Here is a 110,135-nt window from a genome sequence, read left to right as displayed (position 1 = left end):
GGACATCCCGTCCGGGCCTTTTTCGTTGCTTTTCCGGGATGTGGCGGGAACACTGGCAACTGTTGAGATCACGAAAGATGTTTGCCATGCCAAAGTGTTTCGCCCCCTTGCGCGTGTTGGCGCTGGTCGCAGGTCTGGTGCCCTTGCCCGTATTTGCCGACATGCCGCTCACCTATGTCTCTGACGGCAAGGCGCTGTTTCACCTCAGCGCACCGGATTTCTGGCAGGTTCGCAGCGGTGGCCTGCGGGCGCTGAAACCGCCGGGATCAGAGGAGGCGCGGCTGATCAACCGGGTAATCGGCTTTGAACCCGAGGCAGAGCCCGGCGTCTGGGTCGGCTTCATGTCGCCCAACGGGGTGTCGACCTTCGCTCAGGCCGAAGAATACCTGCGCAACATCGGCAAATCGGTGGTCAGCGACCCCGAGTTGCGGGAACAGAGCCGGATCCGTGTCGGCGGGTTGCCGGCGGCGCGCTATGCAGGAACCGGGCGACGAAATGGTCGTGCGGTCGCGTTCACCGCTGTTCTGGTCGATCTTCCCGGCAAACGGGTGGCAATTTCGTTGGCTGTGGTCGAGGCGGGCGCCCGGCCTGAACTGGTCGAGGATATCAACGCAATCTACGCCTCGTTCCGGGCGGCAAACTAGAAGGACGGCGCCATGCGTGTTGCAAGACTCACTCTTTCCGCCGGTCTTTTCGCTGCCGTGTTTGGCCTTGCGGGCTGTGATCCGAACGCGACCGGAAGCGGCTCGGTCTATTATGACTCGATGTTGTGGAACGACTATTACTATGGCTATCCCCGTCCGCCCCGGCCGGACCGTCCGCGTCCAGAACACCCGATCGAGCGGCCCCCGGTGAAACCGGTGCCACCAATCGCGAGGCCGCCCGTGGCGCGCCCGCCGATTCACCGCCCGCCGGTCGCCCGCCCGATGCCCGCCCGCCTGCGTTGAGGCGCCTCAGACGTCTGAGGACAGGCGCGTGACGATCCGGGCGTTTGCTTCGAGCGTGCGGTGGACTGGGCATTTATCGGCGATTTCAAGCAGTCTTTGACGTTGCTCGGTATCCAGTGGCCCGCTCAACTTGATCACGCGGGTAAAGGAGTCGATCTTGCCGCTGGCGCCAGTATCGGCATCCTGGGCGTGGACTTTGTCATGGCAGACATCGACGCTGACCCCCTCCAGCGGCCAGCCTTTTCGGCGGGCATACATGCGGATCGTCATTGAGGTGCAGGCCCCCAGACCAGCCGACACGAACCCATAGGGCGACATGCCCCGGTCGGTGCCGCCATAGGACAGCGGCTCGTCCGCCAGCGCGTGATGGTCGGGGCCGGCCTGCACATCTTGCAGGAACCCCTCCGCATCGGCCTCGGTCACCCTTACGATCCCCTCGGGCGCGCCGGGGGGCGGGGCAGGCGGGGTCAGGTCCACATACCGCCCGGCCCAAGCGGCGATCACCTCGGCGGCATACTCGGCGTCGCGCGGGCGGCTGATCAGGTGATCGGCATCGTCCAGTGTGACAAAACTCTTGGGGTGTTTCGCGGCCACAAATATCTGAGCGGCATTGTCGATGCTCACCGTCTCGTCGCGCGGCGCGTGCAACACCAAGAGCGCGGCGCGCAGATCGGCGATGGCCGGTTGCAGCGCGCTTTCGGTGATATCCTGGACAAACTGCCGTCCGATACGGAACGGGCGCCCGCCCAGACAGACCTCTGCCGCGCCCTCGGCCCGGATGCGGGGCAGGGCTGCCTCGAAATGATGCGCGACATGACTGGGATCGGCGGGGGCGCCGATGGTCACCACTGCGCGGACATAGGCGATCCGCGCGCGCGCTCGCAGCACCGCCGCCCCACCCAGCGAATGTCCGATAAGAAGCGCCGGCGCCATGTCGCGCCCGGCCAGGTAGGTGGCGGCAGCCACGAGATCCTCGACGTTCGAGGTAAAGGTCGTGTTGGCAAACTCGCCCTCGGAATGCCCAAGCCCGGTGAAATCGAAGCGCAACACCGCGATCCCCATCGCGGCCAGCCGCGCCGAGATCCGGCGCGCAGCGGGGATATCCTTGGAGCAGGTGAAACAATGGGCAAAGAGCGCCGTGGCCAGAACCGGCCCGTCCGGCAGATCCAGCCGAGCCGCCAGCTGGCTGCCGTCGTGGCCTTTGAAGCTTATCCGTTCGGTTGGCATTGCATCACCTTGGGTTCAGAGAAAGGGCAGCCCTACAAATCGCCAGTGAGCCTTCCGACCGCAACCGGTCCCGGCCAGAATTCACGCCAAGGTGAAGTGGGAAGCTGGGCCTGAAAAAGGCGTATTGTGCCGATTGTTTCCATAATTTCCTCCTATTCACGGCTTTTTTCGACGGTAGTTTCCAAATTCAGGAAAACGTGAATTGGAAACGCGGCTTGGGGGTTGCGCGTTTGCTGAAAGGCAGGCGAAGACCAATGACCACGGAAAGATACTTGTCGAAGAAGGACTGGAAAGGGGAAGTGGGCCGATTACCGGTCGCGACCCTGGAGCAACTGGCGCGCTCAGTTTGTGAACAGTCCACTCATGGTGAAATGTCTCTTTGGCCGATGAAGTCCGGCCGTCGCGCGGTGTGTCTGGGCGCAGAGTGCAATGGCAAGCGCTTGTTTCTGAAACTGTTCGACGCCGAGGATCCATCTGCATATGCCGCCTTCGAACGGGAAAGAGCGGCTTATCTTTGTTTTGCGGTCAGCGGTCTGGTCCCCGAATTTCTGGCATTCAGCGATGCTCACCGAATGATCGTCCTGAAGTGGATAGGATCAGAGAACTCCCAGAATCCGCTTTCAGTATGGAGCACGTCCGAGTTCGGTCTGAAGCTTGGCGAATGGCTGGCCCGGTTCGATGCGGTCGCCCCGTGGGAACGCGCCTGCGGCAACTGGCAGGGATATCTGTCTCGCGTGCCAGGTGGCCTCGACCTGGACACGATTGGTGACACCGGGGCGGCGCTGGCTCAGGTGCCGCTCTGTGGCAAGGCTTTGTCGAGAGGGGACTGTGCCCTCCATAATTTCCTGGTTTCCGATCATGGCGATCTGATCGGGTGTGACCTGGAGTTCGCCGCAATGCGCCCGCGTGGCTGGGATTATGTGCAGATGCATCATGCGATCATCCAGCGGTATCCGGATCAGGCATCGGACATTCTCGAACATATGGCTGAGGGGTTTGCTCGGGCGCACAAGGGAGCCTTGCTGATCGATGAATTGAATTTGGTGGCCCGGACCCTGTTTTGCGCCCGCGCCATGGCCGGCCGCCCCTCCAAGGGACAGTTGTCATGGCAGTAGAGGTACTGACGGTCGATCTGTTTGCCGACGAGAACAAGGGAAAGATCAAGGGCACGGACCTAATCTCTGGCAATGCGGACGACAATCAGATCGTCACGGTCGTTGACGGGGGGGACCTGTCTGGAAACTACCAGTTTGAGAAATGGGGCAAGGGAACGCCCACGGAACCGGGCGCAGGGCCTGGCGGGGACGACGAGTTTCATTTCGATCTTTCGGGGTTCGACGATGACTTTTCCATCACGGTCAAAAGCCTGGATCCACTCGACTGTTTCGTCTTTACCGGGTTCGACAGTTATACGACGGTGGGTAACGTATGGACCTTCAATTATACCGGGACGGATGGGCTGCCGCATACGATCACGATCGACGCGGAATCGACCAATGGCACCGGTGTTGCTAAAGTTGTCGTCTGTTTCGTGCGGGGCACGATGATTGGGGTTCCTGACGGTCAGGCCGCGATCGAGACCTTGAACGCCGGCGACAGGGTTGTCTGCGGGGATGGTATCGCGCGGGAAATCCGCTGGGTTGGCGGCCGCGAATTGGATAAAACGGCACTGAACGCCAGACCCGATCTGCGTCCTATCCGTTTTGCTGCGGGTTCGCTGGAGCCGGGGTACCCCGAGACCGACCTGTGTCTGTCACCTCAGCACCGTGTCCTGCTTCGCGATTGGCGGGCAGAGCTTCTGTTCGGTTCATCCGAAGTACTGGTCCCGGCCAAAAGCCTGGTCAATGACGGCACAATACGTCCCGATCAGACGTGCGAGACGGTGGAGTATTTCCATATCCTGCTCGACAGTCACCAGACCGTGTTTGCCAACGGGGTGGAATGCGAGACGCTGCTGCCGGCCGAAGCGGCCAAGAATGCGCTGTCGGCCGAAGCGCGCGACGAGATTTTCAATATATTTCCAGAGCTTGTGGTAGATCTGGGGCAATATGGCCCGCCATGCCAGCCGGTTCTGAGACCTTTTGAGGTGCGGGCCATGATGATGTCCGGGCGGTGATCAATCGCCCATCAATTCTGCATCGAAAGGATAGCTTGTCAGGTTCTCGTATCCGTCCTCGGTGATCAATACCTGGTCCTCAAGCTTGATGGTGAAATCGCCGCCAACCTCGCCGCAGCAGGCTTCGACACACAGAACCATACCGGGTTCGAGCGCATAGTCGAAGGCGCCGGGCACAGCCTTGTCCGGATGCGCGACCAGGGGCCATTCATCACACAGGCCCACACCGTGCATCAGGCAGCCGTATTTCTGCGCATTGTACTTGGCGGGGTGCTTCATGCATTGCGCAATCAGGTCCGGGATCATCAGTCCCGGTTTCAGCAGTGACATGTTGTAGTTGATGAACTCATGCGCGTGTTTCATCGCCTCGATCATGTCGGCGCGTGGTTTCTGGTCGCCGATCCACCAGGTGCGGGAGATGTCGACGCAGATGCCGTAAGAGCCGATCAGATCGGTGTCGAAAGCGATGATTTCGTTTTTCTGCGTGATGCGCGGGCCGCATTCCTGAAACCAGGGGTTGGTCCGCTGCCCCGAGGCCAGTAACCGGGTCTCGATCCATTCGCCGCCGCGGCGGATATTCTCGGCATGCAGCACCGCCCAGATGTCGTCCTCGCTGGTCTTGCCATCGCCTACATTGGCGCGGGCGAAGCGCTCCATCTCGGCGATGGCGCTGTCGCAAGCATGATGGGCGCAGCGCATGGCCAGGATCTCGTCGCTCCCCTTGATGGCGCGGGTCTTTTCGGTGACCTCCTCGCCTTCCATGATTTCAAAGCCTTGCGCCTCGAGCGCGCGCAGGCCGTGCAGCATGACCTTGTCCACGGCGAGACGCTTGTTGTTGCCGCCGTGTTCCTCGATCAGAACGCGGACTTCGTTTGACAGGACATCGGCGGCGATATCCACCTTGTCGCCCCGGTCGAAATAAAAGAGATCCGCGCCCGAGCGCTGTTCGCGCACCAGCGGGTTGAACGTGCTCAAAAAGGGTGAGTTCTTGTAATCCCAGATCACCATGTAGCCGTCGGCACACAGCAGCACCGCGCGGAACGGATTATGGGTGTTCCAAAGCTGCATGTTGGTCGAGTCTGTGGCATAGCGGATGTTGAGCGGATCGAACATCAAAAGGCCGCCATAGCCCCGGTCGACGATGGCCTGGGTCAGGCGTTTCCAGCGGTACTCGCGCATCCGGGTGAGGTTGGGCAGTTCCAACCCGGCGGAGGCCCATTCGGAAAAGGCAAGCTGGGTTGGCCCGATCTCGATCCGGTCATTGTCATTGGGCGATCCGTCGCCCAGCGTAGCGCCCCGAGTCGGGTCGATTTTGCGGGTGTCGCGATAATGGTGGTTCAAGACATGGCCTCCCGTGAGTTTCCCCAAGGGTCACCCGGAAACAAGGCCGAGTCGCACACTCTCGCGACGTCAAACCATGTCGTTTTCGACCTGCCACGATGTTTGTTCGGGTGATATGGGAGCAAAATGAAAGAGATTCTGCAAAAAACGCTGCCCTATGATGTGTTGGCGCCCAGACCGTTGCCGGGAATCCAGCCGTTGAATATGACCGAATGGTTGCAAAGGGACGAGGCATTCGACGGCCAGATGGCGCGTCGCGACTCTTTGATCGCGACGAAACCAGAGACCGTCCTGGCTATGTCCGAAGAGGCTCGCCCGGCTGCCGAGGAATTGCTGGATGCGGTTCTGGCAGCGGCCTATCCCGAGGCTGCTGCCAGGGTTGAACGGCCCGACGGGGTGACGGTCGGGATCGACCGAAGTCAGCCCATGCGGACTTTGGGGCGTCTGGTTCAGGAAGACTTCTGCATTTTGCAGAAACAGGGCGACGAACATGTTTTGACCGCCGCCGTACTTTGTTTTCCTGCAAGCTGGACCTTGGAAGAGAAGTTTGGCCGACCTCTGGTCTCGATACATGAACCGGTCGCCAGCTATGATGCGGATGTAGCGCGCAGGGTGCAGCGGCTGTTCGACGGCGTGCAGGTCGGACGCCCGCTTTGGCGGTTCAACGCGCTTTGGTATGCCGATGCCGAGTTGCACCAGCCGCGCAGCATTCACAACCGACGGCGTGTTCCGGTTCCGCAGGACGCGGGTTTCCTTCGCAGTGAGAAGCAAAGCATCGTGCGGTTGCCGGTGACACAGGCAGTGGTGTTTTCGATCCACACTTACGTTATCGCCCGGGCTGACGCGCCTAGATTGGCCGCGCATTAGAAAAGGCCTCCGCCGGATCTGGCGAAGGCCTGGAGCTTTTTGTGTCTGTTCTCAGATCGGCAGCAACGACAGCACGTTTGTCATGGCGCCAGAGCTTTGCAGAAAGACCAGAGCGGCCGTCAGCGACAAGACTTGGGTGTTCAGGCGAAAATCCTCGCCGCGGATCAGGTTCACGGCCGCCAATGAGACCGCGACCGGAGCCGAAACAAAGGCAAGACAACCGGTCATTCCCCAGCTTGCCAGCCGACGAATGTCGTTCTGCGCCTGTTCCTCTGGGGTCAGACCATCCACCTCGTCGGGGCGCGGGTCACCGCGGAAGGCAAGCGCCAACGCCTCCTGTTCCGTCAGTTCGATGAGACCAGTTTCGCCCTGATGGGCCGTCTGACCCATGATCGTGTCATATCGGGTCGCAAGGCCCGATGCCGTTTCGTCGATCGGCGCAAAACGATCGCCCTGATGATACAGAATCTGCTGACGTCCGCGCACCCGACGCGGAGAAATGTTGGAGAACGCGCCAAGAAACTGTTCGACCGTCAGTTTGACGTTCGGGTCCAGCCATTCAATCAACTCGCTGGCGTAGAGATCGACCATTCGGTACAGCATCACGACGAGCATGAGTTCGGTAACATCGCGATCCTCAGAGCATTCGGAGACAGGGGTGATCGCAATGACAAGCCTGTTCCGAGGCCGAACCTTGGCCACGTGTTTGCGGCGGTTGAGGCCCGCCGCTTCGTCAAGGCGACGGACACGCGGGTTTTCTTCAGCTTCCGCTTCGAGGGTCAGTTTGACAAGAAACTGGCTCGATACGATCCGGGCTTCACGATCACTCAGTAGCGTCTGACGCTCAACGGCGTGCCCGTAATCCTCCAGGGTGGCTGTCACGATCCGGCTGAAGCGGTCGAGAACGCCTTCTTCGTTTCCCAGGAATACCAGTCCACCGTGATACTTGCCTGTCTGTGCCACAGTGAGTTCCTCCATACGTGTTCATCTGGCAATCAAGCTAGAGGGGTATGGTGGAGAAAATGGGGCCGAAAAGGCATGATAGGAGGGCAATTCATCTTTTCTGCCAGAATTGGTTCGCGACTGGAAACCAGCATTTTACTAAAAACTTGATGAATTGTGGCGAAAATCTGTCACACAGGCGTCGCTTAGTTGGCTGGATGCAACTTTTAGCTGTCGATTCTCCGTGCCATGATCGCGATCGCCTGCTGATATACCGAAGCCGCATTCCATTGCTTGATTACTTCGAAATTCGGCTCACCTGGCTGATATCCGCGCCCCGGTTTCCAGCCCTTCTGGCGCAGGAAATTGGCGGTCGAGGCCAGCGCGTCGGTCATGTTGTAGAAATCGACCCTTCCATCTCCGGTTGCGTCGACGCCATAGGTCAGGGCGTTGCCAGGAAGGAACTGTGTGTGCCCCAATTCGCCATGCTTGGCGCCTTTGGTGTTGGCCGTGATCGCCTTGCGGTCGACCAGTTCCAGCGCAGCCAGTGCATGCGGGATAAAGAAATCCGACCGGCGGCAATCGTAGGCCAGCGTGGTGATCGCGGCGACTACGGGGCTATCGCCCATGAAGCTGCCAAAGGCTGTTTCCATGCCGTGCAGCGCGATCAGGATGCCGGGGGGGACGCCATATTGCCGTTCGAGGGCGGCATAGAACTCGGGGTCGCGAGCCTTGCGTTTGCGGCCTTGCACCACGATCGTGTCGGCACCGCGCACCTGCATGAACTTTTCCAGCGAGTACTTGAAGCTCTTCTGTCCCCGGTCAGCGCGGATGGTCGCGGTGGCATAACTTGCCTGTTCCAGTGCGCTGAGACCGGCCCTGCCAATACCGCGCTGGCGTGCCAACTGGGCGAATTCGGCCTTCCAGGCGTTAAAGCCCGAGGAGGTGTTGCCACAGGTCAGCGCGGCGCCGGCGGCGGGAAGTTGGGTCAGCAACAGGGCGAGAAGAATTGCACGCATGTCGGGTACTACCATCAAGTTCGGCGTTGGGTTAGGGCAAGGTGGGTGCGATCAGAAACATCGCCTTGAGCGCGGCGCCCGGTTCGACGCCGGGCAGCGCCTCGTGGAAGACGCGGTTGATGGTGCCGTCGGCGTACATCTCGGACAGCAGCGTATCGATCAGAAGTCGGAAATCGCTGTCACCGCGGGGCAGGGCAAGCGCTTGTTTTTCAAGCGTCAGGATTTCGTCCATAAGCTGGAACCGTTCGGCCATTTTTCCGGCCAGATAGTTGAAGATCAGGATGGACTGATCTGCGAAGTAGGCGTCAAGGGTCCCGTTGTTTAGCGCCTTGAATCCGGCTTTGTGATCGGTGAAGCGTTCGAAGCGGGCCTCTAACCCGGCACCTTGGAAAGAGTTCAAAACAGCTTGTTCCGTGGTGGTATCGGCACGAAACCCGATGGTCTTGCCCGCAAGGTCAGACAGGTGAGCGCCAGCACCGCGGCGCGTGATAACGGATGTTCCGTCGACATAGACAGGGATCGAGAAATCGACGATCTTCTGCCGCTCCAGCGTCACGGTGGCCGCGCCACACAGAATGTCGATTTCGCCCTTGGCGATCCTGTCGAACCGGTCCGAGGTTGTGACCGGCACAAAGCTGGCCTTCAGTTCGGCCATGTCCAGCTGGTCGGCCATCGCCTGTGCCAGCCTGTCGCATAGCAAAGGCGTATAGCCCGCAGGCCGTCCCTCGGCATCGGCAAAGGAAAGCGGCGCCGCGTCGACGCGGAACCCGATGGTGATCTTTCCGGTGTCGCGAATACGCTCGATAGTCTGGGCCGCGACAGTACCGGCGGTCAGTGTGATCGCCAGGGTCAAAGCAAGAAGCCGCATGAAATAGTCCTTTGCCAGTAATACACATTCAGACTAGCCGGGCAGGGCGTTAGCTCAAAGGGGAATATGGGCCTTCCTCGGGTCAAAAGACGCGAGGTGTGCTGTGGTCTATTCCAAACTCCCGGGCATAGACGAGGCAGGGAACTCCCACATCATGTGGAGCAACGGCACTCGAACGACATCTCCTTTGCCTTTCCGGTGTCGCGATACAGACGGCGCTGGTCGGGCGTCCGGAACCTCGTGGAAACGAGAAGATACTCAATTGCTCGTTCTACCGACGAAGGCTTTGTTGTATGATTTGACATCGACGGAACCGAGGAATGGGGGGCGGATGCCGGTATTCATGGTAGAGCGCGATCTCAAAGGGATCGCTATGGAAGACCTAGCAGAGGCGCAGAAGGCCGCGATTTCGAAGGCGGCGGAAATGCGCGCTGCGGGAACCGAAATCCGATACATCCGGTCGACGTTTGCGCCGCAGGACGGACGTTGCATGTGTCTTTTCGAGGCAGAGACAGCCGACGACGTGCGCGCCCTGAACGACAAGGCGGGCTTACCCTATAGCGGTATCGTTACGGCGATGGATCTGACTCCATAGTCTTTGACGATTGGCCTTGAAGACGTTCATTTGATCTCCTGACCAAGGGCCCAAGGTTGAATTCTGACACGGAACCGAAAGTCGATGTGCCAACGTTTCAAGCCATGCGGGAACGTGAGGCGGCATCGCGTGATATTCTTCAGGTCATTACCCGCTCTCGCGAAGACAGCCTCCCGGTGTTCGACGTGATCCTGGCCCATGCGCGCCGGTTGTGTGACAGCCTGCACGCGGGGTTTTTTCTTTTGTCGGATGACGGGCAGGAACTGCAACTGGCCGCCTATCAGGGCGAAGACGAATGGCTGGTCGCATTGCATTTCCAGAAACCGCCCCGATTGGACGACGTCGGCAATCCGCTGGTGCGTGCAGCAGTATCGAGAACGGTTGTTCACATTCCCGACACCGAGAATGTCGATACAAACCAGGAGACCGGCGCGGCAAGAAGTCTGTTGCACGTTCCATTGCTGGCCCGTGATCGGTGTCACGGCGTTCTGAGCCTGGCCGGGCGCGTTCCCGAGGCTTTTTCAGGCGCCGATATCGAACTCATCCAGCTGTTTGCCGACCATGCAATGATCGCCGTCGAGAATGTCCGGCAGTTTTGTGCGCTGAAGGACAAGACCGAAGAGGTGGAAACACTCAACCAATCGCTGCAAGATCGGGTCGACACGCAAGTGGCCGAGATCGAACGCATGGGGCGGCTCAAGCGGTTTCTGCCTCCGGCGGTGGCCGATACCATCGTTTCCTCCGGTTCGGACAGAATACTGTCCAGCCACCGCGCCCTGCTGGGGGTGCTGTTTTGTGACATTCGCGGATTTACTGCCTTTTGCGAAACCGCCGAACCCGAAGAGACCATCGAGGTCTTGCAGACCTATCATGAGGAGATGGGCAAGCTGATCAATGCACATGGGGCGGGCGTCGATCACCGGATGGGGGATGGCATCATGGTTTTGTTCAATGATCCGATACCCTGCGATAACCCGGCCGGCCAAGCCGTGCGGTTGGCCGTTGCGATGCGCGAACGGATGGCGCACCTCGGCCGGCAGTGGAAGCGGCTCGGTTACCGTTTGGGATTTGGTGTCGGCGTGTCACTGGGGTATGCCACTGTCGGAATGGTGGGATCCGAAGGGCGGTTTGATTACACCGCGTCCGGGACTGCAATAAACCTCGGTTCCAGGCTGTGCGACGAAGCCGAAGACGGCGAGATCCTTCTGAGCCCGAGAGCTGCTATTGCAGTCGAAGATGAATTCAGGGTGGTTTCACGAGGTACCCTGCATCTGAAGGGAATTCGGGAGCCGATCGAGGTTTTCAGGCTGGAGGAAAACCCGGAAACAACTCAATTGGTTTAAGTGCTTGACCATCGGGTAATTGCAGATCCCACCCCGGAATGCGATGGACCATCAACCAACCAAAGAAAGAGGGCGCCCCGAAGGACGCCCCCGATCTGAGATACTGGCTGCGATCAGCAGCTGTAGTACATGCCGAATTCCACCGGGTGCGGGGTGTGCTCGTACTTGTGGACCTCTTCCATCTTCAGCTCGATATAGCCCTCGATCTGGTCCTTGGTGAACACGTCGCCCTGCAACAGGAAGTCGTGATCGGCCGCCAGGCATTCCAGCGCCTCGCGCAGCGAGCCGCAGACGGTCGGGATACCGGCCAGTTCCTCGGCGGGCAGGTCGTAGAGGTTCTTGTCCATCGCCTCGCCCGGATCGATCTTGTTCTTGATGCCGTCAAGACCGGCCATGAGCAGCGCGGCAAAGCACAGATAGGGGTTTGCCGACGGATCGGGGAAGCGGGCCTCGACGCGCTTGGCCTTGGGGCTTTCGGTCCATGGGATACGGACGCAGCCCGAGCGGTTGCGGGCCGAATAGGCGCGCAGCACGGGGGCCTCAAAACCTGGGATCAGGCGCTTGTAGCTGTTGGTGCCCGGGTTGGTGAAGGCGTTCAGCGTCTTGGCGTGCTTCAGGATGCCGCCGATGAAATACAGCGCTTCCTGGCTCAGATCGGCATATTTGTCACCGGCAAACAGCGGCTTGCCGTCTTTCCAGATCGACATGTTCACATGCATGCCCGAGCCGTTGTCGCCATAGATCGGCTTCGGCATGAAGGTGGCCGACTTGCCATAGGCATGCGCCACGTTGTGGATCACGTATTTGTATTTCTGGATCTCGTCGGCCTGCTTGGTCAGCGTGCCGAAGATCAGGCCCAGCTCGTGCTGACAGCTGGCCACCTCGTGGTGGTGCTTGTCGACCTTCATGCCCATGCGCTTCATGGTCGAGAGCATCTCGGCGCGCAGATCCTGGGCCTCGTCGATCGGGTTGACCGGGAAATAGCCACCCTTCAGGCCGGGACGGTGACCCATGTTGCCGGTTTCGAACTCGGCATCCGAGTTCCAGGATGCGTCGGTCGCGTCGACCTCGTAGGAGACCTTGTTGATGGTGTTCGAAAAGCGCACGTCGTCGAACAGGAAGAATTCCGCCTCGGGACCCATATAGGCCACATCGCCGATGCCGGATGCCTTCAGATAGGCCTCGGCCTTGACGGCGGTGCCGCGCGGGTCGCGGTCATAGGCCTCGCCGGTGTCGGGCTCGACCACCGAGCAATGAATGCAGATGGTCTTTTCCGCGTAGAACGGATCGACATAGGCGCTTTCGGTGTCGGGCATCAGTTTCATGTCCGAGGCTTCGATCGACTTCCAGCCGGCAATCGACGAACCGTCGAACATGAAGCCTTCTTCCAGGAAATCCTCGTCGACCAGATCCGACACGATGGTCACGTGTTGCAGCTTGCCGCGCGGGTCGGTGAAGCGGATGTCGACATATTCGGCACCCTCGTCCTTGATCAGCTGAAGAACTGCGTCCTTGCTCATACTCTGTTGTCCTCTGCTAGAGTGTGTTCGGGTCAAAGCGCGTCCGAACCGGTCTCGCCGGTACGGATGCGGATGGCTTGTTCGATGGTCGAGACGAAAATCTTGCCGTCACCGATCTTGTCGGTCTTGGCGGCGCCCACGATGGCCTCGATGGCGGCGTCGACCTGATCGTCGTCCAGCACCACTTCGAGTTTCACCTTGGGCAGGAAGTCGACCACATATTCGGCACCGCGATAAAGCTCGGTATGGCCTTTCTGGCGGCCAAAACCCTTGACCTCGACCACGCTGAGGCCCTGGACGCCCACGTCTTGCAGCGCCTCTTTCACCTCGTCCAGCTTGAATGGTTTGATGATCGCTTCGATCTTCTTCATCGCGGTGCTCCTTGCAAGCTTGTCAGCCCGCCTCAGATCACGTCTAAGCTGGGGTCACAATGCGATTGCGGAAATCAGCCGGTGCAGATGCGGCAAAAATGGGCATGAGGTGAAAATTTCATCATGACGCACAAAAAAGCATCAGAATTGAATCGCGAGTGATCGGAACATGGCTGAACTGCTCACCGCAGCACAGATGCGGGCAATAGAACAAGCCGCAATCGCCTCGGGCGAGGTGACCGGGCTGGAGTTGATGGAGCGCGCCGGGCGCGGGGTGGTCGAAGCGATTTTCGAGGAATGGCCCGAATTGGCAGACGAGCGGGGGCCAGCCCCCGCACCCCCGGGATATCTGCGGCAAGAGGAAGGGGTATGGCGGGCTGTGGTCCTTTGCGGGCCGGGTAACAATGGCGGCGACGGCTTTGTGGTGGCGCGGCTCTTGAAGGAGCGCGGCTGGGAGGTGGAGGTGTTCCTGTATGGAGACCCGGACAAGCTGCCGCCGGATGCGAAGGTGAATTATGAACGGTGGCGGGAGTTGGGCAGTGTCAATGAGTGGGATGATCGAGGTGTCCGTGATTTCTACGAAGGAGATGAAGAATGCCAGTTTCTCGTAATTGACGCGTTATTCGGAACGGGGCTGACCCGCAAAATGCCTGATGACACGGATGAAGCTTGGAATGGCTTTATGCCGACTCCTCTGATTGTGGATGCGCATGAGCCGAACGGAGACCGCTTCGTCGCAATTGATTTTCCTAGCGGTGTTTGCAGCGATAGCGGGCGAGACTTTGGAGCCCTCCCAACTCATCTTACTGTAACATTCCATAGTGCAAAAATTGGCCATCATATGAGTCAGAGTTGCGGCAGCTACGGAGGAGCGAAAGGCTGCGGGAAACTCAAAGTTGTGCCACTAGGTTTGCCCAAAGTTTACCCCAAAGGCTGCGTCGAGTTGCTTGGCTACGAGAAAGAAAATAAAAATAAGAAATATTCGGGCCACAAATACTCCCACGGCCACGCCTTGATCCTCACCGGTAGAGCGGGCCAAACCGGCGCCGCGCGCCTTGCCGCCCGCGGAACCTTGCGGATCGGGGCGGGGCTGGTGACGCTGGGGGTGCCGCCCAGCGCGCAGCAAGAGGTTGCCTGTCAGATCACCGCGTTGATGTTGGCACGGATCGACGGTGCCGATGGGTTAGCGACAGTGCTGGAGGATGCCCGCCTCAACGCGCTTTGCCTGGGCCCCGGTATGGGCGTCGAGCGGGCGCGCAATCTGGTGCCGGTGGCGTTGGCCGCAAAGCGCGCCACGGTGCTGGATGCAGACGCGCTGACGGCCTATGCTGAGAACCCGGCTGAGCTGTTTGCCCATCTGCACGAGAACTGCGTTCTGACCCCACATGGCGGCGAATTCGCGCGGCTATTCCCCGATATCTCCGAGAAACTGACCGCACCCGCCACCAAGGGACCGGCCTACTCCAAGGTCGATGCCACCCGCGAGGCGGCCAAACGCGCAGGCTGTGTGGTGCTGTTCAAGGGGCCCGATACGGTGATCGCGGCCCCCGAAGGACGCTGTTCGGTCAACTCGGCCCATTACGAGCGCTCGGCACCCTGGCTGGCGACCGCCGGGTCGGGCGATGTGCTGGCCGGGTTCATTACCGGGCTTCTGGCGCGCGGCCTTGCGCCGATGCAGGCGGCCGAGACCGCCGCCTGGCTGCATGTGGAATGCGCGCTGGAGTTCGGCCCGGGCCTGATCGCAGAGGATCTGCCGGAACAACTGCCAGCAGTGTTCCGGAAACTGGGGCTTTAGGCGGCGAGGCGGCTCGAAGTGGGCAGGTATTGGCCCGCTACTTCCAGCCCGCCGGCATAAAGCACATGGGGCTCGTCGAAATGCAGTTGGAACAGCTGCATATCGCGCGGCCCCAGGTCGCAGACGAACTCTCCATCCACTAGCGCATCGGCTCGTACCATGGCTTGAGATGTCCCGAACAGCGCCTGCGCCCGCCAGTCGCGGATCAGCACCGGTTGGCCCGCAGGCAGAACCAGATCACATTCGGGGCGGGTGTTGCCCAGCGACCCGGCGGCAAAGCGGATGGCGCGCACGGACTGGCGCGCGCGGGCAACACGGCGCAGGGGGGCAAAACCGCGGTCGCGGGTGATGATCCGGTCTCCGGGGGACAGGAACTCTACCGGCATCTCGCCATCCTGGGTCAACAAGACGGTGCCAGCCAGAAAACCCGCTTCGGACACTGGCAAAACATCAGGGCTGGAATACGAAACCTTGCCGGCAGCTAGGGCGCGCGCCTTTGTGTTCATGATTGGTCACCTTGTTCTGCTCTTTATTTTTGCGGCTGAGAATATGGCAAAATCATGTACATGTCGCGGCGTTTTCCTGCCGATTTTTGATAAATGTGTAAGATCGTGCCTTTGCGGTACCGTGAACCGGACCCGCAGATTACCCCTCGCGCTCGGTTGAAAGCTTTGCTATTCAGCGCGTCACGGCGCCGCTGCGACGGGCCGTGACTGCGGGTGTGGCGGAATTGGTAGACGCACCAGATTTAGGTTCTGGCGCCGCAAGGCGTGGGGGTTCAAGTCCCTTCACCCGCACCACTTCTCATGGTCAGCGAAGATTTCATTTCTATCATGGCCAGTGCTAACGGGTGCGTTTCGCGAAACAGGCAAGAGCGCTGCATCCTGCGGGGGTGGGCCATGCAGAGGGCGCAGAGCTGCGGGTGGCTTTTTCCTTTGCGCGTGATCACGCTTGATCGCCATCTCCTGTTAAGCGATTGAGAATGCCCAAAAATATCACAAGTCATCACGATTCCGTGTTGCGGAAATGCCAAAGTTGGCGCGCGAATCTGCGCCTTCTCTGGAAGTGAGGACCAGTTTTGCCATTTGAAGGGGGTAAGAAGCCAACCCTTTGAACGGTGTTATGACATGACCAGACAATTCAAGATCAAGACAGGTGTTGCGCTGGCGGCTGCAATGGTGGCGGTGCCGGCTGCGGCGGAACTGAAGTGGGACAATGCCTCAGGCGGCTATGTCAAGATTTACGGGCAGGTCTCGCCCGCTTGGCAGTCGGTTGATGACGGAGTGCAGAGCAAGGATACATTTGTCGACAACGCGCATTCAAACACGCGTGTCGGCCTGTGGGTGGTGCAGCCCATGTATCAGGGCACGTTCAAGTTCAATTTCGAGACCGCGTTCGGTTTTCGCTCGTCTGGGGGCGTCAGCCAGACGAACACGCCCAAAGGCGTTGATTGGGACCGTACCGATCTTCGCAAGATCGACTTCTCCTATTCCGGCGACAGCTGGGGCACGCTCTATGTCGGACAAGGATCGATGGCATCGGATGGCATCGCTGATCTTTCTTTCAGCGGCAATGGAATGACCACCTACAACGGTGTCGGCGATTTTGCCGGTTCGTTCCAGTTTCGGACCGCAGCCGGTGCCTTGTCCGGCGTGACCATCAGTTCGGTCAACCCCAGCCTGGATGGCGGTCGGCAGGGGCGCGTGCGCTACGACACGCCCAGCTTCAACGGGTTCAGCGTTGCGCTGGCAGCCGGTACCGATGTGCTTACACCTGGCAACAGTGACAAATACTATGACATTGCGCTGCGATATGCGGGCGAATTCGACGGAACCCAGGTCAAGGGTGGGATCGGTTTCTCGCGCCGGGATCGCGGTGGTGTCGATCGCGATGATACCTTTGGGGCAGTGGCCGTCAAATTCCGGTCAGGGCTGAACTTTGCGGTCGCCGGGGGCAGCCGCGAGAACGACGGCAATTACACCTATGTCCTTGCAGGTTACGAGAGCCAGTTCCTGTCGATCGGCGCCACATCGTTTGCCATTGATTATTACAATGGCAGCGACTTTGGCTTGGCGGGCCGTGAATCCAAGACCCTGGGCGTCGGCGTGAACCAAAACATCGACAGCATCAACACTCAGGTCTACCTGGGCTACAGAAATCACGAACTGTCCGACCCGGGGACATCTTACAAGGATGTGGATGCGTTTCTCTTCGGCGCACGCTGGAAGTTCTGATCCGCAACCCACGACTCTTTCCGCATGGGGCCCGTATCGTCCCATGCGGAGTAAACTTTGCGTAAGCTGGGTGCGCAGACGCACATCCGGTCTGCAACAGGCGACAGAGGTTGAGCGTCTTTTTCAAACTCACAGCCTGATCGCCTTTCTGTTACCATATTAAGTATTTGAATTTCAATTGAATTCCTGATTCGCTTGGCCAAGGCCGTTGCCGGGTTGCAACGAGGCTTCGAACCGCCGTCTCAATCATATGGAAGCCGCTCTTCGGGTGCCCACATCAGTGCGGCGGAACCCACGCCAATCCAAGACGGTACAGAAGAATGATCAGAACACTTAGAACGACCTCCGCTATGGCGATCGCCGCCGTGGCGTTTTCATCGGCTGCCTCGGCGCAGCTTCTCTACGAAAACCAGTCCGGCGGGTCCGTCGAACTTTATGGCCAGTTCAACCCGGCCATCATTTCGGTGGACGATGGCCAGGAAACCGAGACGAATATCCGCGACAATGACCTGTCGCGCAGCCGTGTGGGCCTGCGCCTGGCGCAACCGTTCGGCGACAACACATTCCGCTTCCGGTTCGAGGCCGGGCTGGGCCTGCCCAACTCGACCGAGACCAACCAGCTGGGCGACAATTTCAGCGGCTGGACCCGGGACGATCTGCGCCATATCGACTTCTCGCTCGAAGGCGACTGGGGCCGGGTCTCGCTGGGGCAGGGCAGCATGGCTGCCGATGGCATCGCCGAATCCGACCTGTCCTATGTCGGAGTGGCACTTTATTCGTACACTGCCGACGCCAATGCGGCCTTTCTGTTCCGCGACAATACCGGCGTTTTGTCCGGCCCGGCGGTGGGCGATACACTCGATACCTTCGATGGGTCGCGCCGAGGCCGCATCCGCTATGACAGCCCCGAGATTGCCGGGTTCACCTTCTCGGCCGCCTATGGCGAGAACATTCTGAACACGGCCGACACCTCGGATTACTACGATGCTGCGGTGCGCTATTCGGGCGAGTTTGGTGGCGGCATCCAGTTGGATGCCGGTCTGGCCTATCAGGTGCGCGACAATAACGGCGTTGATCGTTCGGATGTGGTGGGCTCGGCCTCGGTTCTGCTTCAGAACGGGCTCAGCTTTACCTTTGCCGGCGGTACGCGGGACAACGACGCCGCAGGCGCAAGCGACCCCGACTACCTCTATTTCAAGGTGGCCTATGATGCCGACTGGTTCTCGTTCGGGCAGACCGGCGTCGGCGTGCACTACTATGACGGTTCCGACTTCAATGTTGCAGGTTCGGAAACCAAAGGGTGGGGCGTTGGCTTTGCTCAGCGTGTAGAGGCGTACAATACTGACGTCTATTTCACCTATCAGAACTATGAATACAGCGATGCCGCGAACAGTTATCAGGACCTGAGTACTTTGGTTCTGGGGGCGCGCTGGCGCTTTTGATGGTGTGATCGTCCTGATCGCAACAACACGCGTCCCGGTTTTGCCGGGACGCGTATGTTTTTAAGGCTGCAAATGGGTGCCGATTGGGCATAACCCCTTGCACCGGCCGGGCAGGGCAAATAGAACGCCTCAAATTGTGCATGGCGCACGCCCGATGCGTGCGCTCCGAATCCTATGGGGACTACCATATGCAGGTTACCGAGACTCTGAACGAAGGTCTGAAACGCGGCTACAACATCGTGGTTACAGCGGCTGAGCTGGACGCGAAGGTCAACGAAAAGCTGGTCGAGGCGCAGCCCGAAATCGAGATGAAGGGCTTTCGCAAGGGCAAGGTGCCGATGGCGCTGCTGAAGAAGCAGTTCGGCCAGCGTCTGCTGGGCGAGGCGATGCAGGAAACCATCGACGGCGCGATGAACAAGCACTTCGAAGACAGCGGCGACCGTCCGGCGCTCCAGCCCGAGGTCAAGATGACCAACGAGGACTGGAAAGAGGGCGACGATGTCGAGGTCTCGATGTCCTACGAGGCGCTGCCGGCGATCCCCGAAGTCGACCTGAGCGACATCAGCCTGGAAAAGCTGGTGGTGAAGGCTGATGATGCCGCGATTGAAGAAGCGCTCGGCAACCTGGCCGAAACCGCGCAGGATTTCAAATCGCGCAAGAAAGGCTCCAAGGCCAAGGACGGCGATCAGGTTGTGATCGACTTCCTGGGCAAGGTCGACGGCGAAGCGTTTGATGGTGGTTCGGCCGAAGACTATCCCCTGGTTCTGGGCTCCAACAGCTTTATTCCCGGCTTCGAAGATCAACTGGTCGGCGTGAAGGCCGGCGAGGAAAAAGACGTCAACGTCACGTTCCCGGCTGAGTACGGCGCGGCCCACCTGGCGGGCAAGGAAGCCGTGTTCACCTGCACGATCAAAGACGTGAAAGAGCCGGTTGCCGCGGAGATCGACGACGAGCTGGCCAAAAAATTTGGAGCCGAGGATCTGGCAGCCCTCAAAGGGCAAATCGCCGAACGGCTGGAAGCCGAGTACACCGGTGCCGCCCGTGCAGTGCTCAAGCGTGCGCTGCTGGATGCGCTGGACGTCAAGGTCTCGTTCGACCTGCCGCCGAGCCTGGTCGAGGCAGAAGCCAAGCAGATCGCGCACCAGCTGTGGCACGAAGAGCATCCGGAAGTGCACGATCACAACCACGGCGAGATCGAGACCACGGACGAGCATAACAAACTGGCCGAACGCCGCGTGCGTCTGGGCCTGCTTCTGGCCGATCTGGGCCAGAAGGCCGAGGTTGAAGTCACCGATGCGGAAATGACCCAGGCGATCCTGGCGCAAGCCCGCCAGTACCCGGGCCAGGAGCGTCAGTTCTTTGAATTCATTCAGAAGAACGCCGCCATGCAGCAGCAACTGCGCGCACCGATCTTCGAAGACAAGGTCGTTGATCATGTCGTGGCACAGGCCAAGGTGACCGAGAAGGAAGTCAGCAAGGACGACCTGCAGAAGGCACTCGAAGAGCTCGACGCCGAATAAGCATCGCGCAGAAGGTACAGCAAAGCGAAAGAGCCGCCCCTGAGGGGGCGGCTCTTTTCTTTGGCGAATCTCCCCGAGGGGAATGCCTGTCAGACTTCGCGCGCCAATGAGTTGGGGTAACTCTTCAACACGGTTTTCCGTTCCGCGCTGATCTCGCGGGGAAGGGCGTCGATCAGGTCATAGATAGCCTTCAGTTCGCTGTCGGTTTCGGCCGCGCGAATTTGCTCCAGGAAATACGCTTCCAAGGCGGTCAATTCACCTGTGTCGGATCTGGACGACCTGCCTTGTTCAGGGAATGACACGACCCGCTTGCTGTTGAACAGCGCCAGGGCCTCGTCGTCGCTCAGAAAGACATCGTGGCAGATGCCGGCAAACTTGCGCACCCTGTCAACCCGCTCTTCGCTGGTGTCCAGCAGCGCGGCCAAAGCAGGCACCTTGCCCATGGGAACCGTTTGGCCGACATAGTCATAGGGCGCGTTATCCGAACGCTTGAGCACCCGATCCATCACCGGATCAATGACGGTGACGATATCCTTGATACCCGATCTCCGGGCATATTCGAGCGAACCGATCATCAGTTCGCATGTCGCATAAGAAACAGAGTGCCGATCCTTGCTGCGGTTGAGGCGCTGCGTGTCGACGCAAAACCGCGTCGATTCCCACATCGTCGCACTGCGGATTGGCGGTTCGCCACATAGAATGTCGGAAAACACGTCCGCAAGCATATGCGGACCGGTTGTCTGAAGGGCTCTGACGGCTGCAACCACATGGCCATCCGGATCCAGCCCGACAACATAAGCGGGATCGAGGTGATCGAATTCGTCGATCTCCTTCCCATCCTGGATGTTCACCTTCCAACCGAGACGATCCCCGAAAACCCGGGCACGTAAACGAAACATTTCATCCAGAACCCCACTGAACAGATGCTTATTCAAAGCGTCGATCACGATGATCATCTTTTCCCCCTACGAGTGGATTTCGGTGCAACCATGGTTACCCAAGTTGCATTTTGGAACTATTGGGGGATTCCCGTAGAGTTTGGCAGAAAGATGACCAAAGGGGTCAGCCTGGGTAAATCAAACCCAGTCCAATGGCCCGTCCCACGGCTTGTGCCGTTGTCAGGGCGCACAGCTTTTCCCGCGACGACCGGAGGTGAACCTCAACGGTCCGATGGGAAATGGAAAGAATATCACCTATATCCTGCTGGGATTTTCCGACTGCCACCCATTGTAGGATCTCAACCTCTCTTGTCGAAAGGGCAGGGTGGTACAGAATCCGCCCCAGCAGGTCGGACCCCATCACGGTATCGTGAATGTGGACGGCCATGGATTGCAGGTCGCTGATCACATGGCCGACCAGTTTGCGCCATTGTTCGGGTGAACAGTCCCGCGTCACGCTCAGCAACCCGACGTCACCGTAGGGGCCGCGGACAGGTATGGTAAGTCCCTGTTCGCTCAGACCGAAGTCATGGGCGTCGCGAAACACACGCTTGAAATCCTTGCCACGTTCCAACCGGCTCCAATCCACCGGCGCGATGCTGCGTTGGCTCATATGCAGCGTCGGGTCGATCATGTGGAAACCCTGCTGCTGGTAATGCTGTTTCCAGTCGTCGCCGTAGGTTACATACCCATGTATGGCACCCGCCGCCGGGTTGATCCCGGCGTAAGCCGCATGGTCCATCTCGAATTTTTCGCGCAATTGAAGAAGGAAGTCCGAATAAACGGCTTCCGTCTTTGGCACAGTCCCGAGATCGACGATATCCATTCGCGTTACCTGTCGGTGTCGAACGGACGAAACGCTTTCTCTATCCGGATACACTCTCATCCGGTACGCGCGTGTTCACCGCCATCGTTCTAACAAATGCAAGAACAGCACGCTTTTGCTGAAGAGGCAAGCCGCTATAGATTTCCACCATCTCGACGGCGTCGCGATCCTTGAGGAAAACCAGCTTGTCGACAGGCTGTTGTTCGCCCGCACTCTTGCCGGTTTCCGGGGCCTCTATGCCATCGAAAAAGTGACTGACGTGGACTTCGAGCACTTCGGCGATCGCCCACAGGCGAGACGCGCTGACCCGGTTGGCTCCGGACTCGTATTTCTGAACCTGTTGAAACCGGACACCGATGGCCCGGCCAAGGTCTGCCTGACTCAGCCCAAGAGCCATTCGGCGGGCGCGAATACGCTGGCCAACAACGGTATCGACAGTATTCATTTATTCACCTGTACTTTTCACATTTTCGATGTGCGTCATTTCTGGCCCGTCGCACAACACGCCGCTCACGAGAGGGCACCTCATGCGGGACATGTTGAAGATTGCCTTATTGCAGGCTCTCTGACAACGGATTTCCTGTTCAGGTTGCGACCGAGGGTCGTCGAAAACGGGTTGCGGTTGCTTGTACTAATTTTTTGGTATCAAGGGTTTGAGAGGCGATGGGCTCGTCGAGCCGGTGGTGCCGGCCCGGCTCGACACTCGGGAAGTTCTTGGAAGCCTTGACTTTTGGCCGCTGCCAATCGCGCGGCGAATTCCGTCCCCTCACATTTGGTGTTGCAAATCGCCTAAGTCCGATATTGCGGATTCCAAATCTGGCTTACGTTGCGTCAAGATGCCGGTCGCAGACCGGTTTCGACCAACATACCTCTCCGTTTCGCCTCGTAGTAGTAACCAGATGCATAGAGGCTGATCGCGCGTGACTGGTTGCCGTTTGCGAGAAGCCAGGCCCCGCGCAAGTATTTCCCCGCATATTGCAGGTTCGTGTCGGCATCCAGAAGCCCATCCGGAGAACCGCGATAACCCATTGTTCGCGCCGTGGCGGGAAGGATCTGAAGCAGACCGTAATAGGGCCGGTTCACCGCCCAAGGCCGATGGGTACTTTCGCGTATCGCCAGCTTGTGAACAAGATCGCGGGGGATCTCGTAATGGTCGGCCCACCTGTTGATCGAAGCCCGCAACTCCGGTGTCTCGTTCGGATAGAGCGGCGGGTCGTATGTCGCTTCTTTCGAAGGTCTGGCAGAACAGGCGGACACAGTCCAGGCAAGTCCGCTAAACAACAGGGCGCGTCGTGTATGGGTCATCGGTTGCTCTTCAGCAGTTGATCGAAAGCTGGAATAACCGGGATGCTCGTTTTTGCGAAGCGAAAGAAGGGAACTGGGTTCTGTGTGGGCGGAATCCGGCCAATTGTCCGCACAAGTTTCGTTTGGGGGGGCAAAACGAACAAGGCCGCCCAATCGGGCGGCCTTGACCATCATCTGACCCTAGGTTCAGACGTTTTTTTCGGAACCAGCCGCGTCGTCGTCCGACGCTGCGCTGCCGATGTCGTCGAACAACTCGGCGATCTCAAACTCTGCAGCCGCTTCTTCTTCGGCGGCGAGTTCCTGGATCGATTTGCCGGTTGCCTGCAACTCGGCCTCTTCGGGCGAGCGGGCGACGTTGAGTTCGATGCTGACCTCGACTTCGGGGTGCAGGCGAACGGAAACGGTGTGCAGACCCAGTTCCTTGATCGGGGCGATCAGGGCAACCTGTTTCTTGTCCAGCGAGAAACCAGCTTCGGTGGCGGCATCGGCCGCGTCACGAGGTGTGACCGAGCCGTAAAGCGCGCCGGCATCCGATGCCGAGCGAATCACGATGAACTGCTGACCATCGAGCTTTGCTGCCAGTGCTTCGGCTTCTTGCTTGGTTTCCAGGTTGCGCGCTTCAAGCTGCGCTTTCTGGGCTTCGAACGCGGCGACATTGGCAGCCGACGCGGTCAGCGCCTTGCCCTGCGGCAGCAGGAAGTTGCGGGCATAGCCGGGGCGAACGTCAACGACTTCGCCCATCTGGCCCAGCTTGGCAACACGTTCCAGAAGGATAACTTGCATGTGCCTATCTCCTTACTTCACGGCATAGGGCAGCAGGGCGAGGAAGCGGGCACGCTTGATGGCGCGGGCCAGTTCACGCTGCTTCTTTGCCGAAACGGCGGTGATACGCGAGGGCACGATCTTGCCGCGCTCGGAAATGTAGCGCTGGAGCAGCTTGGTGTCCTTGTAGTCGATCTTCGGCGCATTATCACCCGAGAAGGGGCAGACTTTGCGGCGGCGGAAAAACGGTTTTGCAGCCATGATTTAGTCTCCTTTTCCCGAGGTTACGCGCGGCGCTCGCGGCGCGGTTCACGCTCGTCGCGCTTCTGCATTTGGACCGAGGGGCCTTCCTCGTGCGCATCAACCTTGATGGTCAGGACGCGCATCACGTCTTCATGCAGGCGCATCAGGCGTTCCATTTCCTGCACGGCGGCCGAGGGGGCATCCGAGCGCAGGAAGGCATAGTGGCCCTTGCGGTTCTTGTTGATCTTGTAGGCCATCGTCTTGACGCCCCAGTACTCGCTGTCGACCAGCTTGCCGCCGTTGTCGGCCAGTACTGCGCCAAAGTGTTCGATGAGGCCTTCGGCCTGCGCGTTGGACAGGTCCTGACGCGCGATCATTACATGCTCATAGAGAGCCATGTCATCTCCAGTTTCTATCAAGGCGCATTTCATAGGCGGGGCTTTATGTCCTTTCGCGGCCCTGCCACGAGAGACTGCGCGGTTCATGTCTTCTTGCGAAAGGATGGCCTCATATACACGGTTGTGCGTCAGGGGCAAGACCCCCGGCGCGGCCGCATCTTTGGGTTGCGTATCTCTCCTTGCCGCTCAATTACCCCGGGCTCGCCCCATTCCGGTCGCAATGTGAATCGAAGGTTAACCATGCCGGACACAGGCCGGCTTGTTTTTTGCTCCGGGAGGGTGAAACGAGATGCAAGTGGCTCAGCAGATGCTCCGCAACCGGACACCGTTGCCCTCTTTCGAGGAGTCGGTACCCCTGATGATCACGTTTGCGCCGAACTGGCCGCTCAGAACGGTTGTCTTCAGAGTCATCGGAACGGCGTTGGTCATCGGCGCGGCGGCCATGTGGTTGTTGCCCGGGTCAGAGACAAGCGCCGAAACGGCCCTGATGAAACTGGGTGTTTCTCTGTTCTTCTTCTTCAGCGGTCTGGCTCTCTTGATGTTGCATCATCAGGATAACCAGCCGGATGCCTACTTCGATCCGATCCGCCGGGAACTGCGCGTTCTGCAAAAGAACAACCGGGGTCGTCCGCAAACCATCCTGCGCCGAAGCTATGAAAGCCTGGGCAGCGTTCGCTTCAACGAGCACTATCTCGAGATCAGCGATGTCGATGGCACGATCCTGATGCGGCTTCCGATCGACTCGACTGATATTCGTCATGCGCTGCGCATGCAGCTGAGCGGTCTGGTCAATATTTCCGCCTGATTGCCTGATGTTCATTCGCTCACAGGACATGTGAGCGAATGGCGAATTGCCCGATTTCCCTGCCTGCCCCATGTCAAAGGTCAAGCCGAACAGTGCGTTCGGCCTGAACCCACAATCGCTGACATGGAGCACCGCATGAAATCCTCCCTTCTCGCCGCCGCGTTGATCGCGGGTACTGCCACTTCGGTTCTTGCCGCGCCGCAGAAGTATCTGCTGGACGCCAGCCACAGCCAGGTGGTCTTTGCCTATAACCACCTGGGCTTTTCGACCACCACCGGCATGTTCTCGGGTTTCGAGGGCGAGATCATGTTTGACCAGGAAGATCCCGCCGCCTCGACCGTCGCTGTCTCGATGCCGGTCCTTTCGATGTTCACCGGGTGGGAACAGCGCGAGGCTCACTTCTTCTCCGCTGATTTCTTCGGCGCCAAGGAAGGGGATCTGATCACCTTTGTATCGACGGGCATCGAGGTGACCGGCGACAACACGGCCAAGATCACCGGTGACCTCTCCATGAACGGTGTGACCAAGCCGGTGGTTCTGGACGCAAAGCTGAACCAGATGGGCGATCACCCGATGGCCGGCAAGCCCTGGGCGGGGTTTGATGCGACCACCACGATCGTCCGGTCTGAATTCAACCTGGGCATGTTCGCCCCCTATGTCGGAGACGAGGTCGAGGTTCGCATCTCGGTCGAGGCGATGAAGGCAGACGCAAACGACTCGTAAGCGTCGCTTAGCAGGAAAGAAAGGGGCCCGCTTTGCCGGGCCCTTTTGATGTTGGTGACGCTGCTCGACTTACCGGGCAGCCGTCAGGCTCACCGCGACCGTGACCGGAAACTTGAGTGAACTTTCGTCTGGCAAATTGCCGCCGATCCCGAAATCCAGCCGATTGAGCGTGACCGTGCCGCTTACTTTGGCGGTGTTGCCGTCCATATCGAGATCGAAGGGCAGGGTCACATCAACCGTCGTCCCACGCAGGGTGAGCGTCCCTCGGGCCTCGTACCCGACCTCGGTCCGGTAGAGATCGGCCAGGAACTCGGCGGTGGGAAAAACCGAGGCGTCGAAGAAATCCGGGCCCATCGCCTGCGCAGTCACCGAACCCAGCGTCAGCGACCCGATTGCAATGGTAACGGCCACATCACCGGCTGCGCCGGGCGTTTCACGCTCTTCGAACCGGATGGCGGCGGTCCAATCCGCGAAACTTCCGGTCACAGGGTTTCCAAGCTGGGTTACGGTAATCTCCAGCGTTCCTTCGGTCACGGTCCAGTCGGATGCGACGCTCTCCAACGGCACGCCTTGTGCGTATCCGCTGCTCTCGCCCCGGTCGAACATGCCCAGCCAGGCGCCGCAACCCAGCGCCGCAGCCCAGATGACGAGCGCTGCGACAAGCGGCGACGTGGATTGAGGATGTGCAGGCGGCTGGGGTGCCGCGTTGCGCCCGGGCAGCATCCGCCGCAGGGTCTCGTCGCGGTCGATGACATGGTGTTTCAGGGCGCCCGCGACATGCAGCGCAAGCGAAACCACCAGAACCCATTGCAGCACCTGGTGCAGCCCGGCGGTCACAGCGGCCAGTGCCGTGTCTTTCGGGACCAGTGGCAGGGATTGTCCGAAGGGCCACCATATCGGGGCAAAACCCTCGGTCGCGGCATGATGGATCCAGCCGCTGAGGGGCACCAATACCAGAGATCCATAAAGCAGCCAGTGTACGGTTTCGGCGGCCATCGCCTCGGCCCGTTTGTCGGCGTTGAGCAGCCCGGGTTTGGCTTGGGTAAGCGCCCAGGCAATACGCGCCAACGCTACAAAGAAAACCGTTACCCCCAGCGTCTTGTGCAGCGAGAACAGCCAGGCCGCGCGCGCGATGTCTGCCTCGGTGCTGGGAATCGAGGGGTCGGTCACCGCGTGGGCCAGATCGTTGGCGATCCATCCAACAGGGATGACGGTGAGAATCAAAAGGGCCGTGAGCCAATGAAAGGTCTTGGTCACACCGCCATAGCTTCGGTCTGTGTTTGAAAGTTGCATCTCAATTACCGGATTTCAGGGATAGTCCGAACCTAACCGGTGGCTTGGTCTGAACAATATGCGTGATCGCACAACCCTCGTGTCAGGATGCAGAGCTTGTGCGGGGCGGGCGGGGCGGCTACACCCGGCGTTAGCGTTTCAGAGAGCGAAGGGACAGAGATGACGACCGCATTCGTGTTTCCCGGGCAGGGTGCCCAGACCATCGGCATGGGCAAGGCATTGGCCGAGACCTATCCGGCCGCGCAGGCCGTTTTCGACGAGGTGGATGCCGCGCTGGGTGAGAAGCTGAGCGCGCTGATCTGGGAAGGCGACATCGAGACCCTGACGCTGACGCAGAATGCACAACCGGCTCTGATGGCGACCTCGATGGCGGCGATGCGCGCGCTCGAGGCAGAAGGCGTGGCGATCACCCAGGCGGCCTATGTCGCAGGTCACTCGTTGGGCGAGTATTCGGCGCTGGCCGCCGCCGGGGCGCTGAGTGTTGGCGATACCGCACGGCTCTTGCGCACTCGCGGGCAGGCGATGCAAAGCGCGGTGCCGGTCGGGCAAGGTGCGATGGCAGCGATCCTGGGTCTCGACCTTGCAGCGGTGCGCGAGGTGGCCGCCGAGGCGGCACAGGGCGAAGTCTGTCAGGCCGCCAATGACAACGATCCGACCCAGGTGGTCGTTTCGGGCGCCAAGGCGGCGGTGGAACGTGCCGCCGAGATTGCCAAGGCCAAAGGCGCCAAGCGTGCTGTCATGTTACCGGTCAGCGCCCCGTTCCATTGTGCGCTGATGCAGCCCGCCGCCGATGCCATGGCCGAGGCCCTGGCCGGGGTCGAGATCAAGGCCCCAGCGGTGCCCCTGGTGGCCAATGTGCGCGCCGAGGCGGTGAACGATCCTGACCTGATCCGGCAACTGCTGGTCGAACAGGTCACCGGCTCGGTCCGCTGGCGTGAAAGCGTCGAATACATGGCGGCCCAGGGCGTGACCGAGATCTGGGAGATCGGCGCGGGCAAGGCGCTGTCGGGTATGGTACGCAAGATCAATCGCGAGATCGCCTGCAAACCGGCGGGCACACCTGAAGATGTGCAAAAAATCCTTGCTGGCGACGCCTGAACCCACCTAAACGTGCAAGACCCGACCTGGATGGTCGGGGATAAGAGGAATATGTCTATGTTTGATCTGACCGGAAAGAATGCCCTGATCACCGGCGCCTCGGGCGGTATCGGCGGCGCCATCGCCCGCGCGCTGCATGCTGCCGGTGCCTCGGTGGTGCTGTCGGGAACCCGGGTCGAGCCGCTTCAGGCGCTGGCCGACGAGCTGGGTGAACGGGCCCATGTGCTGACCTGCAACCTGAGCGACATGGCGGCCGTCGAGGCGCTGCCGAAACAGGCCGCCGAAGTGCTGGGCTCGGTCGACATTCTGGTCAACAATGCCGGCATCACCCGTGACAACCTGTTCATGCGCATGTCGGATGACGAATGGCAAAGTGTGATCGACGTGAACCTGACCGCCACGATGAAACTGTGCAAGGGTGTGCTGCGCGGCATGATGAAGGCGCGCTGGGGCCGGATCGTGAACATCTCGTCTGTGGTGGGCGCCATCGGAAACCCCGGACAGGGCAATTATGCCGCCTCCAAGGCCGGAGTCATCGGAATGTCCAAATCGCTGGCCTATGAGGTCGCCAGCCGGGGAATCACCGTCAACGCGGTGGCGCCGGGTTTTATCACCACGGCGATGACCGACAAGCTGACGGATGACCAGAAATCCGGCCTGTTGGCGCAGGTTCCCGCCGGGCGCATGGGTTCGCCCGAGGAAATCGCGGCCGCGGTCCTGTATCTCGCCAGCCAGGAGGCCGCCTATGTGACCGGTGCCACCTTGCATGTAAACGGCGGTATGGCCATGTTGTGATCGGCGCGGCGGCAAAATGCGAAAGCGTTTGCCAACGCGCGCGTCTGTGTTATAGGCGGCGCATCCTGAAGGAGGCCGGACGATGGGGTCGGCCTTCTGCTTTCCCGGGAACTTCCCGGAACCTGAACCGCCCGGACAGGGCAAAACCAAGCCACCCCGAGCGGGCAAGGGCAAAAATGGGCCAGTGGGCCCCGTAGGAATGAGGAACTGACATGAGCGACGTCGCAGATCGCGTTAAGAAGATCGTTGTGGAGCACCTGGGTGTCGAAGAAGACAAAGTGACCGAGAACGCCTCGTTCATCGACGACCTGGGCGCGGACAGCCTCGACACCGTCGAGCTGGTCATGGCCTTCGAAGAAGAGTTCGGCATCGAGATCCCGGACGACGCGGCCGAAACCATTCAGACCTTCGGCGACGCAGTCAAGTTCATCACCGAAGCGTCCTGATCTTCGGTTAGAGACCGACAGGTTTCTCAGGCGCCTTCCGGCAGGAAGGCGCCTTTTTCGATTTCGTGACCGGAAAGCGGTTGCCCGAATCCCCGCGCCTTTGCACCCTTGATCCGAGGCAGGCAAAAGGACGGGCGCAAATGATCCGATCCATTCCAATTCTGAATACCGCGCGGTTGCGGCTTGCGGGGATGCGGCCCGAGGATTTTGACCGCTATGCCCGGATGTGGGCCGATCCCGACGTCGTGCAATTCATCGGTGGCAGGCCGAAAACCCGAGGCGAGGCGTGGGAGGCGTTTCTGCGCAACGCCGGTCACTGGCAGATGACTGGCTTCGGTCAATGGGGCGTGATCCTGCAAAAGACGCGCGAACTGATCGGGCAGGCGGGCTTCTTCTATACCAGCCGCGATCTGGGCGAGGACTTCGATCCCTATCCCGAGGCGGGTTGGGTTCTGTCGCCCGAGATGCAGGGGCTGGGTCTGGGGCGCGAAGCCGTTCAGGCGGCGCATGATTGGTTCGACCGGATCATCCCCGGGCGGTTGGTGGCCATGGTCTCGCCAGAGAATGAGCGCTCGCTGCGGCTGGCCGGGGCCTTGGGGTATCGCGAGATGCGCCGATCCGAATTCGGCGGTGATCCGGTTGTTTTGCTCCGCCGGGATGGGCCGCCTGCCCACAACTGAAACCAAGTGTGTCGCGAAACAATCGCATTTCACCGAATTCAGGTCAGCAAGGTTGGCGAAGCGCTGTGATAAGCTCCATCTCGTTGGCTTTCAGCGGAGGAGCGGCCATGATCATCTACCCGACGATGGAACTGCAAAAAGGTCGTTGCGTCAGCCTCGACCGGGGGCGCCTGGAAACCCCCATGCTCTGGCATGTCGACCCCATCGCGACGGTCGAACGCTGGGCCAAGGCCGGTGCCGAATGGATGCACCTGACGGATCTTGATGCGGCTGCGGGGCAGCCCGGCAATGATGCGCTGGTCGAAGAGATCATCCGCAAGGCCGAGATCCCGGTACAGCTCGCGGGTGGGATGCGGTCGCGTGAACGGATCGAGCATTGGATCGACAAGGGGGCGGGACGGATCGTGATCGGCACCCTGGCCGCGCGCGAACCCGCGATGGTCAAGGACCTGGCCAAGCGTCACCCTGACCAGATCGTTCTGACGGTGGACGTCTGGCAGGGATATGTCATGACCGACGGCTGGCGCAGCCAGAGCGCCTATACGCCCGAGGCGTTTATCGACGCCTATGCCGGGACTCCCTTTGCCGCCATCGTGGTCACCGACATCGACAGCGATGTCGGCGAGGTCGAGGCGCGGCTGAGCATGATCGCCCGCGTCGCCGAACATTCGCGCACGCCGGTTATCGCCAGTGGCGTGGTGCGGACGGTCGACGACATATCCCGCCTGGCTTATGTGCCCAATATCGCCGGGGCGCTGGTTGGCCGGGCGCTGTTCCGCAAGACGGTGGAGCTGGACGAGGCGCTGAGGATCGCCAGCGACGCGCACGAACCGGTCGCGCCGTTCCAATAAGGCTTGCCTGTCACTCCGCTATGCGGAACCCTGCGCTGGACTCAACAGCGGAGGGTGTGATGGTCGGGCTGAAGGACATGTTTGGCGGTGGCGGCGCTCCGGGCAGTTTTCTTGGGTTGTCGCGCGCGGAACCCGGGGCGCCAGAGGCAGATATCGTGATCTTTGGCGCGGACTGCGCAACGCCCTACAAATCCGTTGGGCCCTATTGCGCAGGCGGACCTGCGGCCATGCGGGCGGGTAGCGCGGCTTATGCCGGGGACACCGCCAAGGTGAATTTCGACCTTGGCGGGCCGGTCCTACCGGCTGGTGTTCGGGCCATTGATGCCGGTGATCTGTCCGTGGAGCCGTCCGACCCGGCACACAACCGCGCCCTGATCGAGGCGACGACCCGCGCGGTTCTGTCAACTGGGGCGGTGCCGGTCCTGTTGGGCGGTGACGACTCGCTGCCCATTCCACTGCTGGCCGCCTATGCGGATCACGGTCCCATAACCATCCTGCAAATCGACGCGCATATCGACTGGCGCGACGAGGTCGAGGGCGAGCGATGGGGCCTGAGTTCCACGATGCGCCGGGCCAGCGAGATGACGCATGTTGAGCGGATCATCCAGGTCGGTGCACGCGGCGTCGGCTCGGCCCGGATGGATGCGCTGGAGGCGGCGCAGGCCTGGGGGGCGCATGTGATCCCGGCGCACGAACTGGAGATAGATGGCATCGAACGCGCCTTGGCTCTGATCCCTGAGGACGCGCAGGTGGTGATCTGCTTTGATTGCGATGCGCTCGACCCGTCGATCATGCCGGCCGTGATCGCTCCTACGGCGGGTGGTCTGACCTATGCCCAGGCCTTGCGGCTGATCCGAGGCGTGTCGAAAAGGGCGCGGATCGCGGGGTTCGACCTGGTGGAATTCATGCCGTCCAATGACCGGGATGGCGTGGGGGCTGTACTGGCCGCCCAGCTCTTGACCACGGTTCTCGGCCTGATCGGGCGGCAAGTGGCCGCCTCTGGCTGAGCGGCGAAGCACCCTTGCTCTTGCCCAGATGGGGCCGGGCAGGGTAAGAGCGGTTCTCGAACAGCAAGCAGGCAAGAGGCAATTCATGCGCAGAGTCGTTGTAACCGGACTGGGACTGATCACCCCCTTGGCCAGCGGGGTCGAGGAAACATGGTCCCGGCTGCTGGAGGGACAATCGGGCGCGGGTCCGATTACACGGTTCGATGCGGTGGCATCGGGCGTCACCACGACCTATGCCTGCGAAGTGCCGCGCGGCGACGGCACCGGTGGCACATTCAACCCCGATGACTGGATGCCGCCGAAAGAGCAACGCAAGATCGAGGATTTCATTCTCTATTCCATCGCGGCGGCCGAGATGGCGTGCAAGGACGCCAACTGGCTGCCCGAGGATGAAGAGGATCGCCTGCGTACCGGCGTGCTGATCGGTTCGGGCATCGGTGGGCTGGGCTCGATTGCCGAGACCGCCAACCTGATCAAGGAGAAGGGACCCCGCCGGGTATCGCCCTTTTTTATTCCCGGTGCGCTGATCAACTTGGCCTCGGGCCAGGTGTCGATCCGTTTCGGCTTCAAGGGGCCGAACCATTCGGTGGTGACCGCCTGTTCGACCGGGGCGCATGCAATCGGTGACGCCAGCCGGATCATCCGGGCTGGTGACGCGGATGTGATGATCGCCGGTGGTGGCGAAGCCTGCATCTGCGAGATCGGCATTGCGGGGTTCAACGCCTGCAAGGCGCTGTCGACCAAATATGCCGACAACCCCAAGGCCGCCAGCCGCCCCTATGACGCCGACCGCGACGGGTTCGTGATGGGCGAGGGCGCGGGCATCGTGGTGCTGGAGGACTATGAGCACGCCAAGGCGCGCGGCGCCAAGATCTATGCCGAGGTGCTGGGTTATGGCATGTCGGGCGACGCCTATCACATCACCGCGCCGTCCGAGACTGGCGACGGGGCGGAACGCTCGATGCGCGCCGCGCTGCGCAGCGCCGGGCTGGAGCCGTCGGACCTGGATTACATCAATGCGCATGGCACTTCGACCATGGCCGACACCATCGAACTGGGCGCGGTGGAGCGGCTGTTGGGCAACCATGCGGCCAATGTCACCATGTCCTCGACCAAGTCCGCCACCGGGCACCTGCTGGGTGCTGCTGGCGCGATCGAGGCTATCTTCTCGATCCTTGCTATCCGCGATCAGGTGGCGCCGCCGACGATCAACCTGGACAATCCGGCGGTGGATACCCCGGTTGACCTGGCCCCGAACGCCAAGCGCGAACGCAAGATCGACGTGGCGCTGTCGAACTCCTTTGGCTTTGGCGGCACCAATGCGAGCGTGATCTTCGGGAAGGCCGACTGATGTGGCGGGCTCTCGCCTCGAACATGCTGACCGTTCTGGCGGTTGGCCTGTTCCTGCTGGCTGGCGTGATCCTGTGGGGTAAATCGCAATATGTTGCGGAAGGCCCGCTGGAGAACGCGATATGTCTGCAAGTGAAAAGCGGGTCCAACATGACCCGCGTCAGTCGTGACCTGGAAGCCGCTGGTGCCGTGAGCAGCGGGGCACTGTTCCGGATCGGGGCGCGCTATTCGGAGAAGGCACCACAACTGAAGGCGGGCAGCTACCTGGTCAAGGAAGGCGCCTCGATGGAGGGGATCATCGACCAGATCACCCGCGGTGGCGCCAGCACCTGTGGGACCGAAATCGTTTATCGTATTGGTGTCAACAAGTTACAGGTTGAAGTTCGTGAGCTTGACCCGACGACCGAGCAGTTTGTAGAACTGGTGGAGTTCGATCCGTCCGCGGGCGAAACACCGGAGGTCTATGCCGAGAAACGCGACCAGCGGGATACACGGTACCGGTTGGCGCTGGCCGAAGGGGTGACCAGCTGGCAGGTGGTCGAAGGGCTGAAAGCCTGGGACGTACTGTCGGGCGAGGTCTCGCAACTGCCCGCCGAGGGTATGCTCGCGCCGGACAGCTATGAGGTTCAGCAGGGCGAAAATCGCGATGAGATTCTTGCGGAAATGCAGGAAAAACAAACGCTTAGAATTAACGCGGCCTGGGAGGAACGGCAAGAGGATCTGCCGATCGAGACCCGTGAGGAGCTGCTGATCCTCGCCTCGATCATCGAGAAGGAAACCGGCGTCCCCGAAGAGCGCGGCCAGGTGGCGAGCGTCTTTGTCAACCGGCTGGAGCGTGGCATGCGGCTGCAAACCGACCCGACGGTGATCTATGGCGTCACCAAGGGGCAAGGCGTGTTGGGTCGTGGTCTGCGACAGAGTGAGCTTCGTAAGGTAACACCTTGGAATACTTACGTGATTGATGGCCTTCCGCCGACGCCAATCGCCAACCCGGGGCTTGCCAGCCTGGAGGCGGCGGCCAATCCGGAGAAGACGAATTTCGTGTTCTTCGTGGCGGATGGGACCGGTGGGCATGCGTTTGCGGAAACGCTGGAAGAGCATAACCGAAACGTGGCCAAGTGGCGCGAGATCGAGGCGCAGCAGCAAGGCAACTAAGAACAGGAACCCCGCCGACACGGCGGGGTTTTGACCGTTTTGTACTGGGGTTCAAGGGCGGATTGACCGTTTTGTACGCCGCTGTGCAACCGACCCCGGTGCCCGTCAGGTCCACCATTCGTCGATCGTGGCGATGTCCTCATCCGACCAGCCGAAGTGATGCGCGAACTCGTGCACGACCACATGCGCGATCAGATCGTCGAGGCCGATATCGGCGCGGTCGCGCCACTCGGCCAGAATCGGTTCGCGGAACAGCCACACGGTATCGGGCGGGGCCGGAAAATCGTCTATTGATTTTTCGGTCATCGGAATGCCGTCATAAAGACCGGTCAGGTCCAGCGGGTCGTCGATGCCAAGTTCGGCGAGCATGTCGGGGTCTGGCCAGTCGGCGATGCGCAGCAGAACGTGCTGCGCGGCGGCGCGAAAGGCGGCGGGCATCGTGTCGACAGTGCGTCGGGCAATGGTTTCGAAATGACTGAGGTCAGTGCGCATGACACAGATATGACCAAGGCGGCGCACAGTGAAAAGGGAGAAACGCGCCGCGCAGCGGCGCATCTGCCAATTGGTAAGGTTTTGTTAGGTATTACAGTGCGTTAGGTGTTGCGCTGTTGCGTGTTTCGCTTGACTCTGCGCGCGGTCTCGCGTATAGATTGTGACATGCTAGAAGAGGTGGGCAAACGGCCCCGGGGTGACCCGGCGGCCGTTTTTTCGTCTTTCTCGTGCGGAGATCACTCTCGCATGAGGTCACGAGCAAACATGACTTTGATTACCCCGGAGGAGCGGATTTCCCGGACGGCTGAACTGCTTCAGTCCCTGGAGAACTCCATTCGCGATCTGCGCAATGCGGCGGAAGACCTGCAAAAACGGATCCGAACCGGGGAGGAAGGCGATCTTGCCGGTTTCGGCAAGCATGTGGGTCAGGCCGCGAGCCTGATCCGCGAGTGTCAGAAAGTGGAGGCCAGTTTTGCCGAACAGGTACGAAGGGAAGCGGGCATTGCCCAAGGCGGATATGCGCTCGACCTCGAGCGCGCCCGATCTGAGATCGGGTGCCGCCTTGCTCGCCTGCGCAAGTGCTGCCGAAAGGGAGCGGTTTCTGAGTGAGATCGGGGAGGGAGGGCTGTGCGCCCTCCCTTTTTTATTCGAGTTCTGGGCGATGGAGCATCAGCTGCCGCCCGAGGGCGATTGGCGCGCCTGGGTGATTCTGGGCGGGCGCGGCGCGGGCAAGACGCGCGCAGGCGCCGAATGGGTGCGGTCGCAGGTCGAGGGATCGCGGCCGATGGACGAGGGGCGCGCGCGGCGGGTAGCGCTGGTGGGCGAGACCTATGACCAGGTGCGTGACGTGATGGTGTTTGGCGACAGCGGCATATTGCAGTGTTCGCCGCCGGACCGGCGGCCGCAATGGAAGGCCAGCGAGCGCAAGCTGATCTGGCCCAATGGCGCAGAGGCGCAGGTGTTTTCCGCGCAGGACCCCGAGGCGCTGCGCGGGCCGCAGTTCGACGCGGCCTGGGTGGATGAACTGGCCAAGTGGAAAAAGGGCGGAGAGGCCTGGGACATGCTGCAATTCGCGCTGCGGCTGGGAGAGCGGCCGCAGGTCTGCGTGACCACGACACCGCGCAATGTGAAGGTGCTGAAGGACCTGATGGCGGCGCCCAGCACGGTGCAGACCCATGCGCCGACCGAGGCGAACCGGGCCAATCTGGCGGAGTCCTTCCTGGAGGAGGTGCGGGCGCGTTATGCCGGGACCCGGCTGGGACGGCAGGAGCTGGACGGGGTTCTGCTGGCCGATGCCGAAGGGGCGTTGTGGACCGGTGCGCTGCTGGAGAAGACCCGGGGCGGCGCCGCACCGGCGCTCGACCGCGTGGTGGTGGCGCTGGACCCGTCGGTCAGCGGCGGGGCCGGTTCGGATGCCTGTGGCATCGTGGTGGTGGGCGCACAGATACAGGGGCCGCCGCAGGACTGGCGCGCCTGGGTGTTGGCGGACCGGACCGTGCAGGGCGCAGGCCCGACCGCCTGGGCGCGGGCAGCGATTGCGGCGATGGACGATTTCGGGGCCGAGCGGCTGGTGGCCGAGGTCAACCAGGGTGGTCAACTGGTCGAGGAGGTGCTGCGCCAGGTGGACCCGCTGGTGCCGTTCAAGGCGGTGCATGCGGCGCGGGGCAAGGTGGCGCGGGCCGAGCCGGTGGCGGCGCTTTATGAACAGGGGCGGGTGCGGCATGTGGCGGGGCTGGTGCATCTGGAAGAGCAGATGGGCCAGATGACCGCGCGCGGGTTCGAGGGGCCGGGATCGCCGGACCGGGTGGATGCGCTGGTCTGGGCGCTGCACGAGCTGATGATCGCGCCTGCGGCGGCCTGGCGGCGGCCGCGGCTGCGGGTGCTGTGAGGGCGCGTCAGACGATGCCGGCGATGAATTTGGAGAACAGCTCTCCCTGCGAGTTGATCCGAAGCTTGGCATAGATGTTGCGGCGGTGGATGCGCACGGTGCCTGGCGAGATGCCCAGGATGGCGCCGACCGCATCCGCCGAATGGCCCTTGAGCGTGTGTTCGACGACCTCGCGTTCGCGCGGGGTCAGGAGGCCCTCGCCGAAGGCATGAAAGGCGCGGTCGACCTTGCCGCGCACCGAGCCCTGAGGCGGGGCTTCGGCGCCGATCTTGTGGGCGAAGTCCGCCCAGTGCCGCTGGCACATGACCTCGACCATCGGCCAGACTGCGGTCAGATGCCGGTATTCCTTGGCAGAGAAGGTCCGGTCGGAGCGCATCAGCGAGACCACGACCATGCCGGTGCCGGGGATCTCGATGAAATAGCCGATTTCCTCGGCCAGACCGGTCTGGACATAATAGCTGCGGAAGTATTCGCCCTGGTAGAACCGGTCAGGCGCGACATCGCGCATCCGGTAAAGGCCGGGTGCGACCGGCTTGGTGGCGGCCAGGAAGAACGGATCGAGCACGTAGGGCCCGGCCTGGTAATCCTGGACGAAGACCTGCCGTTTGGAGGCGGGAAAGTCGTCGTAGAGATCCATCGGCGGGTTGGAGCCGACATAGCCGAAGACCACCGTGTAGTCGAAGGGCGCCACGGCGCGCAGGGCGTCGGCCAGCGCAGCGGGAAAGCCGGGCGTGCCGATCCGGCGCACGGTTTCGGCGGCTTCGCCTATCCATTCGAACATCTCATCCCCCGTCTACTCAGATCGGCATATTCAAAATGGGGTATATACAACAAAACGAAGTTCTTGCAAAAATATACCTGTCTAAGCGGTATATCTAGAATCGCAAAAAAGACAAGTACGGGGAAAACAAGAGCATATGAGTTTCGACATGAGCGCAGCCGTGCGAACCATCGCGGAATTCCGGGGCCTGACCAAGACATTCGGGCCTGTCGTGGCGGCCAGCGATCTGAACCTGTCCATTGCCGAGGGCGAGTTTCTGTCCTTTCTGGGGCCGTCAGGATGCGGCAAGACCACGGCGTTGCGGATGCTGGCGGGGTTCGAGGCGCCGACCGAGGGCGAGGTGCTGCTGGACGGCGAGGTGGTGAACCATGTCGAGGCGCATAACCGGCCGGTGAACATGGTGTTCCAGCACTATGCGCTGTTCCCGCATCTGAGCGTGTTCGACAATATCGCCTATGGTCTGCGCCAGCGCCGGCCCCAGCCCGACCGCGCCACGGTCAAGCAGAAGGTCGAGAAGGTGCTGGAGATCGTGCGGCTGGAGGGCTTTGGTCCGCGGCGCATCTGGGAGATGTCGGGCGGCCAGCAGCAGCGGGTGGCGCTGGCGCGGGCCATTGTGAACGAGCCCAAGATCCTGCTTTTGGACGAGCCGATGGCGGCGCTGGACCGCAAGCTGCGCAAGGAGATGCAGATCGAGTTGCAGACCCTTCAGCGGCGGCTGGGGATCACCTTTGTGCTGGTCACGCATGACCAGGAAGAGGCGCTGTCGATGTCGGATCGCATCTGCGTCATGAACGGGGGCCGGATCGTGCAGGTGGGCACGCCGCGCGAGCTGTATGACAACCCGCGCACCCGCTATGTGGCGGGGTTTGTCGGCACGTCGAATTTCTTTGACGCGGTGGTGGCCGAGGCGGGTCCGGACCATGTTGCGGCACGGCTGGCCGGGGGCCAGCACGTGCGGGGCAAGCCGGGCTTTGCGGTCAAGACTGGGCAGGAGGTCTGTGTCAGTATCCGCCCCGAGCAGATCGCCCTGTCGCGGGAGGCACCCGACGCAGGCATGTCCGAGCCGGTGACCATCCTGAACCGGATCTTTCTGGGCGAACATACGGAATACCTGGTGCGGAGCGGAACGCTGGGGGACATCCTGGTCCTTGTGCCGCGGCAGTCGGAATTGAACGCGGGGACGTTCAATGTGGGAGAGGAAGCCTTTGTTTCATGGGATGAAAACGCGCTTCTGATCCTTGAACAGTAAAAACAGTCACCCCAAGCAACAGAGAGGTTGTCATGTCCAAAGACGACGGAACGATTTCGAAGAAGCGGTTCATGGAGGAACTCCGCCGCTATCAAAAAGGCTCGGTGACGCGCCGGCATTTCCTGGGCGTAACCGGGCTTGGCGTGGCCAGCGCGGTCATGGGGGCGGCGGTGCCCGGCCTGCGGCCGAGACCGGCCTGGGCCGCGGGCGATATCGGCGACCGGGTGATCCTGGCCACCTGGCCCAATTATCATGACGAGGCCAATTTCGACGCCTTTACCGAGGCGACCGGGGCGCATGTGCAGGTCAATGTCTTTGGCTCGAACGAAGAGATGCTGGCCAAGCTTCAGGCGGGCGGATCGGGTTGGGACGTATTCGTGCCCACCAATTATACGATCACGACCTATGTGGATGAGGATCTGATCGCCCCGCTGGATACGTCGAAACTGGCGAATTACGATGCGGGATCGTTTGAACAGCGGTTCTCGGACGCGGGCAGCGTGAACGGTACGCTTTACGCGGTGCCCAAGAACTGGGGCACCACCGGTTTTGCCATCAATACCAGCAAGCTGGATGGGGCGCCGACACCGACCACCTGGAAGGAATTCTGGGACCTGACGATGGGCACCTATTCCGGCCGCACCATGGTGCATGACTATCAGCTGACGACCATCGGCAACGCGCTGAAATATTTCGGCTATTCCTTCAACTCGGTGGACGAGAAGGAACTGGCGGATGCCGAGAAGCTGCTGTTGGACGCCAAGCCGCATCTGTTTGCGATCTCGTCGGATTACCAGCCGCCGATGCGCAATGGTGATGCCTGGATGACCATGTGCTGGACCGGCGACGGCAAGCAGATGAATGTCGACATGCCCGAGATCGTTTATGTCCTGGGCAAGGAAGGCGGCGAGCTGTGGTCGGATTACTATGCAATCCCGAAGGGGGCACCGCATATGGACGCGGCCTATGCGCTGATCAACTTCCTGCTGGATCCGGCAGTGAACGCGAAAGAAGTGCTGGCGCATGGCTATCCTTCGGCGGATGCGCGCACCAATGCGCTTTTGCCCAAGGAACTGCTGGAAGATCCGATCCTGTACCCGGCGGCGGACCTGCTGAGCGCGCTTGAGTTCGGCGCGGCGGCAACGCTGACGGACCCGAACCGGGCGGAACTGCTGGCCCGGTTCAAGTCGGCCTGACCACGCGAAAGCAAACCGAAAGAGGAGAGGGCCCCACATGAGGCAGCTAAGGAGAAACGGCGTGTTGCTGGCCCCGGCGGGGATCTGGCTGTTGGTCATGCTGGTGCTGCCGCTGGTTGTGGTGTTCATCTTCTCTTTCGGAGAGCGCGGGGCGGCGGGCGGCTATGTTCCGGCCCTGACGCTGGAGCAATATGCCAATCTGCCGGCGCGATGGACGGCGTTCAAGAACACGCTGATCCTGGCGCCGCTGGGCACCCTGGCGGCCTTGCTGATCGCCTATCCGCTGGCCTATTACCTGGCCGTGCGCTGTTCTCCAAAATGGCGCACGACCCTTCTGATCCTGGTGATCGTGCCATTCTGGACCTCGATCCTGATCCGGTCCTATGCGTGGATCTTCATCCTGGGCGGGCGCGGGATACCGGCGCTGCTGGAGATGGTGGGGATCGACGAGGTGCGCCTGATCAACACACCCTTTGCGGTGCTGGTGGGTATCGTCTATGGCTATCTGCCGCTGATGGTGTTCCCGATCTTTGTCAGCCTCGACAAGCTGGACAAGCGGTTGCTGGAGGCATCCTCGGACCTCGGCTCGACGCCGCTCAGGACATTCTGGCAGGTGACGCTGCCGCTGTCGGTGCCGGGGGTGGCGACGGGCTGTATGCTGGTCTTCATCCTGCTTATGGGCGAGTTCCTGATCCCGGCGATCCTGGGCGGCGGCAAGGTGTTCTTTGTCGGCAACGCGCTGGTTGATCTGTTCCTGCAATCGCGCAACTGGGCCTTTGGCTCGGCCGTGGCGATGACGCTGGTGTTCATCATGCTGGTGACGGTGACGGTCTATATGAAATTCATCTCGCGGCTGGGCGGCCAGCGCGACGATATCTCGCTGATGTGAGGGCGGCATGCGTCTTTATGCGATCTCAGTCTACCTGTTCCTCTATATCCCGATCGGGGTGATCGCGGTCTTCAGCTTCAACTCGGGCCGCCATGCCAGCCAGTTCATGGGATTTTCCACCAAGTGGTATGGCAAGGCGCTGAGCAATCCCTTTGTCATGGACGCGCTGGAGACCAGCCTGATCGCGGCCTTCCTGACCGCCTGTCTGGCGGCGAGCCTGGGCACCATGGCGGCGATTGCGTTGCAGGGGGTGAGCGGCTGGCTGCGGACGCTGTTCGACGCGCTGATCTATATCGCGGTGATGATCCCGGGCATCGTGATCGGGATCGCCACGCTGATCGCGCTGGTTACCGTGTTCGGCTGGGTGAACCCGATGCTGGCGGCGCTCTGGCCCGAGGGGGCGACACCGCCGCAGTTGAACATGGGCATGGGCACGCTGGTGGCGGCGCATACGATGTTCACCATGGCGCTGGTGATCATCATCGTGCGGGCGCGGATCGCGGGGATGGACCGGTCGCTGCTGGAGGCCTCGCAGGACCTGTTCGCGACGCCCTGGGGCACGTTCCGGCAGGTGACGCTGCCGCTGATCGCGCCAGCGATCCTGGCGGGGTTCCTGCTGAGCTTCACCTTTTCCTTTGACGATTTCATCATCGCGTTCTTTGTCGCCGGGTCCGAGACGACGCTGCCGATCTATATCTTTTCGTCGATCCGGCGCGGGGTGACGCCCGAGATCAACGCCATTGGCACGATGGTGATGGCGGCCTCGCTGATGCTGCTGGTGATCGCGCAGATGCTGCTGCGGCGCGGCGTGTCGAAATCGGGCTGAAACCTGGAAACTGCTGAGGAGACAGTAACATGCGGCTTGCAGGCAAGGTCGCCCTGTTGACCGGGGCGGGGTCGGGGATTGGCAGGGCGAGCGCCATGGCGATGGCGCGGGAAGGCGCGCGGGTGATGGTGACCGACCGCGATGGCACGCTGGCCGGGGCGGTGGCCGAGGAGATCGGCGGCGGGGCGCGCGCGTGCGCGGTGGATGTGACCTGTGACGCGGCGCTGGGCAACGCGGTGGCCGATACGGTGCGGCAGTTCGGGCGGCTCGATGTGCTGCATTCGCATGCGGGCTTGCAGGTCGCGGGGACGCTGGAAGAGGTGGAACCGGCCGATATGGATGCCTCGTGGGCGCTGAACGTGCGGTCGCATTTCGTGGCCGCGCGCGCCGCGGTGCCGCATATGAAGGCGCAGGGCGGCGGCAGCGTGATCGTGACGGCGTCGAATTCGGGTGTGCAATACGACCGGGGCATGATCGCCTATGCAACCACCAAACACGCGGCGGTGGCCATGGTGCGCCAGATGGCGGCGGATTACGCCCGCCACGCGATCCGGTTCAACGCGTTGTGCCCCGGCTTTGTCGACACGCCGTTCAATGCCGGGTTTGAACAGCAGATGGGCGGTCGGGCGGCGCTGGAATCCTATGTGCGCGAGACGATCCCGATGGGGCGCTGGGCCACGGTCGATGAGATTGCCGAGGGCGTTGTCTATCTGGCCTCGGACGCTTCGGCCTTTATGACCGGGCAGGCCTTTGTCATCGACGGTGGCGAGTTCCTGTAAAGCGGCCCTCAAGGTGTTGCCTGACCTGCGAACGGTCTGTTTCCGCATCCTGAACAGTCTTGGACGATAACTCCTGTCAACGAGGCCATGAGAGCGCATCCGGCGCCGGGGCACAGAGATAGGAGCAAACGTCATGATCTTTGATTTCCTGCGTCGCGGAGCCGGAGCGGAGGCGCCCGAGGTCAAGGCGAGCGCCGCCGGGCCGGTGGTGGCCTGGCACAATGCCGGACGCGTCGCCTGGAGCCCGCGCGACACCGCCTCGCTGACGCGGACAGGGTTTGCGGGCAATCCGGTGGGGTTCCGCTCGGTCAAGCTGATCGCCGAGGCGGCGGCGGCGCTGCCGCTGGTGTTGCAGGATCATTGCCAGCGTTACGAGATCCATCCGATGCTGTCGCTGGTGCGCCGTCCGAACGCGGCGCAGGGCCGGGCCGAGCTGATGGAGGCGCTGTTTGGACAGCTCTTGCTGACCGGCAATGCCTATGTCGAGGCGGTCGCAGGCGAAGCCGGGCTGCCGCTGGAGTTGCATGTGCTGCGCTCGGACCGGATGAGCGTGGTGCCGGGCACGGATGGCTGGCCGGTGGCCTATACCTATACCGTGGGGGCCAAGACGCATCGGTTCGATACGGATTCCATCTGTCATATCAAGGCGTTTCATCCACAGGACGACCATTACGGGTTTTCGCCGATGCAGGCGGCGGCGATGGCGGTGGATGTGCATAACGCGGCCTCGCGCTGGTCGAAATCGCTCTTGGACAATGCCGCGCGGCCCTCGGGCGCGCTGGTGTGGAAGGGGTCGGATGGGCAGGGCGTGATGGCCGAGGACCAGTTTCGACGCCTGTCCGACGAGATCGAGGCGAATTTCCAGGGTGCGCGCAATGCCGGCCGGCCGATGGTGCTGGAGGGTGGGCTCGACTGGAAGCCGATGGGGTTCTCGCCCTCGGACATGGAGTTTCAGAAGACCAAGGAAGCCGCCGCCCGCGAGATCGCGCTGGCCTTTGGCGTGCCGCCGATGCTGTTGGGCATCCAGGGCGACGCGACCTATTCGAACTACCAGGAGGCCAACCGGGCGTTCTATCGCCTGACCGTGCTGCCGCTGGTGACGCGGGTGGTGGCAAGTCTGTCGGAGTGGCTGTCGGGGTTTGCGGGCGAGGCGCTGGCGCTGAAACCCGACCTGGATCAGGTGCCGGCGCTGGCCGCTGAGCGCGATGCGCAATGGGCGCGGGTGACGGCGGCGGATTTCCTGTCACCGGCGGAGAAGCGGGCGATCCTGGGTCTGCCGCCGCTGGCGGAGGGTGCCGATGGCTGATGGGCCGGGCTATGCGCCCTTTGACTGCGCGCCGGGGCTGCGGCTGGAGGCGCATGAGCGGGTCTCGGCCCTGCAACACGAGCATCTGTGTCGCCGACTGGACCAACTGGACGAGGTGCTGGAGCGGTTGGAGCGGCGGCTGTGGCTGACGGTTTACGGCGTCGCGGGGGCGATCCTTGCGCAGGTCTTTCAATCGTTCCTGGTGGTTACGCCCTGAGGTTTCAGTGGATTACAAGGAGTAGGTCATGGATGTGAATACGGGGCTGGAGCACAAGTTCGCCCGGTTTGGCGAGGGGCTGACGGTCAGCGAGGATGCGGTGATCGAAGGCTATGCCAGCCTGTTTGGCCAGACCGACCAAGGCGGCGACAATGTGCAGGCGGGGGCCTATGCCGCCTCGCTGAAGGCGTTGGAGGCCGGGGGGCAGCGGGTCAAGATGCTGTGGCAGCACGACCCGTCGCAACCCATCGGGGTCTGGGACGAGGTGCGCGAGGACGCGCGCGGGCTGTGGGTCAAGGGCCGGTTGCTGGAGAGCACCCAGAAGGGGCGCGAGGCGGCGGCGCTGATCCGCGCCGGAGCGCTCGACGGTCTGTCGATCGGCTATCGCACCCGGCGGGCCATTAAGAATGACAAGGGCCAGCGGCTCTTGACCGAACTGGAGCTGTGGGAAGTGTCGCTGGTGACCTTTCCCATGCTGCCCAGTGCCCGGGTCGCGGCCAAGGGGACATCCCCCGAGGCAGAATGGACCTGGCGCAGCATTGCCGAGCTGTTCGACAGCGCCCGGCAGGAACTGGCGCGAAGGTAAGCGCGCCGCAACCCACCCAGAAAGGACGTGCCGATGAGCAAGACCGATGTCCCGGCCTTGGCCGGAGAGGGTGTGCCCCTGGTTCAGGAGGTGAAGCGGGCGATGGCTGGCTTCGTGAGTGAATTCAAGGGGTTTCAGACCGAACTTGAAACCAAACTGCAACAGACGGAAGAGCGACTGAACATGCTGGATCGTAAATCTCAACTCGCGGCGCGTCCGCATCTGGCCGCCTCTCATGACGAGGGAGCGCCGCATCAGAAGGCGTTCGACGCCTACCTGCGCTCGGGCGACGATGACGCGCTGCGCGGGCTGGTTCTGGAAGGCAAGGCGATGTCGACCGCGATCAACAGCGACGGTGGCTTCCTGGTCGATCCGCAGACCGCCGAGCGCATCAAGGCGGTGCTGCATTCGACCGCCTCGATCCGGTCGATTGCCTCGGTGGTCAATGTGCAGGCGAATTCGTTCGACGTGCTGATCGACCATACCGATATCGGCGCGGGCTGGGCGGACGAGACCGCGGCGGCCACCGAGACCGGGACGCCGTCGATCGACCGGATCTCGATCCCGCTGCACGAACTTAGCGCGCTGCCCAAGGCGAGCCAGCGCCTGCTGGACGACAGCGCCTTTGACATCGAGGGCTGGCTGGCGGGCCGTATCGCCGACAAGTTCGCACGCGCCGAGGCTGACAGTTTCATCAATGGCGACGGGGTGAACAAGCCGCGCGGTTTCCTGAATCATCCGGCGGTCGAGAATGACAGCTGGGCCTGGGGCAATCTGGGCTATGTCGCCTCGGGCGTGGCCGGGGGGGTCGATGCCGACGATGTGGTCGATCTGGTCTATGCGCTGGGCGCGCAGTACCGGGGCAACGGTGCCTTTGTGATGAACTCGAAGACCGCTGGCGTGATCCGCAAGTTGAAGGACGCCGACGGCCGCTTTCTGTGGTCGGACGGTCTGGCGGCGGGAGAGCCCGCGCGCCTGATGGGCTATCCGGTGGTGATTGCCGAGGACATGCCGGATCCGGCGACCGACAGCTACTCCATCGCGTTTGGCGATTTCAGCGCGGGCTATACCGTGGCCGAGCGCCCCGACCTGCGGGTGCTGCGTGACCCGTTCAGCGCCAAGCCGCATGTGCTGTTTTACGCGACCAAGCGCGTGGGCGGCGATGTGAGCGACTTTGCCGCCATCAAGCTGCTGAAATTCGGCGTCGCCTGAGCGTAGCCGGGTCCGGGGCCGGGTAACCGGCCCCGGATGCGGGCGCGCGCCGGTTTCCCTGGCGTTGTCTAGCTGCTCCCCCTCCGTCCGAGCAACGCGAGGCGGCGCGGGCCCGCATGACCAGAGACGAACGGCCCGGAGGGGTCCGAGCTTGCGGAGTGAATTGATGATGTTGATCGAAGAGACAGCCGTTCCCGACGCCGCGCTGCCGGTGGCCGAGTTCAAGGCGCATTTGCGGTTGGGTACCGGGTTTGCCGAGGATGATGTTCAGGACGGGGTGTTGAACGGGTTCCTGCGGGCGGCGATTGCAGCGATCGAGGCGCGGACGGGCAAGGTTCTGATTTCACGCCAGTTCTCGTGGACGGTGTATGGCTGGCGCGACCAGACTGCCGAGGTGTTGCCGGTGGCGCCGGTGCAATCGGTCCTCTCGGTGACGCTGCGCGACGCGGCTGGTGGCGAGACGGTGCTGGCTGGCGCGGCCTATCGGCTGGAGCGTGACAGCCAGCGGCCCCGGCTGCGCCCGGCGGGCGCGCTGTTGCCGACGATACCCACGGGGGGCGCGGCGGAGATCGTTCTGCTGGCGGGCATGGCGCCCGAGTGGGGCGGGTTGCCTGCGGACCTGGGGCAGGCGGTGCTGCTCTTGGCGGCGCACTACTACGAATACCGTCACGAGACCGCGTTGGGCGATGGCTGCATGCCGTTTGGCGTGACCAGCCTGATCCAGCGCTACCGGACGGTGCGGTTCGGCTCGGGGGTGGTGCAATGAAGGCGCCGCATCTGAACCGGCGCCTGGTGCTGGAGGCGCCCGCGCGGGTGGCCGATGGCGCGGGCGGGTTCTCCGAGAGCTGGGAGGTGCTGGGCACACTCTGGGCCGAGGTGAACGCGCGCAGCGGCACCGTGCGGCTCGAGGCGGGGGCGTCCCGCTCGCGCGTGGCCTACCGGATCACGGTGCGCGCAGCGCCGCAGGGGTCGAGCATGCGGCCCGCGCCCGAGCAGCGGCTGAGCGATGGCGCGCGGGTCTTTGTCATCCGCGCGGTGGCTGAACACGACCCGGCGGGTCGGTTCCTGACCTGTTTTGCGGATGAGGAGGTGGCGGCATGAGCTATGGCATGGCGGCGGCGTTGCAGGCGGCGGTCTATCAGCACCTGCTGGCCGATCCCGGAGTGGCGGCTCTGGTGGGGACGGATATCTACGATGCCCTGCCGGCAGGGACGGTGCCGCAGACCTATGTGCTGCTGGGCCCGGAGGAGGCGCGCGACGCCTCGGACCGCGAGAGCGGCGGGGCCGAGCACCGGTTCACCGTCTCGGTGGTGTCCGAGGCCGCCGGTTTCGCCGGGGCCAAGGCGGTGGCGGCGGCGGTGAGCGATGCGCTGGAGAATGCGGCGCTGGCGTTGGCGCGCGGGCGGCTGGTGGGGCTGTGGTTCGAGCGGGCCTCGGCCCGGCGGACCGGAACGGGGAGCGCGGTCCGGCAGATCGACCTGCGGTTTCGCGCCCGCGTCGAAGACAATTGATCAACCTGAACGTGGAGTAACATCATGGGTGCCCAAAACGGCAAGGACCTGCTGGTCAAAGTGGATATGAACGGCACGGGCCAGTTCGAAACCATCGCGGGGCTGCGTGCGACCCGCGTGAGCTTTAACGCCGAGAGCGTGGATGTCACCAGCCTGGAGAGCCAGGGTGGCTGGCGCGAGCTGCTGTCGGGCGCGGGGGTCAAATCGGCCTCGATCTCGGGCTCGGGCGTGTTCAAGGATGCGGGCACGGACGAGCGGGCGCGGCAGTTGTTCTTTGACGGCGAGACCCCGGATTTCCAGGTGATCATCCCCGATTTCGGCATTGTCGAAGGTCCGTTCCAGGTGACCGGCATCGACTATGCGGGCAGCCACAATGGCGAGGCGACCTATGAGGTGAGCCTGGCCAGCGCCGGTGCCCTGAGCTTTACCGCGATCTGATCATGGCCAATCCGTGGACGGGAGAGGTGGCCCTGGTCATCGACGGGCAGCGGCGGGTGCTGAAGCTGACGCTGGGTGCGTTGGCCGAGCTGGAGGCCGAGCTGGAGAGCGGCTCGCTGGTGGAACTGGTGCAGCGGTTCGAGGGCGGGGCGTTTTCCAGCCGCGACGTGCTGGCGCTGGTGGTCGCGGGGTTGCGCGGTGGCGGGGCCGAGGTGACGCAGGCGAGCCTGCTGCGCGCCGAGATCGCGGGCGGCCCGATGGCGGCGGCGCGGGCGGCGGCAGAGCTGCTGGCGCGTGCCTTCATGTTGCCGGGCGAGTCATGAGCGGGTTCGACTGGCCCGCGCTGATGCGGGCCGGGATGCTGGGGCTGCGGCTGACGCCCGAGGCGTTCTGGCGGCTGACCCCGGCCGAGTTGCGGCTGATGCTGGGGCAGGGCGCGGGCGCCGCGCCGATGAACCGGGCCGGGCTGGACGCCTTGCTGGCGGCCTGGCCGGACAAGAGTGAAGGAGAGGATCATGGCGGAGACTGACGGGTTTTCCGAATTGCAGGCCACCGGCGAGAGCCTGGGGGATACGCTGGGCGATGCCGCCGTGATGGCGGCGGGGTTCGATGCCGAGCTGCGCCGGGTGCGGACATCGCTGGGCCAGACCGGACAGGATGTGCAGACGCTGGAGCGGGGGCTGTCCAAGGGGCTCAGGCGGGCGTTCGACGGTGTGGTGCTGGACGGCATGAAACTGTCGGATGCGCTGGACACCATCGCGCGGTCGATGATCCAGACCACCTATTCCGCGGCGATCAAACCGGTGACCGATCATTTCGGCGGGCTGATCGCGGATGGGGTCGGGTCGCTGGTTCAGGGGCTGTTGCCCTTTGCCCAGGGCGGCTCGTTCAGCCAGGGGCGGGTGATGCCCTTTGCCAGCGGTGGCGTGGTCAGCGGGCCGGTGGCCTTTCCGATGCGCGGCGGCATGGGGTTGATGGGCGAGGCGGGGCCGGAGGCGATCATGCCGCTGGCACGCGGCGCCGATGGCAAGCTGGGCGTGCGCAACAGTGGCGGCGGCCGGGCGGTGAACGTGGTGATGAACATCACCACCCCCGATGTGCAGGGGTTCCGCCGCAGTCAGGGCCAGATCGCGGCCCAGATGGGCCGCGCCCTGGGGCGTGGCAACCGCAATCGCTGAGGAAGGGAGCGCGCAATGAATTTCCACGAGGTCAGATTCCCCGCCAACCTGAGCTTTGGCTCGGTCGGCGGGCCGGAGCGGCGCACCGATATCGTGACGCTGGTCAATGGATACGAGGAGCGCAACACGCCCTGGGCGCATTCGCGGCGCCGCTATGACGCGGGCGTGGGTATGCGTTCGCTGGACGATGTCGAGACGCTGATCGCGTTTTTCGAGGCGCGGCAGGGGCAGATGTACGGCTTCCGCTGGAAGGACTGGTCCGATTACAAGTCGAGCCTGGCCTCGGTGGAGGTCAAGTTCGACGATCAGGTGATTGCCAGTGGCGACGGGATCGAGACCCGGTTTCCGCTGATCAAGACCTATCGCTCGGGGCAGTTTTCTTATGCGCGGCCGATTGCCAAGCCGGTGCTGGGCAGCGTGCGGGTGGGCATCGACCAGGACGAGATGAAGGAGGGCGTTGATTACGCGGTGGATACGACCTCCGGGCTGGTGAGTTTCGTGACGCCGCCGACCGAAGGGGCGGTGATCCGCGCCGGGTTCGAGTTCGACGTGCCGGTGCGGTTCGACACCGACCGGATCCAGACCAGCGTCGCCAGCTTCCGCGCCGGCGACGTGCCCAATGTGCCGGTGGTCGAGGTGCGGGTCTGATGGGCGGGGTAAGCGAGGCCTTGCAGGCCCATCTGGCGCGCGGGGTGACCACTTTGTGCCGGTGCTGGGCCATTCGGCGCAAGGATGGCGAGACGTTCGGGTTTACGGACCATGATCGGGCGCTGAACTTCGAAGGTGTCTGTTTCAAGGCCGACAGCGGGCTGTCGGCGGCGGCACTGGAGCAGAGCACCGGCCTGTCGGTGGACAATTCCGAGGCGCTGGGCGCGCTCAGCGATGCGGCGGTGCGCGAGGAGGATATCGAGGCGGGCCGGTTCGACGGCGCCGAGGTGCTGTCCTGGCTGGTGAACTGGGCTGAACCCGAGCAGCGCTGGTTGCAGTTCCGTGGCTCGATCGGAGAGCTGGGCAGGGGTGGCGGGGCGTTTCATGCCGAGCTGCGCGGGTTGACGGATGTGCTGAACCAGCCATTGGGGCGGGTCTATCAGAAGCCTTGTACGGCCGTGCTGGGGGATGTCCGGTGTCGGTTCGATCTGGCCACGCCGGGTTACACCACCGATCTGGTGGTGGGTGAGATGGAAGAGGCGCGCCTGTTTCGCTGGCCCTTGCTCGACGGGTTCGAGCCGGGTTGGTTTCAGCGCGGGCGGGTCGACGTTCTGGACGGGTCGGCAAAGGGCCTCTGGGCGCTGATCAAGAGCGACCGGATCGTCGACGGGCAGCGTGAGATCGAGCTGTGGGAGCCGATGCGGGGCGGCATCCGGGCGGGCGACGCGGTGCGCCTGAGCGCGGGCTGTGACAAGCGGATGGAGACCTGCCGGTTGAAGTTCAACAATCTGTCGAATTTCCAAGGATTTCCCGATCTGCCGCGCGAGGATTGGGTGATCGCGACGCCGAAACGGATCGGCGCCAATACCGGCGGGAGCCTGCGATGAGTGCCCAAGGCGTCAGGATCGTGGGCTTGGCCCGGCACTGGCTGGGCACGCCTTACCGCCACCAATGCTCAGTCCGGGGCGCGGGCAGCGATTGTCTGGGCCTGATCCGGGGTGTCTGGCGTGAGTTGAAGGGCGGCGAGCCCGAGGCGGTGCCGGCCTATTCCATGGACTGGTCCGAGCCGCAGGGTGAAGAGCGTCTGTGGGCGGCAGCGCAGCGGCATCTGCGCGAGGTTGTAGGCGGCGACATGGCCCTGGGCGAAGTGCTGCTGTTCCGGATGCGAGCGGGCAGCGTGGCGAAACATCTGGGCATCGTCTCGGTGACGGGGACCTGTCCCCGGTTCATCCACGCCTATAGCGGGCATGGTGTGGTGGAAAGCCCGCTCAGCGCGCCGTGGATGCGGCGCGTGGTGGCCCGGTTCGAATTTCCCTTGGAGGTGTGCTGATGGCGACGATACTTCTTTCGGCTGCGGGTGCGGCCATTGGCGGCTCGATTGGCGGGACCGTCGCGGGCCTGTCCTCGGTCGTTCTGGGGCGGGCCGTGGGGGCCACGCTGGGCCGGGTGATCGACCAGCGTCTGCTGGGATCCGGGGCATCGGCGGTGGAGACCGGCAAGGTGGACCGCTTCCGCTTGACAAATTCAGGCGAGGGCAACCCGGTTGCCCAGGTTCATGGCCGGATGCGGGTGGGCGGTCAGGTGATCTGGGCTTCGGATTTTGTCGAGACCACCTCGGTCAGCGGTGGCGGCAAGGGGGGGCGTTCGCAACCCAAGACGACGACCTACAGCTATTCCGTCTCGCTGGCGGTGGCGCTGTGCGAGGGCGAGATCGCGGGCGTGCGGCGGATCTGGGCGGATGGCGAGGAGATCGCGCCCGCCGAGCTGGACATGCGGGTCTATCGCGGCACCGAGGACCAGTTGCCCGACCCGCTGCTGGAGGCTGTCGAGGGGGCGGGTATGGTGCCGGCCTATCGCGGCACCGCCTATGTGGTGTTCGAAAACCTGGCGCTGGACCGGTTCGGCAACCGGGTGCCGCAGTTTTCCTTTGAGGTGGTGCGCGGCGACCAGCCGGGAAGCGCGGAATACTCCGAGAGTCTGGCGCAACTGGTTCGGGGGGTGGCGGTGATCCCGGGAACGGGCGAATATTCGCTGGCCACGACGCAGGTGAATTACACCACCGGGCCGGGCAGCTATTGGGCGGCCAACTCAAATTCGCCTTCGGGCCAGACCGACTTTGTCACCTCGATGGAGGCGTTGGCGGACGAACTGCCGGGGACCGGAGCGGCGTCGCTGGTGGTGTCCTGGTTCGGTAGCGACCTGCGCTGCGGTTCCTGTGAGATCAAGCCCAAAGTCGAGCGTAAGGAGATCGACGGGGCCAACATGTCCTGGCGGGTGTCGGGACTGACCCGAGCGACAGCAGACGAGATCGCGCGGGTGGCGGACAGGCCGATCTATGGCGGCACACCGGCGGATACGGCGGTAGTCGAGGCGATCCGGCATATGAAGAACAGTGGACAACGGGTGATGTTCTATCCGTTCATCCTGATGGATCAGCTGGAGGGCAATGCCTTGCCCGACCCCTGGACGGGGGGCGAGGGGCAGGCGCACCTGCCGTGGCGCGGGCGGATTACTCTGAGCCTGGCGCCGGGCCAGCCCGGCTCGCCCGACCAGAGTTCCGGGGCCGATGCGGAGGTGGCGGCGTTTTTCGGCGTGGCGAGTGCTGCCGATTTCACCGTTGGCGAAGGGGTTGTTACCTATACCGGCTCGGAGGGGGACTGGGGAATGCGGCGGTTCATTCTGCATTATGCCGCGCTCTGTGCGGCGGCGGGCGGGGTTGCGTCCTTTTGCATCGGCTCCGAGATGCGCGGGCTGACCCAGATCCGCGGCGCGGCGGGCTTTCCGGCGGTTGCGGAATTGCGGGCGCTTGCGGCCGAGGTGCGGTCTATTCTGGGACCAGAGACCAAGATTGGCTATGCTGCTGACTGGAGCGAGTATTTCGGATATCAGCCGCAGGACGGCAGCGGCGACCGGTATTTCCACCTGGACCCGTTGTGGGCGGATGCCAGTATCGACTTTGTCGGGATCGACAATTACATGCCGCTGTCCGACTGGCGTGATATGCCGGGTCATGCCGACGCGTTGGCCGGGGCGGCGGCGATCTATGAGCAGAGTTATCTGCGCAGCAATGTCGAAGGCGGGGAAGGCTACGATTGGTACTATCACTCGCCCGAGGCGGAAGCGGCGCAGATCCGCACGCCGATCACCGATGCAGCGCATGGAGAGCCCTGGGTCTGGCGGTACAAGGACATTCGCAACTGGTGGCTGAACAGTCATCACGAGCGGATCGGCGGTGTCCGGCAGGCGGTGCCGACCGATTGGGTGCCGCAGTCGAAACCAGTCTGGTTCACCGAACTGGGCTGCGCGGCGGTGGACAAGGGGACCAATCAGCCCAACAAGTTCCTTGATCCCAAATCCTCGGAATCGAGCCTGCCAAAGTATTCGAACGGCGCGCGCGATGATCTGATCCAGATCCAGTACTTGCGCGCTGTTCTGGGGTATTGGGACGATCCGGCGGCCAATCCGGTGTCCGAAGAGTATGGCGGGCCGATGATCGACCTGGACAATGCCTATGTCTGGGCTTGGGATGCGCGGCCGTTTCCGGCCTTTCCGAACAACCGTGATCTTTGGTCCGATGGGGCGAACTATGCCCGGGGTCATTGGCTGAACGGGCGCAGCGGGAACCGGACGCTGGCGGCAGTGGTGAGCGAGATCTGCGGTCGCGCCGGGCTGACAGAGATCGACGTCAGCCGGTTGTGGGGTATCGTGCGCGGCTATGTGGTGGATCAGGTCAGCGATGCGCGGGCGGCGCTGCAACCGCTGATGCTGCGTTACGGGTTCGATGCCATCGAGCGGGACGGGACCCTGGTGTTCCGTCTGCGCGACGGGCTGGAGCCGGTGGAATTGGATCCCGAATTGCTGGCGGTGCATGACGAGATCGAGGGCGACCGCGCCTATCGGCGCGATGCCGAGGTCGAGATGAACGGCCGGGTGCGGCTCCGGTTCGTGCAGGCAGATGCCAACCACGATGTGGTCTCGGAAGAGGCGGTGCTCCCCGATGCGGCGACGCATGCGGTTTCGTCGAGCGAGATGCCGCTGGCGATGACCCGGGCCGAGGGGCGGCAGACGGTGGAACGCTGGCTGGCAGAGGCGCGGGTGGCGCGGGAGGCGGTTCGTTTCGCTTTGCCGCCATCGCGCATGGCGCTGGGCGCGGGTGATATCGTGAGCCTGCCCGCCGCCGATGGTGAAACCGGCAGCCTGTTCCGGCTGGACCGAATCGAACAGGCCGAGTTGCAGCTGGTCGAAGCGGTTCGGATCGAGCCGAACGTTTATCTGCCGTCGGACATGGCCGAAGACCGGCCTGTATCGCAGGAGTTTGTGCCACCGGTGCCGGTTTTGCCGGTGTTTCTGGACCTGCCGCTGTTGAGCGGGGACGAGGTGCCGCACGCGCCCCATATCGCGGTGACGGCGCAACCCTGGCCGGGCACCGTGGCGCTCTATTCCTCGGATTCCGACGAAGGCTATGAACTGGACGAGATCCTTGCCGCGCGCGCAGTGATCGGGTTGACGGAATCGCCGATGCAACGGGCGGCCGTTGGGTTATGGGACCGGGGACCGGCGGTGCAGGTAAAGCTGGTCGCCGGAGCCCTGGAAACGCGCCCGCTTGAGGCGATCCTGAACGGCAAGAATCTTGCGGCGATTGGCGACGGATCCTCAGGCAACTGGGAGTTGTTCCAGTTCACCGATGCCGAACTGATCGCGCCGGATACCTATCTGTTGTGCAACCGGTTGCGCGGGCAGGCAGGAACGGATGGGATCATGCCCGATGTCTGGCCTGCGGGTTCCATGTTCGTGCTGATCGACCCTCGGGTGGTGCAGATCGGGTTGAGCAGTTCGCAACGCCGGGTCGCGCGCCATTACCGGATCGGACCGGCGCGGCGGGGCTATGACGATCCGTTTTACACGCACCTGGTCGAAGCTTTTGACGGGATTGGTCTGCGGCCCTACGCCCCCGCGCATCTGCGGGTGAGTGAGACCGGGGGCGATTTGGCTGCGCGCTGGATCCGCCGCACGCGGATCGACGGCGACGATTGGACGATGCCAGAGGTCCCGTTGGGTGAGGAAAGCGAATCCTACCTCGTGCGTGTCAGCAAGGACGGCACCGTTTTGCGGGAGCAGACGATCACCCTGCCGGAATGGGCCTATCCCGCGGCGCAGCAGGGTGCCGATGGCGCGGTACGGCCCTTTGACGTTTCGGTGGCGCAGATCTCGGCGCGGTTCGGGCCCGGCGCATTTCGGACCATCACGGTGACGTAACCCATGCGGCCGGTCCTGCATGGCGATGTCTGCGCGGCGGCGCGCGTTCTGCTGAACGCGCCCGCCCTTGACCGCGAGGTGCTGTGCCGGCGCATGATCGCCGAAGCGGAGGTTGCCGACCGGCATGTTCAGCGAACCGGGAGGATGCACCCGCTGTTTGGCAACGGGTCGCTGATGTCGGCCGCGCGCAAACGCCTTCTGGCCGACGAGCCGGGATTTGACGACCCGGACTACTGCCTGTGTTTTGAAACGGTGCTGCGGGCGCTGATTGCCCGGGCGCTTAGCCGCGGGAACAACTGACGCATAATGTGGCCGCGGGGTCGATGCGCAAACGCCCCTGTGGCAGATCCTCGCCACAGGTATCGCAATAGCCGTATTCGCCCTCGTCCATCCGCCGCAAGGCCAGGTGCAGGCGGCGTTTTTCGATATCGCGGCGGGTCTGCTGGGCCTTGGCCATCGCCTGGTTCTGCAAGGCGTCCATCCGGCTGAGCCTGCCCACGGCCTGCTGGTCCAGTTCCACCACGGACCGGGCGTCTCGGCCTGCATCCGAGCCTTCGTCCAGCTCGGCGATGCGCTGGGCAATGAGCTTGCGAAAGACAGACAGATCCTGGCTATTCATTTTTGTTGTTCCTTCGATCACGCATTGCGGTTGGCCAAATCCATCCTATCTCGCTAGATTAGGCGCAGCAAAGGATGACAGGCCATGATGGAAACACGCACCAAACTCGCCCCCGTCGACCCGGTCTGGGACCGGATCACAGCCGAAGCACTGGAGGCCGTGGACAAGGAACCGTTGATGGGCGGGCTGGTCCATGCCTGTATACTGCACCACAGGAACCTGGAAAAGGCGCTGTCCTATCGCATCGCGGCCAAGCTCTGCTCGAACGAGATGTCGATGGTTGTGCTGCGTGAGATCGTCGATGATGCTTATGACAGCGCGCCCGAACTGATCGAGGCCGCGCGGGCCGACCTGATGGCGGTGTACGAGCGTGACCCGGCCTGCCACAGACTGTTGCAGCCGATCCTGTACTTCAAAGGGTATCAGGCGATGCAGGCCTATCGCGTGGCGCATTGGCTGTGGACGCGCAAACGCTATGACCTGGCCTATTTCTTCCAGATGCGAGTGTCCGAAATCTTTGGCGTCGACATTCACCCGGCGGCCCGGATCGGCAAGGGCATCATGATCGACCACGCCCATTCGATCGTGATCGGCGAGACCGCCGTGGTGGGCGACAATGTCTCGATGCTGCATTCGGTGACGCTGGGCGGGACGGGCAAGGAAGAAGAGGACCGCCACCCCAAGATCGGCGATGGTGTGCTGATCGGGGCAGGGGCCAAGGTACTGGGCAACATCAAGGTCGGCCATTGCAGCCGCATCGCCGCCGGTTCCGTGGTGCTGAGCGAGGTTCCCCCCTGCAAGACAGTCGCGGGCATTCCGGCCAAGATCGTGGGCGAGGCGGGCTGCGACCAGCCCTCGGTCAACATGGATCAGCGGTTTCCGAACGGGTCGGACTGAGGCGCCCGTACCGCAGCATTCATTTGTCACGCAAACAAGAAAGGGGTGCTTTGCGCCCTTTTTTGTTTCCGTTGTATTGAATAAAATTGTTATGGTAGAAGAGCTTGCTGGTGACTTTTGATCTTAAATGGCGAGCTGTGGCAGTCCAAGGTTCCAGTTTTGTACCGCAACGGGAAAAGGCTGGTCTTATCGTACATGGACCGCCTTGCGGATCCGCCCCGCGGGACGCATTATTCCGTGCAACAACGAGACTTTCCGCAGTTTGACTTGGGGGCAAACGATGATCTTTACGACCACTGGCCGCGGGCGGCTTTATGGCTCGATCCTGGAAACGGTGGGCAATACGCCCGTGATCCGGCTGAACGCCATCGCGCCCGAACATGTCACCATGTATGTGAAATTCGAGGCGTTCAATCCGGCGGGGTCGGTCAAGGACCGGCTGGCGCTGAACATCATCGAGGCCGCCGAACGCGAGGGCCGGTTGCAGCCGGGCCAGACCGTGGTCGAGGCGACCAGCGGCAATACCGGCATCGGACTTGCCATGGTCTGCGCCGCCAAGGGCTATCCGCTGGTCATCACCATGCATGACGGCTTCTCGGTCGAACGGCGGCGTCTGATGCGGATGCTGGGCGCCAAGGTGGTGCTGACCCGCAAGGAGGACAAGGCGGTCGGTATGGTGATGAAAGCCAAAGAACTGGCCGAGGCGAATGGCTGGTTCTTGGCGCATCAGTTCGAAACCAAGGACAACGCCGATATTCACGCGGCTACCACCGCACAAGAGATCCTCGGCGATTTCGAAGGCGAACGGCTGGATCACGTGGTGCTGGGCTATGGCACCGGCGGCACCGTCACCGGCCTAGGCCGTGTGCTGAAAGGCGCGCGGCCCGGGTTGAAGATCACCCTGAGCGAGCCCGCCAATGCCGCGCTGGTGCAGTCGGGCGAGGCGCAACAGCGCAACGCCGAGGGTGAACCCGCCGCGACCCATCCCGCCTTCAACCCGCATCCGATCCAGGGCTGGACCCCGGATTTCATCCCGCTGGTGCTGCAAGAGGCGCTCGATCAGGGCTATTTCGACGCGCTGGAACCGGTGAGCGGCCCGGAAAGCATCGCCTGGTCCAAACGGCTGGCGGCGGAGGAAGGCATCCTGACCGGCATATCCGGCGGTGCCAGCCTGGCGGCAGCGATGAAGGTCGCCGAAACCGCGCCCGAGGGCTCGGTGCTGCTGGCGATGCTGCCCGATACCGGCGAGCGGTACCTCTCGACACCGCTGTTCGAGGATATCGCAGCCGAGATGGACGAGGCCGAGCAGGCGCTGTCGGCCTCGACGCCCGGTTATCAATACTGATCAGCGCGCCGCCGCCGGTTTGGTGCTGGCGGCGGTCGTGGTGTAGGTGAGTACTTGGGAAAAGACTGTGGGGGCGGGGGCGCTCCCTTTTTTGGCTTCCTATAGCGCTTTCGGGTGAGCTGTGGTTCGACCTGTCTCAGCTTCCGCTAGCGGGACGAAGCTACCGTTGGTTGTGTATCCTTGAATGCCCCATAACGGGCGCTTAGTGACCGCAGTGAAAAGTGCCCATCCCGGATTGGATCTTCGTTGCAAGCGCCGAGTAACGTTTGCCTATTGTGATGAAGCTGACTCCCGTACCTAAATGCTTCCAGCCAGCATGTTAGATTTTGTCCCGGAAAAAGGGGTCAGATTTGCAATTTGAATACACAGACGAGCAAACAGAACTCGAAAAATTGTTCGGAGGTTTTCGCCACATCAACGCATTTGGTGCAATTGTTAGAGGGGATGCCGATAGGTTACTAAAACTCATTGAAACTGCGGGCGTCCCCCCTCGTACTACCGTCTATATCAACTCGCCGGGCGGTGATGCCGAGGAGGGTATAAAGCTTGGGTGTGTAATTCGTACGTACGGACTCGAAACCTCGATAGGCACATATGCTCTTGAACCAATAAACGATGATGATCTGATCGTCGCAAGAACTCTTAGTTCAGGCAAATGTTTAAGCGCCGCAACTCTTATGTTTGCCGGTGGGCGGCTAAGGCATTTTCCAGATGGTGCAAGATTTGGGGTGCACCGCTTCGCCTATAAAAACCCTGTGCCAGAGGACGTAGAAAAATCACAAGTGCTTTCGGCTGGGATAGCCGAATTTCTAGACCAGATGGGCGTCTCGCTTGGATTTCTCAGTCTTTCGGCGGGCACAGCAAGCGATAAACATCTTGAGTTGGGCGAAGATGAACTCAGGGAACACCGGATGGTTACGGGTGGTGCGACGGAAGTTGTGTGGGGCACGGAGATGCGATCGCAAATGCTCTATGTTCGCGGCACGAGGGACTCTGTTTACGGTCGGCACAAGGTTATTTTGACCCATGCAAAGGACGTTGGGTTCATGTTTTTCGCTGTTATTGAAGCGCAAGGAAGGCAAGACGAACTCTGTAATTTTGGAGTCGTCGAAATCGTTGTGAACGGCGAAGATCAACGAATTGATATCTCCTGGCGTTGCTCACGTGAACCAAACAATGTGGATGTTGTCTTGATGGCGAAGCTCACAGAAGAGGAAGCACGACAGCTTGCGTACAGCAATAGCTTTGGGGTGCAGATTCGCGCCTCAAAGGAGGCAGAGGTTTTTCTCGGGGTGTCAGCTATGGACACCGAGGGCGGACAGGAAAGCCTGAGATCCCTGTATGAAAATATGAAAACAAGCTCCGCCCCAATTACATGAACTCGCTTGCCCAACGGTAGCCACCTCACCGCACCTGCTGGTGCCAATGGCGGCAATGCGCGTTTCAATCCATTCATGCAATTTGCAGCATCCGTCACTTTGGGCTCGGAGAGGCCAATCGAAACCAGCAGCTGCACAACAAACGAAAAGCCCCGGTCGTGAACCGGGGCTTTTGGGTGTTTGTAAGTGTCAGGCCGTCAGGCCAGCATCACCATCGGGTTTTCCAGGTTGTCGACGATCGCCTGCAACAGCTGCGCGCCGAGCGCGCCGTCGATCACCCGGTGATCGACCGACATGGTCACCGACATCACGGTCGCCACGGTCAACTCGCCGTCGGCGCCGACCACCGGTTTCTTGACCCCGGAGCCGACCGCCAGGATACCCGCATGCGGCGGGTTCACGATGGCGTCGAAATTGTCGATGCCGAACATGCCCAGGTTCGAGATGGCAAAGCTGCCGCCCTGGTATTCCTGCGGTGCCAGCTTGCGGTCGCGGGCGCGGGTGGCCAGGTCCTTCATCTCGGTCGACAGCGCCGAGAGCGACTTCATGTCGGCGTCTTTCAGCACCGGTGTGAACAGCCCGCCCTCGATGGCGACCGCAACGGCCACGTCCGAGGGTTTCAGCTTCAGCACCCGGTCGCCAGCCCAGACCGCGTTGCAGTCGGGCACCTGTTGCAGCGCATTGGCCACCGCCTTGATGATGAAGTCGTTGACGCTCAGCTTGACGCCGCGCCCTTCGAGCTGCTTGTTCAGCTGGGCGCGGAACTTCATCAGCGCATCCAGCTTGATATCGCGGCGCAGGTAGAAATGCGGGATCGTCTGCTTGGCCTCGGACAGGCGTGCGGCGATGGTCTTGCGCATACCGTCGAGCTTGACCTCTTCGTATTCGCGGCCCTCGTACATGCGGGCAACCATATCGGCGCTGGGTCCGCTCGGTGCAGCAGCGGGAGCCGCAGCAGGGGTGGCGGGAGCTGCGGCAGCAGGCGCTGCGGCAGCCGCAGCTGCCGGTTGCGCGGTGGCCCCGATCACATCGGCCTTGACGATGCGGCCATGCGGGCCGGAACCTGCGATCTGTGACAGATCGAGCCCCTTGTCGGCGGCGATCCGGCGGGCCAGCGGCGAGGCGAAGACTCGGCCGCCGTCGGCACCCTTGGGCGCGGCCGGGGCGGGGGTGGGCGCCGCTGCGGGCGCCTCCGACGCCGCAGGGGCGGCCTCGTTGCCCGCGGCGGCGGCCGGGGCCGCCTTGGGCGCGCTGGCGATATCGCCCGCGCTTTCGCCCTCTTCCAGCAGGACCGCGATGGGGGTGTTCACCTTGACCCCTTCGGTGCCCTCGGGCACCAGGATCTTGCCGACGATGCCTTCGTCGACGGCTTCGAACTCCATCGTCGCCTTATCGGTCTCGATCTCGGCCAGAAGATCACCGGAAGATACGGTGTCGCCTTCCTTGACCAGCCATTTGGCGAGCGTGCCTTCCTCCATGGTGGGAGAGAGGGCGGGCATCAGAATTTCGGTGGGCATCTCTGTCGCTCCTTACCGATAGGTCACTTGTTTGACGGCTGCGACCACTTCATCGGTGGTGACCAGCGCCAGTTTTTCCAGGTTCGCGGCATAGGGCATCGGTACGTCCTTACCCGTGCAGGTGATGATCGGCGCGTCGAGATAGTCGAAGGCCTGTTGCATCACCTCGGAGGCGATGTAACTGCCGACGGAGCCCTGCGGCCAGCCTTCCTCGACGGTGACCAGACGATTGGTCTTCATCACCGAGGCGATCACGGTCGGCAGGTCCATCGGGCGCAGCGTGCGCAGGTCGATAACCTCGGCGCTGATACCGTCAGCGGCCAGCCGCTCGGCGGCTTCGAGCGCATATTGCATGCCAATGCCGAAGCTGACGATGGTCACATCGGTGCCCTCGCGCCAGATCCGGGCCTTGCCGAAAGGTACGACAAGGTCATCGACCTGAGGCACCTCGAAGCTGCGGCCGTAAAGGATCTCGTTTTCCAGGAAGATCACCGGGTTGGGATCGCGGATCGCGGTCTTCATCAGGCCTTTGTAATCGGCGGCCGAATAGGGCATCGCCACTTTCAGGCCGGGGATCTGCATGTACCAGGCGGCATAGTCCTGGCTGTGCTGGGCACCCACGCGGGCCGCGGCGCCGTTGGGGCCACGGAACACGATGGGACAGCCCATCTGTCCGCCAGACATGTAAAGCGTCTTGGCCGCCGAGTTGATGATCTGGTCGATCGCCTGCATGGCGAAGTTGAAGGTCATGAATTCGACGATGGGCTTGAGCCCGCCAAAGGCGGAGCCAACCGCGATCCCGGCAAACCCGTGCTCGGTGATCGGCGTGTCGATCACGCGCTTTGAGCCGAACTCATCCAGCATGCCCTGGGAGATCTTGTAGGCGCCCTGGTATTCAGCGACTTCCTCGCCCATCAGATAGACGGCCTCGTCGGCGCGCATCTCTTCTGCCATCGCATCGCGCAGCGCCTCGCGCACGGTCTGGGTTTTCATCGGCGCATCCGCAGGCCAGTCGGGCGAGAGGTCCACCTGTGGCGCAGCGGGGACCGCAGCCGGGGCAGGGGTTGCGGGCGCCTCGGAGCCTCCTGCGGAGGCCGCCTCGTTGCCCGCGGCAGCCGCGGGTGCGGCTGCTGGCACCGCCTCGACGCTTTCGCCCTCTTCCACCAGGATGGCGATCGGGGTGTTGACCTTGACGCCTTCGGTGCCTTCGGCGATCAGGATCTTGCCGACGATCCCTTCGTCGACCGCCTCGAACTCCATGGTCGCCTTGTCGGTTTCAATCTCGGCCAGGATATCGCCCGAGGATACGGTGTCGCCTTCCTTGACCAGCCATTTGGCCAGGGTGCCTTCCTCCATGGTCGGAGACAGGGCGGGCATCAGAATTTCGGTTGCCATGTCGTGATGTCCTCTCAGGCGTAGATATCGGTCCAGAGCTCGTCCACGGACGGCTCGGGGCTTTCTTTCGAGAATTCGGCGGCCTGGTTGACGATCTCCTTGATCTCCTTGTCGATCGCCTTCAGGTCATCCTCGGTGGCGTGTTTGCCGCTGAGCAGCATCTCGCGCACCATCTCGATCGGGTCGCTCTGTTCGCGCACTTTCTGCACCTCTTCGCGGGTCCGGTACTTGGCCGGGTCCGACATCGAGTGGCCGCGATAGCGATAGGTCTTGACCTCGAGGATATAGGGGCCCTTGCCAGCGCGGCAGTGAGCCACGGCCTTTTCCCCGGCCTCTTTCACCGACAGCACGTTCATGCCATCGACGGTTTCGCCGGGGATGCCGAAGGCCTCGCCGCGCGTATAGATATCGGGCGAGGAGGTCGAGCGTTTCTGGGCAGTGCCCATGGCATACTGGTTGTTTTCGATGACGAAGATCACCGGCAGCTTCCACAGGGCCGCCATGTTGAAGGTCTCATAGACCTGGCCCTGATTGGCGGCGCCGTCGCCGAAATAGGCGAAGGTGACGCGGCCGTTGTCCAGATACTTGTCGGCAAAGGCCAGGCCCGCGCCCAGCGGCACCTGCGCGCCGACGATGCCGTGGCCGCCATAGAAATGTTTCTCTTTCGAGAACATGTGCATCGAGCCGCCCTTGCCCTTGCTGAGCCCGCCGATGCGGCCGGTCAGTTCGGCCATCACGCCGCCCGGATCCATGCCGCAGGCGAGCATGTGGCCGTGATCGCGGTAGGACGTGATACGCTTGTCGCCCTCTTCGGTGGCAGCTTCGAGCCCGACGACAACAGCCTCCTGGCCGATGTAGAGGTGGCAGAAACCGCCGATCAGCCCCATGCCGTACAATTGGCCGGCCTTTTCCTCGAATCGGCGGATCAGTAGCATTTCGCGATAATAGTGTTTCAGCTCGTCAGCCGAAATATTTGATTTTCTTGGCGTCTTTTTGGCGGTCGTCACTGCGGTCTCCCCCTTGCGGCAAGATAGTTTAGCATTAAACTATTGAATAAAGCATTTGAGTGCTCATGGCGAGAGATAATATGACGCGGGGGAAATCTGCCACCGCGCACTCAAAATCTTCAACGAAGATTTTGCTACAGGATTTCCGTGAAATCCTGCGCCCGGCCTCAGCGTATGACGATTTCGTCCGAGCGCAGCAGTCCCAAGACCGAGCGGGCCTGTTCGTCCAGCAGATCAAGATCGAGGAAATCGTCGGAGAGGCGCTGAGTGAGGTTCTCCATCTGGTCAATCTGACCTTGAAGCTCCGTCAGCTTGCGCGACAGCATGTCCCGTTCCGCCGCGATTTCCACCCGGCGGAACAACCCGAAATCGCCCTGTACGGCGGCAAAGGTGAAATAGGTGCTCAAGGCGAAGGAAACCGCGAAGAACAGCAAGGTGCCGAAGCTGGGTCTTGTCGTACGGGACACGCTGGGAACCTGCCGTCTTGTTTGCCTCTGTTCGCGCCTCTGCCGGGTGCGTTCTGCAAGTATGACACAGGCGAATCGCCTTGTGAATCCCCCTTTCTGCGCTTTTTCCGGATTGCCTTTGCTTCAGGCAGAAGGGTGCAGGATACCGCTCATCTCGTCGCGGATCACCTCCCGGGTCAATCGGGTGAACCTCTCGATCGCGGGCGGGGTGCCGCTGGCCGCCCGCCAGGCCAGCCCAACGATCCTGTGCATCGCCGGACGCAACGGCCGGGTAACGACATCGGCCCCGGTCGCGCGCACTTCGGAGGCGACATAGAGCGCCGGAAGCAGGGTGATCCCCATGCCCAGCGACACCATCTGGCGCAGGGCGTCCAGGCTGGTGCCTTCGAACTCGGTACTCAGCCGAGCCCCGGCACGTTCGCACAGGCCCTGAACCTGTCCGTGCAAGGCATAGCCGGAGCTGAGGCTCAGCATGGTTTCCCCGGCCAGATCGGCCTGCCGGATCTGGGTCGCTGACGCCAGCCGGTGCGCCGGATCCACCGCCAATTCCAGCGGTTCGCGGAACAACGGCTCGACCCGGATATCGTCGCGGCCAACCGGCAGCTGGGTCAGGATCAGGTCATAGCGACCCGCGGCAAGGTCCTCGACCATCTCGCGCGGCGCACCATCGCGGATCGCCAGTTTCAGATTGGGGTACTGGCCATGCAGCCGGCGCAGCACCCTTGGCAACAGATAAGGGCCGATGGTCGGGGTCGAACCGAGCCGCAGCGTGCCGGTCATGTTGTCTCGCATTGGGCTGGCATAGAGGGTCAGCGCCTCGACCTCGCGCAGGATGCGCGCCACCATTTCGGATACGTCGCGACCCTCGGGCGTCAGGATCAGGCCGCTGCGGCGCCGTTCCAGCAACCGCGCGCCCACCGCCTTTTCCAGCGCCGCGATTTGCAGGCTGAGCGAAGGCTGGCTGATGCCCAGGCTGCGCGCGGCGCGGCGGTATTGCCCGGCGGCCACCAGGGTCGAGAAATAGCTGAGTTGGCGCAGGGTGATGTCGGGCGGCATGCGGAACTCGCTTAAATAGGAAAAACCTATCTTTATCTATAGCAGCATTGGCTTCTTTCCAGATGGGCCGCCCCCATCTTGGGACCAGGCCGCACTACGGTACGGCAAACCCAACAACCGGAGGAGACCATTGATGACCGCAAAAAGCAGAGTTCGCGCCTTTTCGCTGAAACTGCGGATGGCTGTGCTCAGAGAGCGCAGGGCCGAGCTGAAACAGCGCATCCTGCAAGAACTCAAGCGCCCGGCCCCCTGCGCGCAGACGCTGCGCATGCTCAAGCGGCGGAAACTGACGCTGAAGGACGAACTGGCCCGCCACGAAGGGCTTCTGCGCACGCTGGACGCCTTGAGCCACAGGGACGGCATTCGGCCCGACGGCCAGTTGGGGAGGGCGTGATGTTTCGAATGATCTTCATGACGACCGGCCTGCGCTGGTTGCACAGCCCGGACCTGCGCGACATGCGCACTGCGCTGCTGTCCGAGGATGACGACGGGCCGGATGGCGGCGGGATCCGGCCCGGTGCGACCGGGGTTCACCGGTCAAGGGTGCGCGCGGGCTAGCCGCACACCGGTCAGCCGTTTTGCAACAAGGCGGCAACGCCTGGCAGCGTCTTGCCTTCCATCCACTCCAGGAAGGCACCGCCGGCGGTGGAGATATAGGTAAAGTCCCCCGCCGCGCCACTGGCGTTGAGCGCGGCAACCGTATCGCCACCGCCGGCAACGGACACCAGTTTGCCCGCCCGTGTCAGGGCGGCGGCCTTCAGCGCGGCGGCGTTTGTCGCCGCGTCAAACGGCTCCAGTTCAAACGCGCCGAGAGGACCGTTCCAGATCACCGTGCGGCTCTTCTCGAAAATCGCCTTGATGGCGGTCAGGCTCTCGGGGCCCGCGTCCAGGATCACCCCGTCTTCAGGGCAGCGGTCCGCCGGCAGCACTTCGTGCGGGGAGTGGCTTTCGAATTTCTTCGCCACCACCACATCACTCGGCAGAACAATTGTACAGCCCGCCGCCTCGGCCTTGTCCATGATCTCGACTGCGGTGTCCTTCATGATCCGCTCGGCCAGCGACTTGCCCACCGAATGGCCCTTGGCCACCAGAAAGGTGTTCGCCATGCCGCCGCCGATCACCAGGTAATCGACCTTCTCGATCAGGTTGCCCAAGAGTTCCAGCTTGGTGGACACCTTGGCGCCGCCGACAACCGCCGTGACCGGGCGCTGGGGCTTGCCCAGGGCCTTTTCCAGCGCTTCCAGCTCGGCCTGCATCAGCCGCCCGGCGCAGGAGGGCAAAAGGCGTGCGATCGCCTCGGTCGAGCTGTGGGCACGGTGCGCGGCAGAAAACGCGTCGTTGCAGTACACGTCGCCCAGCCGTGCCATGCCAGCGGCCAGCGCCGGGTCGTTCTTGGTTTCTTCGGCATGAAACCGGGTGTTTTCCAGCAGCAGAACCTCGCCCGGGTGGAGCGCTTCGGCGGCTTCCTCGGCGGCGGGGCCGACGCAATCGTCGGCGAACAGCACCTTGGTGCCAAAGGCGCGTTCCAGCGTCGGGACCAGCTGGTTCAGCGACAGGTTCTTGCGCCGCTCGCCGCCCGGGCGGCCGAAATGCGCCAGCAGGATGGGGCGGCCGCCTGCGGCGATGATGTCGCGCACGGTGGGCATCAAACGTCGGATCCGGGTCGAGTCGGTCACCACGCCGTCCACGATCGGCACGTTGATATCGACCCGCACCAGCACGCGCTTGCCGTTCAGGTCCATGTCGTCGAGTGTCTTCCAGCCCATATCCCGCAATCTCCCTGATCAAATGCTAGGGCGTTTCTCTACCCGAATGCGCGCGCCCGTCAATGGCGCGCCTTGTCGATTGCGCGCGTGATGGTTAGGTTCCCGGCAATCAACGTGACAGGAGGGCCCGATGGCCGAAATCAAGGATCCCGAAAACACCATCATCATCGAGCTGAAGGACGGCAATGTGGTGATCGAGCTGCTGCCCGACGTGGCGCCCAAGCATTCCGAACGGATGAAGGAACTGGCCCGCGCTGGCGAGTATGACAATGTCTGCTTTCACCGGGTGATCGACGGCTTCATGGCCCAGACCGGCGATGTGGCCAATGGCGATATGGAAGACGGGTTCAACATCCGCATGGCGGGGACCGGCGGATCTTCGCTGCCGAACCTGCCGGCCGAGTTTTCCAAACTGCCGCATGACCGGGGCACGCTGGGGGCCGCGCGTTCGGCCAACCCGAACTCAGCCAACAGCCAGTTCTTCATCAACTTCAAGGACAACCATTTCCTGAACGGCCAGTACACCGTCTATGGCCGGGTGATCTCGGGCATGGAGCATGTCGATGCCATCACCAAGGGCGAACCGCCTGCTAACCCGGATCGCATGATCAGCGTCAAGGTGGCCGCAGATGTATAAGCTCGCCGCCCTTCTGGCGCTGATGGCCGTCCCGGCCGCAGCCACCGGTCTCAAGATCGAGGTCGAGGGTGAGGCGAACGGCACGGTCACCATCGACCTGTTCGAAGATGTCGCCCCCAAGCATGTGGAGCAGATCACAGCGCTTGCCGCCGAGGGCAAATACGACGGCGTCGTGTTTCACCGGGTGATCGACGGGTTCATGGCCCAGACCGGCGATGTCCAGTACGGACGTCTCGGTGGCGACATGCGGCTCGCCGGGCGCGGCGGCTCGGACCGCCCCGATCTGCCGGCCGAGTTTTCGAACATCACTTACGAACGGGGTGTCGTGGGAATGGCGCGGGCGCAGGACCCCAACAGCGCCAATTCGCAGTTCTTCATCATGTTCGCCCCCGGTTCGTTTCTGGATGGTCAGTACACCGTTGTCGGCAAAGTCACGGGTGGCATGGATGTGGTCGACGCGATCAAGCGCGGCACCGGCCAGAACGGGTCGGTCATCGGCCAGCCGGACCTGATGAAAACGGTCTCGGTGACAAAGTGAAAATCTACCCGGCGCCGGTTTCCGGCGCCGGGCACCGACTTCACGATCGCGTGTCGACACTGGCGCCAGCGGTACCGGACGAGGATCATGGTCTTGTCCTGTCCTGCCGGAGGCTCCGATGCGCTTGATCGTTTTTCTGTTTGCCTGGCTGCTGACCGTACCGGCCTCGGCCGATCCCGAATTCTGGCGCCACGAATGGCCGCGAACGGATTTCTCCCGTTCCTCTGTCGAGAACTGGGGCGAGATCCTGTCCGGCGGGCCGCCCAAGGATGGGATCCCGGCGCTGTCCAATCCGGATTTCCTTCCGGTGACGGCCGTTTCCGACATCAGCGGGCGTGAGCCGGTGATCACGCTCGAAGTCGGAGGGGAGGTGCCGCGCGCCTATCCGATCCGTTACCTGATCTGGCACGAGATCGTGAACGATCAGATCGGCGACCTTGCCTATGCGGTCACCTTCTGTCCGCTGTGCAACTCGGCCCTGATCTTTGATCGGCGCACCGCGCAGGGCATCCTCACCTTTGGCGTCACCGGCAAGCTGCGCAATTCGGATATGGTGATGTATGACCGCGAAACCGAAAGCTGGTGGCAACAGGCCGAAGGCCGGGCCATCGTCGGCGCGCTGACCGGCACGCGGCTGGATGCTCTGCCGGGCTGGATGGAGAGCCTGGACACCTTCCACAGACGCAATCCCGATGGCCTCGTCATGGCCGAACCGGACCACGCCCGGCCTTACGGGCGCAATCCCTACCGAGGGTATGACACGGCCAGCCGTCCGTTCCTGTATTCAGGCGAACCGCCGCCTCACGGTATCGCGCCGCTGGCGCGGGTCGTGCGGGTGGGGGACCGGGCCTGGCCGCTGGACAGGTTGGCAAGGGCCGGGCGTCTGACCGAGGCAGAGGTCACGCTAAACTGGGAACAGGGATTGGCGTCGGCGCTGGACACCGCAGAGATCGACAAGGGGCGCGAGATCGGGTCGGTCCGGGTACAGGACGCCCAAGGCCGGGATCTGCCCCATGACGTAATGTTCGCCTTTGCGTTTCATGCGCTTTGGCCGCAGGGAACATGGATGCTCGGCCAGTAAGACAGGCCCCCGGCACAAAAAAGCGCCGCGGAATGTCTTCCGCGACGCTTCACTGTCCCTGTCGGACCGGCTGGCCGTTTTCGGCTTCAGGTGCCTTCGGGTTTGGTGGCAGGCGCGGCGGCTGCCGGGTTGGCAGCAGGCTTGGCCGCGCGGCCCGGGTTCAGCGGGTCGTCCTGACGCTGCACCGATCCCTCGAAATGGGCACCGCTCTCGATGGCGATGGTCTTGTGGATGATGTCGCCCTCGACCCGTGCGGTCGAAGTCAGGCGGACCTTGAGACCCCGGACGCGGCCCACGATGCGGCCGTTGATCACCACGTCATCGGCGGTGACTTCGCCCTTGATGGTCGCGGTTTCGCCGATGGTCAGCAGGTGGGCACGAATGTCCCCTTCGACCGAGCCTTCGACCTGGATATCGCCGCTGGTCTTGATGTTGCCGGTAATATGCAGATCCGAGGACAAAACGGATGCCGGCGGCTTCGGCTTGGGCGCGGCTGCCTTGAAATCGCTCGGAGCGGGCGCAGCGGGTGCCGTGGAAGTGGCGGGTTTTGCCGCCTCGGGTGCCTTGGGGGCGGGCTCGTTGATTTTGCTCTTAGAAAACATTGCGTGCAGCCTTGATGTAAGTCATGGGGTTAACAGGTCGTCCGTTGACATGCACCTCGTAATGAAGGTGGGTACCGGTGGACCGTCCGGTGCTACCCATATCAGCAATATGATCCCCGCGCGAGACCCTTTGACCGACCTTCACGTTGATCTGCGAATTATGGGCATAAAGAGTTTCGATGCCAAAGTCGTGCCGGATCTTGACCAACTTGCCAAAGCCCGATTCCCAACCGGCATGCGTGACCACGCCATCAGCGGTGGCATAGATGTCGGTGCCATGTTTGCCAGCAAAGTCTGACCCGTTGTGCATGCGCTTGCCGCCGGTCTTGGGATCGCGCCGATAACCGTAGCCGCTGGTGAATCGCACGGCGGCCCGGACCGGGTTGGCAAAGGGTGCGCGCTCTGCCGCGATCCGGTACAGGTTCAGCTGATCCATCTGCTGCAACAGGTTGTTGGCGCGGATTTCGTCGGCCGAGGGTTCCTCACCGCGGGTGGAGAAGGACAAAGGGGTCAGCGGCCCGCCCTGGCCGCTATACCCGCGCCGCACCTGTTCCAGGATGCTGTCGGTCGGCATGCCAGCGGCGCGGAACATCTTGTCAAGCGGCTCGACCGAAACTGTCATCGCCTCTTCAAGCTGGCGGAAAATCTGGTCGTTGCGCTCTTGCATGAGCTTGATTTCCAGCTCCAGCTCCGCCCGGGCCTCAAGTGCCGATTGCGCGTCGGAATGGATCTTGTCGCGTTGCTGCGCGGTCCGCTCCAGCGCCTGGGCCATGAAAGTCATCTGCGCGGGCAACTCGGCCGCCGCCAGGTGCGCAGCGTTGTTCTCGCCGCTCTCTTCCTTCAGGGCGGCCAGCGCCTCGCGCGCGGATTCGCGCTGTTTCATCGTTGCGCGCAGGGTGGTCTGGATCACCTCGATCCCGGTTTCCAGTTCGCGCCGCCGGGTCTCGGATTCCAGCAGTTCGGACTGCATTACCGAAATCTGCGCCAGCGCGGCGTTGAACCGGCGCTGTGCCGCCACCGCCTCTTCGGCGCGGGCGTCCCGCTCGGCCGAGATCGCGTTCAGCCGTTCCTGATAGGTGGCCTGGTCCCGTTTCGCCTGTTCGCGGAAATTGCCCGACCCGATGCTGTCCATCAGCAGGATTGCGGTGGCCACGATGGTCCAGGCGACAAACACTGTCGCCCCGGCAAAGGCGACGATCTGAGTTTCCGATTTGAGCCGGATGAACCGCGTATCACTGTCGGATTTCAGAAAAACCCTGCGTTCCGGAAACCGCTGTTCCAGAAACGCGTGTATCTTGATCGCCAGACGTGTCCGCACCAGCCCATCCCTTGTTGTCCCCGTACAAGACCCGTCCGGCTGAGTGGAGCCGGGCCTTGGCCCGAGTGCATAAGCGGTTCGGGCGGATCGGGCAAGTTTGTTTACCGGTTGGGCGAAAACGGCACGGGGCTGCTTGATTTTTTGGCAAAAATCCGCCGATCGAACCCGGCGACGGGATCAGACGGGCCGGTCCCGTGCCGGGGTCTCTTCGGCCAGCGGCCAGTAGAAATCGGGCGGCAGGCCCGCTTCGGCGCGTTTTTCCTCGTTGAAAGGGGGCTTCAGGGCGCCATGGAAATAGCGCCGCACCAGATCGTGAAACACGTCCTTAGGGTCGACGTTCTCGCGCCCGCAGAGGAAATGGAACCATTTCGAACCATAGGCCACATGCCCCACTTCCTCGGCATAGATCACCTCCAGCGCCGCCACCGCCTGGGACAGCCCCGCCTTGCGAAAGATCTCGATCATGCCCGGTGTCACATCCAACCCGCGCGCCTCCAGCACCATAGGCACGACTGCGAGGCGCCCCATCAGATCCTCGGCCGTATCCTCGGCCGCGCGCCACATGCCGGCATGAGCAGGCAGCGCGCCATAATGGCTGCCGATGCTCTCAAGAACATCGCAGACCATGTTGAAATGCTTGGATTCCTCATCCGCGCATTTCACCCAGTCGTCATAAAACCCGATCGGCATCGGCACGTGACCGAACCGCGCCACGATATCCCAGTGCAGATCGACCGCGTTCAGCTCGATATGCGCCACCGCATGCAACAGCGCGATGCGCCCCGCCTCGGATCCCGGCCGACGGCGCGGCACGTCGCGGGGGCTGAGCAATTCGGGCCGCTCGGGCCGGGCGGGATGCAGCGGTGGGTTGGCCGTGCCCACCGCAATCGGTTCACTCTCGCCGCGGCGCGCGGCGAACCACGCGCTGGCATGGCGGCGCGACAGCGCGGTCTTGGCACGCCCGTCGGCGGTGGACAGGACCTCCACCGCCATTTCGGTCAACGTCAGGCTCACAGCGCTTTGACCGCGTCCAGAACCTCGGCCACATGACCGTCGACCTTGACCTTGCGCCAGATCCGGGCGATGCGCCCCTGCGCGTCGATCAGGAAGGTGGACCGCTCGATCCCCATCGAGGTCTTGCCATACATGCTCTTTTCGACCCACACGCCATAGCGTTCGCAAGTGTCGCTGTCGGCATCCGACAGCATGGTGGTGGTCAGCCCGTGTTTGGCCACGAATTTGTCATGCTTGGCGACGGTATCCTTGGAGATGCCCAGCACCGTTGCACCCGCCTCGGCAAAGGCTTGCAGATGGTCGGAAAAGCCGATGGATTCCTTGGTGCATCCCGGGGTATCGTCACGGGGATAGAAAAACACAACAACAGCGCCGCCGCGCAGGCCGGACAGGCTGATCTCGCCGCCGCCGTCCCGGGGCAGCGTGAAATCGGGGGCGTTATCGGAAATGTCGGGCATAGGAAAACTCCGCTAAGGGTTTCATGGATATGTTGCGCGCATAATAGGTCGCGGCAGGAAAGTTGAAAGACACCGAACCCAAATCAGGCCGGAAAACCCCGGAGAAACCGCGCCGCAGCAAGCGGCGGGTCACGCTTGTCTGGGCGATGCGCGGCACGCTTCTGCTGGTGTTTCTGGCCGCGTTTTCGGCGCTTATGGTCCCGGGCCAGACCTTGCAGCCGCCGCCCTGGGTCAAGGCGCGGGTCGAAGCGCGGCTGAACATGCTGCTCGGCAACAAACGGGTCCGGTTCGGCGACGTGTCCTTTGTCATCAACAAGGGATGGCGCCCGCGTCTGCACCTGCGCGATGTCGAACTGTCGGACACCGAAGGCCGCGTGATCGCCCGGCTCAGCGATGCCGAGGCGAGCCTCGCCATGCGCCCGCTGCTGCGCGGGCAGGTGCAGCCGAAACGGATCGCGCTCAGCGGCGCCTATGCAAACCTGCGCCGCGACGCCGAGGGGCGCTTCACCCTGTCGCTGGGCGGAGGCCAAGCGGCGGTCGAACAGGCCCCGACACTGGCGCAGGTGCTGGAAACGCTCGACGGCGTGTTCCTCAATCCCGCGCTCCAGGCCCTCACCTCGATCGAGGTGACCTCGCTGGCCATGGAATACGAGGATCTGCAACAGGGCCGGGCCTGGACGCTCGATGGCGGCCAGGTGCTGGTCACGCGCAACAGTGACGCGATGCGCATGGCGACCGAGTTCTCGGTGCTCAGCGGCCGGGCCTACGCCAGCCGGGTTGAGGCGAACTACAGCTCGACCCTGGGCAAGCCGAGCGCCAGTTTCGGCGTTTCGGTGACCGATGTGGCCGCATCGGACATCGCGGCCCAGGCCCCGGCGCTGGCCTGGCTCCAGGTTCTGGATGCGCCGATTTCCGGATCTGTGCGCGGCGGCATCGGCGAGGATGGCAGCCTCTCGCCGATCTCGGCGACCCTGCATATCGGCGCCGGTGTGGTGCAACCCAACCCCAATACCAAGCCGATCCCCTTCAACACCGCGCGCACCTATTTCACCTACCTTCCGGCGGCGCAGAAACTGACCTTTGCCGAGATCTCGGTCGACAGCGCCTGGGGGGCGGCCAGGGCCGAAGGCGACGCCTATCTCGATGGGCTCGATCAGGGGCGGCTGGACCGGCTGGTGGCGCAGTTCAGCCTGTCGGGCCTGCGGGTGAATCCGGCAAATGTCTTTGACGCGCCCCTGGACCTGGATCGGGCCGAGATCGACTTTCAGATGCGGCTCAATCCGTTCCGGGTGCAGGTGGGCCGGATGAACGTGATCGATGACGGACGCACCTTGCTGGTGCGCAGCGATCTGGCGGCTGATCCGGACGGCTGGCAGCTTGCGCTTGACGCCCAGCTAGACGCCATCACGCCCGCACAGGTGTTGGGTTACTGGCCGGAAAGGGCCGCGCCCAAGCCCCGTGAATGGGTGGTCGAGAACCTGCGGACAGCCGAACTCAGCGATCTCGATCTGGCCCTCAGGCTCAGGCCCGGCGCGCCGCCCGACCTCTATGCCGATTTCGATTTCGCCGAAGCCGAGATCCGCTTTGCCAAGACTTTGCCGCCGCTGGTCAATGCGCGCGGACAGGCCAGCCTGTTGGGCGGCCGTTTTGCCGTGACCGCCGACGCGGGCCAGATCCTGCCGGAAGAAGGCGGCGCCATCGACGCTAGCGGCACCTCGTTCATCATTCCCGATATCGGTATCCGCAAGTCGGCGCCGGGCATTGCCAGGATCACCGCCAAAGGCTCGGTGACAGCGGCGCTGTCGCTGTTGAACCGTGCGCCGCTCAGCATCATGGACAAGGCCAATCTGCCGGTAACCATCGTCGAGGGACGGGCCAATCTGGCCGGTACCCTGGCCCTGCCGTTGCGCGACGGGGTCAAGCTGGGCGATATGGACTTCCACCTTGCCGGTATCATTGACGAGGTTCGCAGCACCGATCTGGTGCCGGGGACAGTGGTTTCTGCAAAGCAGCTGGAACTGACCGGCAACCAGCACCAGATCGCATTGCGGGGCGAGGGTCTGTTCGGCACGGTTCCGGCCCATGTGCGCTGGCGTCAGCCCCTGGCACAGGGCGAATCTGCGCGAAGCGAGGTGAGCGGCAGCATCGAACTCTCGCCCGCCCTGGTGCGTGAACAGCGACTGGGTCTGCCCGACGGCATGGTGACCGGGGCCGGATCGGCGCAGTTCACGCTTGGCATCGGTGGCGGTCAGCCGCTGCGGCTCGAGGCGCAATCGGATCTTCAGGGCGTGCGCCTGGCGCTTCCCGAACTGGGCTGGGTCAAGCCCGAAGCGGCTTCCGGCCAGCTGGTCATTGGCGCAACGCTGGGAGCGGGGGGCAAGGTCGACAGGCTGGAGATCGACGCGGCCCGCCTGCGGGCACGCGGCACGGTCAGCTTTCGCGAAGACCGCAGTTTCGACAAGGCACAGTTCACCACTTTTGAACTGGCCGACTGGCTTGCCGTGCCGGTGGACCTGATCGGGCGGGCAGGGCGTGCGCCCGACATCGCGGTTCTGGGCGGACGCATGGACCTGCGCAGCGCGACCTTCGGCTCGACCGGTGGGGGCCAGGGCGGGGCCGTAACGGGCCCGGCGCTTAACGTTGCGCTGGATCGCCTGCAAGTCAGTGAAACACTGGCCCTGACCGGGATGCGCGGCACCTTCACGACAACGGGCGGGCTGTCCGGCAACTTCACCGGCAGGCTGAACGGATCCGCCGATATCGAGGGTCAGATGATCGCGCGCGGCGCCCGCAGCGGCATGGTCCTCAGATCCGCCGACGCGGGCCAGGTGTTCCGGGCTGCCGGTATCATCACCCAGGCCCACGGCGGCAGCTTTCAACTGTCGCTCGATCCCGTCGGCGACTCGGGCAACTACGATGGCCAGCTGCGCGTGCGCAGTACCCGGATCAAGGACGCGCCCGCCATGGCGGCGCTGCTGAACGCCATGAGCCTTGTCGGGCTCCTGGATGAAATGTCGGGGCAGGGCATCCTGTTCGGCGAGATCGAGGGTCGGATGCGGCTCAGCCCGACGACCCTCACCGTTCTGGAAGGCAGCGCCGTTGGACCTTCGATCGGCCTGTCGATGAACGGGGTCGTCGATACCGAACGCGACACGCTGGACCTGCGCGGCGCGATCTCCCCGATCTACCTTGTCAACGGGATCGGCAGCGTGCTGACCCGCAAGGGCGAGGGATTGATCGGCTTCAACTACACCCTCACCGGCTCGATGGATAACCCGCAGGTCTTTGTGAACCCTCTGTCGGGCCTGGCGCCGGGTTTTCTGCGCGATGTGATCCGCGCGCCGGCGCCGCAGGTACCGGTCGCCCCGGGCGAGACCCCGGCGCCGCCGGTAGAGGCGAAACCGCGCCCAATCGCTCCGGGCGGCGACCGCTGATCACATTGCCTGTGGCCAAAACCGCTGGCGCGCTCTATAGGCGCGGGCCATGAAACTGAGCGATTTCGATTTCGACCTGCCCGACGGGCTGATCGCGACGCGGCCGGCCCGGCCGCGATCCTCCGCACGGCTGCTGGTGGCCGAGGGCGATACGATCACCGATTCCGTGGTGTCCGATCTGACCGACTGGCTCCGCCCCGGAGACCGGCTGGTGCTGAACGATACCAGAGTGATTCCCGCGCGCCTCAGCGGCACCCGCACCCGGCAAAGCGCGCAGGGCGAGGTCTCGGCCCGGATCGAGATCACGCTTTTGGAGCCTCAGGCCGACAGCACCTGGGCCGCGCTGGTCAAACCGCTGCGGAAACTGCACCCGGGCGAGGTGATCACCTTTTCCGCTGACCTGTCCGCCACTGCGGACCGCATCGCCGATGGTCAGGCCTATCTGCGCTTCAACCTCGCGGGCGAGGATTTCGACGCCGCCCTGGCCGAGGCGGGCGCCATGCCGCTGCCGCCCTATATCGCCGCCAAACGTCCCGCCGACGCCCAGGACAAGACCGATTACCAGACGGTCTGGGCCCGCCATTCCGGCGCCGTTGCCGCGCCCACCGCATCGCTGCATTTCGACGAACCCTTGCTGGCGGCTCTGGCCGCTCATGGCGTAACCTTCACCCATGTCACCCTGCATGTGGGCGCGGGCACCTTTCTGCCGGTCAAGGTCGAGGACGTGACCACCCACAGGATGCATGCCGAATGGGGTCGTGTCAGCCCCGAGGCCGCAGCCGAGATCGCCGCGACCAAGGCCGCAGGCGGCCGGGTGATCCCGGTCGGCACCACCGCGCTGCGCCTGATCGAAAGCGCCGCGCGCGGCGGCGCCATCGCCCCATGGGAAGGCGAGACCGACATTTTCATCTATCCGGGGTTCCAGTTCCGGGTCAGCGACGGGTTGATGACCAATTTCCATCTGCCCAAATCGACGCTTCTGATGCTGGTCTCGGCGCTGATGGGGCAAGAGCGTATCCGCCGCATCTACGCTCATGCCGTCGAAACCAAGTATCGCTTCTTTTCCTACGGGGACGCGTCCCTGTTGTTGCCCGGCTAGACGGTATCGGGTCTAACCCCGCCGCTTTTGGCGTGGACAGACCCGGCCCGCTGCGGCCATTTGCTCTTACAGCTCTCCCTCCTTTCCATCGAAGGTCACGATTTATGCTTCAGGTTCTTTCCAGCGCATGGGCGCTGCTTCTGGGGATCGGCCTTTTGATGGTCGGCAACGGCCTGCAAGGCACGTTGCTGGGCGTCCGCGGCGAGATCGAGGGGTTCTCGACCTTCGAGATGTCGCTTGTCATGTCGGCCTATTTCGTCGGCTTTCTCGGCGGTTCGCGCATGGCGCCCGAGATGATCCGCCGGGTCGGGCATGTGCGTGTCTTTGCGGCGCTGGCCTCGTTCATTTCTGCGGTCATGATCATGTATCCCGCGCTGCCCGACACCTATGCCTGGATGCTCGGGCGGGTCATCATCGGCTTTTGTTTCTCGGGCGTCTATGTCACCGCCGAAAGCTGGCTGAACAACGCCGCCGACAATTCCAACCGCGGCAAGGCGCTGTCGCTCTACATGATCGTGCAGGTGACCGGTATCATCGTGGCGCAGGGCCTGATCCAGGTGGGCGATCCCGGCGGGTACGAGGCGTTCATCATCGCCTCGATCCTGGTGTCGATCTCCTTCGGGCCGATCCTGCTGTCGATTTCTCCGACCCCGGCCTTTGACAGCACCAAACCGATGAGCCTCAAGGCGTTGATGAAGACCTCGCCGCTCGGTTGCGTCGGGATGCTTCTGCTTGGCGGCGTGTTCTCGGCCCAATTCGGGATGAGCGCGGTCTATGCCGCCAAAGTGGGGCTGAGCTTGACCCAACTGTCGATCTTCATTGCCACTTTTTACGTCGGCGCGCTGTTTGTCCAATACCCTTTGGGCTGGCTGTCCGACCGGATGGACCGGCGGGTGCTGATCCTGTTCGTGGCGCTGATCGGTGGTGGTGGCGCGATGCTGGGCGCGATCATGGGCGAGCAGTACGAGTTGCTTTTGCTCGCGGCGCTGATCATCGGCGGCCTGTCCAACCCGCTCTATTCGCTGCTGATCGCCTATACCAACGACTATCTCGACTATGACGACATGCCGGCGGCTTCGGGCGGGCTGGTGTTCATCAACGGTCTGGGCGCTATCGCTGGACCGGTCACCACCGGCTGGATGATGTCGGACGGCGTGTTTGGCCCTCCGGGTTTCTTCATCTTCATCGCGGCGCTGATGTTCGCGACCGCTGCCTATGCCGCCTACCGGGCAACCCAGCGCGCATCGACCCCGATCGAGGAAACCGGCAGCGTCGCCTATATGTATCCAACCGCCTCTCCGGTGGCCGTGGAACTCGCGCAAGAAGCCGCGCATGAGGCCAATCAAACCGGGCCGGAGTCGCAATAACCGGCATTTTCCCCTTGTTTCATGTCGTTATGTTGCAAAACTTTACTGTAACGGAATTGTAAAACATCGTTTAATCCCCAGTTACCTGGGGACAAAAATGGAGGGTGGAGATAGACCCATGGTCGGTCCCGAAGACATTCTGAAGTTCTGGCTGGACGAGGTTGGTCCGGACGGATGGTATAACCAGGACGAAGAACTTGACGCCCGCATCCGGGCGAACTTCCTGTCCACCTGGGAGGCGGCAGCCGACGGCCGCTTCTCGCTGTGGCTGACCTATCCCAGCGGTGTTCTGGCCTACATCATCCTCACCGACCAGTTCCCCCGCAACATGTTCCGCGGCTCTGGCCGGGCATTCGCGACGGATCGCGCGGCGCTGATGGCGGCCAAATGCGCGGTCGACAAGGGCTGGGACATGAAGATCGACGAACCGGCTCGGCAGTTCTTCTATCTTCCGCTGATGCATTCCGAGAACCTGTGCGATCAGGAACGTTGTGTGCGCCTGATGTACGAGCGTATGCCGGCGTCCGGGCCATCCAACCTGCTGCACGCCCGCGCTCATCGCGAGGTGATCCGCCAGTTCGGCCGCTTCCCCTATCGCAATCATGCCCTGAAACGGCACAGCACGGATCAGGAAAACGCCTATGTCGACAATGGCGGCTATGGAGCGACCGTGCGCCGGTTGCAGGCCGCCGCGGGCTGATCCGGTCAGGAAACGGGTTCACACCCCCTGACGGCAGACAGGCTGCGGGCGAATTTGTCCGCGGCCGTTTCAATGGCCGTGTCGATCAGCCGGTCGGGCAGGGCGGCCAGTTCGTCCATCCGGGCCTGCATGTCATCCAGCCGCGTTCCCATCGCATCCAGCCTTGCCTCGACCCGTGTCATCGGCACGCCTTGTGTGCCCATGGCGGTGATGTCGGCGCGCAAACCCGATACCTCGGCCCTTAGGCCCGCAACCTCGTCGCGCACCGGGGCAAAGATCCGGATGCTCTCGGTCAGGCGGTCGGTGATGCCATCCACCGTGGACATCAGTTGCCAGGCCAGGAACAGACACAGCGCCACCAGGATCAGTGTTGCATTGATCAGGGCAAGGACCAGGTCTTTCAGCGTCTTCATTGTCAAAACCTCGGCTTGGGAATGGAACGAGTTCCTTACCACGCAGTTCTAGCGAAACTGGGCCCAAGCGTATAGGCTCCTCCATGACGGGTTCACTGGGTACCCCTGCGTCAAATTTGTCGCGGAACGCTGTTGTTGAAGTCGTTTGAAAAATAGTTTAATGGTAAACTAGTTTTTGAAACAGGTCTGGCCGAGGGAAGAACATGGCTGCACAATCCTATGACGTGATCGTAATCGGTGCCGGACCGGGGGGCTATGTCGCCGCCATCCGCGCGGCGCAGCTGGGGCTCAAGACCTGTGTGGTCGAGCGCGAGCATCTGGGCGGCATCTGCCTGAACTGGGGTTGTATCCCGACCAAGGCGCTGCTGCGCTCGTCCGAAGTGTTCCACCTGATGGAGCGCGCCAAGGAATTCGGGCTGAAGGCCGACAATATCGGCTATGACCTCGACGCGGTGGTGAAACGCTCGCGCGGGGTGGCCAAGCAGCTTTCGGGTGGCATCGGCCACCTGATGAAGAAGAACAAGATCGACGTGGTGATGGGCGCGGCGACGATCCCGGCCAAGGGCAAGGTTTCGGTCAAGACCGACAATGGCACCCAGGAGCTGACCGCCAAGAACATCATCCTCGCCACCGGTGCGCGCGCGCGCGAATTGCCGGGGCTCGAGGCCGACGGCGATCTGGTCTGGACCTACAAGCATGCGCTGCAACCGGTGCGGATGCCCAAAAAACTGCTGGTCATCGGCTCGGGTGCCATCGGCATCGAATTCGCCAGCTTCTACAACACGCTGGGTTCTGACACGACCGTGGTCGAGGTGATGGATCGCGTCCTGCCGGTCGAAGACGCCGAAATCAGCGCTTTTGCCAAGAAGAGCTTTGTCAAGCAAGGCATGAAGATCATGGAGAAATCCATGGTCAAGCAGCTGGACCGCGCCAAGGGCAAGGTGACCGCCCATATCGAGACCGGCGGCAAGGTCGAGAAGATGGAATTCGACACCGTGATCAGCGCCGTCGGTATCGTCGGCAACGTTGAAAACCTCGGGCTCGAGGCACTGGGGGTCAAGATCGACCGCACCCATGTGGTGACCGACGCCTATTGCCGCACCGGGGTCGAGGGGCTTTATGCCATCGGCGATATCGCCGGCGCGCCCTGGCTGGCGCACAAGGCCAGCCACGAGGGCGTCATGGTGGCCGAACTGATCGCGGGCAAGCACGCCCACCCGGTCAAGCCCGAAAGCATCGCGGGCTGCACCTATTGCCACCCGCAGGTGGCATCGGTCGGTTTTACCGAGGCCAAGGCCAAGGAACTGGGTTACGACATCAAGGTCGGCCGCTTCCCCTTCATCGGCAATGGCAAGGCGATCGCGCTCGGCGAGGCCGAAGGCATGGTCAAGACCATCTTCGACGCCAAGACGGGCGAGCTGCTGGGCGCCCATATGGTCGGCGCCGAGGTGACCGAGATGATCCAGGGCTATGTTGTGGGCCGCCAGCTGGAGACCACCGAGGAAGACCTGATGCACACGGTCTTCCCGCACCCGACGCTGAGCGAGATGATGCACGAAAGCGTTCTCGACGCTTACGGCCGCGTCATTCACATGTAATATCAACCGCTTATGCGGCAGAGTTGACCCTCGCCCGACAATGCCGGGCGAGGGTTTTTCTTACTCCACCACCACCTGGCGGCGGGCCAGGATACGGGCGCCCGCGACGGTCGAGACATAGCGCAGCTCGTAAAGCCCCGGCGTGTCCGGGGCCTGTACCTGCACCGTCGCCCCATCGCTGGTATAGGCATAGCCGAGATAATCCAGCACGCCCGCATCCGGGGTGACAAAGGTGACATAGTCGCCGTCATAGGCCGGGCCGGTATGGGTCACCGCCACCATGCCGCCCGCCGCCACCCGCTCGGGCGCCGCCAGTGTCACACTCAGGTCGGTCACCGTGACGGGCTGGCTCACTGCCACCGAGCTGTCCTGACCCACCACATAGCGCAGCTGGTACTGGCCCGGCTCCAATGGCATCCGCAGCCCTGTAGGGTTGCCGTCACGCACATAGGCATAGGTCACATAGTCATTGCCGTCACCCGCATCCAGACGCGCCACGGTCAGGAAATCCTCGTCAAAGCCGCCGCCAGACCATTCCACCTGCACCAGACTGCCCGCCGCGGCGCTGTCCGGCGCGGTCAGGCCAAAGCCGCGCTCGGTTACGGTGATCGGCAGGCGGGCCAGCGTCTGGATCCCATCGCCCAGCACATAGCGGATCTCATATTCACCCGGCTCCACTGGCAGGCGCAGCGGCAGGGGATTGCCCTTGGCGGTATATTCAAAGGTCAGGTAGCTGGCGTCGTTGGCGCCCACCGGACCGGCGGCCAGATAATCGCCATCGCCGTCCGGGCCGGTCCAGGTGACCTCGACCATACCGCCCGCGGTGCCGCTTGCAGGCGCCGACAGGGTGGCGGCGGGCAGGACGGCGGCAAAGGCGATCTCGACCCCCTCGCGCCCGCCGGGTTTCAGGGTGACCCTGCGCTCCTTCACCGTCTCATCCGACAGGCGCAGGGCACGGACCAGATAGGTGCCGGGCGGCAACTCGGCCTCGCCGCTCATCGCCTGGGTCGCATCCATCGCCTGCGCGCCATCTTCGGTGAACACCTCCCAGACCACTTCGACCGCGCGGAATGTGCTGCCATAGGCTTCGGTCGCAGCAAACAGCAGCCGGGCGGGGCCGGGCACCGGGTCGGGCTTTACCGTGGCGGCGGCAGTCAGCGCCGCCCCCAGTTCCTCGGCATTGGCGGCGCTGCGAAAGGTGCCGCCGGTCTGATCCGCCAAGCACTGCATCTGCGCCAGCGCCTGCGGGTCGTCGATATCGAACCCGACCACATGGGCGGTGAAATCGACCCCCGCCGTTTCCAGCGCGGCGGCGGTGGCGCAGGGATCGGCGTCGCAGGTCTCGACCCCGTCCGAGACCAGGATCACGGTTGCCTTCTCCTCGGTATAGCGCAGCGTTTCGGCCGCCTGCCGAACGGCGTCCAACATCGGCGTCTTGCCCTTGGGCTTCAGCCCGGCCACCGCCTCGGCGATCGCCGTGCGATTGCCCGGCGCGGGCAGGGCCAGCGTTTCGATATCGCCGCAATCGCCGTTGCGCCGGTGCCCATAAACCGTCAGCCCCAGCGGCTGGTCTGTTGGCAGGGTGGCCAGCAGGTCGCCCACCACCCGGCGGGCAATCTCGATTTTCGCCTCGCCCTCGATCTGGCCCCACATCGACCCCGACGCGTCCAGCACCAGAATGGCCGAGGGCCGCTCCTGCGCGGCAAGGCTCAAGGGAAGACAACAGGCCAGCGCGGCCCAACCAATCCGTTTCATTCAATACCCCGTATTCAAAGCGAAATCCGCCGCGCAATCCCGCAGCATGGTCAGACATTACGAGGTTGGGAAAACGCGAAAAGGGGGAAAATGTCGCTGTCTGGCACATTTGCGCGCAAATGCGTCCCGCGCGACTGGACGCACCGCGCACGGGCTGCTTTCCTGCCGCCCAAAGCACGGAGGCAGCAGTGACCAGTTTGAACCGGATTGTCATGGCGCGGTCGAGCCGCCGCTTGATCAAGGATCTCGGCCCCGACCGGCTGGATGCTGCCGAGGTCTCGGGCAAATGGGGCCAGCAATTCACCTTTCGCAGCTATCGCCGCTTCATCTATCCCGAATACGATATCTGTGCCGGTCCCTATCGGGATGAGGCGGGAAAGATCCTGTCCTTTGACCTGATCATGGCTAACCAGGTCTGGGAGCACCTCGACCGCCCTTACGAGGCGACGTTGAACGTTTTGGAAATGCTGCGGCACGGCGGGCATTTCTGGCTTGCAGTTCCATTCTTTATCCCGTTTCACGCAGCCCCCATGGACAATTCACGCTGGTCGGCACGCGGGCTCAGAAACTTTCTCACCGAATGTGGGTTCGACGAGGATGAAATCTGGGCCGAGCAATGGGGCAACCGTCACGCCGCGCTGCGCAATCTCGAAACGCCCTGGCCGCCGGAATACCACCCCGAGACTGACCCGCTGGACAACGACCCGGATTTCCCGATTTGCGCCTGGGCGCTGGCGCGCAAGACCTGAAATGGCTCAGCCGCGTTCCAGCGCGCCGCCCGCCTGAACCCAGTGGCCCAGCCCGCCGATATTGTGGACCGGATCAAACCCCAGCCCGCGCAGGATGGATTCGGCATGCGCAGACCGGCCTCCCGACGCGCAATAGACCGCGATCGGTCCGGCATCGGTCAGCAGCGGGTGGAAATCCGGGTGCCGCCGGTCTGCCATGTCGCGCAGGCGCATCAGCGGTATATGCAGCGCGCCCTTTGCCTTGCCGGTGGACTGAACCTCACCATGCTCGCGCACGTCGATCAGCAAAAGACCGCCGTTTGCCGCCTGTTGCACGGCATCGGCCACGGATAAACCAACGCGAGAGGGTTTCTTGAAAAAGAACATGTCGCCTGCCTGAGGATATGGGCAAATCCGCCCGGAAGAGATGTCCTGAATTTAACATTCAAAAACATGAATGCAATGGGTAAATGTTGCGCTTGTGATTTGTTCCCTTTACGTTCTGTTAATTGGGTTGGAGACTCGCGGCAGATCGCCTATCTGTTGCGCATTGGGTCCGAGGGCAGTTCATGGCTGAGCAGAAGTTCATCGAGGTACGCGGCGCGCGCGAGCATAATCTCAAGGGGATCGACGTGGATATACCGCGCGATCAGCTGGTGGTGATCACTGGCCTTTCCGGCTCGGGCAAGTCGAGCCTGGCCTTTGACACGATTTATGCCGAAGGCCAGCGGCGCTATGTGGAATCGCTTTCCGCCTATGCGCGTCAGTTCCTCGACATGATGGAAAAGCCGGATGTGGACCATATCAGCGGTCTTTCCCCGGCGATTTCCATCGAGCAGAAGACCACCAGCAAGAACCCGCGCTCGACCGTCGGTACGGTGACCGAGATCTACGACTATATGCGCCTGTTGTTCGCGCGTGCGGGCACGCCCTATAGCCCCGCCACTGGCCAACCCATCGAGGCGCAGCAGGTGCAGGACATGGTCGACCGGATCATGGCGATGGAGGAGGGCACGCGCGGCTATCTGCTGGCCCCCATCGTGCGCGACCGCAAGGGCGAGTACCGCAAGGAATTTCTGGAGCTGCGCAAGCAGGGCTTCCAGCGGGTCAAGGTGGATGGCCAGTTCTACGAGCTGGACGAACCGCCCACGCTCGACAAGAAGTTCCGCCACGATATCGACGTCGTGGTGGACCGTATCGTCGTGCGCGAAGGGCTGGAAACCCGGCTGGCCGACAGCCTGCGCACCGCACTCGATCTCGCTTCGGGCATCGCCATCCTGGAAACCGCGCCCAGCGAAGGCGAGCCCGAGCGCATCACCTTTTCCGAGAATTTCGCCTGTCCCGTCTCGGGTTTCACCATCCCCGAGATCGAACCCCGCCTGTTCTCGTTCAACGCCCCCTATGGCGCCTGCCCGAAATGCGACGGTCTGGGCGTCGAGCTGTTCTTTGATGAGCGTCTGGTGGTGCCAGATCAGAGCCTCAAGGTCTATGACGGCGCGCTGGCGCCCTGGCGCAAGGGCAAGTCGCCCTATTTCCTGCAAACCATCGAGGCCATCGCCCGCCATTACCAGTTCGACAAGAACACGCCCTGGAAGGATCTGCCCGAAAAGGTGCAGCAGGTCTTCCTTTATGGCTCGGGCGAGGAGGAGATCCAGTTCCGCTATGACGAGGGCGGCCGCGTCTATCAGGTCACCCGCAGTTTCGAAGGCGTCATTCCCAACATGGAACGCCGCTATCGCGAGACCGACAGCGCCTGGATCCGTGAAGAGTTCGAGCAATACCAGAACAACCGTCCCTGCGGCACTTGCGGCGGTTACCGGCTGAAGCCCGAGGCACTGGCGGTCAAGATCGCCGGCCTGCATGTGGGACAGGTGGTGCAGATGTCGATCAAGGAGGCCTATGCCTGGATCGACACCGCGCCCGCCGCGCTGAGCGCCCAGAAAAACGAGATTGCCCGCGCCATTCTCAAGGAAATCCGCGAGCGGCTGGGTTTCCTGAATAACGTGGGATTGGAATACCTTACACTGTCCCGTTCAAGTGGCACGCTCTCGGGCGGCGAAAGCCAGCGCATCCGCCTGGCCAGCCAGATCGGCTCGGGCCTCACCGGCGTGCTCTATGTGCTCGACGAGCCCTCCATCGGCCTGCACCAGCGCGACAACGACCGCCTGCTGATCACACTCAAGAACCTGCGTGATCAGGGCAACACGGTGATCGTTGTCGAACATGACGAGGAAGCGATCCGCGAGGCCGATTACGTGTTCGACATCGGCCCCGGTGCCGGCGTACATGGCGGCCGCGTGGTCAGCCACGGCACGCCTTCGCAGATCGCCGCAGATCCGGCCTCGGTCACAGGCCAATACCTGTCGGGCAGTCGCGAGATTTCAGTCCCTGCCGAACGCCGCCCCGGCAATGGCAAGAAGCTGACCGTGGTCAAGGCCACCGGCAACAACCTGCGCGAGGTCACCGCCGATTTCCCGCTGGGAAAGTTCGTCTGTGTCACCGGCGTCTCGGGTGGGGGCAAGTCGACGCTGACCATCGAGACCCTGTTCAAGACTGCCAGCATGCGACTCAATGGCGCCCGCCAGACGCCCGCGCCCTGCGAAACCATCAAGGGGCTAGAATTCCTCGACAAGGTGATCGACATCGACCAGCGCCCCATCGGGCGCACCCCGCGCAGTAACCCCGCCACCTATACCGGTGCCTTCACGCCGATCCGCGACTGGTTCGCGGGCCTGCCCGAGGCCAAGGCGCGCGGCTACAAACCGGGGCGGTTCAGCTTCAACGTCAAGGGCGGCCGGTGTGAGGCATGCCAAGGTGACGGCGTCATCAAGATCGAAATGCACTTCCTGCCCGATGTCTATGTCACCTGCGAAACCTGCAAGGGCGCGCGCTATAACCGCGAGACGCTAGAGGTGAAGTTCAAGGGCAAGAGCATCGCCGATGTCCTTGATATGACTGTGGAAGATGCGCAAGATTTCTTCAAGGCCGTGCCCTCGATTCGCGAAAAGATGGACGCGCTTTCCCGCGTCGGCCTGGGTTACATCAAGGTCGGCCAGCAGGCCACGACGCTCTCGGGTGGCGAGGCGCAGCGGGTGAAGCTCAGCAAGGAGCTCAGCCGCCGATCGACCGGTCGTACGCTCTATATCCTGGATGAACCGACCACCGGCCTGCATTTCGAGGATGTGCGCAAACTGCTCGAAGTGCTGCATGAGCTGGTCGAACAGGGCAACACGGTGGTGGTGATCGAACACAATCTGGACGTGGTCAAAACCGCCGACTGGATCATCGACATCGGCCCCGAGGGCGGCGATGGCGGCGGCATGATCGTGGCCCAGGGCACGCCCGAGGATGTGGCCGCAACCGAGCGCAGCCACACCGGGCGCTACCTGAAACCGATGCTCAACCCCGAACGTGTGGCGGCAGAGTGAGACGCCACGCGATCAGGACTTGAACGCGGCATTGGCCAGATGCGTGACCCTTTCCAGAATGACGCGTGAACTTGGGTTCGCGCGATAGATCTGGCCATCGACCTTGAAATACCACCAGCCGCTCTCGACCGGTGGAAGCCCGTAATAGGCGGTGTTGATCAACACCATCGCGTTGTCGGGCAGGCGGGCTCCTTCGCTCAGGCCGCCTGGGGAAGGTTCAACGGTCATGAAACGTGCCGGCGACGGCGCGTTGCAAGACGCATCGGCGCTGTTGTGGTCAATACAAGCTGCCTGGGCGGGGGTGGTTGTCGTCAGCACGAGCAATGCCAGTGCCGTTGCGTGATACCGCATCGGATCCATACTCCATACCAAATTTTGTTGTGTGAAGGATGAACGCCGCTTTGGTCGCTTTGGTTCCCTGACTGAAAAGGGAAAAGTTTTCCACAGTGCGCGATACATGGATCAACCGCACTGGCTGAGCCGCTTTGGTGGCAAACGGGGGGCCTATTTGCTTGCGCCGGATGCGGACTGCGTCCCTTGCGCACGCCGCCCGAACAACGGCACCAGAAACAGGGCCAGAAATCCGCTGTTCATCAACACGTTGAACGCGGCCCCGGCCAGCACCGATCCGGCGCTGTCGATCACGAACCAGGCCAGAACCCCGCGCAGGATGATCCGCCCGCCGGTTTCGGGGTCGCGGGCATAGACGTCGCGCACCACTTGCCAGATCATCACCCCCAGCCCGGTCAGCAAGCCGCCGCTGATCGCGGTCAGCAGCCGCGCGGTCGGGGTATCCAAACGGTCCGCCCCGTCGATGGGCAGGATGGCAAGATCAAGAAACATCTCGAACACGGCGCGCTGGTCCAGCGCGACGGTGGCGAACATGGCCAACCCGAACAGCGCGGTGGCGATGGCGGCAAGCGACAGCAGGCGGGTGGCGCGGTCATGGGTCATCTCTACTCTCCATTTCTGATGCTGGGGCCAGCCTGCCACCTCGGGCCGCCGCAAAACAATTACCTCTGGGGTAAGTGAAACCCGTGCCCGATGCCCTATGCTGAGGCAAGCGGAGGGCAGGGATGATGGACACATTCGGAGATGTGCTGCGGGAATGGCGCCAGCTGCGCCGGATGAGCCAGTTGACACTTGGCCTCTCCGCCGGGGTCTCGCCGCGCCATATCTCGTTTCTGGAAAGCGGCCGTGCCCGGCCAAGCCGGGGCATGGTGCTGCGGCTCTGTGACGAACTGGAGGTGCCGGGCAGCGCCCGCAACCGCTGGCTCACCTCGGCGGGGCTGGCGCCCGCCTATCACAGCCGGGCAGGCGACGCACCCGAAATGGCGCCGCTTTCGCAGGCGGTCGACTGGATGCTGACCCGCCACGCGCCCTATCCGGCGATGGCGGTGGACCGGCACTGGTGCCTCAAGGCGATGAACCGCCCCGCCCAGGCGATGTTCGCCGCCACCGGGCTGGGGGATGGCGACAGCCTGATCGACGCGCTGCTGGACAATCCCGCCCTTGCGGCGGCGCTGGAAAACCGGGCCGAGGTCGAACGGCTGAGCCTGACGCGCCTGCGCACCGAGCTTGCGCATTTTGGCTACGACCCGGTGCTGGAACAGGCGGTGGCCCGGTTGGCAGAACGGGTCGCGCAACAGCCGGGCGCCGTCGATGCCCCGATGCCCGCCGTTATCCCCGCCCGCTACCGGCTGGGCGAGGCTGTGCTCTCCTTCTTCACCACGATCACCCAGTTCGGTGCCACCGGCGACATCGCGATGTCCGAACTCAGGATCGAGATGTTCTTTCCCGCCGACGACGCCACCCGGCAAGCGACAGAAGCGATCTGGGGGAATGCGGCGCCCGGTGATTGAGAGATCGCGCCATCGCGCTATGCTGTGTCCGGGGAGCAGAGGAGGACGACAATGCGCAAGCTACAGACCCAGGGCGTGCATCACATTACCCTGACCGGCGCCGACCGGCAGAGCACCATCGACTTCTGGGAGGGGGTGCTGGGCATGCCCTTCGTGTTTGACCAGCCCAATCTCGACAACCCGGACGAGGGGCATGTCTATTTCGACCCGGGCGACGGGCGCTTGATCACCGTCTTTACCAACGAGACACGTAAAGGCACGCCCGACCGAACGCCCACCGATCCGGGCTGCGTGCATCACATCGCCTTCAACGTGTCACAGGCGACCTTTTGGCAGGCGGTCGAACGGCTGGACGAACGCGGCATCGACCATTCCGGCCCGCGCGACCGGGGGTTCATGGATTCGATCTATTTCAAGGATCCGCTGGGCCTGTTGATCGAACTGGCCAGCTACCGGTTCGAGCCGCCCGTGGGCTGCACCCATGCCGATGTGCTGCTCCGGGCGCACCGGATTCGGGTCGCGCGCGGTGACTACAATATCGACCGCATCCACCTGGCGGATGCGATCGAAGAGCTTGTCACCGCCCGGCAAGACAGCTTGTCCGAGGATCGCGCGCCCAGGAACCCCTGGCGCTGAGCCTTAGTTCAGGATATCGGCCACCGCGCCGATCAGGTTCAGCACCTTATGGGTGTCGCGATCAATCTGGTAGACATAGTCGCCCGCCCGCACGTAATAGCCGTCCCGCTTCAGGCCATAGCGATAAGGGTCGTCGATGCGGAAATAGTCACGCGGGATATAGTCGCCGATGCCATAGCGCGCCTTTACCTGTCCGGGCGGCACGCAGGGAACGGCCTTCTTGGCCAGTCCGGGCGGGCAATGCACCGACACGGTCGTATTGGCCGGGCGGGTGACCTTGACCGTTTTTTCAACTTTGTGGGGGGCCTTGCCATTTCCCTTGCCGTTTCCGTTGCCATTTCCATTTCCCGCCAGGGCAGGGGCAGCAGCAAGGGCTAGGCTCAGCACCAGCGAAGCAGAGATCATCCGTTTCATGTCATCAACTCCATCTTGCGACCGGGACTCCGGCCTCTCTCTCGTCAGATGGGGCATGCGCGGTGCAACTGCAAACCTCTGCGCAAAAAACCGCCAGTGAACACACTGGCGGCTGGCTTCTTTCTGCCGAGAAATCAGACCGGCGTGAACTGACCCCGGTCCAAGAGGGGCAGCGCCCCTTATTCCCGTCCGCGCTTTTCGAACCGGGGCAGCATGGCGCTGAAATCCATGCCCTTTCCGTCCTCGTTCTCGACGAATTGGGCATAAAGCGCCTCGGCCAGCTGGCCCATCGGCGTATCGGCATCGGCGCTGCCGGCGGCCTGCTGGCTCAACCGCAGGTCCTTGAGCATCAGCTCGGCCGCGAACCCGGGCTTATAGCCGTTATCGGCGGGCGATTGCGGCCCCACCCCGGGCGCCGGGCAATAGGCGTTCATGGTCCAGCTATAGCCCGACGAGGTCGAGACCACGTCGAACATCTTCTGCCGGTCCAGCCCCAGCTTGTCGGCCAGCGCAAAGGCTTCGCAAGTGGCGATCATGGTCACGCCCAGGATCATGTTGTTGCAGATCTTGGCCGCCTGTCCGGCGCCTGCATCGCCGCAATGCACGGCCTTCTGTCCCATGATGTCAAACAGAGGCTTGGCCTTGTCGAACGCCGCTTCCGAGCCGCCCGCCATGAAGGTCAGCGTACCCGCCGCCGCGCCACCGATGCCGCCCGAGACCGGCGCGTCGACCGCCAGCAGCCCGGCCGCCTCGGCCTCCGCCGCCACCGCGCGGGCGCTGTCCACGTCGACGGTCGAGCAATCGACCAGCGCCGCGCCTGCTGTCATCGCCGGGATCACCTCGGCCGCAACGGCGCGCAGGATCTGGCCGTTGGGCAGCATGGTCACCACCACATCGGCGCCGCGTGCGGCCTCTGCCGCGCTGGCCGCGCGGGTCACACCCGCCACCTCGACCGGCGCCATGTCGAACCCGGTCACCTCGTGACCCGCCTTGGCGAGGTTGGCCGCCATCGGCGCCCCCATATTGCCCAGACCGATGAACCCGATTTTCATGCCTATTCCTCCTCGAATGTCAGCGCCTCGGCGCCCAAAGGCTGCAACATGGCCGATACCGCCATCGCAGGCACCGTCAGATCGGCATATTGCCAGCGCGGATTGCGATCCTTGTCGATGATCTGGGCGCGGATCCCTTCCAGGAAATCGCCCTTTTCCATCGCACGATAAGTGAAGCGGTATTCCAGCTCCAGCGCCTTGCGGATGGTCAATGCCGCGCCGCGCAGCCGATGCAGCATCTCAACCGTGCAGGCCATCGACAAGGGCGAATTCCGTCCCAGGCTGGCGCGCGTTTTCTCCGAGAACTCTCCGGCATCGGCCCGCAATGACGTCAGGATATCCCCCAGTGTCTCACCACCGAAATGCCGGTCGATCTCACCCTGCATCGCGCGCAACTCGCCCGGGAGCGGGGTCTGTGCATGCGGCGCCAGCAGCGCCGGATCGCCCGAGGCCTCGAGCATCTCGATCAGCCCCTCCCAGTCACCTTGCGGGATGTAGAGATCGGCAAACCCCGCAAAAATCGCGTCATCAGGCCCCATCCGCCCGGCGGTGGTGCCCAGATATTCGCCCAGCCGCCCCGGTGCCAGCGCCAGCATCAGCGTGCCGCCCACGTCCGGAACAAGCCCGATGCCGCATTCGGGCATGGCGATCTTGCTGCTTTCGCCCACCACCCGGTGCGAGCCGTGACAGCCGATGCCGACACCGCCTCCCATGGTGAACCCCTGCATGAAGCTCACAACCGGCTTGGGATATTCGAAGATCATTGCATTCATGCGATATTCGTCGCGCCAGAAGGTGCGCCCGTACCCATAGTCGCCCTGGGTGCCGGTATCATACAGCTCGGCAATGTCGCCCCCGGCGCAAAACGCCTTGTCGCCTTCGGCATCCAGGATCACCAGCGCGACGTCGTCATCCTCGCGCCAGTTCCTCAGCGCCGCGTCGATCGCCATGCACATGTCATAACTCATCGCGTTCAGGGCCTGCGGGCGGGTCAGCGTGATCCGCCCGGCGCGTCCCGTGACCCGGATGTCGATATCTGCCATCTGATCCTCAGCGGTTGGCCAGCATGTGGCGGGCAACGATCACCCGCATGATCTCGTTGGTGCCTTCCAGGATCTGGTGCACCCGCAGGTCGCGCACCAGCTTCTCGATCCCGTAATCGGCAAGATAGCCGTATCCGCCATGCAATTGCAGGCACTGATCCACCACTTTCGAGCCGGTCTCGGTGACGAATTTCTTGGCCATGGCGCAGAACTTGGTCGCGTCGGGGGTCTTGTTGTCCAGCTTCCACGCCGCCTGCCGCAGGAAGGTGCGCGCCGCCTGCAACTCGATCTCCATATCCGCCAGCCGGAATTGCAGCGCCTGGAACTGGTCGATGGATTTGCCGAACGCCTTGCGCTCGCCCATGTATTGCAGGGTCATGTTCAGCGCCGTCTGCGCCGCGCCCAGGCTGCACGAGGCGATGTTGAGCCGCCCGCCATCCAGCCCCATCATCGCGTATTTGAACCCGTCGCCCTCGACGCCCACCAGGTTGCCCGCGGGCACCTTGCAATCGTCGAACTGCACCTGGGCCGTGGGCTGGCTCTTCCAGCCCATTTTCTGTTCCAGCGCGCCAAAGCTCAGGCCGGGCGTGCCATCCTCGACATAGACGGTCGAGATGCCCTTGGGCCCGTCCTCGCCGGTGCGCACCATGCAGACATAGGCATCGGAATACCCGCCGCCCGAAATGAACGCCTTGGTGCCGTTGAGCGTATAGCCCTCGTTGGTCTTCTCCGCCCGCGTCTTCAGCGCCGCCGCGTCCGAGCCGGACCCCGGCTCGGTCAGGCAATAGCTCAGCACCGTCTTGAGCGACAGCACGTCTGGCATCACCCGCGCCTTCAGCTCATCACTGGCGAAATTGTCCAGCATCTTGGCGCACATGTTGTGGATCGACAGAAAGGCCGCAACCGAAGGGCAGGCCATGCTGAGCGCCTCGAACACCAGCGTGGCATCCAGCCGGGTCAGCCCGGCGCCGCCGGCTTCCTCGGACACATAGAGCCCGCCAAAACCCAGCTCGCCCACCTGCGGCCAAAGCTCCTTGGGAATGGTGCCCTCGGCCTCCCATTGCCGGGCATAAGGCGCGATATTGTCCTGGCCGAATGCGTGGGCCATGTCGAAGATCGCGGTCTGTTCCTCGGTCAGTGCAAAATCCATGACGTCTCCTCCATCGGCGGACAGCAGAAATGAACAGTTGTTTATTTCTTACCGCTACGCCCCTGTCCGATCAAGCTCCAATGCCGCAAACGCCCCTTGCAGAAATGCAAAGCGCACCACCCAAAAGGCCCATTCACTTTGCCCTAAATACTCCGGGGTGAATTGGCCGCAGGCCAAGAGGGGCAGCGCCCCTCAGCCTACAGATCGGCGTGGAACTCCTCGATCAGGTGGCGCACCACGGCCTGTCCCGCATCCTCGCCTCGGGCCAGCGCCTCGGCATGGACCCGGCGCTGACGGGTGGCCGAGTTGCCATGTTCGGCGATCTGCCGCAGCCGGGCGATCTCGGGCAGGGTGCCCAGCGCCTCGGCATCTTCCGACAGCATCCCCATCAGCTCGTCCATCAGCACCGTCATCGGCTTGATCGAGCGGTCGCCAAAGTCGATCAGCCCTTCGCCCACACCATAGCGCTGCGCGCGCCAGCGATTCTCGCCCACCAGGAACCGGTCGTAATGGCGCCAGCGCAGGTTGCGCGCCTTCATCCGGCAGAGCATCCGCATCAGCGCCTGGTTCATCGCCGCCAGTGACAGCGCGTGCTCCAGCCGCGGCTGCACATCCATGATCCGCGTTTCCAGCGTCGGAAACCGGTGCGACGGGCGCAGATCCCACCAGATCTTGGTGGTGTCCTCGATCACCCCCAGCTCCACCAGGATCCCCGTGGTGCGCTCATACTCTGCCCAGCTTGTAAACGTGGGCGGCAGTCCGGTGCGCGGCAGGTTGTCAAAGATGGTCAGCCGATAGGAGGACAGGCCGGTATCCTCGCCATTCCAGAAGGGCGAGGAGGCCGACAGCGCCAGAAGATGCGGCAGGAAATAGCTCAACTGTGGCATCAGATCGGCACGCAGGGCCTTGTCCTCGACCCCGATATGCACATGCATGCCGCAGATCAGCATCCGCCGCGCCACCCCGCCCAGCGCATGTTGCAGCGCGTCGTAACGCTCCTTGCGGGTGTGATGCTGGTCCTTCCAGTTGGCGAACGGGTGGCAGGAGACAGCAATCGGGACCAGATTATGCTCTCCCGCTCGTTGCGACACACAGGCGCGCAGCCGTTTCAGATCATCGCGGGCAGAGGCGATGGTGGTATGCGGGCGGGTGCCGACCTCGATCTGGCATTGCAGGAACTCGGGGCTGACCTGGCCTTCGAAATCGGCCTGGCAGGCCTCCATCAAAGCGGCGGGGGCCTCGGCCAGTTGCAGGCTGTCTCGGTCAACCAGCAGGTATTCCTCTTCGATCCCAAGCGTGTATTCCGTTTGCATGGTCCCTCCCGTTTGGCCGTGTTGGACCAGTGAACAGGCATCGGACCCGTTTCTCAAGCAGGAATGCCATTGGATCGCGGGCGCGGGCCGGTTATGCAACGGGCTGAACCAGAGGACGGACAACAGGTGAAAGCGGTGAAAAAGCGGAAGTTTCCAAAGGCCAACGCGTTGCTGTCCCGGTGGGGGATGGCGCTTGTCGATGCCCGCGAAGGGAGCGCCGAACAAGAGCGGCTGCGCGACTTCGAAGCGCGCGGCGGCCTCGACGGCATCGCCTATGCGCTCAGCCCGGGGATGGACGGGTTCGACCTTTCGCAACTGGTTGCCGATTACACGGCCCGCGCCGATGCCCTTGCCGCGCTGCACGATCCAGAGCGGAACCAGACGGGGTATCGCGGCAACAACGGCTATTACGACACACCCGATGCCGAGGCGCTCTATCTGATGGTCCGCCGCTATCAGCCGCGCCAGGTGATCGAGGTCGGTTGCGGCAACTCGACCCGGATCACCCGTCAGGCCATTCTTGACGGCGGGCTGGCCACCACGATCACCGCCATCGACCCCTGGCCGCGCGCCGATATCGCGCATGTGGTCGACCGGTTCGAACAGAAACGGTTGGAAGAGGTCGACCCGGCCCTGTTCGCCGCACTGGGTGCAGGCGACATCCTGTTCATCGATTCAAGCCACCAGGTGCGGATGAGCAACGATGTCGCGCATCTCTTCTGCCGGATCATCCCGGCGCTGGCACCGGGCGTGGTGATCCATGTGCATGACGTGTTCTTGCCCTATGAATACCCCAAACGGTTCTTCTATGACTGCCCCTCCTGGGCGGAACAGTATGTCCTGCACGCGCTGATCCAATCGGGCGGTTATGAAATACTCTGGCCCGGCTATTACTTGCAACGGGCCCGGCCGGATGCGGTGGCGGCGCTGCCATTCCTGGGGCAGGGGCGGGCGCAATCCTTCTGGATCCGCAAACTCTGAACCGTTTCCGGTTTTGCCACAATCTTGTCCAATTTCGGTGCGACCCTGTACAAAACGGAACAATACGGGATGAAACCCACTGCAAAACGGTCAATTTGGGGTACAATCCTGTAAAGCTGGAGAGGGACGGGCAGGGTGCGCGTGACGGTTCTGATCTTTGTCGTTTCCGCCGGGTTAGGGTTTTCCGGTGCCGCACTGTCGGACCAGTCCCAGCCTGTCAAACCTGGCAAAACCTCCACCACAGAGCAGTTCGACCCGTTGATCTGGGCGGAAACAGCCTTGGGCAACCGTGTCGATCTCAGCGCGGGCGCGTTGCCGAACGGCAGCAAGGCAGGGCCATTTGCCCTGAGCGCCGCAGTTCCTTTTGCTGACACCGGAGACATACGGTTTTCCTTCGTCGGCGCGCTGGCCTGGGATGCCGATCTGGCGCAGAAATCGCGGTATTCGATTGGCGCAGTGGCCCCGGTTGCGGCGTTGGAGGCGCGGTATAAAAACGCCTATCTGCGGGCCGTGCCCGGGGAGTCCCTGGATGCGGAAACCAGACTGAACTTTGGCCTGACCATACCCCTTAAGTAGCCCGCTTCGGTGCATCGCGCCTGACGCATAGCCTGGACGCATTCGCGGTCATACCCGACAAAAGGACAGAACTCAGACAATGCGGAAAGTCGTCAAAAACGCCATTTTTTCAACGGCTTTCGTCGTTTCAGCCAGTGCCGCGACGGCCGGGCCGGATCAGGTTTCGATCCTGCTGGGCTCGCATCATGTCGGCGCGACCCGGTCGTTCGAAGAGTTCAATCCCGGGCTGTTCCTGACCTGGACCGAGGTGGCAATCGGCCAGCGCGTCGACCTGACCGTGGGGGCCTTTCGGAACAGCTATGGCGACGGCTCGCTTGCGGTGTCGGGCGCATATCCCCTGTACCGAACCGAAGTTTGGGGGTTCGACCTGTTCGCGGGTCTTGCCTGGTATCCCGGCAACGGCGACCAGTTCGGCCATGCCATTGACGACATGGTGCCATTGGCGGGCGCGCAAATGCGGTATCGCAACCTCTTCATGCAGGCCTTGCCCGCGGGTGGCAACTCAGTCGATGCCACCCTGACCTTTGGTCTGACCTTCTCTCTGGATTAGAGCAACCGGACCTTGGTTCCGATCTGCACCAGCGGATACAGCTCTTCGACATGCTGGTTGTAGAGCCCGATGCAGCCAGACGAGCTTTGCCGCCCGATCTTGCGGGTGTCGTGGGTGCCATGCACCAGATAAGCGGGCCAGGACAGGTACATCGCGCGCGTTCCCAACGGGTTGCCGGGCACACCGCCGTCGATACGCTGGGGCAGGGTGGGATCGCGCTCACGCATCGAGGCGGTCGGGGTCCAGCTTGGGTTCTCGGTCTTGCGCACGACCTCGGTATATCCGCGGCGCGTCAGTTCCTCGGTCATCGGAACCGAGGAGGGGTACAATTTGTACGTTCCGTCCGGCGCCCAGTAATGCACCGCCCGACTAGAGATATCCGCCAGCAAACAACCAACCCCGATGGCATCGAAATGGTCCTGCCAATTCTGCTGGGCAAAGGCCGAGATGTTCCGCCGCACTGCAACCTGGTCGCGGATCACTTCCTCGGTCGTCGGAAAGGCATCCGTAGATTGCGCGCGGGCGATCGCGGGCGCGGCAAGACTTGCTGCAAAACCCAAAAGGGTTGCACGGCGGGTCAGGCGAGGCTGGGTCATGGGTCTCCTGCTCTTTCTGAACAAATTTTCGTGCAACATAGGGCTTCGCCCCTGGCCCTTCCAGTGGCATCGCCTGAACAAGTCGTGATTGTTGGGGAGACTCGGCAGGGAACTGCCGAAAGAAAAACGCCCCGGCGGGGCCGGGGCGTTTTCTGAGCGTTACTCCATCACCGGGATGGAGAATTCGCCGCCTTCCTTGATGCCCGAGGGCCAACGGGCGGTGACGGTCTTGGTCCGGGTGTAGAACTTGAACGCGTCGGGGCCGTGCTGGTTCAGGTCGCCAAAGGCGGATTTCTTCCAGCCGCCAAAGGTGTGATAGGCCAGCGGCACGGGGATCGGAACGTTCACGCCGACCATGCCGATATTGATCCGGTTGGCGAAATCTCGTGCGGCGTCGCCGTCGCGGGTAAAGATCGCGGTGCCGTTGCCATACTCGTGGTCCATGGCAAGGCCAAGCGCCTCTTCATAGGTCTTGGCGCGCACCGTGCTGAGGACCGGGCCAAAGATCTCTTTCTTGTAGATGTCCATGTCGGGGGTGACATGGTCAAAGAGATGCGGGCCGACAAAGAAGCCGTCCTCGTAGCCCTGCAGGCTGAAATCGCGGCCATCGACCACCAGCTTGGCGCCCTGTTCCACGCCCGAGTTTACCAGACGCAGGATGTTTTCCTTGGCGGCGGCGGTCACGACGGGGCCGTAATCGACATCCTTGCCGGCGGTATAGGGGCCGACCTTCAGTTTCTCGATACGGGGGACCAGTTTCTCGATCAGGCGGTCGGCGGTGTCATCGCCCACCGGCACAGCGACCGAGATCGCCATGCAGCGTTCGCCCGCGGCACCGTATCCGGCACCGACCAGCGCGTCGGCGGCCTGGTCCATATCGGCATCGGGCATGATGATCATGTGGTTCTTGGCGCCGCCAAAGCACTGCACGCGCTTACCCTGGGAGCAACCGGTGCCATAGATGTATTCGGCAATCGGGGTCGAGCCGACAAAGCCCACCGACTGGATTACCGGGTTGTACAGGATCGCGTCCACCGCTTCCTTGTCGCCGTTGACGACTTGCAGGATGCCCTTGGGCAGGCCAGCTTCTTCCATCAGTTCGGCCAGCATCAGCGGCACCGACGGATCACGCTCGGACGGTTTCAGGATGAAGGCGTTGCCGCAGGCGATGGCGGGCGCGAACATCCACATCGGGATCATGGCGGGAAAGTTGAAGGGCGTGATGCCTGCGGTAACGCCCAGCGGCTGGCGCATCGAATACATGTCGATGCCGGGGCCGGCGCTGTCGGTGAACTCGCCCTTCAGCATGTGGGGGGCACCGATGCAGTATTCCACCACTTCCAGCCCGCGCTGCACGTCACCTGCGGCGTCGGGCAGGGTCTTGCCGTGCTCGCGGCTCAGCGCCTCGGCCAGCTTGTCCATGTCGCGGTTCAGAAGGTCGACGAATTTCATCATCACCCGCGCGCGGCGCTGCGGGTTGACGGCGGCCCAGGCGGGTTGGGCTGCAGCGGCGATTTCAACCGCGCGCGCCATTTCCTCGGTCGAGGCGAGCGGACATTTGGCCTGCACTTCGCCGGTGGCGGGGTTGAAGACATCGGCAAAGCGGCCCGAGGTGCCTTTGACATGTTCGCCGTTGATATAGTGGGTCAGTTCCTGCATGGGATCTCCTCCGATTGGCTGGCGGCACTTTAGGCTTGCAGAAATCCCGAGAAAAGAGGCAAGATTTCAAAGTCGTTTTGCAAGAATGCAGTATTGGGTGGCCTATGGAACCGCATTGGGATGATATGAAAGTGTTTCTGGCCGTTGCGCGCGAGGAAAGTCTTTCCGGCGCAGGGCGGTTGCTGAAACTTGATCCGGCCACGGTCGGCCGACGGATTGCCCGGTTGGAGGCAGCTTACGACACGCCGCTTTTTGCCAAGTCGCCGCAGGGGTACACGATGACGGCAGCAGGAGAACGGCTTTTGGCGCATGGGGAACAGGCCGAGGCCGCGATGCGCAGCGCATCCGAAGCACTGGCGGGCACGACCGAAGGGTTGACCGGCCAGATTCGTATAGGTGCACCGGATGGGAGCGCCAACTACCTGCTGCCGCAGGTCTGTGCGCAGATCAGCGACGAGAACCCGGATCTGGACATTCAGATTCTGGCCTTGCCGCGCGTCATCAACCTGTCGCGCCGGGAAGCGGACATGGCGATTACCGTCAGTGCCCCGACCGCCGGGCATCTGCTGGTTCAGAAAATCACCGACTACAAGCTGCATATGGTCGCCGCTCGCCAGTATCTGCGGCGCCACGCGCCCATCCAAAAGGTCGAAGACCTGAAGGGCCATCGGATGATCGGCTATATTCCCGACATGATCTTTGACCGGGAACTGGATTACCTGAATGACATCGGCGTTGAACGGGTTGCTCTGTCTTCGAATTCGGTATCTGTCCAGCTTCGGCATGCGTCGCATGGGTCGGGCGTGTGCGTTGCGCATGATTTCACGCTGCCTTTTCATGGCAATCTGCGCCAGATTCTGACCGACCGGATCAGTCTGACGCGTTCTTTTTACTTGGTGCGCCATCAGGGAGATCAGCGCAGCGAGCGTCTGAACCGGTTCGCCGAGGCACTCTCGCGCGGTATCCGCGACGAGGTGGCACGGCTTGAAGGCCATGGTGCGTCTTGACAGGATGGCCCTTTAACGCAACGCTTTGGAAAGTGAGAAGATATTTCGGAGGAGTTGCGAATGCTTGTTCAGGCCATTCTGAAGTCAAAGGCCAGTGACGCGGTGGTCACCGTCCCGGCATCGGCAACGGTCTCGGAAGCCGCGGCGATATTGGCGGAAAAGCGGATCGGGACGGTCGTTGTCTCGGACGACGGCGTCACCGCCCTTGGCATCTTGTCGGAACGTGACATCGTACGTGAATTGGCTGCCAATGGAAGTGGTTGCCTGACGCAAAGCGTGAGCGAATACATGACGGCGGATCTGGTGACCTGCACCCGCGATTCGTCTGTCCAGAACGTCCTGACGCAGATGACCGAGCGGCGTTTCCGGCACATGCCCGTTGTCGAAGAAGGCAAGCTGATCGGCATTGTCACTCTTGGCGATGTGGTCAAGGCGCAGCTGTCGGAACTGGCGATGGAAAAGGATGCCCTTGAAAGCATGATCATGGGGCACTGATCCGCCAAGTTTTTTCGCCGCAGGTTACCGGTCTTGCACCTGCGGCGAAGATATGTTTGCCTGCGCAGCAATATTATTGCGCAGGAGGGCGCCATGAGAGTGGGTTTGTATCCCGGAACCTTCGACCCGATTACTCTGGGGCACATAGATATCATTCGCCGCGCCTCTGCGTTGGTTGACAAACTGGTCATCGGAGTTGCCATCAACCGGGACAAAGGACCGCTTTTCACGCTCGAGGAGCGGGTCGTGATGATCGAGGCCGAGTGCGCCAAACTCAGCGCCGAAACCGGAACCGAGATCGTAGCCCATCCCTTCGAAAATCTTCTGATTGATTGTGCCCGGGATGTCGGTGCTCAGATCATCGTCCGCGGACTGCGCGCGGTTGCCGATTTTGAGTATGAATTCCAGATGGTTGGAATGAACCGGGTTCTGGACGACAAGGTTGAAACCGTGTTCCTGATGGCCGATGCGCGCCGCCAGGCCATTGCGTCGAAACTGGTCAAGGAAATCGCGCGCCTGGGCGGCGACGTTTCGAAATTCGTGACGCCTCTGGTCAACGAAGCCCTGAAAGAACGGCTTTCCGTAAAGTAGGGCGCAGGCGGTGCCTATCACCGCCAGAATGCCATCCACTCCAGAAGATCGAACAGCTTCTTTCCGAGAAACAGGATGTGTTCGGTTCCGAACATGGCGAAATCCAACATCATCCCGCCCAGGAGAAAGATGCCGAGCCAAAGGGAGATCTGGTTGGTCATGTAAGGTCGGCTCCGACGAAAACGCCCGCTCAGATAACCTAAGCGGGCGTCTCACCTCAAGTGGGTCGGCGTAAATCAGCCAAGCTTGCCCATGGCTACGGCAACATCTGCCATACGGACCGAGAAACCCCATTCATTGTCGTACCACGCCAGCACGCGCACCATGCGGCCTTCGACCACGCGGGTCTGGTCGGGGGCGAAGATCGAGCTCTCGGGCGTGTGGTTGAAATCGGTCGAGACCAGCGGTGCGGGCTCGTAGCCCAGCACGCCCTTCATCGGACCAGCGGCGGCGGCCTGCACGGCAGCGTTCACTTCCTCTGCGGTCACGTCGCGCCCGGCGCGGAAAGTCAGGTCAACGGCCGAGACATTGGGCGTCGGCACCCGGATCGCCGATCCGTCCAGCCGTCCCTTGAGGTTTGGCAGCACCTCACCCAGTGCCTTGGCGGCCCCGGTCGAGGTAGGGATCATCGACATCGCGGCGGCACGGGCGCGATAGAGGTCCTTGTGGCGGCGGTCCAGCGTCGGCTGGTCGCCGGTATAGGCGTGGATCGTGGTCATGATGCCGTGCTCGATCCCGAATGCCTCGTCCAGCACCTTGGCCAGCGGCGCCAGGCAGTTGGTGGTGCAGGACCCGTTCGAGATCATGGTGTCAGCAGCGGTTAGCTGGTCGTCGTTGACGCCGAACACGATGGTCTTGTCCACGTTCTTGCCGGGGGCGGACAGCAGCACCTTCTTGGCGCCACGCTCCAGATGCACCTTGGCCTTGGCGCCATCGTTGAACTTGCCGGTACATTCCAGCACCACGTCGCAGCCCGACCAGTCCAGTTCGTTCAGATCATAGGTAGAGAACATCTGCATGTCGCCCCGGCCCAGGTTCATGGTGCCGTCGCCGATGCTGACCTCGCCCGGAAAACGTCCATGCACGCTGTCGTACTTGATCAGGTGGGCGGCTGTTTCCAGCGGACCGGTTGCGTTGACCTTGATCACCTCGATATCGTCGCGGCCCGAGGCTGCGATATGCGACAGGGTGCACCGACCGATGCGGCCAAATCCGTTGATGCCAACCTTGATGGTCATTCCGATACTCCGACAGACGTGAATTTGTTCCGCCATATAGACGGCGCTGTCCGGCTCAGAAAGGGCAAAACCGATTTATTTTGAGTGTGTTAGCGCAAACTTCACCCGGTTGCGCTAACGCTTGCGGCCAGCAGGCGTTACGCTAGGGTGACCAAAGATGTGGGCAGGATGAAAGGAAGCGGGCATGAGTGGATTGCTGGCCCTTCTCGATGATGTTGCGGGAATTGCCAAGGTCGCTGCGGCTTCGGTCGACGATGTAGCGGCACAGGCGGCCAAGGCGGGCGCCAAGGCGGCGGGCGCGGTGATCGACGATGCGGCGGTGACCCCGAAATATGTGCATGGTTTCGCGCCCGCGCGCGAATTGCCGATCATCTGGAAGATTGCCCGTGGCTCGATCCGTAACAAGCTGCTGATCCTGTTGCCTGCCGCGCTGCTGTTGGCGAATTTCGCGCCCTGGCTGATTGCGCCGCTCTTGATGCTGGGTGGGGGCTATTTGTGCTTTGAGGGCGCGGAGAAGGTCTATCACGCGCTTGTGCCGCATGACACCAGCCATGTGTTCAAGGAGGACGAACCGGGCGACCCGCTGCATCTGGAAGAGCAGAAGGCCGCCGGTGCCATCAAGACCGATTTCATTCTGTCGGCCGAGATCATGACCATCATTCTCGCCGCCATTCCCGATAGCGGCTTCTGGATGGAGGCGGCGACGTTGGCGGTAGCTGGCGTGGGGATCACGATCGCGGTCTATGGATCCGTGGCGCTGATCGTGAAGGCCGACGACTTTGGCCTGTTTCTGGCGGAAAACGGAAGACTGGGGGCAACACGTGCCTTTGGCAGGGGGCTGGTGCGGGGAATGCCGCGTTTCATGCACCTGCTGACCGTGGTCGGTACAGCGGCGATGCTGTGGGTTGGCGGGTCAATCGTTATTCACGGAATGGAAGAGTTGGGCTTTGGCTGGCTGGGTCACCACATCCACGACTGGGCGTATGCCGTGGGTCATTTGGTTCCTGCGGCGTGGACGGGAGCGGTGGAGTGGATCGCCAAGGCCGCCATGGACGGGGTGTTCGGGCTGGCGCTCGGCTTTCTGTTGATCCCATTGGCGACGAAGGTCATCGCACCGGTGCTGGCTGCGGTCACTGGCAAAAAGAACTCCCATTAACACCGAAAAGGGCGGCATGTAGCCGCCCTTTCCCGATCAGATTGACCGTAGAACTCAGCCCAGCAGTTTCTTGGCCATGGCCGCGGTCGCTGCGGCGGTAATACCGAATTTCTCGTACAGCTCTTCGGCCGGGGCCGAGGCGCCGAAGCCGGTCATGCCGATGAAGCCCGCTTTTGCCTCGCGTCCGCGTTCTCCCAGCAGCCAGCGGTCCCAGCCGCCAGCACGCACAGCGGCCTCGACACCCACGCGCACGGGGCCGGCGGGCAGGACACGTTTGCGATAGGCTTCGTCCTGCTCGGCAAACAGCTCCATGCAGGGCATCGACACCACGCGGGTGCCGATGCCTTCGGCCTCCAGCGTGGCGCGGGCCTCCATGGCGATCTCGACCTCCGATCCGGTGGCGATCAGGATCACCTGACGCTTGCCGGTGGCCTCGGCCAGCACATAGCCGCCCTGAGCGGTCAGGTTCCGGGTCTTGTGCTCGGTGCGCAGGGTGGGCAGGTTCTGGCGCGTCAGCGACAGCACCGAGGGGCTGTTCTGGAAGGTCAGCGCCAGTTCCCAGGCCTCGGCGGTTTCCACCGTGTCGGCGGGGCGGAACACATAGGTGTTGGGAGTGGCCCGGCTGATCGCCAGGTGTTCGACCGGCTGGTGGGTCGGACCATCCTCGCCCAACCCGATCGAGTCATGCGTCATCACAAAGACCGAGGGGATCTTCATCAGCGCGGCCAGGCGCATCGACGGGCGGGCATAGTCGGTGAAGCACATGAAGGTGCCGCCATAGGGGCGGACGCCGCCATGCAGCGCCATGCCGTTCATCGCTGCTGCCATACCGTGTTCGCGGATACCCCAGTGGATATAACGGCCCTTGCGGTTTTCCGGCAGGAAGATGCCCAGATCGGCGGTCTTGGTGTTGTTCGAGCCGGTCAGGTCGGCCGAGCCGCCCACGGTCTCGGTCATGATCGGGTTCACGACCTTCAGAACCTCTTCCGAGCTTTTGCGGGTGGCCCACTTGGGCTGCTCTTCGGACACCTGCTTTTTCAGGGCACGGATGGCGCCCGACAGCTTCTTGGGCGCTTCGAACGCATAGGCCCGGGTGAATTCGGCCTGCTTGCGCTCGCTCAACTCGGCAAAGCGGACCTCCCAGGCGGTACGCTCGGCCGCACCACGGCTGCCGATGGCCTCCCAGGCGGATTTCACATCAAAGGGCACCTCGAAGGGTCCATGTGCCCAGCCATAGGCCTCTTTCGCCGCCAAGAGCTGGCCCTGATCGGTCAGCGCGCCATGTCCCTTGGAAGTGTCCTGTGCCGCGTGGCCGAGTGCGATATGGGTCTTGCAGGCGATCATCGTCGGCTTTTTCGAACCCTTCGCCTGAGTGAGGGCGGCGTCGATGGCGGCCGGGTCGTGACCGTCAATCTCGATCACATGCCAGCCCGAGGCAGCAAAGCGGCGCACCTGGTCGGTGCGGTCGGCGATATCGACGGTGCCGTCGATGGTGATGTTGTTGTTGTCCCACATTACGACCAGCTTGCTCAGCTCCAGCCGCCCTGCAAGGCCGATGGCTTCCTGGCTGACGCCCTCCATCAAGCAACCGTCACCGGCGATCACATAGGTGTAGTGATCGACGACCTTCTTGCCGTATTGCGCGCGCTGAATTTCCTCGGCGATGGCAAAGCCCACGGCGTTTGCGATGCCCTGGCCCAGTGGGCCGGTGGTGGTCTCGATCCCCCTGGCGAGGAAGTTTTCCGGGTGGCCTGCGGTCTTGGCGCCCATCTGGCGGAAGTTCTTGATCTCGTCGAGCGTGATCTCGGGGTTGCCGGTCAGGTAGAGCAGCGAATAGAGCAGCATCGAGCCATGGCCTGCCGACAGGATGAACCGGTCGCGGTCGGGCCACGTGGGGTTGGCGGCATCGAATTTCAGGTGCTTTTCAAACAGCACGGTGGCGACATCGGCCATGCCCATAGGCATACCGGAATGGCCGGAATTTGCCGCCGCGATGGCATCCAGCGTCAGGGCGCGGATGGCGGTGGCCTTGGTCCAGTGGTCGGGGTTCGCAGTGCGCAGCGCAGTCAGGTCCACGAGGCTTTGTCCTTTGGGTTTCGGGCGAGTTGCGCGCTCAATACCACTCACCCCTCAAAGTTCAAGCAGAACGGACCGATGCGGCGACTAGACGGATCAGAAGTGGCCTCCAAGTGATTGAAAGCAATGATAGGGGTATTTAGGGTGTCATTTGGTTAGACTACATCTATTCATCCCAGCACCCGATTCGGACCAAATCGGGACCGGTAGCCGGGCAGAGAACAAAAAACGCGTCACACGAAGGTGAGGGGCATGAGCCAGATTGAGGAACTACAGGGCCGTATCTCGGCCGCGATGGAGCGGATCAGCGCTGGCGTCGAAAGTCTTGGCAGACCGCAACCGGTTGTTGCCGCGATAGAAGATGCAGAGCCGGATGCCGATCTGGTTGCACAGCTGGAGGATGAGCGGCTTGCCAATGCCCAGCTTGAGGAACGCCTGAAATCCATCAAGGCCAAGCATGCGGCTGAGATCGAAGCACTGACATCTCAAACCGACGGGGCGACGGAGCCTGCCGAACTGGAGTTTTTGCGCAGCGAGTTGGAGGACACCCGGCGCGCACTGTCCGAGGCACAGGAAAGGCTGGACGCGGTGGCCTCCGAGAAGGAGCCCGCGCAAGAGGCGGAAGAACGTGCGGCGATGCAAGCAGAGATCGAGGCGCTTCGCGCCCAGGTCGAAAGTGCTGAAGATATCGCGGCGCTCAAAGCAGAGTTGGAGCAGCTGAGGTCGCGGGGCGACAACTCGGACCTGGTTGAGCAGTTGAGTGAGGAAAACGCCGCTCTGAAAAGCGAGTTGAGCAATTCCGAACGCCTGTCCGAGCTTCAGGCCGAGCTGGAGATGTTGCGTGCTGAACGTGTCAGCCATGGCGCGGCCATGTCACGGCTTGACGGGGATCTGCAACGTTTGCGCAAGGCGAACGACCAATTGAGAATGGTCGTTGCCGAACTGAGAAAAGCCAATGAGGCAGGTGTTGGAGAGCCGCATCTGATAAACAGCGCAATGTTGGCCGAGCTGGAGGCGTTGCGGGCCCAAAGGGCGACGGACGCATCCGAAGTGCATGCGGTCCTGAGCAAACTGGGGCCGTTGTTGTCCGCGGCCAACCTGGCAGAAGGAGAAGATGAGTGATGCCGGAGGTGACGATCCACATCGGGGGCCGGGGGTTCGAGGTATCCTGTCAGGAAGGCGAGGAAAGCTACCTGCATGCGGCTGCAAAAATGCTCGACGACGAGGCGCAAGTTCTGTCGGATCAGATCGGCCGCATGCCCGAGGCGCGCATGCTGCTGATGGCGGGGCTGATGCTCGCCGACAAGACCGCTGCGGTCGAGGACAAGATCAGGGTTGTCGAAGCCAAGCTTGCCGAACGCGAAGCGGAGATCGCCAGTCTGCGCAATGCGCCGGCCCCGGAACCCGAACGAGTCGAAATCGCGGTCATCCCGCCCTCTGTCACTGATACGCTGGCCGAACTCGCCGCGCGCGCGGAGGCGCTGGCGGACCAGGTCGAGGAGAAAGCCGCAGGATAATGCCCGGCGGGATCTGACCAGGATTTTCGAAACATCTAGAAAAAAGGCGCCCTTTGAGGCGCCTTTTTCGACAGGATTTGAATCAAATCCTGAAAACAAGGTCTTTGAAAGACCTTGTCTGCGATAACCAATCGGAACGGATCAGGCGTTAGCGGCGCGAATCTTGTCGGCGGCGTCCTTGTCATAGGCGACACCGTTTTCCTCGAACAATGTGTCGAGTTCACCGGAGAGGGTCATCTCGGTGATGATGTCGCAACCGCCGACGAATTCGCCCTTTACGTAGAGCTGCGGAATGGTCGGCCAGTCGGAATAGTCCTTGATCCCCTGGCGGATTTCGTCATCGGCCAGCACGTTGACGTCCTTGAATGCAACGCCCATGTAGTTCAGAACGCCGGCCACACGCGAGGAAAAGCCACATTGCGGCATCTCCTTGGTCCCCTTCATGTAGAGCACCACGTCGTTGGCTTTGACGGTTTCGTCGATGCGGGATTTTGCGTCGGTCATTGTCTCGTTTCCTGTTTCGCCGACGGTCGACCGTCAGGCATGTGAACAACTGAATTTTTCCGCCTCGGAGTTCAAGCGATGTATCAGTCAGTCTTTGGACGTTACTCGGGTGCCTTGGTTGTCAGGGCAAGTGCATGCAGCTTGCCGCTGTCGATCTCGGGTCTGACGGCGGCATTTACTGCGCGTTGTTGCTGAACACGGCTCTGCCCCTTGAAACTTTCATCGATAACTTCCGCCGCCCAATGGTTGCCGTCGCCCGCAAGGTCGGTGATGGTAATCTTTGCCTGCGGAAAACTGGCCCGGATCAGCGCTTCGATTTCATGGGCTTCCATAGCCATGTGATAAACTCCAGATGAATTGCTCTCAGATGTAGAGCGATGCGTCCCTGCGTGCAAGGGAGCGGCGCACCAATGTGGTGCGCCGTCCAATTTGCAATCTGCCGGGATCAGGCGACGGCGGCAGCAAAGCTGCTGCGGAACAGGGCGGCCAAGTCGGCAAGCGACGCTTCGGACGTGCCGATGCGGACAGTCTCGCCGCCAAATCGACCGACGGAGGAGACCTGCACGCCCGCCGTCGCGGCGGCTGTCATCAAGGCTTCGGCCTGGTCGAAATTGCAGGCGACCAGGTAGCGCGCCTGGTCTTCTCCGAAGAGGATCTCTGTGCCGGCGGCCTCAAGCTGCACTCCGACGCCCGCGGCTTCTGCGAGTTCGAATGCAGCCAGCGCCAACCCGCCGTCCCCAAGATCCGTGCAGGCCTTGATCAGGTCACGGTTGGCGCGGATGAAATCTCCGTTGCGCTTTTCAGCCTCGAGATCCACGTGAGGCGCGTCGCCGTCCTCGCGATTGAATACCTCGGCCAGCAGGGCGGATTGCCCCAGGTGACCCGTGGTTTCGCCGATCAGCAATGCGACATGGCCTTCGCGTACATCCTTACCGATAATCTCTTCGGTCGAGGTCAGCAGGCCTACGGCGCCGATCGTCGGTGTGGGCAGGATCGCGCTGCCGTCGGTCTCGTTATAAAGCGACACGTTGCCGGACACGATGGGCATGTCGAGCGCCGCACAGGCCGCTCCGATTCCCTTGATCGCACCGACGAACTGACCCATGATTTCCGGCTTTTCGGGATTGCCGAAGTTCAGGTTGTCGGTCGAGGCCAGCGGCCGCGCGCCCACGGCGGTCAGGTTGCGATAAGCCTCGGCCACCGCCTGTTTGCCGCCTTCCTCCGGGTTTGCGCGCACGTATCGCGGCGTTACGTCACTGGTGAAGGCCAGCGCCTTGTCGGTGCCATGCACGCGCACGATTCCGGCGCCCAGACCCGGTGTGCGGGCACTGTCGGCCATGACCATGGTGTCGTATTGCTCGTAGACCCATTGCTTGCCGCCGTAGTTTGGCGAGCCGATCAGGGCGCGCAGAGCGTCGATCGGGTCGATCTGCGGCACCTCGCCGACAGGAGCTGCGGCCGGGGTAGGGACCCAGGGGCGGTCGTATTCAGGCGCTTGTCCTGACAGCGGCGACAGAGGCAGATCGGCGCGGACCTCGCCCTTGTGCATGATGATGAACCGGTCTTCGGCGATGGTTTCACCCACGATGGCAAAGTCGAGGTCCCATTTGTCGAACACCGCCTTGGCCTCGGCCTCTTTCTCGGGCTTCAGCACCATGAGCATGCGCTCCTGGGATTCTGAGAGCATCATCTCGTAGGCGGTCATGTTCTCTTCGCGCTGCGGTACAGCGTCGAGGTTCAGCCGGATGCCCAGGCCGCCCTTGTCGCCCATCTCGACCGCCGAACAGGTCAGACCAGCAGCACCCATGTCCTGGATCGAGATCACGGCACCGGTCTGCATCAGTTCCAGACAGGCCTCCATCAAGCGCTTTTCGGTGAACGGGTCGCCCACCTGCACTGTGGGGCGCTTTTCCTCGATCGTGTCGTCAAACTCGGCGCTGGCCATTGTGGCGCCGCCGACGCCGTCGCGCCCGGTCTTGGCGCCCAGATAGACCACCGGCATGCCAATGCCCGAGGCGGCAGAGTAGAAGATCTTGTCGCTGTCGGCCAGACCGGCGGCAAAGGCGTTCACGAGGCAGTTGCCGTTGTAGGCGGGGTGGAACCGGACCTCGCCGCCCACACATGGCACGCCGAAACAGTTGCCATAACCGCCGATGCCCTCGACCACACCATTGACCAGCCGCCGGGTCTTGGGGTGGGTCGGCTCGCCAAAGCTGAGCGCGTTCATCGAGGCGATGGGCCGTGCGCCCATGGTAAAAACGTCGCGCAGGATGCCGCCCACGCCGGTGGCAGCGCCCTGATAGGGTTCGATATAGGACGGGTGGTTGTGGCTTTCCATCTTGAAGACCACCGCCTGACCGTCACCGATATCGACAACGCCCGCGTTTTCGCCCGGGCCACAGATCACCTGCAGACCGGAGGTGGGCAGGGTGCGCAGCCATTTCTTTGAGGATTTGTAGGAACAATGCTCGTTCCACATGGCCGAGAAAATGCCCAGCTCGGTAAAGGTCGGTTCGCGCCCGATGATCTCGAGGATCATGTCGTATTCCTCGGGCTTCAGCCCGTGCGCGGCGATCAGGTCCGGAGTGATTGCGGGCTCTTGCATCTGTGGTGTTCCCAAGCTGGCCGATGTTGGGCGCCTTTTAGGGCAAGGCCGCGTCGGGGGAAAGGGGCAAGAGGGCGCAGATTGCCGGAGGGGGTGACGCTCTTGCGGATGGGCAGCCCGAAATCGGAAATGGAAGGATTAGAATGAAAGTACCCCGCCACGGATGCGGCGGGGTCTAGGTGTTCCGATGGTTTTGCACGGAAATGGTTATTCGCCGCCTTG

General features: G+C 62.6%; 118 protein-coding genes and 1 tRNA gene (1 of these 119 running past the window's edge). 71 read left to right on the top strand and 48 right to left on the bottom strand.

What is annotated here, in order from left to right; translation table 11 throughout:
- Window positions 1-86: 86 nt before the first annotated feature.
- A complete protein-coding gene (locus G0P99_RS22115) occupies window positions 87-644 on the top strand; it encodes a hypothetical protein (RefSeq protein ID WP_164132654.1) in 558 nt (185 codons plus the stop codon).
- Window positions 645-656: 12 nt separating this feature from the next.
- Window positions 657-947, top strand: coding sequence for a hypothetical protein (locus G0P99_RS22110; RefSeq protein ID WP_164132653.1), 291 nt, complete (start codon window positions 657-659; stop codon window positions 945-947).
- 6 nt (window positions 948-953) lie between these two features.
- Here G0P99_RS22110 and G0P99_RS22105 read toward each other — a convergent pair whose 3' ends face one another.
- The gene (locus G0P99_RS22105; protein WP_164132652.1) at window positions 954-2,174 is read right to left on the bottom strand and encodes a bifunctional alpha/beta hydrolase/OsmC family protein; all 1,221 of its coding nucleotides are present in this window, start codon (window positions 2,172-2,174) and stop codon (window positions 954-956) included.
- Between the two features lie 254 nt (window positions 2,175-2,428).
- Here G0P99_RS22105 and G0P99_RS22100 point away from each other — a divergent pair, with 254 nt between their 5' ends.
- Window positions 2,429-3,289 (top strand): hypothetical protein, encoded by an 861-nt coding sequence (locus G0P99_RS22100; RefSeq protein WP_164132651.1) that lies wholly within the window; start codon window positions 2,429-2,431, stop codon window positions 3,287-3,289.
- Window positions 3,280-4,290: a Hint domain-containing protein gene (locus tag G0P99_RS22095; protein ID WP_164132650.1), complete on the top strand. Its 1,011-nt coding sequence runs from the start codon at window positions 3,280-3,282 to the stop codon at window positions 4,288-4,290. Before G0P99_RS22100 ends, G0P99_RS22095 begins: the two co-directional genes overlap by 10 nt.
- Here the strand turns inward: G0P99_RS22095 and dddP are convergent, their stop codons facing one another.
- Window positions 4,291-5,631 (bottom strand): dimethylsulfonioproprionate lyase DddP, encoded by a 1,341-nt coding sequence (gene dddP, locus G0P99_RS22090; RefSeq protein ID WP_164132649.1) that lies wholly within the window; start codon window positions 5,629-5,631, stop codon window positions 4,291-4,293.
- A gap of 126 nt (window positions 5,632-5,757) precedes the next feature.
- Here dddP and G0P99_RS22085 point away from each other — a divergent pair, with 126 nt between their 5' ends.
- On the top strand, window positions 5,758-6,498 hold the full coding sequence (locus G0P99_RS22085; protein ID WP_164132648.1) for a DUF3445 domain-containing protein: 741 nt from the start codon (window positions 5,758-5,760) through the stop codon (window positions 6,496-6,498).
- 51 nt (window positions 6,499-6,549) lie between these two features.
- Here G0P99_RS22085 and G0P99_RS22080 read toward each other — a convergent pair whose 3' ends face one another.
- From G0P99_RS22080 to G0P99_RS22070, 3 genes are all read right to left on the bottom strand, one after another.
- Window positions 6,550-7,476 carry a hypothetical protein gene (locus G0P99_RS22080; RefSeq protein WP_164132647.1) on the bottom strand — a complete coding sequence of 309 codons (927 nt, stop codon included), beginning with the start codon at window positions 7,474-7,476 and terminating at the stop codon, window positions 6,550-6,552.
- Between the two features lie 191 nt (window positions 7,477-7,667).
- Window positions 7,668-8,459 carry a lytic transglycosylase domain-containing protein gene (locus G0P99_RS22075; protein ID WP_164132646.1) on the bottom strand — a complete coding sequence of 264 codons (792 nt, stop codon included), beginning with the start codon at window positions 8,457-8,459 and terminating at the stop codon, window positions 7,668-7,670.
- Window positions 8,460-8,490: 31 nt separating this feature from the next.
- On the bottom strand, window positions 8,491-9,327 hold the full coding sequence (locus G0P99_RS22070) for an amino acid ABC transporter substrate-binding protein (protein WP_164132645.1): 837 nt from the start codon (window positions 9,325-9,327) through the stop codon (window positions 8,491-8,493).
- Window positions 9,328-9,481: 154 nt separating this feature from the next.
- Here G0P99_RS22070 and G0P99_RS25120 point away from each other — a divergent pair, with 154 nt between their 5' ends.
- Window positions 9,482-9,922: a DUF4242 domain-containing protein gene (locus tag G0P99_RS25120; protein ID WP_370462868.1), complete on the top strand. Its 441-nt coding sequence runs from the start codon at window positions 9,482-9,484 to the stop codon at window positions 9,920-9,922.
- Window positions 9,923-10,008: 86 nt separating this feature from the next.
- Window positions 10,009-11,265, top strand: coding sequence for an adenylate/guanylate cyclase domain-containing protein (locus tag G0P99_RS22060; RefSeq protein ID WP_164132643.1), 1,257 nt, complete (start codon window positions 10,009-10,011; stop codon window positions 11,263-11,265).
- Window positions 11,266-11,378: 113 nt separating this feature from the next.
- On the opposite strand, the gene glnA is transcribed toward G0P99_RS22060, so the two are convergent.
- On the bottom strand, window positions 11,379-12,785 hold the full coding sequence (glnA, locus tag G0P99_RS22055) for a type I glutamate--ammonia ligase (RefSeq protein ID WP_164132642.1): 1,407 nt from the start codon (window positions 12,783-12,785) through the stop codon (window positions 11,379-11,381).
- Window positions 12,786-12,817: 32 nt separating this feature from the next.
- A complete protein-coding gene (locus tag G0P99_RS22050) occupies window positions 12,818-13,156 on the bottom strand; it encodes a P-II family nitrogen regulator (RefSeq protein WP_164132641.1) in 339 nt (112 codons plus the stop codon).
- A 169-nt stretch (window positions 13,157-13,325) separates the two neighbouring features.
- Here G0P99_RS22050 and G0P99_RS22045 point away from each other — a divergent pair, with 169 nt between their 5' ends.
- Window positions 13,326-14,951, top strand: a complete 1,626-nt coding sequence (locus G0P99_RS22045; RefSeq protein ID WP_164132640.1) for an NAD(P)H-hydrate dehydratase — start codon at window positions 13,326-13,328, stop codon at window positions 14,949-14,951.
- Here the strand turns inward: G0P99_RS22045 and G0P99_RS22040 are convergent.
- A complete protein-coding gene (locus tag G0P99_RS22040; RefSeq protein ID WP_164132639.1) occupies window positions 14,948-15,457 on the bottom strand; it encodes a Hint domain-containing protein in 510 nt (169 codons plus the stop codon). The two genes, G0P99_RS22045 and G0P99_RS22040, sit on opposite strands and share 4 nt — an antisense overlap.
- A 209-nt stretch (window positions 15,458-15,666) precedes the next feature.
- Between G0P99_RS22040 and G0P99_RS22035 the strand changes: the two genes are divergently transcribed.
- From G0P99_RS22035 to tig, 4 genes are all read left to right on the top strand, one after another.
- Window positions 15,667-15,751: transfer RNA gene (locus G0P99_RS22035), tRNA-Leu, on the top strand.
- A gap of 327 nt (window positions 15,752-16,078) precedes the next feature.
- On the top strand, window positions 16,079-17,185 hold the full coding sequence (locus G0P99_RS22030) for a porin (protein ID WP_164132638.1): 1,107 nt from the start codon (window positions 16,079-16,081) through the stop codon (window positions 17,183-17,185).
- 350 nt (window positions 17,186-17,535) lie between these two features.
- Window positions 17,536-18,627 carry a porin gene (locus G0P99_RS22025; RefSeq protein ID WP_239059907.1) on the top strand — a complete coding sequence of 364 codons (1,092 nt, stop codon included), beginning with the start codon at window positions 17,536-17,538 and terminating at the stop codon, window positions 18,625-18,627.
- A 188-nt stretch (window positions 18,628-18,815) separates the two neighbouring features.
- A complete protein-coding gene (gene tig, locus G0P99_RS22020; RefSeq protein WP_164132720.1) occupies window positions 18,816-20,147 on the top strand; it encodes a trigger factor in 1,332 nt (443 codons plus the stop codon).
- Between the two features lie 89 nt (window positions 20,148-20,236).
- On the opposite strand, the gene G0P99_RS22015 is transcribed toward tig, so the two are convergent.
- The 7 genes from G0P99_RS22015 to rpsF form a co-directional block, all read right to left on the bottom strand.
- Window positions 20,237-21,103 carry an acyl-homoserine-lactone synthase gene (locus G0P99_RS22015; RefSeq protein WP_164132636.1) on the bottom strand — a complete coding sequence of 289 codons (867 nt, stop codon included), beginning with the start codon at window positions 21,101-21,103 and terminating at the stop codon, window positions 20,237-20,239.
- 106 nt (window positions 21,104-21,209) lie between these two features.
- The gene (locus G0P99_RS22010) at window positions 21,210-21,911 is read right to left on the bottom strand and encodes a LuxR family transcriptional regulator (protein WP_164132635.1); all 702 of its coding nucleotides are present in this window, start codon (window positions 21,909-21,911) and stop codon (window positions 21,210-21,212) included.
- Window positions 21,912-21,951: 40 nt separating this feature from the next.
- Complete coding sequence (locus G0P99_RS22005; RefSeq protein ID WP_164132634.1) at window positions 21,952-22,356, bottom strand: helix-turn-helix domain-containing protein; 405 nt, start codon at window positions 22,354-22,356, stop codon at window positions 21,952-21,954.
- A gap of 386 nt (window positions 22,357-22,742) precedes the next feature.
- Window positions 22,743-23,216: a lytic transglycosylase domain-containing protein gene (locus G0P99_RS22000; RefSeq protein WP_164132633.1), complete on the bottom strand. Its 474-nt coding sequence runs from the start codon at window positions 23,214-23,216 to the stop codon at window positions 22,743-22,745.
- Between the two features lie 186 nt (window positions 23,217-23,402).
- A complete protein-coding gene (gene rplI / locus G0P99_RS21995; RefSeq protein WP_164132632.1) occupies window positions 23,403-23,999 on the bottom strand; it encodes a 50S ribosomal protein L9 in 597 nt (198 codons plus the stop codon).
- 12 nt (window positions 24,000-24,011) lie between these two features.
- Window positions 24,012-24,239, bottom strand: coding sequence for a 30S ribosomal protein S18 (rpsR, locus tag G0P99_RS21990; RefSeq protein WP_008328567.1), 228 nt, complete (start codon window positions 24,237-24,239; stop codon window positions 24,012-24,014).
- A 23-nt stretch (window positions 24,240-24,262) separates the two neighbouring features.
- Window positions 24,263-24,619 (bottom strand): 30S ribosomal protein S6, encoded by a 357-nt coding sequence (gene rpsF / locus G0P99_RS21985; RefSeq protein WP_093029285.1) that lies wholly within the window; start codon window positions 24,617-24,619, stop codon window positions 24,263-24,265.
- A 295-nt stretch (window positions 24,620-24,914) separates the two neighbouring features.
- Between rpsF and G0P99_RS21980 the strand changes: the two genes are divergently transcribed.
- A complete protein-coding gene (locus G0P99_RS21980; RefSeq protein ID WP_370462867.1) occupies window positions 24,915-25,424 on the top strand; it encodes a hypothetical protein in 510 nt (169 codons plus the stop codon).
- A 135-nt stretch (window positions 25,425-25,559) separates the two neighbouring features.
- Window positions 25,560-26,147: a YceI family protein gene (locus tag G0P99_RS21975; protein WP_164132630.1), complete on the top strand. Its 588-nt coding sequence runs from the start codon at window positions 25,560-25,562 to the stop codon at window positions 26,145-26,147.
- 69 nt (window positions 26,148-26,216) lie between these two features.
- Here the strand turns inward: G0P99_RS21975 and G0P99_RS21970 are convergent, their stop codons facing one another.
- Entirely contained in the window at window positions 26,217-27,440 is a 1,224-nt protein-coding gene (locus tag G0P99_RS21970) for a cytochrome b/b6 domain-containing protein (RefSeq protein WP_164132629.1), read from the bottom strand.
- 159 nt (window positions 27,441-27,599) lie between these two features.
- Here G0P99_RS21970 and fabD point away from each other — a divergent pair, with 159 nt between their 5' ends.
- From fabD to mltG, 8 genes are all read left to right on the top strand, one after another.
- The gene (gene fabD, locus G0P99_RS21965; protein WP_164132628.1) at window positions 27,600-28,538 is read left to right on the top strand and encodes an ACP S-malonyltransferase; all 939 of its coding nucleotides are present in this window, start codon (window positions 27,600-27,602) and stop codon (window positions 28,536-28,538) included.
- Between the two features lie 57 nt (window positions 28,539-28,595).
- The gene (fabG, locus tag G0P99_RS21960) at window positions 28,596-29,333 is read left to right on the top strand and encodes a 3-oxoacyl-ACP reductase FabG (protein ID WP_164132627.1); all 738 of its coding nucleotides are present in this window, start codon (window positions 28,596-28,598) and stop codon (window positions 29,331-29,333) included.
- A 212-nt stretch (window positions 29,334-29,545) separates the two neighbouring features.
- Window positions 29,546-29,779 (top strand): acyl carrier protein, encoded by a 234-nt coding sequence (locus G0P99_RS21955; RefSeq protein ID WP_028091986.1) that lies wholly within the window; start codon window positions 29,546-29,548, stop codon window positions 29,777-29,779.
- A 140-nt stretch (window positions 29,780-29,919) separates the two neighbouring features.
- A complete protein-coding gene (locus G0P99_RS21950; protein ID WP_164132626.1) occupies window positions 29,920-30,459 on the top strand; it encodes a GNAT family N-acetyltransferase in 540 nt (179 codons plus the stop codon).
- A 107-nt stretch (window positions 30,460-30,566) separates the two neighbouring features.
- Entirely contained in the window at window positions 30,567-31,310 is a 744-nt protein-coding gene (locus G0P99_RS21945) for a HisA/HisF-related TIM barrel protein (protein ID WP_164132625.1), read from the top strand.
- 59 nt (window positions 31,311-31,369) lie between these two features.
- Window positions 31,370-32,317, top strand: a complete 948-nt coding sequence (locus G0P99_RS21940) for an arginase family protein (RefSeq protein WP_164132624.1) — start codon at window positions 31,370-31,372, stop codon at window positions 32,315-32,317.
- 85 nt (window positions 32,318-32,402) lie between these two features.
- Window positions 32,403-33,668 carry a beta-ketoacyl-ACP synthase II gene (gene fabF / locus G0P99_RS21935; protein WP_164132623.1) on the top strand — a complete coding sequence of 422 codons (1,266 nt, stop codon included), beginning with the start codon at window positions 32,403-32,405 and terminating at the stop codon, window positions 33,666-33,668.
- Window positions 33,668-34,822, top strand: coding sequence for an endolytic transglycosylase MltG (mltG, locus tag G0P99_RS21930; RefSeq protein ID WP_164132622.1), 1,155 nt, complete (start codon window positions 33,668-33,670; stop codon window positions 34,820-34,822). The genes fabF and mltG overlap by 1 nt, the downstream gene beginning before the upstream one ends.
- Before the next feature lie 105 nt (window positions 34,823-34,927).
- Here the strand turns inward: mltG and G0P99_RS21925 are convergent, their stop codons facing one another.
- Entirely contained in the window at window positions 34,928-35,314 is a 387-nt protein-coding gene (locus G0P99_RS21925; protein ID WP_164132621.1) for a metallopeptidase family protein, read from the bottom strand.
- Window positions 35,315-35,578: 264 nt separating this feature from the next.
- On the opposite strand from G0P99_RS21925, the gene G0P99_RS21920 reads away from it, so the two are divergent.
- Together G0P99_RS21920 and G0P99_RS21915 are read left to right on the top strand one after the other, a co-directional pair.
- On the top strand, window positions 35,579-35,923 hold the full coding sequence (locus tag G0P99_RS21920) for a hypothetical protein (RefSeq protein ID WP_164132620.1): 345 nt from the start codon (window positions 35,579-35,581) through the stop codon (window positions 35,921-35,923).
- A 52-nt stretch (window positions 35,924-35,975) separates the two neighbouring features.
- Window positions 35,976-37,202, top strand: coding sequence for a DNA-packaging protein (locus G0P99_RS21915; RefSeq protein ID WP_164132619.1), 1,227 nt, complete (start codon window positions 35,976-35,978; stop codon window positions 37,200-37,202).
- A 7-nt stretch (window positions 37,203-37,209) separates the two neighbouring features.
- On the opposite strand, the gene G0P99_RS21910 is transcribed toward G0P99_RS21915, so the two are convergent.
- On the bottom strand, window positions 37,210-37,983 hold the full coding sequence (locus G0P99_RS21910) for a helix-turn-helix transcriptional regulator (RefSeq protein WP_164132618.1): 774 nt from the start codon (window positions 37,981-37,983) through the stop codon (window positions 37,210-37,212).
- A 148-nt stretch (window positions 37,984-38,131) separates the two neighbouring features.
- Between G0P99_RS21910 and G0P99_RS21905 the strand changes: the two genes are divergently transcribed.
- The 21 genes from G0P99_RS21905 to G0P99_RS21805 all read left to right on the top strand — a co-directional run bounded on the left by G0P99_RS21905 (window position 38,132) and on the right by G0P99_RS21805 (window position 55,574).
- On the top strand, window positions 38,132-39,232 hold the full coding sequence (locus G0P99_RS21905; RefSeq protein ID WP_239059906.1) for an ABC transporter ATP-binding protein: 1,101 nt from the start codon (window positions 38,132-38,134) through the stop codon (window positions 39,230-39,232).
- A gap of 32 nt (window positions 39,233-39,264) precedes the next feature.
- The gene (locus tag G0P99_RS21900) at window positions 39,265-40,428 is read left to right on the top strand and encodes a PotD/PotF family extracellular solute-binding protein (RefSeq protein ID WP_164132616.1); all 1,164 of its coding nucleotides are present in this window, start codon (window positions 39,265-39,267) and stop codon (window positions 40,426-40,428) included.
- A 37-nt stretch (window positions 40,429-40,465) separates the two neighbouring features.
- A complete protein-coding gene (locus G0P99_RS21895) occupies window positions 40,466-41,317 on the top strand; it encodes an ABC transporter permease (RefSeq protein ID WP_164132615.1) in 852 nt (283 codons plus the stop codon).
- Between the two features lie 7 nt (window positions 41,318-41,324).
- Window positions 41,325-42,143: an ABC transporter permease gene (locus G0P99_RS21890; RefSeq protein WP_164132614.1), complete on the top strand. Its 819-nt coding sequence runs from the start codon at window positions 41,325-41,327 to the stop codon at window positions 42,141-42,143.
- 29 nt (window positions 42,144-42,172) lie between these two features.
- Window positions 42,173-42,922: an SDR family NAD(P)-dependent oxidoreductase gene (locus G0P99_RS21885; RefSeq protein WP_164132613.1), complete on the top strand. Its 750-nt coding sequence runs from the start codon at window positions 42,173-42,175 to the stop codon at window positions 42,920-42,922.
- A gap of 133 nt (window positions 42,923-43,055) precedes the next feature.
- Window positions 43,056-44,228, top strand: coding sequence for a phage portal protein (locus G0P99_RS21880; protein ID WP_164132612.1), 1,173 nt, complete (start codon window positions 43,056-43,058; stop codon window positions 44,226-44,228).
- Window positions 44,221-44,445: a hypothetical protein gene (locus G0P99_RS21875; protein WP_093032992.1), complete on the top strand. Its 225-nt coding sequence runs from the start codon at window positions 44,221-44,223 to the stop codon at window positions 44,443-44,445. The genes G0P99_RS21880 and G0P99_RS21875 overlap by 8 nt, the downstream gene beginning before the upstream one ends.
- Window positions 44,446-44,473: 28 nt before the next feature.
- The gene (locus tag G0P99_RS21870) at window positions 44,474-45,031 is read left to right on the top strand and encodes an HK97 family phage prohead protease (protein ID WP_164132611.1); all 558 of its coding nucleotides are present in this window, start codon (window positions 44,474-44,476) and stop codon (window positions 45,029-45,031) included.
- Window positions 45,032-45,064: 33 nt separating this feature from the next.
- Window positions 45,065-46,243 carry a phage major capsid protein gene (locus tag G0P99_RS21865; protein WP_164132610.1) on the top strand — a complete coding sequence of 393 codons (1,179 nt, stop codon included), beginning with the start codon at window positions 45,065-45,067 and terminating at the stop codon, window positions 46,241-46,243.
- A gap of 166 nt (window positions 46,244-46,409) precedes the next feature.
- Window positions 46,410-47,009 carry a head-tail connector protein gene (locus G0P99_RS21860; protein WP_164132609.1) on the top strand — a complete coding sequence of 200 codons (600 nt, stop codon included), beginning with the start codon at window positions 46,410-46,412 and terminating at the stop codon, window positions 47,007-47,009.
- Window positions 47,006-47,344 carry a phage head closure protein gene (locus G0P99_RS21855; protein ID WP_164132608.1) on the top strand — a complete coding sequence of 113 codons (339 nt, stop codon included), beginning with the start codon at window positions 47,006-47,008 and terminating at the stop codon, window positions 47,342-47,344. The genes G0P99_RS21860 and G0P99_RS21855 overlap by 4 nt, the downstream gene beginning before the upstream one ends.
- Window positions 47,341-47,754, top strand: coding sequence for a DUF3168 domain-containing protein (locus G0P99_RS21850; RefSeq protein WP_164132607.1), 414 nt, complete (start codon window positions 47,341-47,343; stop codon window positions 47,752-47,754). Before G0P99_RS21855 ends, G0P99_RS21850 begins: the two co-directional genes overlap by 4 nt.
- 24 nt (window positions 47,755-47,778) lie before the next feature.
- Window positions 47,779-48,192, top strand: coding sequence for a phage major tail protein, TP901-1 family (locus tag G0P99_RS21845; RefSeq protein WP_164132606.1), 414 nt, complete (start codon window positions 47,779-47,781; stop codon window positions 48,190-48,192).
- 2 nt (window positions 48,193-48,194) lie between these two features.
- Window positions 48,195-48,515 carry a gene transfer agent family protein gene (locus tag G0P99_RS21840; RefSeq protein WP_164132605.1) on the top strand — a complete coding sequence of 107 codons (321 nt, stop codon included), beginning with the start codon at window positions 48,195-48,197 and terminating at the stop codon, window positions 48,513-48,515.
- Entirely contained in the window at window positions 48,512-48,721 is a 210-nt protein-coding gene (locus tag G0P99_RS21835) for a rcc01693 family protein (RefSeq protein WP_164132604.1), read from the top strand. Before G0P99_RS21840 ends, G0P99_RS21835 begins: the two co-directional genes overlap by 4 nt.
- Window positions 48,708-49,370: a phage tail tape measure protein gene (locus tag G0P99_RS21830; RefSeq protein ID WP_164132603.1), complete on the top strand. Its 663-nt coding sequence runs from the start codon at window positions 48,708-48,710 to the stop codon at window positions 49,368-49,370. The genes G0P99_RS21835 and G0P99_RS21830 overlap by 14 nt, the downstream gene beginning before the upstream one ends.
- 15 nt (window positions 49,371-49,385) lie before the next feature.
- Complete coding sequence (locus G0P99_RS21825) at window positions 49,386-50,018, top strand: DUF2460 domain-containing protein (RefSeq protein ID WP_164132602.1); 633 nt, start codon at window positions 49,386-49,388, stop codon at window positions 50,016-50,018.
- Window positions 50,018-50,905 carry a DUF2163 domain-containing protein gene (locus G0P99_RS21820; protein WP_164132601.1) on the top strand — a complete coding sequence of 296 codons (888 nt, stop codon included), beginning with the start codon at window positions 50,018-50,020 and terminating at the stop codon, window positions 50,903-50,905. Before G0P99_RS21825 ends, G0P99_RS21820 begins: the two co-directional genes overlap by 1 nt.
- Window positions 50,902-51,348 carry a peptidase gene (locus G0P99_RS21815; RefSeq protein ID WP_164132600.1) on the top strand — a complete coding sequence of 149 codons (447 nt, stop codon included), beginning with the start codon at window positions 50,902-50,904 and terminating at the stop codon, window positions 51,346-51,348. The genes G0P99_RS21820 and G0P99_RS21815 overlap by 4 nt, the downstream gene beginning before the upstream one ends.
- Window positions 51,348-55,274 (top strand): glycoside hydrolase/phage tail family protein, encoded by a 3,927-nt coding sequence (locus tag G0P99_RS21810; RefSeq protein ID WP_164132599.1) that lies wholly within the window; start codon window positions 51,348-51,350, stop codon window positions 55,272-55,274. The genes G0P99_RS21815 and G0P99_RS21810 overlap by 1 nt, the downstream gene beginning before the upstream one ends.
- Window positions 55,275-55,277: 3 nt before the next feature.
- The gene (locus tag G0P99_RS21805) at window positions 55,278-55,574 is read left to right on the top strand and encodes a hypothetical protein (protein ID WP_164132598.1); all 297 of its coding nucleotides are present in this window, start codon (window positions 55,278-55,280) and stop codon (window positions 55,572-55,574) included.
- On the opposite strand, the gene G0P99_RS21800 is transcribed toward G0P99_RS21805, so the two are convergent.
- On the bottom strand, window positions 55,555-55,893 hold the full coding sequence (locus G0P99_RS21800; RefSeq protein ID WP_164132597.1) for a TraR/DksA C4-type zinc finger protein: 339 nt from the start codon (window positions 55,891-55,893) through the stop codon (window positions 55,555-55,557). The two genes, G0P99_RS21805 and G0P99_RS21800, sit on opposite strands and share 20 nt — an antisense overlap.
- Window positions 55,894-55,977: 84 nt before the next feature.
- On the opposite strand from G0P99_RS21800, the gene cysE reads away from it, so the two are divergent.
- The 3 genes from cysE to G0P99_RS21785 all read left to right on the top strand — a co-directional run bounded on the left by cysE (window position 55,978) and on the right by G0P99_RS21785 (window position 59,514).
- Window positions 55,978-56,790, top strand: a complete 813-nt coding sequence (gene cysE / locus G0P99_RS21795; protein ID WP_164132596.1) for a serine O-acetyltransferase — start codon at window positions 55,978-55,980, stop codon at window positions 56,788-56,790.
- Window positions 56,791-57,070: 280 nt separating this feature from the next.
- Window positions 57,071-58,135 (top strand): PLP-dependent cysteine synthase family protein, encoded by a 1,065-nt coding sequence (locus G0P99_RS21790; protein WP_164132595.1) that lies wholly within the window; start codon window positions 57,071-57,073, stop codon window positions 58,133-58,135.
- 350 nt (window positions 58,136-58,485) lie between these two features.
- Window positions 58,486-59,514 carry a hypothetical protein gene (locus G0P99_RS21785; protein ID WP_203583211.1) on the top strand — a complete coding sequence of 343 codons (1,029 nt, stop codon included), beginning with the start codon at window positions 58,486-58,488 and terminating at the stop codon, window positions 59,512-59,514.
- Window positions 59,515-59,711: 197 nt separating this feature from the next.
- Here the strand turns inward: G0P99_RS21785 and G0P99_RS21780 are convergent, their stop codons facing one another.
- The 5 genes from G0P99_RS21780 to G0P99_RS21760 form a co-directional block, all read right to left on the bottom strand.
- Window positions 59,712-61,031, bottom strand: a complete 1,320-nt coding sequence (locus G0P99_RS21780; RefSeq protein ID WP_164132594.1) for a pyruvate dehydrogenase complex dihydrolipoamide acetyltransferase — start codon at window positions 61,029-61,031, stop codon at window positions 59,712-59,714.
- A gap of 12 nt (window positions 61,032-61,043) precedes the next feature.
- Window positions 61,044-62,426 (bottom strand): pyruvate dehydrogenase complex E1 component subunit beta, encoded by a 1,383-nt coding sequence (locus G0P99_RS21775; protein WP_164132593.1) that lies wholly within the window; start codon window positions 62,424-62,426, stop codon window positions 61,044-61,046.
- A 14-nt stretch (window positions 62,427-62,440) separates the two neighbouring features.
- Window positions 62,441-63,433 carry a pyruvate dehydrogenase (acetyl-transferring) E1 component subunit alpha gene (pdhA, locus tag G0P99_RS21770; RefSeq protein ID WP_164132592.1) on the bottom strand — a complete coding sequence of 331 codons (993 nt, stop codon included), beginning with the start codon at window positions 63,431-63,433 and terminating at the stop codon, window positions 62,441-62,443.
- Between the two features lie 167 nt (window positions 63,434-63,600).
- Window positions 63,601-63,900, bottom strand: a complete 300-nt coding sequence (locus tag G0P99_RS21765; protein ID WP_164132591.1) for a septum formation initiator family protein — start codon at window positions 63,898-63,900, stop codon at window positions 63,601-63,603.
- Window positions 63,901-64,023: 123 nt separating this feature from the next.
- Complete coding sequence (locus G0P99_RS21760) at window positions 64,024-64,956, bottom strand: hydrogen peroxide-inducible genes activator (RefSeq protein ID WP_164132590.1); 933 nt, start codon at window positions 64,954-64,956, stop codon at window positions 64,024-64,026.
- Window positions 64,957-65,089: 133 nt separating this feature from the next.
- Between G0P99_RS21760 and G0P99_RS21755 the strand changes: the two genes are divergently transcribed.
- Window positions 65,090-65,350: a YdcH family protein gene (locus G0P99_RS21755; protein WP_203583210.1), complete on the top strand. Its 261-nt coding sequence runs from the start codon at window positions 65,090-65,092 to the stop codon at window positions 65,348-65,350.
- Window positions 65,350-65,514 carry a hypothetical protein gene (locus tag G0P99_RS21750; protein ID WP_164132589.1) on the top strand — a complete coding sequence of 55 codons (165 nt, stop codon included), beginning with the start codon at window positions 65,350-65,352 and terminating at the stop codon, window positions 65,512-65,514. Before G0P99_RS21755 ends, G0P99_RS21750 begins: the two co-directional genes overlap by 1 nt.
- 11 nt (window positions 65,515-65,525) lie before the next feature.
- Here G0P99_RS21750 and pgk read toward each other — a convergent pair whose 3' ends face one another.
- Entirely contained in the window at window positions 65,526-66,722 is a 1,197-nt protein-coding gene (pgk, locus tag G0P99_RS21745; RefSeq protein ID WP_164132588.1) for a phosphoglycerate kinase, read from the bottom strand.
- A 130-nt stretch (window positions 66,723-66,852) separates the two neighbouring features.
- Between pgk and G0P99_RS21740 the strand changes: the two genes are divergently transcribed.
- From G0P99_RS21740 to G0P99_RS21730, 3 genes are all read left to right on the top strand, one after another.
- Window positions 66,853-67,359, top strand: a complete 507-nt coding sequence (locus G0P99_RS21740) for a peptidylprolyl isomerase (RefSeq protein ID WP_164132587.1) — start codon at window positions 66,853-66,855, stop codon at window positions 67,357-67,359.
- Window positions 67,352-67,897 carry a peptidylprolyl isomerase gene (locus G0P99_RS21735; RefSeq protein WP_164132586.1) on the top strand — a complete coding sequence of 182 codons (546 nt, stop codon included), beginning with the start codon at window positions 67,352-67,354 and terminating at the stop codon, window positions 67,895-67,897. Before G0P99_RS21740 ends, G0P99_RS21735 begins: the two co-directional genes overlap by 8 nt.
- Window positions 67,898-68,015: 118 nt before the next feature.
- Window positions 68,016-68,978 carry a DUF3179 domain-containing protein gene (locus G0P99_RS21730; protein ID WP_164132585.1) on the top strand — a complete coding sequence of 321 codons (963 nt, stop codon included), beginning with the start codon at window positions 68,016-68,018 and terminating at the stop codon, window positions 68,976-68,978.
- Window positions 68,979-69,064: 86 nt separating this feature from the next.
- On the opposite strand, the gene G0P99_RS21725 is transcribed toward G0P99_RS21730, so the two are convergent.
- From G0P99_RS21725 to G0P99_RS21710, 4 genes are all read right to left on the bottom strand, one after another.
- On the bottom strand, window positions 69,065-69,580 hold the full coding sequence (locus tag G0P99_RS21725) for a polymer-forming cytoskeletal protein (protein WP_164132584.1): 516 nt from the start codon (window positions 69,578-69,580) through the stop codon (window positions 69,065-69,067).
- The gene (locus G0P99_RS21720; protein WP_164132583.1) at window positions 69,570-70,898 is read right to left on the bottom strand and encodes a DUF5930 domain-containing protein; all 1,329 of its coding nucleotides are present in this window, start codon (window positions 70,896-70,898) and stop codon (window positions 69,570-69,572) included. Before G0P99_RS21720 ends, G0P99_RS21725 begins: the two co-directional genes overlap by 11 nt.
- Window positions 70,899-71,075: 177 nt before the next feature.
- On the bottom strand, window positions 71,076-71,891 hold the full coding sequence (locus tag G0P99_RS21715) for a ferritin-like domain-containing protein (RefSeq protein ID WP_203583218.1): 816 nt from the start codon (window positions 71,889-71,891) through the stop codon (window positions 71,076-71,078).
- A 17-nt stretch (window positions 71,892-71,908) separates the two neighbouring features.
- The gene (locus G0P99_RS21710) at window positions 71,909-72,370 is read right to left on the bottom strand and encodes a peroxiredoxin (protein ID WP_164132581.1); all 462 of its coding nucleotides are present in this window, start codon (window positions 72,368-72,370) and stop codon (window positions 71,909-71,911) included.
- Window positions 72,371-72,432: 62 nt separating this feature from the next.
- Here G0P99_RS21710 and G0P99_RS21705 point away from each other — a divergent pair, with 62 nt between their 5' ends.
- From G0P99_RS21705 to G0P99_RS21690, 4 genes are all read left to right on the top strand, one after another.
- Complete coding sequence (locus G0P99_RS21705; protein ID WP_239059905.1) at window positions 72,433-75,804, top strand: AsmA-like C-terminal region-containing protein; 3,372 nt, start codon at window positions 72,433-72,435, stop codon at window positions 75,802-75,804.
- A 49-nt stretch (window positions 75,805-75,853) separates the two neighbouring features.
- The gene (gene queA, locus G0P99_RS21700; RefSeq protein ID WP_164132580.1) at window positions 75,854-76,903 is read left to right on the top strand and encodes a tRNA preQ1(34) S-adenosylmethionine ribosyltransferase-isomerase QueA; all 1,050 of its coding nucleotides are present in this window, start codon (window positions 75,854-75,856) and stop codon (window positions 76,901-76,903) included.
- Window positions 76,904-77,007: 104 nt separating this feature from the next.
- Entirely contained in the window at window positions 77,008-78,270 is a 1,263-nt protein-coding gene (locus tag G0P99_RS21695; protein WP_164132579.1) for an MFS transporter, read from the top strand.
- 118 nt (window positions 78,271-78,388) lie between these two features.
- Window positions 78,389-78,970: a DUF924 family protein gene (locus tag G0P99_RS21690; RefSeq protein WP_164132578.1), complete on the top strand. Its 582-nt coding sequence runs from the start codon at window positions 78,389-78,391 to the stop codon at window positions 78,968-78,970.
- Between the two features lie 5 nt (window positions 78,971-78,975).
- On the opposite strand, the gene G0P99_RS21685 is transcribed toward G0P99_RS21690, so the two are convergent.
- Window positions 78,976-79,383 (bottom strand): hypothetical protein, encoded by a 408-nt coding sequence (locus tag G0P99_RS21685; protein WP_164132577.1) that lies wholly within the window; start codon window positions 79,381-79,383, stop codon window positions 78,976-78,978.
- A 203-nt stretch (window positions 79,384-79,586) separates the two neighbouring features.
- Here G0P99_RS21685 and lpdA point away from each other — a divergent pair, with 203 nt between their 5' ends.
- Window positions 79,587-80,981 (top strand): dihydrolipoyl dehydrogenase, encoded by a 1,395-nt coding sequence (gene lpdA / locus G0P99_RS21680; protein WP_164132576.1) that lies wholly within the window; start codon window positions 79,587-79,589, stop codon window positions 80,979-80,981.
- Between the two features lie 60 nt (window positions 80,982-81,041).
- Here the strand turns inward: lpdA and G0P99_RS21675 are convergent, their stop codons facing one another.
- On the bottom strand, window positions 81,042-82,736 hold the full coding sequence (locus tag G0P99_RS21675; RefSeq protein ID WP_164132575.1) for a VWA domain-containing protein: 1,695 nt from the start codon (window positions 82,734-82,736) through the stop codon (window positions 81,042-81,044).
- A gap of 188 nt (window positions 82,737-82,924) precedes the next feature.
- On the opposite strand from G0P99_RS21675, the gene G0P99_RS21670 reads away from it, so the two are divergent.
- On the top strand, window positions 82,925-83,485 hold the full coding sequence (locus tag G0P99_RS21670; protein ID WP_164132574.1) for a methyltransferase domain-containing protein: 561 nt from the start codon (window positions 82,925-82,927) through the stop codon (window positions 83,483-83,485).
- Window positions 83,486-83,491: 6 nt separating this feature from the next.
- On the opposite strand, the gene G0P99_RS21665 is transcribed toward G0P99_RS21670, so the two are convergent.
- Window positions 83,492-83,851 (bottom strand): rhodanese-like domain-containing protein, encoded by a 360-nt coding sequence (locus G0P99_RS21665; RefSeq protein WP_164132573.1) that lies wholly within the window; start codon window positions 83,849-83,851, stop codon window positions 83,492-83,494.
- 182 nt (window positions 83,852-84,033) lie between these two features.
- On the opposite strand from G0P99_RS21665, the gene uvrA reads away from it, so the two are divergent.
- Window positions 84,034-86,892 (top strand): excinuclease ABC subunit UvrA, encoded by a 2,859-nt coding sequence (uvrA, locus tag G0P99_RS21660; protein ID WP_164132572.1) that lies wholly within the window; start codon window positions 84,034-84,036, stop codon window positions 86,890-86,892.
- A 12-nt stretch (window positions 86,893-86,904) separates the two neighbouring features.
- On the opposite strand, the gene G0P99_RS21655 is transcribed toward uvrA, so the two are convergent.
- Window positions 86,905-87,120: a hypothetical protein gene (locus G0P99_RS21655; RefSeq protein ID WP_164132571.1), complete on the bottom strand. Its 216-nt coding sequence runs from the start codon at window positions 87,118-87,120 to the stop codon at window positions 86,905-86,907.
- A gap of 276 nt (window positions 87,121-87,396) precedes the next feature.
- Window positions 87,397-87,846 (bottom strand): excinuclease ABC subunit A, encoded by a 450-nt coding sequence (locus G0P99_RS21650; protein ID WP_164132570.1) that lies wholly within the window; start codon window positions 87,844-87,846, stop codon window positions 87,397-87,399.
- A 122-nt stretch (window positions 87,847-87,968) separates the two neighbouring features.
- On the opposite strand from G0P99_RS21650, the gene G0P99_RS21645 reads away from it, so the two are divergent.
- Window positions 87,969-88,754, top strand: coding sequence for a helix-turn-helix transcriptional regulator (locus tag G0P99_RS21645; protein WP_164132569.1), 786 nt, complete (start codon window positions 87,969-87,971; stop codon window positions 88,752-88,754).
- Between the two features lie 51 nt (window positions 88,755-88,805).
- Window positions 88,806-89,390, top strand: coding sequence for a VOC family protein (locus tag G0P99_RS21640; protein WP_164132568.1), 585 nt, complete (start codon window positions 88,806-88,808; stop codon window positions 89,388-89,390).
- 3 nt (window positions 89,391-89,393) lie between these two features.
- Here G0P99_RS21640 and G0P99_RS21635 read toward each other — a convergent pair whose 3' ends face one another.
- The 5 genes from G0P99_RS21635 to G0P99_RS21615 form a co-directional block, all read right to left on the bottom strand.
- A complete protein-coding gene (locus G0P99_RS21635) occupies window positions 89,394-89,804 on the bottom strand; it encodes a hypothetical protein (RefSeq protein ID WP_164132567.1) in 411 nt (136 codons plus the stop codon).
- A 179-nt stretch (window positions 89,805-89,983) separates the two neighbouring features.
- A complete protein-coding gene (mmsB, locus tag G0P99_RS21630) occupies window positions 89,984-90,856 on the bottom strand; it encodes a 3-hydroxyisobutyrate dehydrogenase (protein WP_164132566.1) in 873 nt (290 codons plus the stop codon).
- 2 nt (window positions 90,857-90,858) lie between these two features.
- Complete coding sequence (locus G0P99_RS21625) at window positions 90,859-91,899, bottom strand: enoyl-CoA hydratase/isomerase family protein (RefSeq protein WP_164132565.1); 1,041 nt, start codon at window positions 91,897-91,899, stop codon at window positions 90,859-90,861.
- A 7-nt stretch (window positions 91,900-91,906) separates the two neighbouring features.
- Window positions 91,907-93,049: an acyl-CoA dehydrogenase family protein gene (locus G0P99_RS21620; protein ID WP_164132564.1), complete on the bottom strand. Its 1,143-nt coding sequence runs from the start codon at window positions 93,047-93,049 to the stop codon at window positions 91,907-91,909.
- Window positions 93,050-93,246: 197 nt separating this feature from the next.
- The gene (locus tag G0P99_RS21615; RefSeq protein WP_164132563.1) at window positions 93,247-94,362 is read right to left on the bottom strand and encodes a carboxylate-amine ligase; all 1,116 of its coding nucleotides are present in this window, start codon (window positions 94,360-94,362) and stop codon (window positions 93,247-93,249) included.
- Window positions 94,363-94,497: 135 nt separating this feature from the next.
- On the opposite strand from G0P99_RS21615, the gene G0P99_RS21610 reads away from it, so the two are divergent.
- From G0P99_RS21610 to G0P99_RS21600, 3 genes are all read left to right on the top strand, one after another.
- Window positions 94,498-95,343 carry a class I SAM-dependent methyltransferase gene (locus G0P99_RS21610; protein ID WP_164132562.1) on the top strand — a complete coding sequence of 282 codons (846 nt, stop codon included), beginning with the start codon at window positions 94,498-94,500 and terminating at the stop codon, window positions 95,341-95,343.
- 141 nt (window positions 95,344-95,484) lie between these two features.
- A complete protein-coding gene (locus tag G0P99_RS21605; protein WP_164132561.1) occupies window positions 95,485-95,919 on the top strand; it encodes a hypothetical protein in 435 nt (144 codons plus the stop codon).
- A gap of 79 nt (window positions 95,920-95,998) precedes the next feature.
- On the top strand, window positions 95,999-96,469 hold the full coding sequence (locus G0P99_RS21600; RefSeq protein WP_164132560.1) for a hypothetical protein: 471 nt from the start codon (window positions 95,999-96,001) through the stop codon (window positions 96,467-96,469).
- Here the strand turns inward: G0P99_RS21600 and G0P99_RS21595 are convergent.
- Together G0P99_RS21595 and G0P99_RS21590 are read right to left on the bottom strand one after the other, a co-directional pair.
- Window positions 96,466-97,065, bottom strand: coding sequence for a L,D-transpeptidase (locus G0P99_RS21595; RefSeq protein WP_164132559.1), 600 nt, complete (start codon window positions 97,063-97,065; stop codon window positions 96,466-96,468). The two genes, G0P99_RS21600 and G0P99_RS21595, sit on opposite strands and share 4 nt — an antisense overlap.
- A 159-nt stretch (window positions 97,066-97,224) precedes the next feature.
- Window positions 97,225-98,724 carry a CoA-acylating methylmalonate-semialdehyde dehydrogenase gene (locus tag G0P99_RS21590; protein WP_164132558.1) on the bottom strand — a complete coding sequence of 500 codons (1,500 nt, stop codon included), beginning with the start codon at window positions 98,722-98,724 and terminating at the stop codon, window positions 97,225-97,227.
- A gap of 104 nt (window positions 98,725-98,828) precedes the next feature.
- Between G0P99_RS21590 and G0P99_RS21585 the strand changes: the two genes are divergently transcribed.
- From G0P99_RS21585 to coaD, 3 genes are all read left to right on the top strand, one after another.
- Window positions 98,829-99,731 carry a LysR family transcriptional regulator gene (locus G0P99_RS21585; protein WP_164132557.1) on the top strand — a complete coding sequence of 301 codons (903 nt, stop codon included), beginning with the start codon at window positions 98,829-98,831 and terminating at the stop codon, window positions 99,729-99,731.
- Window positions 99,732-99,791: 60 nt separating this feature from the next.
- Window positions 99,792-100,226 (top strand): CBS domain-containing protein, encoded by a 435-nt coding sequence (locus G0P99_RS21580; protein WP_164132556.1) that lies wholly within the window; start codon window positions 99,792-99,794, stop codon window positions 100,224-100,226.
- Window positions 100,227-100,319: 93 nt separating this feature from the next.
- Window positions 100,320-100,817, top strand: a complete 498-nt coding sequence (gene coaD, locus G0P99_RS21575) for a pantetheine-phosphate adenylyltransferase (protein WP_164132555.1) — start codon at window positions 100,320-100,322, stop codon at window positions 100,815-100,817.
- Between the two features lie 17 nt (window positions 100,818-100,834).
- On the opposite strand, the gene G0P99_RS24600 is transcribed toward coaD, so the two are convergent.
- Together G0P99_RS24600 and gap are read right to left on the bottom strand one after the other, a co-directional pair.
- Window positions 100,835-100,978, bottom strand: a complete 144-nt coding sequence (locus G0P99_RS24600; protein WP_203583208.1) for a hypothetical protein — start codon at window positions 100,976-100,978, stop codon at window positions 100,835-100,837.
- A 75-nt stretch (window positions 100,979-101,053) separates the two neighbouring features.
- Window positions 101,054-102,055: a type I glyceraldehyde-3-phosphate dehydrogenase gene (gap, locus tag G0P99_RS21570; protein ID WP_164132554.1), complete on the bottom strand. Its 1,002-nt coding sequence runs from the start codon at window positions 102,053-102,055 to the stop codon at window positions 101,054-101,056.
- 184 nt (window positions 102,056-102,239) lie between these two features.
- On the opposite strand from gap, the gene G0P99_RS21565 reads away from it, so the two are divergent.
- A complete protein-coding gene (locus tag G0P99_RS21565) occupies window positions 102,240-103,211 on the top strand; it encodes a DUF808 domain-containing protein (protein WP_164132553.1) in 972 nt (323 codons plus the stop codon).
- A 54-nt stretch (window positions 103,212-103,265) separates the two neighbouring features.
- On the opposite strand, the gene tkt is transcribed toward G0P99_RS21565, so the two are convergent.
- Window positions 103,266-105,287 (bottom strand): transketolase, encoded by a 2,022-nt coding sequence (gene tkt, locus G0P99_RS21560; protein ID WP_164132552.1) that lies wholly within the window; start codon window positions 105,285-105,287, stop codon window positions 103,266-103,268.
- A gap of 252 nt (window positions 105,288-105,539) precedes the next feature.
- Here tkt and G0P99_RS21555 point away from each other — a divergent pair, with 252 nt between their 5' ends.
- Entirely contained in the window at window positions 105,540-106,409 is an 870-nt protein-coding gene (locus G0P99_RS21555; protein ID WP_164132551.1) for a hypothetical protein, read from the top strand.
- Window positions 106,409-106,804 (top strand): cell division protein ZapA, encoded by a 396-nt coding sequence (locus G0P99_RS21550; RefSeq protein WP_164132550.1) that lies wholly within the window; start codon window positions 106,409-106,411, stop codon window positions 106,802-106,804. Before G0P99_RS21555 ends, G0P99_RS21550 begins: the two co-directional genes overlap by 1 nt.
- Before the next feature lie 141 nt (window positions 106,805-106,945).
- On the opposite strand, the gene grxD is transcribed toward G0P99_RS21550, so the two are convergent.
- From grxD to G0P99_RS21530, 4 genes are all read right to left on the bottom strand, one after another.
- Window positions 106,946-107,308: a Grx4 family monothiol glutaredoxin gene (grxD, locus tag G0P99_RS21545; protein ID WP_164132549.1), complete on the bottom strand. Its 363-nt coding sequence runs from the start codon at window positions 107,306-107,308 to the stop codon at window positions 106,946-106,948.
- Window positions 107,309-107,409: 101 nt separating this feature from the next.
- A complete protein-coding gene (locus G0P99_RS21540) occupies window positions 107,410-107,646 on the bottom strand; it encodes a BolA/IbaG family iron-sulfur metabolism protein (RefSeq protein ID WP_164132548.1) in 237 nt (78 codons plus the stop codon).
- A 107-nt stretch (window positions 107,647-107,753) separates the two neighbouring features.
- Complete coding sequence (gene purL / locus G0P99_RS21535; RefSeq protein WP_164132547.1) at window positions 107,754-109,913, bottom strand: phosphoribosylformylglycinamidine synthase subunit PurL; 2,160 nt, start codon at window positions 109,911-109,913, stop codon at window positions 107,754-107,756.
- 207 nt (window positions 109,914-110,120) lie between these two features.
- On the bottom strand, window positions 110,121-110,135 hold the end of the coding sequence (locus tag G0P99_RS21530) for a mechanosensitive ion channel family protein (RefSeq protein ID WP_164132546.1). The gene runs 2,247 nt beyond the window's last position; only the last 15 of its 2,262 coding nucleotides appear in the window; the start codon falls outside the window, past its right edge; it ends in the stop codon at window positions 110,121-110,123.

Origin of the sequence: Ruegeria sp. PrR005 (assembly GCF_010500245.1) — a bacterium.
Lineage (GTDB): Bacteria > Pseudomonadota > Alphaproteobacteria > Rhodobacterales > Rhodobacteraceae > Ruegeria_B > Ruegeria_B marisflavi.
The sequence above is the reverse complement of the archived record's forward strand: the minus strand, read 5'-3'. Positions and strand labels throughout refer to the sequence as shown.

Coding starts and splice junctions, on each gene's coding strand:
- G0P99_RS22115 (WP_164132654.1), top strand. CDS start 87: ATGCCAAAGTGTTTCGCCCCCTTGCGCGTGTTGGCGCTGGTCGCAGGT.
- G0P99_RS22110 (WP_164132653.1), top strand. CDS start 657: ATGCGTGTTGCAAGACTCACTCTTTCCGCCGGTCTTTTCGCTGCCGTG.
- G0P99_RS22105 (WP_164132652.1), bottom strand. CDS start 2,174: ATGCCAACCGAACGGATAAGCTTCAAAGGCCACGACGGCAGCCAGCTG.
- G0P99_RS22100 (WP_164132651.1), top strand. CDS start 2,429: ATGACCACGGAAAGATACTTGTCGAAGAAGGACTGGAAAGGGGAAGTG.
- G0P99_RS22095 (WP_164132650.1), top strand. CDS start 3,280: ATGGCAGTAGAGGTACTGACGGTCGATCTGTTTGCCGACGAGAACAAG.
- G0P99_RS22085 (WP_164132648.1), top strand. CDS start 5,758: ATGAAAGAGATTCTGCAAAAAACGCTGCCCTATGATGTGTTGGCGCCC.
- G0P99_RS22080 (WP_164132647.1), bottom strand. CDS start 7,476: ATGGAGGAACTCACTGTGGCACAGACAGGCAAGTATCACGGTGGACTG.
- G0P99_RS22075 (WP_164132646.1), bottom strand. CDS start 8,459: ATGCGTGCAATTCTTCTCGCCCTGTTGCTGACCCAACTTCCCGCCGCC.
- G0P99_RS22070 (WP_164132645.1), bottom strand. CDS start 9,327: ATGCGGCTTCTTGCTTTGACCCTGGCGATCACACTGACCGCCGGTACT.
- G0P99_RS25120 (WP_370462868.1), top strand. CDS start 9,482: ATGTGGAGCAACGGCACTCGAACGACATCTCCTTTGCCTTTCCGGTGT.
- glnA (WP_164132642.1), bottom strand. CDS start 12,785: ATGAGCAAGGACGCAGTTCTTCAGCTGATCAAGGACGAGGGTGCCGAA.
- G0P99_RS22050 (WP_164132641.1), bottom strand. CDS start 13,156: ATGAAGAAGATCGAAGCGATCATCAAACCATTCAAGCTGGACGAGGTG.
- G0P99_RS22045 (WP_164132640.1), top strand. CDS start 13,326: ATGGCTGAACTGCTCACCGCAGCACAGATGCGGGCAATAGAACAAGCC.
- G0P99_RS22040 (WP_164132639.1), bottom strand. CDS start 15,457: ATGAACACAAAGGCGCGCGCCCTAGCTGCCGGCAAGGTTTCGTATTCC.
- G0P99_RS22030 (WP_164132638.1), top strand. CDS start 16,079: ATGACCAGACAATTCAAGATCAAGACAGGTGTTGCGCTGGCGGCTGCA.
- G0P99_RS22025 (WP_239059907.1), top strand. CDS start 17,536: ATGGCGATCGCCGCCGTGGCGTTTTCATCGGCTGCCTCGGCGCAGCTT.
- tig (WP_164132720.1), top strand. CDS start 18,816: ATGCAGGTTACCGAGACTCTGAACGAAGGTCTGAAACGCGGCTACAAC.
- G0P99_RS22015 (WP_164132636.1), bottom strand. CDS start 21,103: ATGATCATCGTGATCGACGCTTTGAATAAGCATCTGTTCAGTGGGGTT.
- G0P99_RS22010 (WP_164132635.1), bottom strand. CDS start 21,911: ATGGATATCGTCGATCTCGGGACTGTGCCAAAGACGGAAGCCGTTTAT.
- G0P99_RS22005 (WP_164132634.1), bottom strand. CDS start 22,356: ATGAATACTGTCGATACCGTTGTTGGCCAGCGTATTCGCGCCCGCCGA.
- G0P99_RS22000 (WP_164132633.1), bottom strand. CDS start 23,216: ATGACCCATACACGACGCGCCCTGTTGTTTAGCGGACTTGCCTGGACT.
- rplI (WP_164132632.1), bottom strand. CDS start 23,999: ATGCAAGTTATCCTTCTGGAACGTGTTGCCAAGCTGGGCCAGATGGGC.
- rpsR (WP_008328567.1), bottom strand. CDS start 24,239: ATGGCTGCAAAACCGTTTTTCCGCCGCCGCAAAGTCTGCCCCTTCTCG.
- rpsF (WP_093029285.1), bottom strand. CDS start 24,619: ATGGCTCTCTATGAGCATGTAATGATCGCGCGTCAGGACCTGTCCAAC.
- G0P99_RS21975 (WP_164132630.1), top strand. CDS start 25,560: ATGAAATCCTCCCTTCTCGCCGCCGCGTTGATCGCGGGTACTGCCACT.
- G0P99_RS21970 (WP_164132629.1), bottom strand. CDS start 27,440: ATGCAACTTTCAAACACAGACCGAAGCTATGGCGGTGTGACCAAGACC.
- fabD (WP_164132628.1), top strand. CDS start 27,600: ATGACGACCGCATTCGTGTTTCCCGGGCAGGGTGCCCAGACCATCGGC.
- fabG (WP_164132627.1), top strand. CDS start 28,596: ATGTTTGATCTGACCGGAAAGAATGCCCTGATCACCGGCGCCTCGGGC.
- G0P99_RS21955 (WP_028091986.1), top strand. CDS start 29,546: ATGAGCGACGTCGCAGATCGCGTTAAGAAGATCGTTGTGGAGCACCTG.
- G0P99_RS21950 (WP_164132626.1), top strand. CDS start 29,920: ATGATCCGATCCATTCCAATTCTGAATACCGCGCGGTTGCGGCTTGCG.
- G0P99_RS21945 (WP_164132625.1), top strand. CDS start 30,567: ATGATCATCTACCCGACGATGGAACTGCAAAAAGGTCGTTGCGTCAGC.
- G0P99_RS21940 (WP_164132624.1), top strand. CDS start 31,370: ATGGTCGGGCTGAAGGACATGTTTGGCGGTGGCGGCGCTCCGGGCAGT.
- fabF (WP_164132623.1), top strand. CDS start 32,403: ATGCGCAGAGTCGTTGTAACCGGACTGGGACTGATCACCCCCTTGGCC.
- mltG (WP_164132622.1), top strand. CDS start 33,668: ATGTGGCGGGCTCTCGCCTCGAACATGCTGACCGTTCTGGCGGTTGGC.
- G0P99_RS21925 (WP_164132621.1), bottom strand. CDS start 35,314: ATGCGCACTGACCTCAGTCATTTCGAAACCATTGCCCGACGCACTGTC.
- G0P99_RS21920 (WP_164132620.1), top strand. CDS start 35,579: ATGACTTTGATTACCCCGGAGGAGCGGATTTCCCGGACGGCTGAACTG.
- G0P99_RS21915 (WP_164132619.1), top strand. CDS start 35,976: ATGGAGCATCAGCTGCCGCCCGAGGGCGATTGGCGCGCCTGGGTGATT.
- G0P99_RS21910 (WP_164132618.1), bottom strand. CDS start 37,983: ATGTTCGAATGGATAGGCGAAGCCGCCGAAACCGTGCGCCGGATCGGC.
- G0P99_RS21905 (WP_239059906.1), top strand. CDS start 38,132: ATGAGCGCAGCCGTGCGAACCATCGCGGAATTCCGGGGCCTGACCAAG.
- G0P99_RS21900 (WP_164132616.1), top strand. CDS start 39,265: ATGTCCAAAGACGACGGAACGATTTCGAAGAAGCGGTTCATGGAGGAA.
- G0P99_RS21895 (WP_164132615.1), top strand. CDS start 40,466: ATGAGGCAGCTAAGGAGAAACGGCGTGTTGCTGGCCCCGGCGGGGATC.
- G0P99_RS21890 (WP_164132614.1), top strand. CDS start 41,325: ATGCGTCTTTATGCGATCTCAGTCTACCTGTTCCTCTATATCCCGATC.
- G0P99_RS21885 (WP_164132613.1), top strand. CDS start 42,173: ATGCGGCTTGCAGGCAAGGTCGCCCTGTTGACCGGGGCGGGGTCGGGG.
- G0P99_RS21880 (WP_164132612.1), top strand. CDS start 43,056: ATGATCTTTGATTTCCTGCGTCGCGGAGCCGGAGCGGAGGCGCCCGAG.
- G0P99_RS21875 (WP_093032992.1), top strand. CDS start 44,221: ATGGCTGATGGGCCGGGCTATGCGCCCTTTGACTGCGCGCCGGGGCTG.
- G0P99_RS21870 (WP_164132611.1), top strand. CDS start 44,474: ATGGATGTGAATACGGGGCTGGAGCACAAGTTCGCCCGGTTTGGCGAG.
- G0P99_RS21865 (WP_164132610.1), top strand. CDS start 45,065: ATGAGCAAGACCGATGTCCCGGCCTTGGCCGGAGAGGGTGTGCCCCTG.
- G0P99_RS21860 (WP_164132609.1), top strand. CDS start 46,410: ATGATGTTGATCGAAGAGACAGCCGTTCCCGACGCCGCGCTGCCGGTG.
- G0P99_RS21855 (WP_164132608.1), top strand. CDS start 47,006: ATGAAGGCGCCGCATCTGAACCGGCGCCTGGTGCTGGAGGCGCCCGCG.
- G0P99_RS21850 (WP_164132607.1), top strand. CDS start 47,341: ATGAGCTATGGCATGGCGGCGGCGTTGCAGGCGGCGGTCTATCAGCAC.
- G0P99_RS21845 (WP_164132606.1), top strand. CDS start 47,779: ATGGGTGCCCAAAACGGCAAGGACCTGCTGGTCAAAGTGGATATGAAC.
- G0P99_RS21840 (WP_164132605.1), top strand. CDS start 48,195: ATGGCCAATCCGTGGACGGGAGAGGTGGCCCTGGTCATCGACGGGCAG.
- G0P99_RS21835 (WP_164132604.1), top strand. CDS start 48,512: ATGAGCGGGTTCGACTGGCCCGCGCTGATGCGGGCCGGGATGCTGGGG.
- G0P99_RS21830 (WP_164132603.1), top strand. CDS start 48,708: ATGGCGGAGACTGACGGGTTTTCCGAATTGCAGGCCACCGGCGAGAGC.
- G0P99_RS21825 (WP_164132602.1), top strand. CDS start 49,386: ATGAATTTCCACGAGGTCAGATTCCCCGCCAACCTGAGCTTTGGCTCG.
- G0P99_RS21820 (WP_164132601.1), top strand. CDS start 50,018: ATGGGCGGGGTAAGCGAGGCCTTGCAGGCCCATCTGGCGCGCGGGGTG.
- G0P99_RS21815 (WP_164132600.1), top strand. CDS start 50,902: ATGAGTGCCCAAGGCGTCAGGATCGTGGGCTTGGCCCGGCACTGGCTG.
- G0P99_RS21810 (WP_164132599.1), top strand. CDS start 51,348: ATGGCGACGATACTTCTTTCGGCTGCGGGTGCGGCCATTGGCGGCTCG.
- G0P99_RS21805 (WP_164132598.1), top strand. CDS start 55,278: ATGCGGCCGGTCCTGCATGGCGATGTCTGCGCGGCGGCGCGCGTTCTG.
- G0P99_RS21800 (WP_164132597.1), bottom strand. CDS start 55,893: ATGAATAGCCAGGATCTGTCTGTCTTTCGCAAGCTCATTGCCCAGCGC.
- cysE (WP_164132596.1), top strand. CDS start 55,978: ATGATGGAAACACGCACCAAACTCGCCCCCGTCGACCCGGTCTGGGAC.
- G0P99_RS21790 (WP_164132595.1), top strand. CDS start 57,071: ATGATCTTTACGACCACTGGCCGCGGGCGGCTTTATGGCTCGATCCTG.
- G0P99_RS21780 (WP_164132594.1), bottom strand. CDS start 61,031: ATGCCCACCGAAATTCTGATGCCCGCCCTCTCTCCCACCATGGAGGAA.
- G0P99_RS21775 (WP_164132593.1), bottom strand. CDS start 62,426: ATGGCAACCGAAATTCTGATGCCCGCCCTGTCTCCGACCATGGAGGAA.
- G0P99_RS21760 (WP_164132590.1), bottom strand. CDS start 64,956: ATGCCGCCCGACATCACCCTGCGCCAACTCAGCTATTTCTCGACCCTG.
- G0P99_RS21755 (WP_203583210.1), top strand. CDS start 65,090: ATGACCGCAAAAAGCAGAGTTCGCGCCTTTTCGCTGAAACTGCGGATG.
- G0P99_RS21750 (WP_164132589.1), top strand. CDS start 65,350: ATGTTTCGAATGATCTTCATGACGACCGGCCTGCGCTGGTTGCACAGC.
- pgk (WP_164132588.1), bottom strand. CDS start 66,722: ATGGGCTGGAAGACACTCGACGACATGGACCTGAACGGCAAGCGCGTG.
- G0P99_RS21740 (WP_164132587.1), top strand. CDS start 66,853: ATGGCCGAAATCAAGGATCCCGAAAACACCATCATCATCGAGCTGAAG.
- G0P99_RS21735 (WP_164132586.1), top strand. CDS start 67,352: ATGTATAAGCTCGCCGCCCTTCTGGCGCTGATGGCCGTCCCGGCCGCA.
- G0P99_RS21730 (WP_164132585.1), top strand. CDS start 68,016: ATGCGCTTGATCGTTTTTCTGTTTGCCTGGCTGCTGACCGTACCGGCC.
- G0P99_RS21725 (WP_164132584.1), bottom strand. CDS start 69,580: ATGTTTTCTAAGAGCAAAATCAACGAGCCCGCCCCCAAGGCACCCGAG.
- G0P99_RS21715 (WP_203583218.1), bottom strand. CDS start 71,891: ATGGCGGTGGAGGTCCTGTCCACCGCCGACGGGCGTGCCAAGACCGCG.
- G0P99_RS21710 (WP_164132581.1), bottom strand. CDS start 72,370: ATGCCCGACATTTCCGATAACGCCCCCGATTTCACGCTGCCCCGGGAC.
- queA (WP_164132580.1), top strand. CDS start 75,854: ATGAAACTGAGCGATTTCGATTTCGACCTGCCCGACGGGCTGATCGCG.
- G0P99_RS21695 (WP_164132579.1), top strand. CDS start 77,008: ATGCTTCAGGTTCTTTCCAGCGCATGGGCGCTGCTTCTGGGGATCGGC.
- G0P99_RS21690 (WP_164132578.1), top strand. CDS start 78,389: ATGGTCGGTCCCGAAGACATTCTGAAGTTCTGGCTGGACGAGGTTGGT.
- G0P99_RS21685 (WP_164132577.1), bottom strand. CDS start 79,383: ATGAAGACGCTGAAAGACCTGGTCCTTGCCCTGATCAATGCAACACTG.
- lpdA (WP_164132576.1), top strand. CDS start 79,587: ATGGCTGCACAATCCTATGACGTGATCGTAATCGGTGCCGGACCGGGG.
- G0P99_RS21675 (WP_164132575.1), bottom strand. CDS start 82,736: ATGAAACGGATTGGTTGGGCCGCGCTGGCCTGTTGTCTTCCCTTGAGC.
- G0P99_RS21665 (WP_164132573.1), bottom strand. CDS start 83,851: ATGTTCTTTTTCAAGAAACCCTCTCGCGTTGGTTTATCCGTGGCCGAT.
- uvrA (WP_164132572.1), top strand. CDS start 84,034: ATGGCTGAGCAGAAGTTCATCGAGGTACGCGGCGCGCGCGAGCATAAT.
- G0P99_RS21655 (WP_164132571.1), bottom strand. CDS start 87,120: ATGACCGTTGAACCTTCCCCAGGCGGCCTGAGCGAAGGAGCCCGCCTG.
- G0P99_RS21650 (WP_164132570.1), bottom strand. CDS start 87,846: ATGACCCATGACCGCGCCACCCGCCTGCTGTCGCTTGCCGCCATCGCC.
- G0P99_RS21645 (WP_164132569.1), top strand. CDS start 87,969: ATGATGGACACATTCGGAGATGTGCTGCGGGAATGGCGCCAGCTGCGC.
- G0P99_RS21640 (WP_164132568.1), top strand. CDS start 88,806: ATGCGCAAGCTACAGACCCAGGGCGTGCATCACATTACCCTGACCGGC.
- G0P99_RS21635 (WP_164132567.1), bottom strand. CDS start 89,804: ATGAAACGGATGATCTCTGCTTCGCTGGTGCTGAGCCTAGCCCTTGCT.
- mmsB (WP_164132566.1), bottom strand. CDS start 90,856: ATGAAAATCGGGTTCATCGGTCTGGGCAATATGGGGGCGCCGATGGCG.
- G0P99_RS21625 (WP_164132565.1), bottom strand. CDS start 91,899: ATGGCAGATATCGACATCCGGGTCACGGGACGCGCCGGGCGGATCACG.
- G0P99_RS21620 (WP_164132564.1), bottom strand. CDS start 93,049: ATGGATTTTGCACTGACCGAGGAACAGACCGCGATCTTCGACATGGCC.
- G0P99_RS21615 (WP_164132563.1), bottom strand. CDS start 94,362: ATGCAAACGGAATACACGCTTGGGATCGAAGAGGAATACCTGCTGGTT.
- G0P99_RS21600 (WP_164132560.1), top strand. CDS start 95,999: ATGCGGAAAGTCGTCAAAAACGCCATTTTTTCAACGGCTTTCGTCGTT.
- G0P99_RS21595 (WP_164132559.1), bottom strand. CDS start 97,065: ATGACCCAGCCTCGCCTGACCCGCCGTGCAACCCTTTTGGGTTTTGCA.
- G0P99_RS21590 (WP_164132558.1), bottom strand. CDS start 98,724: ATGCAGGAACTGACCCACTATATCAACGGCGAACATGTCAAAGGCACC.
- G0P99_RS21585 (WP_164132557.1), top strand. CDS start 98,829: ATGGAACCGCATTGGGATGATATGAAAGTGTTTCTGGCCGTTGCGCGC.
- G0P99_RS21580 (WP_164132556.1), top strand. CDS start 99,792: ATGCTTGTTCAGGCCATTCTGAAGTCAAAGGCCAGTGACGCGGTGGTC.
- coaD (WP_164132555.1), top strand. CDS start 100,320: ATGAGAGTGGGTTTGTATCCCGGAACCTTCGACCCGATTACTCTGGGG.
- G0P99_RS24600 (WP_203583208.1), bottom strand. CDS start 100,978: ATGACCAACCAGATCTCCCTTTGGCTCGGCATCTTTCTCCTGGGCGGG.
- gap (WP_164132554.1), bottom strand. CDS start 102,055: ATGACCATCAAGGTTGGCATCAACGGATTTGGCCGCATCGGTCGGTGC.
- G0P99_RS21565 (WP_164132553.1), top strand. CDS start 102,240: ATGAGTGGATTGCTGGCCCTTCTCGATGATGTTGCGGGAATTGCCAAG.
- G0P99_RS21555 (WP_164132551.1), top strand. CDS start 105,540: ATGAGCCAGATTGAGGAACTACAGGGCCGTATCTCGGCCGCGATGGAG.
- G0P99_RS21550 (WP_164132550.1), top strand. CDS start 106,409: ATGCCGGAGGTGACGATCCACATCGGGGGCCGGGGGTTCGAGGTATCC.
- grxD (WP_164132549.1), bottom strand. CDS start 107,308: ATGACCGACGCAAAATCCCGCATCGACGAAACCGTCAAAGCCAACGAC.
- G0P99_RS21540 (WP_164132548.1), bottom strand. CDS start 107,646: ATGGCTATGGAAGCCCATGAAATCGAAGCGCTGATCCGGGCCAGTTTT.
- purL (WP_164132547.1), bottom strand. CDS start 109,913: ATGCAAGAGCCCGCAATCACTCCGGACCTGATCGCCGCGCACGGGCTG.